The sequence below is a fragment of the Sphingobium sp. TomTYG73 genome (genome assembly GCF_055394245.1).
On sequence record NZ_AP027340.1, the window covers coordinates 342,331 to 455,358 of the forward strand.

General features: G+C 63.1%; 100 protein-coding genes, 1 pseudogene and 1 riboswitch (2 of these 102 cut by a window edge). Of the genes and pseudogenes, 46 read left to right on the top strand and 55 right to left on the bottom strand.

Annotated elements, in window-relative coordinates; all coding sequences use genetic code 11:
- A protein-coding gene (locus ACZ5TH_RS14485; protein WP_464795660.1) for a TonB-dependent receptor crosses the window boundary here: on the top strand, window positions 1-2,411 show its 3' portion. Its footprint begins 151 nt before the window's first position; only the last 2,411 of its 2,562 coding nucleotides appear in the window; the start codon falls outside the window, past its left edge; it ends in the stop codon at window positions 2,409-2,411.
- 102 nt (window positions 2,412-2,513) lie between these two features.
- Window positions 2,514-3,017, top strand: a complete 504-nt coding sequence (locus ACZ5TH_RS14490) for a lipocalin-like domain-containing protein (RefSeq protein ID WP_464795661.1) — start codon at window positions 2,514-2,516, stop codon at window positions 3,015-3,017.
- Between the two features lie 231 nt (window positions 3,018-3,248).
- Here ACZ5TH_RS14490 and ACZ5TH_RS14495 read toward each other — a convergent pair whose 3' ends face one another.
- From ACZ5TH_RS14495 to ACZ5TH_RS14535, 9 genes are all read right to left on the bottom strand, one after another.
- Window positions 3,249-4,937 carry an FAD-binding protein gene (locus ACZ5TH_RS14495; protein ID WP_464795662.1) on the bottom strand — a complete coding sequence of 563 codons (1,689 nt, stop codon included), beginning with the start codon at window positions 4,935-4,937 and terminating at the stop codon, window positions 3,249-3,251.
- Between the two features lie 167 nt (window positions 4,938-5,104).
- Complete coding sequence (locus ACZ5TH_RS14500; protein WP_464795663.1) at window positions 5,105-6,127, bottom strand: zinc-dependent alcohol dehydrogenase; 1,023 nt, start codon at window positions 6,125-6,127, stop codon at window positions 5,105-5,107.
- Complete coding sequence (locus ACZ5TH_RS14505; RefSeq protein ID WP_464795664.1) at window positions 6,127-6,801, bottom strand: SDR family NAD(P)-dependent oxidoreductase; 675 nt, start codon at window positions 6,799-6,801, stop codon at window positions 6,127-6,129. The genes ACZ5TH_RS14500 and ACZ5TH_RS14505 overlap by 1 nt, the downstream gene beginning before the upstream one ends.
- Window positions 6,802-6,824: 23 nt before the next feature.
- On the bottom strand, window positions 6,825-8,183 hold the full coding sequence (locus ACZ5TH_RS14510; RefSeq protein ID WP_464795665.1) for a spinster family MFS transporter: 1,359 nt from the start codon (window positions 8,181-8,183) through the stop codon (window positions 6,825-6,827).
- Between the two features lie 161 nt (window positions 8,184-8,344).
- Entirely contained in the window at window positions 8,345-9,193 is an 849-nt protein-coding gene (locus ACZ5TH_RS14515) for a TauD/TfdA dioxygenase family protein (protein WP_464795666.1), read from the bottom strand.
- 20 nt (window positions 9,194-9,213) lie between these two features.
- A complete protein-coding gene (locus tag ACZ5TH_RS14520) occupies window positions 9,214-10,959 on the bottom strand; it encodes an N-acyl-D-amino-acid deacylase family protein (protein WP_464795667.1) in 1,746 nt (581 codons plus the stop codon).
- Window positions 10,960-11,168: 209 nt separating this feature from the next.
- Window positions 11,169-12,098, bottom strand: a complete 930-nt coding sequence (locus ACZ5TH_RS14525) for a phytanoyl-CoA dioxygenase family protein (protein WP_464795668.1) — start codon at window positions 12,096-12,098, stop codon at window positions 11,169-11,171.
- Window positions 12,099-12,147: 49 nt separating this feature from the next.
- Window positions 12,148-13,545, bottom strand: a complete 1,398-nt coding sequence (locus ACZ5TH_RS14530) for a spinster family MFS transporter (RefSeq protein WP_464795669.1) — start codon at window positions 13,543-13,545, stop codon at window positions 12,148-12,150.
- Between the two features lie 108 nt (window positions 13,546-13,653).
- Window positions 13,654-15,741, bottom strand: a complete 2,088-nt coding sequence (locus tag ACZ5TH_RS14535; protein ID WP_464795670.1) for an acyl-CoA dehydrogenase family protein — start codon at window positions 15,739-15,741, stop codon at window positions 13,654-13,656.
- A 154-nt stretch (window positions 15,742-15,895) separates the two neighbouring features.
- Between ACZ5TH_RS14535 and ACZ5TH_RS14540 the strand changes: the two genes are divergently transcribed.
- The 9 genes from ACZ5TH_RS14540 to ACZ5TH_RS14580 all read left to right on the top strand — a co-directional run bounded on the left by ACZ5TH_RS14540 (window position 15,896) and on the right by ACZ5TH_RS14580 (window position 26,005).
- Entirely contained in the window at window positions 15,896-16,711 is an 816-nt protein-coding gene (locus ACZ5TH_RS14540; protein ID WP_464795671.1) for an enoyl-CoA hydratase, read from the top strand.
- Window positions 16,708-17,499: an enoyl-CoA hydratase-related protein gene (locus ACZ5TH_RS14545; protein ID WP_464795672.1), complete on the top strand. Its 792-nt coding sequence runs from the start codon at window positions 16,708-16,710 to the stop codon at window positions 17,497-17,499. The genes ACZ5TH_RS14540 and ACZ5TH_RS14545 overlap by 4 nt, the downstream gene beginning before the upstream one ends.
- A 134-nt stretch (window positions 17,500-17,633) precedes the next feature.
- Window positions 17,634-19,520 carry a flavin-containing monooxygenase gene (locus ACZ5TH_RS14550; RefSeq protein WP_464795673.1) on the top strand — a complete coding sequence of 629 codons (1,887 nt, stop codon included), beginning with the start codon at window positions 17,634-17,636 and terminating at the stop codon, window positions 19,518-19,520.
- A gap of 10 nt (window positions 19,521-19,530) precedes the next feature.
- Window positions 19,531-20,427, top strand: coding sequence for an IclR family transcriptional regulator (locus tag ACZ5TH_RS14555; RefSeq protein ID WP_464795674.1), 897 nt, complete (start codon window positions 19,531-19,533; stop codon window positions 20,425-20,427).
- 2 nt (window positions 20,428-20,429) lie between these two features.
- Window positions 20,430-21,521 carry a Zn-dependent alcohol dehydrogenase gene (locus ACZ5TH_RS14560; protein ID WP_464795675.1) on the top strand — a complete coding sequence of 364 codons (1,092 nt, stop codon included), beginning with the start codon at window positions 20,430-20,432 and terminating at the stop codon, window positions 21,519-21,521.
- Window positions 21,518-22,393, top strand: coding sequence for an alpha/beta hydrolase (locus ACZ5TH_RS14565; RefSeq protein WP_464795676.1), 876 nt, complete (start codon window positions 21,518-21,520; stop codon window positions 22,391-22,393). Before ACZ5TH_RS14560 ends, ACZ5TH_RS14565 begins: the two co-directional genes overlap by 4 nt.
- An 89-nt stretch (window positions 22,394-22,482) precedes the next feature.
- Window positions 22,483-23,673 carry an amidohydrolase family protein gene (locus ACZ5TH_RS14570; protein WP_464795677.1) on the top strand — a complete coding sequence of 397 codons (1,191 nt, stop codon included), beginning with the start codon at window positions 22,483-22,485 and terminating at the stop codon, window positions 23,671-23,673.
- 12 nt (window positions 23,674-23,685) lie between these two features.
- Window positions 23,686-25,167: a class I adenylate-forming enzyme family protein gene (locus ACZ5TH_RS14575; RefSeq protein WP_464795678.1), complete on the top strand. Its 1,482-nt coding sequence runs from the start codon at window positions 23,686-23,688 to the stop codon at window positions 25,165-25,167.
- Window positions 25,168-25,198: 31 nt separating this feature from the next.
- Window positions 25,199-26,005: an SDR family NAD(P)-dependent oxidoreductase gene (locus tag ACZ5TH_RS14580; protein WP_464795679.1), complete on the top strand. Its 807-nt coding sequence runs from the start codon at window positions 25,199-25,201 to the stop codon at window positions 26,003-26,005.
- Window positions 26,006-26,144: 139 nt separating this feature from the next.
- Here the strand turns inward: ACZ5TH_RS14580 and ACZ5TH_RS14585 are convergent, their stop codons facing one another.
- Window positions 26,145-27,080, bottom strand: a complete 936-nt coding sequence (locus ACZ5TH_RS14585; protein ID WP_464795680.1) for an alpha/beta fold hydrolase — start codon at window positions 27,078-27,080, stop codon at window positions 26,145-26,147.
- Window positions 27,081-27,270: 190 nt separating this feature from the next.
- Here ACZ5TH_RS14585 and ACZ5TH_RS14590 point away from each other — a divergent pair, with 190 nt between their 5' ends.
- Window positions 27,271-28,110 carry a helix-turn-helix domain-containing protein gene (locus ACZ5TH_RS14590; protein WP_449469751.1) on the top strand — a complete coding sequence of 280 codons (840 nt, stop codon included), beginning with the start codon at window positions 27,271-27,273 and terminating at the stop codon, window positions 28,108-28,110.
- A 33-nt stretch (window positions 28,111-28,143) separates the two neighbouring features.
- Here the strand turns inward: ACZ5TH_RS14590 and ACZ5TH_RS14595 are convergent, their stop codons facing one another.
- The 5 genes from ACZ5TH_RS14595 to ACZ5TH_RS14615 all read right to left on the bottom strand — a co-directional run bounded on the left by ACZ5TH_RS14595 (window position 28,144) and on the right by ACZ5TH_RS14615 (window position 33,571).
- Window positions 28,144-28,938 (bottom strand): hypothetical protein, encoded by a 795-nt coding sequence (locus tag ACZ5TH_RS14595; RefSeq protein WP_464795681.1) that lies wholly within the window; start codon window positions 28,936-28,938, stop codon window positions 28,144-28,146.
- 122 nt (window positions 28,939-29,060) lie between these two features.
- Window positions 29,061-29,966: an NAD-dependent epimerase/dehydratase family protein gene (locus tag ACZ5TH_RS14600; protein WP_464773136.1), complete on the bottom strand. Its 906-nt coding sequence runs from the start codon at window positions 29,964-29,966 to the stop codon at window positions 29,061-29,063.
- A gap of 84 nt (window positions 29,967-30,050) precedes the next feature.
- A complete protein-coding gene (locus ACZ5TH_RS14605) occupies window positions 30,051-30,794 on the bottom strand; it encodes a glucose 1-dehydrogenase (RefSeq protein WP_460988460.1) in 744 nt (247 codons plus the stop codon).
- Window positions 30,794-31,840 carry a hypothetical protein gene (locus ACZ5TH_RS14610; RefSeq protein ID WP_449469757.1) on the bottom strand — a complete coding sequence of 349 codons (1,047 nt, stop codon included), beginning with the start codon at window positions 31,838-31,840 and terminating at the stop codon, window positions 30,794-30,796. Before ACZ5TH_RS14610 ends, ACZ5TH_RS14605 begins: the two co-directional genes overlap by 1 nt.
- A gap of 135 nt (window positions 31,841-31,975) precedes the next feature.
- Window positions 31,976-33,571, bottom strand: coding sequence for a class I adenylate-forming enzyme family protein (locus ACZ5TH_RS14615; protein ID WP_464795682.1), 1,596 nt, complete (start codon window positions 33,569-33,571; stop codon window positions 31,976-31,978).
- 136 nt (window positions 33,572-33,707) lie between these two features.
- Here ACZ5TH_RS14615 and ACZ5TH_RS14620 point away from each other — a divergent pair, with 136 nt between their 5' ends.
- The 8 genes from ACZ5TH_RS14620 to ACZ5TH_RS14655 are packed head-to-tail and all read left to right on the top strand — an operon-like array spanning window position 33,708 to window position 41,113.
- On the top strand, window positions 33,708-34,886 hold the full coding sequence (locus ACZ5TH_RS14620; protein ID WP_464795683.1) for an acyl-CoA dehydrogenase family protein: 1,179 nt from the start codon (window positions 33,708-33,710) through the stop codon (window positions 34,884-34,886).
- Window positions 34,883-35,941, top strand: coding sequence for a phosphotransferase (locus ACZ5TH_RS14625; protein ID WP_464795684.1), 1,059 nt, complete (start codon window positions 34,883-34,885; stop codon window positions 35,939-35,941). The genes ACZ5TH_RS14620 and ACZ5TH_RS14625 overlap by 4 nt, the downstream gene beginning before the upstream one ends.
- 18 nt (window positions 35,942-35,959) lie before the next feature.
- Window positions 35,960-36,934 carry an NAD(P)H-dependent flavin oxidoreductase gene (locus tag ACZ5TH_RS14630; RefSeq protein ID WP_449469763.1) on the top strand — a complete coding sequence of 325 codons (975 nt, stop codon included), beginning with the start codon at window positions 35,960-35,962 and terminating at the stop codon, window positions 36,932-36,934.
- Window positions 36,935-36,936: 2 nt separating this feature from the next.
- Entirely contained in the window at window positions 36,937-37,821 is an 885-nt protein-coding gene (locus ACZ5TH_RS14635) for a crotonase/enoyl-CoA hydratase family protein (protein ID WP_449469765.1), read from the top strand.
- Window positions 37,822-37,840: 19 nt separating this feature from the next.
- A complete protein-coding gene (locus tag ACZ5TH_RS14640; RefSeq protein ID WP_449469766.1) occupies window positions 37,841-38,260 on the top strand; it encodes a nuclear transport factor 2 family protein in 420 nt (139 codons plus the stop codon).
- A 17-nt stretch (window positions 38,261-38,277) separates the two neighbouring features.
- The gene (locus tag ACZ5TH_RS14645) at window positions 38,278-39,039 is read left to right on the top strand and encodes a 3-hydroxyacyl-CoA dehydrogenase (protein WP_464795685.1); all 762 of its coding nucleotides are present in this window, start codon (window positions 38,278-38,280) and stop codon (window positions 39,037-39,039) included.
- A 29-nt stretch (window positions 39,040-39,068) separates the two neighbouring features.
- Window positions 39,069-40,304 carry a serine hydrolase domain-containing protein gene (locus tag ACZ5TH_RS14650; RefSeq protein ID WP_464795686.1) on the top strand — a complete coding sequence of 412 codons (1,236 nt, stop codon included), beginning with the start codon at window positions 39,069-39,071 and terminating at the stop codon, window positions 40,302-40,304.
- 14 nt (window positions 40,305-40,318) lie between these two features.
- Complete coding sequence (locus ACZ5TH_RS14655; protein ID WP_464780075.1) at window positions 40,319-41,113, top strand: SDR family NAD(P)-dependent oxidoreductase; 795 nt, start codon at window positions 40,319-40,321, stop codon at window positions 41,111-41,113.
- Between the two features lie 83 nt (window positions 41,114-41,196).
- Here the strand turns inward: ACZ5TH_RS14655 and ACZ5TH_RS14660 are convergent, their stop codons facing one another.
- Window positions 41,197-41,478 carry a hypothetical protein gene (locus ACZ5TH_RS14660; protein WP_464795687.1) on the bottom strand — a complete coding sequence of 94 codons (282 nt, stop codon included), beginning with the start codon at window positions 41,476-41,478 and terminating at the stop codon, window positions 41,197-41,199.
- Between the two features lie 214 nt (window positions 41,479-41,692).
- Here ACZ5TH_RS14660 and ACZ5TH_RS14665 point away from each other — a divergent pair, with 214 nt between their 5' ends.
- Window positions 41,693-43,015 carry an MFS transporter gene (locus ACZ5TH_RS14665; RefSeq protein ID WP_464795688.1) on the top strand — a complete coding sequence of 441 codons (1,323 nt, stop codon included), beginning with the start codon at window positions 41,693-41,695 and terminating at the stop codon, window positions 43,013-43,015.
- A gap of 29 nt (window positions 43,016-43,044) precedes the next feature.
- Here the strand turns inward: ACZ5TH_RS14665 and ACZ5TH_RS14670 are convergent, their stop codons facing one another.
- The 4 genes from ACZ5TH_RS14670 to ACZ5TH_RS14685 are packed head-to-tail and all read right to left on the bottom strand — an operon-like array spanning window position 43,045 to window position 47,942.
- Window positions 43,045-44,430 carry an FAD-binding oxidoreductase gene (locus tag ACZ5TH_RS14670; protein WP_464795689.1) on the bottom strand — a complete coding sequence of 462 codons (1,386 nt, stop codon included), beginning with the start codon at window positions 44,428-44,430 and terminating at the stop codon, window positions 43,045-43,047.
- 40 nt (window positions 44,431-44,470) lie between these two features.
- Window positions 44,471-46,216, bottom strand: coding sequence for an N-acyl-D-amino-acid deacylase family protein (locus ACZ5TH_RS14675; RefSeq protein WP_464795690.1), 1,746 nt, complete (start codon window positions 46,214-46,216; stop codon window positions 44,471-44,473).
- Window positions 46,213-47,067 (bottom strand): hypothetical protein, encoded by an 855-nt coding sequence (locus ACZ5TH_RS14680; RefSeq protein ID WP_464795691.1) that lies wholly within the window; start codon window positions 47,065-47,067, stop codon window positions 46,213-46,215. The genes ACZ5TH_RS14675 and ACZ5TH_RS14680 overlap by 4 nt, the downstream gene beginning before the upstream one ends.
- Window positions 47,068-47,081: 14 nt before the next feature.
- On the bottom strand, window positions 47,082-47,942 hold the full coding sequence (locus ACZ5TH_RS14685; protein ID WP_464795692.1) for a TauD/TfdA dioxygenase family protein: 861 nt from the start codon (window positions 47,940-47,942) through the stop codon (window positions 47,082-47,084).
- Between the two features lie 122 nt (window positions 47,943-48,064).
- Between ACZ5TH_RS14685 and ACZ5TH_RS14690 the strand changes: the two genes are divergently transcribed.
- The gene (locus tag ACZ5TH_RS14690; RefSeq protein WP_464795693.1) at window positions 48,065-49,315 is read left to right on the top strand and encodes a TetR/AcrR family transcriptional regulator; all 1,251 of its coding nucleotides are present in this window, start codon (window positions 48,065-48,067) and stop codon (window positions 49,313-49,315) included.
- A gap of 50 nt (window positions 49,316-49,365) precedes the next feature.
- On the opposite strand, the gene ACZ5TH_RS14695 is transcribed toward ACZ5TH_RS14690, so the two are convergent.
- Together ACZ5TH_RS14695 and ACZ5TH_RS14700 are read right to left on the bottom strand one after the other, a co-directional pair.
- Complete coding sequence (locus ACZ5TH_RS14695) at window positions 49,366-50,073, bottom strand: TetR/AcrR family transcriptional regulator (protein WP_464795694.1); 708 nt, start codon at window positions 50,071-50,073, stop codon at window positions 49,366-49,368.
- A gap of 116 nt (window positions 50,074-50,189) precedes the next feature.
- On the bottom strand, window positions 50,190-50,870 hold the full coding sequence (locus ACZ5TH_RS14700) for a TetR/AcrR family transcriptional regulator (protein WP_464795695.1): 681 nt from the start codon (window positions 50,868-50,870) through the stop codon (window positions 50,190-50,192).
- Window positions 50,871-51,069: 199 nt separating this feature from the next.
- Here ACZ5TH_RS14700 and bktB point away from each other — a divergent pair, with 199 nt between their 5' ends.
- From bktB to ACZ5TH_RS14720, 4 genes are all read left to right on the top strand, one after another.
- Window positions 51,070-52,251, top strand: coding sequence for a beta-ketothiolase BktB (bktB, locus tag ACZ5TH_RS14705; protein WP_464795696.1), 1,182 nt, complete (start codon window positions 51,070-51,072; stop codon window positions 52,249-52,251).
- A gap of 199 nt (window positions 52,252-52,450) precedes the next feature.
- Window positions 52,451-52,762 (top strand): hypothetical protein, encoded by a 312-nt coding sequence (locus ACZ5TH_RS14710; RefSeq protein ID WP_464795697.1) that lies wholly within the window; start codon window positions 52,451-52,453, stop codon window positions 52,760-52,762.
- Between the two features lie 271 nt (window positions 52,763-53,033).
- Window positions 53,034-54,785 (top strand): N-acyl-D-amino-acid deacylase family protein, encoded by a 1,752-nt coding sequence (locus ACZ5TH_RS14715; protein WP_464795698.1) that lies wholly within the window; start codon window positions 53,034-53,036, stop codon window positions 54,783-54,785.
- Between the two features lie 56 nt (window positions 54,786-54,841).
- Entirely contained in the window at window positions 54,842-55,372 is a 531-nt protein-coding gene (locus ACZ5TH_RS14720) for a VOC family protein (protein ID WP_464773114.1), read from the top strand.
- Between the two features lie 43 nt (window positions 55,373-55,415).
- Here the strand turns inward: ACZ5TH_RS14720 and ACZ5TH_RS14725 are convergent, their stop codons facing one another.
- The 3 genes from ACZ5TH_RS14725 to ACZ5TH_RS14735 form a co-directional block, all read right to left on the bottom strand.
- Window positions 55,416-56,306 carry a hypothetical protein gene (locus ACZ5TH_RS14725; protein WP_460988434.1) on the bottom strand — a complete coding sequence of 297 codons (891 nt, stop codon included), beginning with the start codon at window positions 56,304-56,306 and terminating at the stop codon, window positions 55,416-55,418.
- Between the two features lie 26 nt (window positions 56,307-56,332).
- A complete protein-coding gene (locus tag ACZ5TH_RS14730; RefSeq protein ID WP_464795699.1) occupies window positions 56,333-58,801 on the bottom strand; it encodes a TonB-dependent receptor in 2,469 nt (822 codons plus the stop codon).
- Window positions 58,802-59,095: 294 nt separating this feature from the next.
- The gene (locus ACZ5TH_RS14735) at window positions 59,096-59,845 is read right to left on the bottom strand and encodes a helix-turn-helix domain-containing protein (protein ID WP_449469795.1); all 750 of its coding nucleotides are present in this window, start codon (window positions 59,843-59,845) and stop codon (window positions 59,096-59,098) included.
- 316 nt (window positions 59,846-60,161) lie between these two features.
- Between ACZ5TH_RS14735 and ACZ5TH_RS14740 the strand changes: the two genes are divergently transcribed.
- Entirely contained in the window at window positions 60,162-60,614 is a 453-nt protein-coding gene (locus ACZ5TH_RS14740) for a MaoC family dehydratase (protein WP_464795700.1), read from the top strand.
- Between the two features lie 38 nt (window positions 60,615-60,652).
- On the opposite strand, the gene ACZ5TH_RS14745 is transcribed toward ACZ5TH_RS14740, so the two are convergent.
- From ACZ5TH_RS14745 to ACZ5TH_RS14760, 4 genes are all read right to left on the bottom strand, one after another.
- Complete coding sequence (locus tag ACZ5TH_RS14745) at window positions 60,653-60,895, bottom strand: hypothetical protein (protein ID WP_449469799.1); 243 nt, start codon at window positions 60,893-60,895, stop codon at window positions 60,653-60,655.
- Between the two features lie 231 nt (window positions 60,896-61,126).
- A complete protein-coding gene (locus tag ACZ5TH_RS14750) occupies window positions 61,127-63,085 on the bottom strand; it encodes a TonB-dependent receptor (RefSeq protein ID WP_464795746.1) in 1,959 nt (652 codons plus the stop codon).
- A 240-nt stretch (window positions 63,086-63,325) separates the two neighbouring features.
- A riboswitch (cobalamin riboswitch) is annotated at window positions 63,326-63,567 on the bottom strand.
- Window positions 63,568-63,833: 266 nt separating this feature from the next.
- Window positions 63,834-64,013 (bottom strand): hypothetical protein, encoded by a 180-nt coding sequence (locus ACZ5TH_RS14755; protein WP_449469801.1) that lies wholly within the window; start codon window positions 64,011-64,013, stop codon window positions 63,834-63,836.
- A 184-nt stretch (window positions 64,014-64,197) separates the two neighbouring features.
- Window positions 64,198-65,091, bottom strand: a complete 894-nt coding sequence (locus ACZ5TH_RS14760; protein WP_464795701.1) for a LysR family transcriptional regulator — start codon at window positions 65,089-65,091, stop codon at window positions 64,198-64,200.
- Window positions 65,092-65,201: 110 nt separating this feature from the next.
- On the opposite strand from ACZ5TH_RS14760, the gene ACZ5TH_RS14765 reads away from it, so the two are divergent.
- A complete protein-coding gene (locus tag ACZ5TH_RS14765) occupies window positions 65,202-67,304 on the top strand; it encodes a malate synthase G (RefSeq protein ID WP_464795702.1) in 2,103 nt (700 codons plus the stop codon).
- Between the two features lie 251 nt (window positions 67,305-67,555).
- On the opposite strand, the gene ACZ5TH_RS14770 is transcribed toward ACZ5TH_RS14765, so the two are convergent.
- Both ACZ5TH_RS14770 and ACZ5TH_RS14775 read right to left on the bottom strand, forming a co-directional pair.
- Complete coding sequence (locus ACZ5TH_RS14770) at window positions 67,556-68,017, bottom strand: low molecular weight protein-tyrosine-phosphatase (protein ID WP_464795703.1); 462 nt, start codon at window positions 68,015-68,017, stop codon at window positions 67,556-67,558.
- Window positions 68,014-69,468: an ATP-binding protein gene (locus tag ACZ5TH_RS14775; protein WP_464795704.1), complete on the bottom strand. Its 1,455-nt coding sequence runs from the start codon at window positions 69,466-69,468 to the stop codon at window positions 68,014-68,016. Before ACZ5TH_RS14775 ends, ACZ5TH_RS14770 begins: the two co-directional genes overlap by 4 nt.
- Window positions 69,469-69,693: 225 nt before the next feature.
- Here ACZ5TH_RS14775 and ppc point away from each other — a divergent pair, with 225 nt between their 5' ends.
- The 3 genes from ppc (at window position 69,694) to ACZ5TH_RS14790 (ending at window position 73,874) form a co-directional block, all read left to right on the top strand.
- Window positions 69,694-72,390, top strand: coding sequence for a phosphoenolpyruvate carboxylase (gene ppc, locus ACZ5TH_RS14780; protein ID WP_464795705.1), 2,697 nt, complete (start codon window positions 69,694-69,696; stop codon window positions 72,388-72,390).
- Window positions 72,391-72,639: 249 nt separating this feature from the next.
- Window positions 72,640-73,218, top strand: a complete 579-nt coding sequence (locus tag ACZ5TH_RS14785) for a hypothetical protein (RefSeq protein WP_449469811.1) — start codon at window positions 72,640-72,642, stop codon at window positions 73,216-73,218.
- Window positions 73,218-73,874, top strand: coding sequence for a hypothetical protein (locus ACZ5TH_RS14790; RefSeq protein WP_464795706.1), 657 nt, complete (start codon window positions 73,218-73,220; stop codon window positions 73,872-73,874). The genes ACZ5TH_RS14785 and ACZ5TH_RS14790 overlap by 1 nt, the downstream gene beginning before the upstream one ends.
- A gap of 43 nt (window positions 73,875-73,917) precedes the next feature.
- On the opposite strand, the gene ACZ5TH_RS14795 is transcribed toward ACZ5TH_RS14790, so the two are convergent.
- Window positions 73,918-74,370 (bottom strand): peptidylprolyl isomerase, encoded by a 453-nt coding sequence (locus ACZ5TH_RS14795; RefSeq protein WP_449469813.1) that lies wholly within the window; start codon window positions 74,368-74,370, stop codon window positions 73,918-73,920.
- 157 nt (window positions 74,371-74,527) lie between these two features.
- Here ACZ5TH_RS14795 and mgtE point away from each other — a divergent pair, with 157 nt between their 5' ends.
- Together mgtE and ACZ5TH_RS14805 are read left to right on the top strand one after the other, a co-directional pair.
- Window positions 74,528-75,961, top strand: a complete 1,434-nt coding sequence (gene mgtE / locus ACZ5TH_RS14800) for a magnesium transporter (RefSeq protein ID WP_464773106.1) — start codon at window positions 74,528-74,530, stop codon at window positions 75,959-75,961.
- A 40-nt stretch (window positions 75,962-76,001) separates the two neighbouring features.
- A complete protein-coding gene (locus tag ACZ5TH_RS14805; protein ID WP_464795707.1) occupies window positions 76,002-76,400 on the top strand; it encodes a DUF1489 family protein in 399 nt (132 codons plus the stop codon).
- Between the two features lie 235 nt (window positions 76,401-76,635).
- On the opposite strand, the gene rpoN is transcribed toward ACZ5TH_RS14805, so the two are convergent.
- Entirely contained in the window at window positions 76,636-78,144 is a 1,509-nt protein-coding gene (gene rpoN, locus ACZ5TH_RS14810) for an RNA polymerase factor sigma-54 (protein WP_464795708.1), read from the bottom strand.
- A 51-nt stretch (window positions 78,145-78,195) separates the two neighbouring features.
- Window positions 78,196-78,981: an LPS export ABC transporter ATP-binding protein gene (lptB, locus tag ACZ5TH_RS14815; RefSeq protein ID WP_460988423.1), complete on the bottom strand. Its 786-nt coding sequence runs from the start codon at window positions 78,979-78,981 to the stop codon at window positions 78,196-78,198.
- A 243-nt stretch (window positions 78,982-79,224) separates the two neighbouring features.
- Here lptB and cofH point away from each other — a divergent pair, with 243 nt between their 5' ends.
- The 4 genes from cofH (at window position 79,225) to ACZ5TH_RS14835 (ending at window position 84,968) form a co-directional block, all read left to right on the top strand.
- Window positions 79,225-81,534 carry a 5-amino-6-(D-ribitylamino)uracil--L-tyrosine 4-hydroxyphenyl transferase CofH gene (cofH, locus tag ACZ5TH_RS14820; RefSeq protein ID WP_464795709.1) on the top strand — a complete coding sequence of 770 codons (2,310 nt, stop codon included), beginning with the start codon at window positions 79,225-79,227 and terminating at the stop codon, window positions 81,532-81,534.
- A complete protein-coding gene (locus ACZ5TH_RS14825; protein WP_464795710.1) occupies window positions 81,534-82,409 on the top strand; it encodes an HpcH/HpaI aldolase/citrate lyase family protein in 876 nt (291 codons plus the stop codon). The genes cofH and ACZ5TH_RS14825 overlap by 1 nt, the downstream gene beginning before the upstream one ends.
- 51 nt (window positions 82,410-82,460) lie before the next feature.
- Entirely contained in the window at window positions 82,461-83,573 is a 1,113-nt protein-coding gene (locus ACZ5TH_RS14830; protein ID WP_464795711.1) for a helix-turn-helix transcriptional regulator, read from the top strand.
- A gap of 153 nt (window positions 83,574-83,726) precedes the next feature.
- Window positions 83,727-84,968 carry a CaiB/BaiF CoA transferase family protein gene (locus ACZ5TH_RS14835; RefSeq protein WP_464795712.1) on the top strand — a complete coding sequence of 414 codons (1,242 nt, stop codon included), beginning with the start codon at window positions 83,727-83,729 and terminating at the stop codon, window positions 84,966-84,968.
- A gap of 42 nt (window positions 84,969-85,010) precedes the next feature.
- On the opposite strand, the gene ACZ5TH_RS14840 is transcribed toward ACZ5TH_RS14835, so the two are convergent.
- Genes ACZ5TH_RS14840 through ACZ5TH_RS14925 form a run of 18 tightly spaced genes read right to left on the bottom strand, consistent with a single transcriptional unit; the run spans window position 85,011 to window position 101,010 of the window.
- Window positions 85,011-86,183 carry an acyl-CoA dehydrogenase family protein gene (locus tag ACZ5TH_RS14840; protein ID WP_464795512.1) on the bottom strand — a complete coding sequence of 391 codons (1,173 nt, stop codon included), beginning with the start codon at window positions 86,181-86,183 and terminating at the stop codon, window positions 85,011-85,013.
- Between the two features lie 3 nt (window positions 86,184-86,186).
- Window positions 86,187-87,389, bottom strand: a complete 1,203-nt coding sequence (locus tag ACZ5TH_RS14845) for an acetyl-CoA C-acyltransferase (RefSeq protein WP_464795511.1) — start codon at window positions 87,387-87,389, stop codon at window positions 86,187-86,189.
- A gap of 57 nt (window positions 87,390-87,446) precedes the next feature.
- Window positions 87,447-87,887, bottom strand: a complete 441-nt coding sequence (locus ACZ5TH_RS14850) for a nuclear transport factor 2 family protein (protein ID WP_464795510.1) — start codon at window positions 87,885-87,887, stop codon at window positions 87,447-87,449.
- 5 nt (window positions 87,888-87,892) lie between these two features.
- Entirely contained in the window at window positions 87,893-88,354 is a 462-nt protein-coding gene (locus ACZ5TH_RS14855; RefSeq protein WP_464795509.1) for a MaoC family dehydratase, read from the bottom strand.
- 1 nt (window position 88,355) lies between these two features.
- Complete coding sequence (locus ACZ5TH_RS14860) at window positions 88,356-89,147, bottom strand: SDR family oxidoreductase (protein WP_460988414.1); 792 nt, start codon at window positions 89,145-89,147, stop codon at window positions 88,356-88,358.
- Window positions 89,144-90,220 carry an acyl-CoA dehydrogenase family protein gene (locus ACZ5TH_RS14865; protein WP_464795508.1) on the bottom strand — a complete coding sequence of 359 codons (1,077 nt, stop codon included), beginning with the start codon at window positions 90,218-90,220 and terminating at the stop codon, window positions 89,144-89,146. The genes ACZ5TH_RS14860 and ACZ5TH_RS14865 overlap by 4 nt, the downstream gene beginning before the upstream one ends.
- Window positions 90,220-91,125: an SDR family oxidoreductase gene (locus ACZ5TH_RS14870; RefSeq protein WP_464795507.1), complete on the bottom strand. Its 906-nt coding sequence runs from the start codon at window positions 91,123-91,125 to the stop codon at window positions 90,220-90,222. Before ACZ5TH_RS14870 ends, ACZ5TH_RS14865 begins: the two co-directional genes overlap by 1 nt.
- Before the next feature lie 13 nt (window positions 91,126-91,138).
- Window positions 91,139-91,585 carry a nuclear transport factor 2 family protein gene (locus ACZ5TH_RS14875; RefSeq protein ID WP_464795506.1) on the bottom strand — a complete coding sequence of 149 codons (447 nt, stop codon included), beginning with the start codon at window positions 91,583-91,585 and terminating at the stop codon, window positions 91,139-91,141.
- Window positions 91,582-92,232: a gamma carbonic anhydrase family protein gene (locus tag ACZ5TH_RS14880; protein ID WP_464795505.1), complete on the bottom strand. Its 651-nt coding sequence runs from the start codon at window positions 92,230-92,232 to the stop codon at window positions 91,582-91,584. The genes ACZ5TH_RS14875 and ACZ5TH_RS14880 overlap by 4 nt, the downstream gene beginning before the upstream one ends.
- 15 nt (window positions 92,233-92,247) lie before the next feature.
- Entirely contained in the window at window positions 92,248-93,399 is a 1,152-nt protein-coding gene (locus tag ACZ5TH_RS14885) for an acetyl-CoA C-acetyltransferase (RefSeq protein WP_464795504.1), read from the bottom strand.
- A gap of 2 nt (window positions 93,400-93,401) precedes the next feature.
- A complete protein-coding gene (locus ACZ5TH_RS14890) occupies window positions 93,402-94,442 on the bottom strand; it encodes an acyl-CoA dehydrogenase family protein (RefSeq protein WP_464795503.1) in 1,041 nt (346 codons plus the stop codon).
- 11 nt (window positions 94,443-94,453) lie between these two features.
- Entirely contained in the window at window positions 94,454-95,608 is a 1,155-nt protein-coding gene (locus tag ACZ5TH_RS14895) for an acyl-CoA dehydrogenase (RefSeq protein WP_464795502.1), read from the bottom strand.
- Window positions 95,608-96,357, bottom strand: a complete 750-nt coding sequence (locus tag ACZ5TH_RS14900; protein ID WP_464795501.1) for an enoyl-CoA hydratase family protein — start codon at window positions 96,355-96,357, stop codon at window positions 95,608-95,610. Before ACZ5TH_RS14900 ends, ACZ5TH_RS14895 begins: the two co-directional genes overlap by 1 nt.
- 15 nt (window positions 96,358-96,372) lie before the next feature.
- Complete coding sequence (locus ACZ5TH_RS14905) at window positions 96,373-97,461, bottom strand: NAD(P)H-dependent flavin oxidoreductase (protein ID WP_464795500.1); 1,089 nt, start codon at window positions 97,459-97,461, stop codon at window positions 96,373-96,375.
- Window positions 97,461-98,363 carry an enoyl-CoA hydratase gene (locus tag ACZ5TH_RS14910; protein ID WP_464795499.1) on the bottom strand — a complete coding sequence of 301 codons (903 nt, stop codon included), beginning with the start codon at window positions 98,361-98,363 and terminating at the stop codon, window positions 97,461-97,463. The genes ACZ5TH_RS14905 and ACZ5TH_RS14910 overlap by 1 nt, the downstream gene beginning before the upstream one ends.
- 2 nt (window positions 98,364-98,365) lie before the next feature.
- A complete protein-coding gene (locus ACZ5TH_RS14915) occupies window positions 98,366-99,163 on the bottom strand; it encodes a CoA-transferase subunit beta (protein ID WP_464795498.1) in 798 nt (265 codons plus the stop codon).
- An 11-nt stretch (window positions 99,164-99,174) separates the two neighbouring features.
- Window positions 99,175-100,074, bottom strand: a complete 900-nt coding sequence (locus tag ACZ5TH_RS14920) for a CoA transferase subunit A (protein WP_449468756.1) — start codon at window positions 100,072-100,074, stop codon at window positions 99,175-99,177.
- Between the two features lie 9 nt (window positions 100,075-100,083).
- Window positions 100,084-101,010: a VOC family protein gene (locus ACZ5TH_RS14925; RefSeq protein ID WP_464795497.1), complete on the bottom strand. Its 927-nt coding sequence runs from the start codon at window positions 101,008-101,010 to the stop codon at window positions 100,084-100,086.
- A gap of 287 nt (window positions 101,011-101,297) precedes the next feature.
- On the opposite strand from ACZ5TH_RS14925, the gene ACZ5TH_RS14930 reads away from it, so the two are divergent.
- The 8 genes and pseudogenes from ACZ5TH_RS14930 to ACZ5TH_RS14965 all read left to right on the top strand — a co-directional run bounded on the left by ACZ5TH_RS14930 (window position 101,298) and on the right by ACZ5TH_RS14965 (window position 108,367).
- Window positions 101,298-102,518, top strand: coding sequence for an acyl-CoA dehydrogenase family protein (locus ACZ5TH_RS14930; RefSeq protein ID WP_464795496.1), 1,221 nt, complete (start codon window positions 101,298-101,300; stop codon window positions 102,516-102,518).
- A 60-nt stretch (window positions 102,519-102,578) separates the two neighbouring features.
- Window positions 102,579-103,415: an alpha/beta fold hydrolase gene (locus ACZ5TH_RS14935; RefSeq protein WP_464795495.1), complete on the top strand. Its 837-nt coding sequence runs from the start codon at window positions 102,579-102,581 to the stop codon at window positions 103,413-103,415.
- Window positions 103,408-103,923 carry a flavin reductase family protein gene (locus ACZ5TH_RS14940; RefSeq protein ID WP_449468763.1) on the top strand — a complete coding sequence of 172 codons (516 nt, stop codon included), beginning with the start codon at window positions 103,408-103,410 and terminating at the stop codon, window positions 103,921-103,923. Before ACZ5TH_RS14935 ends, ACZ5TH_RS14940 begins: the two co-directional genes overlap by 8 nt.
- Window positions 103,920-104,702, top strand: a complete 783-nt coding sequence (locus ACZ5TH_RS14945; protein WP_464772709.1) for a fumarylacetoacetate hydrolase family protein — start codon at window positions 103,920-103,922, stop codon at window positions 104,700-104,702. The genes ACZ5TH_RS14940 and ACZ5TH_RS14945 overlap by 4 nt, the downstream gene beginning before the upstream one ends.
- A gap of 49 nt (window positions 104,703-104,751) precedes the next feature.
- The gene (locus ACZ5TH_RS14950) at window positions 104,752-105,699 is read left to right on the top strand and encodes an acetaldehyde dehydrogenase (acetylating) (RefSeq protein WP_464795494.1); all 948 of its coding nucleotides are present in this window, start codon (window positions 104,752-104,754) and stop codon (window positions 105,697-105,699) included.
- Between the two features lie 26 nt (window positions 105,700-105,725).
- Window positions 105,726-106,770: pseudogene (gene dmpG / locus ACZ5TH_RS14955) on the top strand (4-hydroxy-2-oxovalerate aldolase).
- 62 nt (window positions 106,771-106,832) lie between these two features.
- The gene (locus ACZ5TH_RS14960; protein ID WP_464795713.1) at window positions 106,833-107,651 is read left to right on the top strand and encodes a sugar phosphate isomerase/epimerase family protein; all 819 of its coding nucleotides are present in this window, start codon (window positions 106,833-106,835) and stop codon (window positions 107,649-107,651) included.
- Window positions 107,652-107,896: 245 nt separating this feature from the next.
- Window positions 107,897-108,367, top strand: coding sequence for an Lrp/AsnC family transcriptional regulator (locus ACZ5TH_RS14965; RefSeq protein WP_196227476.1), 471 nt, complete (start codon window positions 107,897-107,899; stop codon window positions 108,365-108,367).
- 3 nt (window positions 108,368-108,370) lie between these two features.
- On the opposite strand, the gene ACZ5TH_RS14970 is transcribed toward ACZ5TH_RS14965, so the two are convergent.
- The 3 genes from ACZ5TH_RS14970 to ACZ5TH_RS14980 all read right to left on the bottom strand — a co-directional run bounded on the left by ACZ5TH_RS14970 (window position 108,371) and on the right by ACZ5TH_RS14980 (window position 111,339).
- Window positions 108,371-109,588, bottom strand: coding sequence for a dicarboxylate/amino acid:cation symporter (locus ACZ5TH_RS14970; RefSeq protein WP_464795747.1), 1,218 nt, complete (start codon window positions 109,586-109,588; stop codon window positions 108,371-108,373).
- A gap of 5 nt (window positions 109,589-109,593) precedes the next feature.
- Window positions 109,594-110,616 (bottom strand): methyltransferase, encoded by a 1,023-nt coding sequence (locus ACZ5TH_RS14975; RefSeq protein ID WP_464795714.1) that lies wholly within the window; start codon window positions 110,614-110,616, stop codon window positions 109,594-109,596.
- An 84-nt stretch (window positions 110,617-110,700) separates the two neighbouring features.
- Window positions 110,701-111,339 carry a TetR/AcrR family transcriptional regulator gene (locus ACZ5TH_RS14980; protein ID WP_464795715.1) on the bottom strand — a complete coding sequence of 213 codons (639 nt, stop codon included), beginning with the start codon at window positions 111,337-111,339 and terminating at the stop codon, window positions 110,701-110,703.
- A 121-nt stretch (window positions 111,340-111,460) separates the two neighbouring features.
- Between ACZ5TH_RS14980 and ACZ5TH_RS14985 the strand changes: the two genes are divergently transcribed.
- A protein-coding gene (locus tag ACZ5TH_RS14985) for a flavin-containing monooxygenase (RefSeq protein ID WP_464795305.1) crosses the window boundary here: on the top strand, window positions 111,461-113,028 show its 5' portion. Its footprint extends 415 nt past the window's final position; only the first 1,568 of its 1,983 coding nucleotides appear in the window; the start codon lies at window positions 111,461-111,463; the stop codon falls past the right edge of the window.

Genomic DNA, 113,028 nt, shown 5'->3' on the forward strand with positions numbered 1-113,028 from the left:
TCGTCGTGACCGCTAACCGCCGCGAGGAACGCAATCAGGACGTTCCGATCGCGATCACCGCGCTGTCTGCCGACCGGCTGGAGCAGCAGGGCATTGCCAAGGAGCAGGACCTTCAGGCGAGCGTTCCGTCGCTGGTCGTTGGCCCCAACGGACAAGGGTCGCGCGAGTCGCAGTCCTTCACCATTCGCGGCCAGGGCGCGACGTTCCAGGCATCGCCGGGCGTCGTCGTTTATATGAACGAAGTGCCGCTGCCCGCTGGCATCACGCTCAGCCAACAAGGCGGACCCGGCAACTTCGTGGACCTGGAGAATTTGCAGGTCCTGTCCGGCCCGCAGGGTACGTTGTTCGGCCGTAACACGACCGGCGGCGCGGTGCTGCTGGTGCCCAAGAAGCCGACGAACGAGTTTGGCGGCTGGATCAAGGGCGAGATTGGCAATTATGACCGCCGTTACGTCGAAGGCGCGGTCAATGTCCCGGTGATCGAGGACAAGCTGCTGGTCCGCGTCGTGGGTGCGTTTCATGATCGCGACGGCTTTACGCGCGATGTCGTGTGGAACAAGGATCGCGACAACGAACATTGGTATTCCGGTCGCATCGGCATCACCTTCAAGCCCACCGAGACCATCGAAAACTACACGATGATCTATGGCTCGAACTCCAAGAACAACGGCGCGGGCTTTATCCACAAGGGCTTCAATATCGCCGGTCTGTCTGCGCTTAACCTTTGCTATGAAGGCGTGACCATTCCTGGCGCTATTGCATCGTGCGATGTCTACCGCGCCGCGTCGGCACAGGCGAACGCACTGGGGCCGCGTCAGACCGCGCTGGGCATTGATATCTTTTCGCGCACCAAGACCTGGGGCGTTTCCAACACGACCGACATCGAGTTGAGTGACGAACTGACGTTGCGCAATATCGTCAGCTTCCAGAAGTTGAAGCTGGATTATGCCTATGACAGCGACGGCACGATCCTGCAGCAGCACGACGTCGATCCCAATCGCCTGCCTGCACCGGGCCAAGTGGTTTTGCCCGGCGACAACACGCCGCTCACCTATTTCAACGCATCCGATCCGGGCTTCCCGCGCGACGACCTGAAGCAGTTCACGGAAGAACTACAGTTGCAGGGTTCCGCGCTGGACAAGCATCTGACCTACACAGTCGGCGGGTTCTATTATGACCAGCGCCCAAGCGGCAAGCAGGTTGGCGCCGCGATCGTTTATTGCCCGGCGGCGTTCACCGGGACAAATGTCGGCACTCCGGGCATTGCCGTGTGCCCTGCGAACTACAGCACCTACGGCACGACCCAGACGTCCAAGGCGCTTTACGCTCAGGCAACGTTTGATTTCGGGGCGGTGTCACCTGCTCTGGAGAGCCTGCGCCTGACCGGCGGCTATCGTCACACCTGGGACAAGATCCGTGGTTTCTCCACTTCCTTCTTGCCGCAGATCGGCGGGACGACCGCAAAATGTGGATCGACCAGCGCCATCGTGCCGATCGGTACTGCGCTTGCGGATTGCACCTACACCGCGGAACTGAACAGCAAGGCTTCGACCTGGCTGATCGGCCTTGATTACAAGGTGATGCGCGACGTGCTGCTGTTCGGCAAGGTGAGCCGTGGGTACAAGGCAGGCGGCTTCAACCAGCAGGCCGTGTTCACCACTACCCGCACCTTCCAGCCGGAAACGGTCACATCCTATGAAGCTGGCTTTAAAGCCGACTTCCGGATTGCCGATGTTCCATTCCGCCTGAACAGCAGCGCCTATTTGCTGGACTATAAGGACATTCAGCGGGCGGGAGCGGACTATAATCCGGCGTCGGCTGCTGGCGGCGCGGTTGTCCGTAATGCCGATGCGCGGATCAAGGGCGTCGAAGTCGAAGCTTCGATGCAGCCGTTCAAGGGTCTCGAGATCGGCGGCAACTTCAGCCACACCGACGCGAAGTACAAAAATTACGAGTTCACCACGCCCACCGGCGGTTTCGGCTGTAACGGCGTCGTGGCGCCGGGCGGCACGGTGGACCTGAGCTGCCTGCCCTTCCAATATGTCTCGCCTTATATCTGGAGCATTCATGCCAATGCTACGGTGCCGATGGGCGACGACATGGGTGAGTTGAACTTCTTCGCGAACTATTCGCACAGCTCGCGTCAGTATACCGATCCCGGCAACGTGCCCGCGCTACAGCCGGGCGCTTATCTGGAACCGTTCGGCCTGCTCAACATGTCGCTCGACTGGAACGGCGTTGCGGGCAGCGGGTTCGATGTCGGCCTGTTCGTCACCAACGCGACCAACAAGCTCTATCGGATCAGCAACAGCAATGTGTATCAGCAGGGTGGGTTGTTGTATCAAACGAGCCTTTATGGCGAACCCCGCATGTACGGGCTGCGCCTGAAATATCGCTTCGGCGGAGAATGATCAGGGAGGGCCGGGGAAACCCGGCCCTTTTTCTTTGTGGACATGTCGGGCGCGGGAGGCATCATTCGGCATCGGCAGAATGAACCGGGGAGAGGATGAGAAATGGCTGTGAACGGATTGCCCGAGCGGCTCACCCGCACGGACATGAGCGCGCAAGAGGCCTTTGCCGCCTTTGTTGGCGGGTGGCAGCTGGTTCTGTGGACGACTTTTCATGCCGATGGCGCGCGGGATCATCCGTTCGGCACCGATGCCGTCGGCCAGATCATGTACAGCGCCGACGGACATATGAGCTGTCACCTGATGCAGGCAAACCGGCAGAGGTTCGGCGAGCCCAGCGTCTATCAGGTGAGCGACGCGGCGCTTGGGGAGTCGATGCGCGGCTATAGCGGCTATTTCGGCCGCTTTTCGATCGATGCGGAAGCGGGGATCGTCACGCACCATGTCGATGGCGCATGGTATCCGGACTGGATCGGATCAGACCAGCCGCGCCATTATGCGTTTGAGGGCGACCGGTTGTTCCTGGAGGCCGCGATTGGCGATGATCTGGTGCGGATCGAATGGCGGCGTGTGGTTACGGATGTGGCTCGGGCGATGGGCGGTGCGTGATCTTCTTACACGGAAGCATCGTCATTAAGGCTGCTTTTCCGTCACCCCGGGTTTGACCCGGGGTCCCGCTGCCTCGGCAGCGTCAGATAAGAAGCGGGACCCCGGATCAAGTCCGGGGTGACGACCACTAGAACATGATTATGCTCCAGCCTTAACCTCCCCGCTGAAAAAATGGCGCACCAGCTGCCGTTTCCGGTCAGCCGTGCACGCCATTTCTCCAGCTTGTCAGGATCAGGCGTTGCCGCCCGTCATGTCGCGAGCCGCGACATAGGCGAAGGTCATGGCGGGGCCGATGGTGACGCCTGCGCCGGGATAGCTTTCGCCCATGGCTGAGGCGGCGTTGTTGCCGACCGCGTACAGGCCGGTGATCGGCGCGCCTGCGTCGTCCAGAACCTGCGCCTTGGCATTGGTGAGCAGGCCGCCATTGGTGCCGATGTCGCCGGGATAGATGGGCATGGCGTAGAAGGGGCCTTTGTCGAGTGGGCGCAGGCAGGGATTGGGGCCGTGGCGGAAGTCGCCATACATTTTGTCATAGGCCGCTTCGCCACGGTGGAATTCGGGGTCTTCGCCCTTGGCCGCATGGGTGTTGAACTGGGCGATGGTGGCCGAAAGGGCCGCAGGATTGATGCCGATCTTGCCTGCCAGTTCCTCGATCGAGCGGCCTTGCTTCAGGATGCTGCGTACGCCCTTGTTATGGATGAACGTCGGCATGAGCGGGTAGAGCGGACCCATCGGGAATTTATGGCGATAGGTGTGGTCGAAGATCATCCAGCTGGGGCTGGCGTCATTATGTTCCGCTTCCCGCCGTGCCATTTGCTGGCCGACAATATGGTAGGAGGCGGCTTCGTTGAGGTAGCGCTTGCCGCTCTGGTTGACCATGAGGCAGCCGGGGAGCGCGCGCTCGACGGTGCAGAGCCGTCCCCGATCCTCGCCGGGCACGTAGAAGACCGGGGCGGCCCAGGCCGATTGCAGGTTCAGCATGTTCGCGCCGACAGCTTCGCCTGCGCGGATCGCGTCGCCGGTGTTGCTGGTCACGCCACCCGAATAGCGCGAGGTCGGATAGAGGGGTGAATTGGCGTCGCGCATCGCCTGATTCTTGTCGAAACCGCCAGCGGCGAGGACCACGCCCTTGCGCACGCCGATGCGGTAAGGCTTGCCATCCTTTTCGACCACCGCGCCGGTGACGCGGCCACCTTCGCGGATGAGTTCGCTGAGCGGGGTGTTGAGCCAGACGGGGACGCCCGCCTTATCGAGCGCCATGCGCAGGCCGCCGGTCAGCGCATTGCCGAGCGTCAGGCGGCGATCCTTGCGCGAAGTCAGGCGGAAGGGAAGGTCGAGCCAGTAGCGCGACATGTTGACTACGAGGTTCTTTATCCAGCCCTTGGTGCGGTAGAGCAGTTCGCTCGTTTCGCTGAAATGCCAGTTGAGATAGCCGAACAGGCTGGCCGCAGGCGAGGCGAAGCGCAGGGTGCGGATTTCCTTGCCGAGCGGTTTGCCGTCGATCGGCATGGGTAGATGGGTGCGATAGCCCTGCGCCGACCCGCCGGGATTTTCCGCATGATAATCGGGATAGGGGAAGGCCATGTACTGGACCGGCGTGTTCGCCATGACCCAGCGCAGCATGGGCGCGGCATTATCGACGAAGGCGCGGATATTTTCGTCCGGGACATTGTCCGCCGAAAGGCCGCGCAGATAGGTGAAGGCGTTGTCGAGATTATCTTCAAAGCCCGCCGCCCTGGCGACATCGCTGCCCGGAATCCAGATGCCGCCGCCCGATGTGGCCGATGTGCCGCCCCACAGGTCGGCCTTTTCAACGATCAGCACGTCTGCGCGGTTGTGCGCGCCGACGAGGCCCGCGAGCAGGCCGCCCGCGCCCGACCCCACCACCAGAATGTCGACTTCCTTGTCCCAATTGCTCATTATAGCCCCATTCCGATCCGGGTTCCAAAGCGGACGGGGAGCGCTGCCGCCATCAGGCCGCTGCGCTAATCCCCTCCCGCAATATTCACGCGAACTGTGCCCTTCCGGGCTATAATGTCAACTTCTTGCGTAGCTGGCGGGCGATTTTAACATGCAAGGATGACGGTTCAGGGGCGGATCAGCACCTTGCATTCGCGCGGCTGGCTGCGCAGCGCCTCAAAGGCGGCGGGCAGTTCATCCAGGCTGACGGTGGAGGTGTGGATGGGCTTTGGCTTGATCGTGCCGGTGGCGATGGCGTGGATCACTGCCTCGAAATCCCGTTCGTTGTAGGCCTGGCTGTAGCGGATCGTCAGTTCCTTGCCGAGGGCGATGACGGGGGTGATCGTTTCGTCGTGCAACACCACGCCCGCGACGATGATCTGCGCGCGGACGGCGGCCAGCTGCATCGCCTGGTTGAAGATGCCGGGAACGCCGATGCATTCGAAGATGATCCGGGGCGCATTTTCGCCGGTTGCCTGAGCGAAGGCGGCGGCGACGTCCTGCGCCTGCGGATCGATGACGGCAGTGGCGCCGACTTGCTGCGCCAGCGCGCGGCGTTCGGGAGAGCGCTCGCTCACCACCACATGGCGGGCACCGGCGTGGCGGGCGAACAGGGCGACCGCAATGCCGATGGGGCCAGCGCCGAGCACCAGAACGGCTGCATCCTTGGGCATGTGGGCCAGGGACACGATATGGTGGCCGACGGCGAGCGGCTCGACCAGCGCGCCTTCCTCAAGGGTGACGCCTTCGGGCAGGCGCTGGACCATGTCGGCGCGGGCCGTCACGAGCTGGGCATAGGCTCCCTGCGCGAGGAGGTTGGTGCCGGTGAACAGGTTGGTCGGGCAGAGCGCGGGCAGATCGGCATCGCAGGCGGGGCAGTGATGGCAGGCGTTCAACGGCAGGGCGGTCACGCGGTCGCCGACTTTCCACGGGCCTTTCACGTCGCGGCCGAGGGCGGCGATGGTCCCGGCGAACTCATGCCCCAATATGAGGCCCGAGGGCGTATGGGCGCTTTCCGCCATGTGGAGGTCTGACCCGCAAATCCCGGCATTGGCGACTTCCAGGATGACCTGGTCGGCGGCTGGAACCGGATCGGCGACGGTTTCGATGGCGAGCGGCTGGCCTGCTCCGCGAAAGACTGCTGCGCGCATCAGCAGCGGCCCGTCACGGGGATGCAGGCGCCCGTCACGGCGGCCGCGCCGTTCGACAGGAGGAAGGCGATGACGCTGGCGACCTGCGCGGGGGACACCCAGCGGCTGAAGTCCGCGTCGCTCATGTCCGCGCGGTTGGCGGGTGTGTCGATGATGGAGGGCTGGACGGCGTTGACGCGAACGCCATTGTCCTTCTCTTCCTCGGCCAGCGCTTCGGTGAGCTTTGCGATGCCCGCCTTGCTGGCGGCATAGGCGCCCATGCCTGCCCCAGCCTTGATCGCGGAGGCCGCGCCGATGCTGACGATCGCGCCGCCGCCTTCGCGCAGGGAGGGGAGGGCAGCGCGGACGGCGTTGACGGCGGTGCGCAGGTTGATGTCGAACATCGTCGCCCAGGTCGCGACATCGCCATCCGCGACGGTTTCCCAGCGGAAGGTGCCTGCGACATTGACGAGCGCTGCGACCGGGCCGTTGGCGTTGATCGCCTGATTGACCGCAGTTGCCGTTGCGCCGGGATCGGCGAGGTCGATGCCGCCCAGATAGGTGCCCTGCGTCGCGGGGCCTGCGCTGTCGGCGCGGTCGATGCCCGTTACCTTATAGCCTGCCTGGCTTAGCGCCTGGGTCACAGCCTGGCCCAATATGCCGGCGGCGCCGGTCACGATTGCGTGCGTTTTCATGCTCTCTTCTCCTGTCTCTGCGATCAGAGCGTCGATTCTTTCAGCTTCCCTTGGCCGAGCGGCGAGGGGGCTTCATCAGGGCCGCCGACGCGGGTCAGATCGTGGGGATAATGAACCGAAGCCCGCCAGAAAAGCAGCCCGCCGAAAATTGTCAGTACCGAAAGCAAGAAGAGGCTGACGCGGAGGGATTCAGCGCCGAACCGGTCAGCCAGCAAGTCGCTGACGACCCCGCCTATCACCGGGCCAAATGCGCTGCCGATCACGTTGATGATGACGACCAGCATAGCCGTTGCCTGCGCCCGTTGATGCGGCAGGACGAGGCGGGCGGCGGCGCCGAAGGAGGGGCCTGCCCACATGGCCGCCATCATGCCGGTAAGGATGGAAAGCAACGCGACGCCAGGGACGCGCAAGCCGCCGATCTGCACCGCCGTTCCGCCCGGCAGGGTGAACATGACGATGAAGACCGGGAAGGCGAGGAGGAAGGCGATGGCGGGCACGCGCAGTTGCCAAGCTTCGCCACGGACGCGCAGGCGGTCCACGATGACGCCGCTGAGCAAGCTGCCCGTGATGCCGCCGATCGCCGCGCCGATGCCGAGCCAAGTGCCTGCCTCAACAAGGGTCATGCCATGGGAGCGCATGAAGAAGGCGGGCGTCCAGATGGCGGCGGCATAGCCGAATATGTTGAAGGTGCCGACGCCCAGGCCAAGCAGGCGCAAGGACGGGATCGACCAACAGCGGCGGATGGCGCGCCACAGGCTTTCGGACGGCCCATCGCGGGTAACCTGCATAGCCTTGCTGCGGCGAGGGCCGGTAAGCCAGAGCAGCAGCGCCAGGGGGAAGCCGGGAATGGCGAGCGCGAAAAAGGCCCAGCGCCAGCCCCACATCGCGGCCACGGCTGCGCCGCCGGTCAGGCCGAGCACGACGCCGATATAGGTGGAGGCGGAAAGGACGCCCATGGCGCTAGACCGGCGACGCTCGTCATAAAGGCTGGCGAGGAGGGATTGCGCAGGCGGCAGGCCGCCCGCTTCGCCGATGCCGACCATCAGGCGAGCGATGCTCATCTGTAATATATTGCCAGCCGCGCCACATGCTGCCGTTGCCGCGCTCCACAAGGTCGCGGACAGGGTGAGGACTCCGCGTCGCGACCAACGGTCTGCGAAACGCGCGAGCGGCATGCTGAACAACACGTAACTGGCGACGAAGCCGGGTCCGCCGACGAGGCCGAGGAGCGAATCGGACGCGCCGAATTCCGATTTGATCGCGGGAATAAGGACGGAGAAGACGTGGCGATCCGCGTAGCTCAACGAATTGATCGCGAGCAGCAGCAGCAAGATATAGAGTGCATAAGCCGCGCGGGCCGGGCGTTCCTCCGTCGGCGCCATCATTCTCTCCTCACATTGGCAGGCAGCCGGTCCGCGTCGCAAAAACTTCATGGCCGAATGCAATTATTCAGGGAGGGATGGCGCAGATGCATCGGATTCGCAAGCGCGGAGGTCATCCAATCCGCAAATATGAAGTGCTGCCCGTGAATATGCGACGGTTGTCAGTGCGCTGAGGCAGTTACGGGATCATGCGGACCTTTGGGCGGATGGCCTACGAGCGCGACGCGCTTCATGACGCGGCGGCTGTTGTAATCCGCGATCGCGCAATGCTGGGTCGTGCGATTGTCCCAAAAGGCGATGTCGCCAACATTCCAGGAGAAGCGGACCTGAAATTCCGGCCGCTTCACATGATTGAGCAGGAAGTCGAGCAGCATGCGGCTTTCCTCTTGCGACACGCCCATGATCTGCGTCGTCCAGTTGGCGTTGATGTTGAGTGCCTTGCGTCCGCTGACAGGGTGCACTTCCACCAGCGGGTGGATGGCGGTGGAAAAGCTGTGCACCTTGTCCCCCAGCATGTCGCGCATCGATTGGCTGCGGGCGGCGAGCGGCTGGATGGAATGAAGGGCGCTGAGGCCGTCGATCAGGTCCCTGATCGGCTGGGACAGCGCTTCATAGGCGGCGACCGAGCTGATCCAGCAGGTGTCGCCGCCGACGTCGGGCTTCACCATGCATTGGAGCAGCGACCCCATGGGTGGCGCTTCGAGATAGGTGCGGTCGCGGTGGAGATATTCAGCGCCCGCGCCTTTTGCTGAATTGCTTTCCATCCACAGCACTTCGCGCCGGGCAGCGGGATCAGGCTGAATTTCCGAGAGGTCGAGCGTGCCGAAATGACGCCCGGCGCGCATATGTTCTTCCTCCGACAAGGGCTTTTGATTGCGGAAGAAGACGACATAATTGTCATAGAGCGCTTCGTTGATCGCGGCGACGGTTTCGGGCGAAAGATCGGTGGAAAGGTCGACGCCCCTTATTTCCGCGCCGATCGCGCCGGTCAACTTGATGACTTCGATCATGACGATTTCCTTCCGATGATTCAGGCAGCGGCCAGCGGGGCGCCCGGCGCCACGACATGGCCCGGCAGGGCGCCGGTCAGCTGTCCATTGATGACGATCGGCTGGCCGTTGACGATGGTCGCCTTGACCCCGGTGCCCAGCGCCTTCCAACGGCCGATGCCGCCGGGCAGGTCGTGCACGAATTCCTTGCGCCACGGGCCGATGGTTTCGGGGTCGAAGATCATGATGTCGGCCCAGCCGCCGACGCGCAGCGTGCCGCGATCGGCGAAACCGAGCATCGCGGCCGGGACTTGCGTTATCTGGCGGATGCCTTCCTCCAGCGTCCAGCGTTTGCGCTGGAGCACCCAGGAGCGCAGGAAATAGGAACTCCAGTCCGCGCCATCATCCTTGTGCAGATGTGCGCCGCCGTCCGACACGCCGACGATCATGTTGGGATGCCCCTGTGCCACATCGACCGCCGCCGCCCATTCGGGGCTTTCGGTGCGCCAGCGGAAGGTGGTGCGCAGATCCTCGTCCAAGGCGAGGTCTAGCATCGCGTCCATCGGCGCGACGCCCCAATCCTGCGCCAGCGCGCCGATCGACTTGCCTTCGAGGGGGCGGTTCCGTTCCTCGGCGACTTGCACCACATAGACGTCGGGCCATTGCGGCGGGGGGAGCGTGGTGCCCTTTGATGGGTCGCGGTTGCAGTCTTCGACTGAGTTGCGGACCCGGTCGCGCCATATCGTGTCGCGCAGTGCGGCGCGCCTTTCCGCGTCGGGCAGGTTCAACAGGTCGTTGAAGGCGAAGCAGGCCTTATAGTGGACATTGTTGGGGCCGATTTCGACGGTGCGGTCGAACGGGCGGCTCATCAGCAGCGAATAGACAGGCGTACCGCGCGCGGTTGCATCGTCGAGGAAGCGGGACGCCCTGTCCCAGCTGGCGGTTGGCACATCGACCTTGCTCGCCCCGCCGATGCCCTGAATGATCACGGGGAGGCCCGATGCCTCGCCGATCTGGAGCAGAAGGTCATAATCCTCCTGCGTCATGCCGCCGATGGCGCTGGCGGGCAGGTAGCAGATGGTGCCCGGCCGCGTCCGTCCGGCGGCGGCGCTGAGCGCCAGAAGTTCGTCTTGGCTGGCGCGGCGAGAGGGGACGGGTCGGCCCTTGATATCGAGATGCGTGGGGGCGGCCGAAGAGGAGAGGCCAGCGGCGCCCGCCTTGACCGCTTCATCCACGATCGCCTGCATGGCGGCGATCTCTTCGGCCGTTGCGTCGCGGTCGTAGGCGCCCTCGCCCATGACCCAGCGGCGGATATTGGAATGGCCGACATAGCAGGCGAAATTGACGCCCAGACTGCCTTTCAGGGACGCCAGATACTCGGGGAAGGTTTCGAAATTGTCCCACGGTACGCCGGACAGGGCGATGGGGTTCATATCCTCTACGCTGGCGAAGATGTCGGTCAGGAATTCCCGGTCATCCTTGCGCACGGGCGCCGCCGAGAAGCCGCAATTGCCCGCGAGCACTGTGGTGACGCCGTGGAAGCAGGACATGGTGGCGTAGGGATCGAAGGTGATCTGCGGATCATAATGGGTGTGCGGATCTACTATGCCAGGTGCGACGATCATGCCGCTGGCGTCGATTTCCTGCTCCGCCGTCGCTTCTGCGAGGAGCCCAAGGGCGGTGATATGGCCGTCCCTTATGCCGACATCGATCCGGCGGCGGGGCAGGCCGGTGCCGTCGATCACCAAGCCGCCGCGAATGATCAAATCGAATGTCTGCGATGTCATGCGCCGGGTCGCTCTCGTTGGTTCTGCTGTACGGCGAAGATTTATTCCCAATATGGAATAGGGTTCACCCATAGGCGCAGCTTTGCCGCCTATCCGGAAAAGGCGCACGGCAGCTCATCGGCCGAAGGTGAAGCCGTTGATGTGCAGAGGGGCTGAAAGCGGAGAAGCGGGCCTGGCCGGATTGGTGTCGGCAGGCCCGCATTCTTACCTCACCATTCCATCTCGGGCGTGACGATCAGGTCCTTCACCGCGTCGGGAGCATAGGTCCAGGGTTCGTCGAAGCCGACGGAGACCGAGCTGTAGCCAAGGATCTGGCGCAGGATTTTGGTCGATCCCTTCATCACTTCAGGATCGATCGTCATCGGGAAGTTGATCATGGGCTTCCACCAGGGCGGGCAATATCCGATGATCACGCCAGCGCGTTCAAGGTCCGTTGACGTGTTCGCGCCCGTGCCGTGCAGCAGCAGGTCGGTATAGATGAGCACCGATCCGGCGGGTGCTTCGGCGGGCACGGATTCATATTGCACGGCCCAGGATTGCGGCTCCGTGTCGCGATGGCTGCCGGGGACCATGCGGGTCGCGCCATTGGCTTCGACGAAATCATCAAGGCACCAGATGAAGCGGGTCTGCGCGGCGCCTGCCGACAGCGGCATCGCGCCGCTGCGGTCGCGGTGGATGCCCTGTTGAGCGCTGCCGGGGCGGGTGACGTTCGCGCCATAGCTGTGCACCAGATAGGATTCGTCCAGCGTCTGCGGCCCGAGCAGTTCGCGGGTGAGCTGAAGCGGCAGTTCATGTTCGAGGATGTCGCGGAAGAAGCGTTCCCGGTTCATCAGATGGCATCCCGACATGCGGCGATTAAGGTCGTCATTATCGGTGTAGAAGCGGCGGACGCGCTCTTCATCGATCGCTTCTTCGCGGGCGATTTCGGCGGCGAGGAAGTCGCGCATTTCGCGCGCCTTGTCCTTGGTCACGACCTCGGCCGCGATGGCGTAGCCCGCGCGGTCAAGATCGGCGCGGATCTGGTCCATGTCCTTGGTCGGTTGCGGCAGGGGGCCGTCAAATTCCAGAGGCTTTACGGGGCGCGTATCCATTGCGCCCATATTGTGCGTGACCTGCCTCTTCGCGTTTCCGGTAGCCATGGCTTATCCTCTCTCCGATATTCGTCCGGTGTTTCGGTTCACCTGTATTTTATAACCGTTGCGTTGTGCAATCAATTCGTACGGTCGTTGTACTTTCTTGCTTGAGGGCGCGCATCGCCATGGTCCAGTGCCAGGCTGCCCACAGGAAGAAGGCGGTGAGGCAGATCATCGCGTCCCGCAGGCCGAGCGCCGCGTCGCCGCCACGCAGATAGGCGAAGGCGTCGCTCAGCACGCCTGCCACAAGAGGCCCCATCGATACGCCGATCAGGTTCGCCGCGACGATGTTCATGGCGCTTGCCCGCGCGCGCATCGATACGGGCGCGAGGCTTTGGGTGAGGGCGATCGAGGGCGCGGTCCAGAAGGAGCCGACGATGTAGCTGGGGATGAGGACGAGGAGAACGGCCTGCCCATCCGCCATGCTGAGTGCGATGATGTCCAGCGGGATGCAGAGGAGCATGCCCGCGATCGGCAGCCAGAGCGCCATATGGAGGCCCGACTTGGCAAGCCGCGTGCCTTGCCAGCCGCCTGCCCAGGTGCCGATAGCTCCATATATGCCGGTCAGCAGGCCAAGGCCGACGCCGACATGCGCCAGGCTCATGCCATGGTTGCGGATGAGGAAGGAGGGCAGCCAGGTCGAAATGCCGGTTTGGGCGAAGGCCATGATCGCGGTCCCGGCGACGATGTGCAGGAAGGCGCGCCGTTGTGAGAGGACACGCAGGCTTTGAAAGAAATTGAGTGTCGCGGGCGCTTCGGCCGGTTGATCGGAGGGGTCTTCGGTTCCGCCGCGAAGTGGCTCGCGGGCGATGAGGGGGAAGAGGATCGCGATCAGGATGCCGGGGGCGCCCGCCAGCAGAAGGGCCGTGCGCCAGTCGGTCGCCTGCGCGACGATGCCGCCTATGGACAGGCCGGCCATGATGCCGACGGGCACGCCGATGGCGAAGATGCCTGCCGCAGCGGGTCGCTCGCGCGGGGGGTAGAGGTCTGAGATCAGGGAGTGGGCGGCGGGGGCGAAGCCTGCCTCGGCAAGTCCGACGCCCATGCGTGCTGTGAAGAAGGCTCCGAAGCTGCGGGTGAGGCCGCACAGGGCCGTCATGACGCTCCAGCTGGCGGTGAAGACCGCGATCAGCCGTACGCGATTGACGCCCCGGTCGATCAGCTGGGCGATGGGAATGCCCATCAAGGTGTAGAAAATGCCGAACGCTCCGCCGGTCAGCAGCCCGAGTTCCCAGTCGGCGAGCTGGAAGTCGGCCTTGATCGGTTCCTGAAGGATGACGACGATCTGGCGGTCGAGATAGTTGAGGCTGTAGATGAAGGCGAGCATCAGCAGCATCGCCGTGCGGCGTTGCGCCTTGAGCGGTGCTGATGCTGCGAGCACATCGGGGTCGGCCGCTGGGAGCGCGTCCGACATGGTCAGCGGTGCCGGGTTCGTCATCAGCTTGTCTCCCATGGAACCGCCGTCCTTGAAAACGGCTTAGGTCATGGGAGCCAAGATCATCGGATCACGGTCAGGATCAATGCGGGCGCGCAACTTTCCGCGCATATGGAAGCCCGCAGGTCAGGCGCGCGGCAGGCCGAGATGATGCTGGGCGATGATGGTGCGATGCACTTCGCTGGTGCCGCCATAGATGGTCTGGCCGATGGACTGGCGGTAGGATTCCTCGATCTTCGCCAAGGCGGGCGTTTGGTGGGTGAGCGTGCCGGGCGCGGCGAGGGCGGCGAGATCGGCGGCATCTGCCATGTAGATTTCGGTGGTGAACATCTTGGCCATGGGGCCGATGGCGCGGGTCATCCGGCCCGCTTCGATCGCCCAGGTGACGCGGCGGCAGAGCAGGTCGGCAATCTCCAGATGCGCGCGCGCGCGGGCAAGGCGGGCGCGGACGGCTGGCTTGTGGATCGGGCTCTTGCCCGACGCGTCGCTGCTGCTGGCCCAATCGAGGGCGGCGCGCATCAGGCTGTGGTGATAGATATGATAGCCTTCGCCGCCATGTTCGATTTCCATGGCGGCGGCCATGACCTTAAGCCCGCCATTGATGTCGCCGAGGCGATAGCGGTCGGGCACGCGCACATCGTCGTAGAAGGTGATGTTGGTGCGTTCATCCGGGAGCGTGTCGACCGGCTGGATCGTGACGCCCGGCAGGTTCATGGGGAAGAAGAAGAGGGTGATGCCCTTATGCTTGGGCGCGTCGGGATCGGTGCGGGCGAGCATCAGTATATAATCGGAGATATGGGCGCCGGTCGTGAACATCTTCTGTCCGGTGATGATCCAGTCATCGCCATCGCGCACGGCGCGGGTGCGGGCGGCGTACATGTCCGATCCTGATGCTGGCTCGGTGAAGCCGAGACAGGCGAGGGCGGAGCCATCGGCGAGGCGCGGGAGGACTTCGGCCTTTAGTTCAGGCGAGCCGAACTTCATCGTCATGCGCGCGCCCATGTTGGTGCAGCCTATGGGAATGCGGGAGAGGCCATATTCCTCGAACACGCGGCCGAGCGCGGTTACTTCCATGGGGCTGCGGTCTTGTCCGCCCCATTCGCGGGGCCAATCGGGATAGGCGAGGCCAGCGGCGGCTAGCTGGCGGTGGAGGTCTGGAAGGTGGCCGTCGGTGGATGTGGCGGCTTCGGCGCGCAGTTCGGGGGTGACTGCGGTTTCGAGGAAGGCGCGTACTTGTGCCGCGAAGGCTTCTTCGGCTGGGGTGAAGCCCATTTCGATGCCGGGACCGCCTGCATCGGGTAGCGCAGTTGTTGCGCCGGCCCAGAGCCGGCCGCCTGCATCGACCAGCCGGTCTTCGGGGTCGCCCTCCGCCAAGGCCACTCGGTCGATCGCGAGGAAATAGAGGTGGATGTCATATTCGTCGGAGAGGCCGTAGCCGCCGAAGGTGCGTAACGCCCGGCGTACGGCGGCGCGGGCGGTGGTGGCGGTCCACCAGCTGGTCAGGGCGGCGAGCGCGCCTGCTTCGGACTGTTGCTGCGCTACATCCCAGATGGTGCGCCATAGCAGCAGGCGGCCGCCCTCCATGTCGGTGATGGAGTCGGCGAGGGGGAAGGCCACGCCCTGAAATGCGCCGATCGGCTGGTCGAACTGCTTGCGGTCGGTGGCGTAGGCGGCGGCCATTTCGATGGCGCGGGTGCCTGCGCCGACGAGCCATGCTGAGCGCAGCAGGGTTCGTTCGGTGAGGGCGGCTTCGAAGGACTGCCTTGCCGCGTTGCCGCTGGCGATGATGCGCCTTTCGCCGGTGGGCAGGAGGGCGTGAATGGCGTCGGATTCCCAGCTTAGCTGGATGCAGCCGTCCTGCGCGTCGAGGCTGATGGGGTTGGACGTTGCTTGTTCGAGCAGTGCGGCGGCGGCTTCGCCTTCAAGCTGGCCCAGAAGTGCGCAGGCGGCGATGCCGTCCGCGATCGGGAGAGGCGCTGCGCCCCGGCCTGCCGCCTCGCAGATTAGCGCTGCTTCCAAGAGGCCCATGCTGAGGCCGCCGCGATCTTCTGGCGCGCGCATGGTGATGAAACCCATTTGCGCAGCCTCGCTCCAGAGGCTGGCATCGACTGCGCCCTTCGACGCGCGTGCGGCTTGCACTACCTCTTCCCGATCGAAGAAGCGCAGGGCCGCTTCCTGCATCATCGCCTGCTGTTCGCTGAGTTCGAGATTCATGCCAATTCCATCTTGTTCGCGCCTTCCTGCTTGGCCATCCTGAAGCGTAGGATGTCAATTTGGCGGCAGCGCGCTTCCGGTAGTGCGGAAGGGCGCTGGTAGCGGATGCCCGCAGCGCCGATCGCGCGCAACCAGCGGTCCAGGAGTAAGGCAGATGGTAGAATATATCCGTTACGCGGTCGAGGAACGGGTCGCGACAATCACGCTGGATCGCGCCGACCGGGCGAACGCGCAGAACGAAGTTTTTTTGCAGCAGTTGAACGAGGCATGGGAAAAGGCGGCGGCGGATGAGTCCGTGCGGGTCATCCTGCTGCGCGCGGAGGGCAAGCATTTTTCCGCCGGGCATGATGTGAGCGCGGAGGCCATTCGTGACGGGTCGTTCAACCGCATTCGCGAGACGATCCCGGAGCGTGGGCTGCTCGGCATCCATGAATGGGAGGCGAAGCATTATCTCGGCTATTCCAAGCGTTGGCGCGATATTCCGAAGCCGTCGATCGCGGCGGTTCAGGGGGCCTGCATTGCGGGCGGGCTGTTGCTGGCATGGCCGTGCGACCTGATCATCGCGGCTGATGATGCGCGCTTTTCCGATCCGGTGGTGCTGATGGGCATCGGCGGGGTCGAATATCATGGCCACACATGGGAGCTGGGACCGCGCAAGGCGAAGGAGATGTTGTTCACCGCCAAGCCGATCGACGCGCATGAGGCGGAGCGGCGGGGCATGGTGAACCGGGTCGTGCCGCGCGCGGAGCTGGATGCCGAGGCGCTGGCGCTGGCGCGTGAGATTGCGCAGATGCATCCGCATGCGCTGGCCATGGCAAAGCGCGCGGTGAACCAGACGTTGGACATCATGGGGCAAAGCACGGCGCTGCAAAGCTGTTTCGATATTCACCAGCTGGGTCATGCGTCGGCCTATGGCCAGACCGGCGAGTTCATCGTTGCGGGCATGGACAAGGTGAAGTCGCACTCATGAGTATAGTGACGCAAGTTGAGGGCGGCGTGGCCACGCTGACGCTGAACCGGCCGGATCGGTTGAACGCAGTGACGGAGGCGATGCTGGATGAGATCGCGTTGACGCTGCGTGGGTGGTCTGTTGATCCCGCGGTGCGCTGTGTTGTGCTGGCGGGGGCGGGGCGCGGTTTTTGTGCGGGCTATGATCTGTCGGGGGATGACAAGGCGTCGCGGGCCGAGCCGATGCGGGCCGATGAGGCGGCTGCGCGGATGAGCATTCATGGCGAGATTCCGCTGCTGCTCCATCGGATGCCGAAGCCGACCATCGCCTGTTTGCGCGGGCCGGTGGCTGGGAGCGGGCTGGTGATGGCGGCGGCGTGTGATCTGCGGATCGCTTCGCGGACGGTGAAGTTCAAGCTGGCCTTTGCCAGCGCTGGGCGGTGCGGCGATCCGGGGGGGAGCTATCTGCTCACCCGGCTGCTGGGCGCGGCGCGGGCGCGGGAGATGTTCCTGCTGGACGAGCCGATGTTGGGGGATGAAGCGCTGGCGAGCAGGCTGGTCAATCGGCTGGTCGAGGATGAGGCGCTTGAGACCGAGTGCGCGGCTTTGGCGGCGAAGCTGGCGGGCGGGCCGACGGCGGCCTTTGCGGCGATGAAACGTAATCTGAACGCGGCGGGGGCCATCGCGCTGGAGGAGAGCATGGCGCAGGAGGCGGCTGCCAATGCGCAGATCAGCTTGTTTTCGCATGATGCGAGCGAGGCGGCGCGGGCATTCATGGAGCGGCGCGCGCCCAATTTTCTCGGTTACTGACGAGCCGCAATTGGCACCTGTTCCGGCATGGCGGAATTGGGGCGGGTTCGGCTTACCTCGCGTCAAAGATTCGATATTGCAAAAAACAAGATGGGCGCGCTCGCATGCGCTCGACAGCAGATGGGATGGGATGAATGGCCACGGCGGCAAAGGCGATCGACACTGACAGCATCCGGCGGGCGGTTGAACTGGCGGATTTGAACGCGCTGCGGATTGCGCTCTACCAGAATAGTGGGGATGAGGAGATTGCCGCCCTGCCTGCCGCCGCGCAGATGAGCGAGGGGCAGAAGGCACTGCTGAAGGATCGCGCGGTCGAGTGGCTGGCGGACAATGCCGGTGCGGTGGATTTGCCGGAGCCGCCCGAGGACGAACTGCGCCGCCTGATGACGATGCTGTCGGGCGAGATGACCGATGTCGAGTTCGAGGCGCGGCGTGATCTTCCGGCCTTCCGTGCCGTTCCTTGCGCCGTCGAATGGGAGGGCGAGAAGCCGGAGATTCCAGAAGGTTTCCGGATCGTCATCATCGGCAGCGGCCCGGCCGGGATCGCGGCGGGGGTGCAGTGCGAGTTGCTGGGTCTGCCCTATCTGCTGCTGGATCGTCAGCCTGAGGCGGGGGGTACGTGGACGATTAACCGCTATCCCGATGTGCGGGTCGATACGCCGTCCATCACCTATGAATATAGTTTTGAGAAGCTCTATCCGTGGGGCGAGCATTTCAACCGGGGTGAGGATGTTCGCGAATATCTGCAACATGTGTCGCGCAAATATGGGGTGATGGCGAACAGCCGCTTTGGCCATGATGTGAAGGGGGCGGTGTTTGATGAAGACCGCAATGTCTGGACGCTGGACGTCGAAACGCCGGGCGGGCGTCAGGAGATCGTCGCCAATGTGGTGATCACCGCTTGCGGCACATTTGCCAATGCGCAGTTGCCCGATATTGAGGGCGTGCATGATTTTGGCGGGCAGATCATCCATCCGTCCGCCTGGCCGGAGGGGTTGGACCTGACCGGCAAGCGGGTCGCCATCATCGGCAATGGATCAACCGGCGTGCAATTGCTGAGCGCGGTCGCGCAAAAGGCGGGGCATGTCAGCGTCGTGCAGCGGACCCCGCAATGGATCAGCCCGCGCGAGAAATATGGCGCGCCGATCGAGCCGGAACTGGCCTGGCTCAACGAGAATATGCCCGGATACTGGAACTGGTCGCGCTATACCGCGACGATGCCGTTGTTCGACATCGACCGGTTGCAGCGCGTCGATCGCGAATGGCAGGCGCAGGGGGGCAAGGTCAGCAAGGCCAATGACGACATGCGCGCCTTCCTGACCAATTATATCCGGCAGGAAACCGGTGGTCGCGAGGATCTGATCGAGAAGCTGATCCCGGACTATGCACCGATGTCGCGCCGCCCGGTGGTGGACAATGGATGGTATCGCGCACTGACCCGCGACAATGTGGAGTTGCTGACCGGATCGGTGGAGCGGTTCACGAAGACGGGCTTTGTGATGGCGGATGGGACGGAGCGGGACTTCGACGTTGTCATAGCCGCGACGGGGTTCGATGTGCTCAAATATCTCTGGCCCGCGCGGTACAAGGGGCTGGAGGGCAAGGACCTGCACGAGACATGGGACACGGGTGATGGGCCGCGCGCCTATCTGTCGATGATGGTGCCGCAATTCCCTAACCTCTTCATGCTGTACGGCCCCAATTCGCAGCCGCTGACGGGGGGCACGGGCCTGCCCCAATGGTGGCTGATCTGGGCGAGCTATGCGGCCCAATGCGTGATGCGGATGTTGAAGGAGCAGAAGAGCCGCGTCGATGTGAGGCCGGAAGCGTACCAGCGCTATAATCGCGAACTGGATGCCGAGGCGCAGAACTGGCTTCAGATGACGCCGGAGGGAGGCATCGAGAAGAATTATTACGTGAACCGCGAGCATCGCAGGCTTCAGGTGAACGCGCCGTGGCTCAGTCCCGATTATCACCGCATGTGCACGGTGGTGAATTGGGACGATCTGGACCTCAGCTGAAGGAATAGCGATGCCCCGTCCGGCCCTGGCCGCGTCCCGCGCCATCGACATTTTGAACTTCATGGCGGCGGCGCCACTGCGCGGCTATTCGTTGACGGAGCTGGTGCGGCAGCTGGACCTTAATCCCGCATCCTGCCACGCCTTGTTGGGCGCAATGACGCGGGATGGATATCTGGTCAGGGCGCAACGTGGGCGGGTCTATCGGCTTGGCCCGGCGCTGATCGCGATTGGTCATGCCGCGCTGCAATGCCATCCGGTGGTTGCCGCCGCGCGCGACCAGATCGCTCGTATGTCGGCCGACCTGGACATGGACAGCCTGCTGACGGCTCGGCTGGACGATCGGCTGATCGCGCTGGCGTCCGAAGGGCCGGGACGGCTGCCCGGATTGCGGATCGGGCAGCGTGTGCCGCTGATCCCGCCGCTTGGCACGCCCTTCCTTGCCTGGGCGGGTGCGCAGGAAGTGGACAGCTGGCTGGCGAAGGCTGCGGGCCCGATCGATATTGATCGCCTGCGCCAGTCGCTCGCGATGGTGCGGCAGCGCGGCTATGCCGTGACTCAGCGCAGCCCGGAGCAAGTGGCGGCAGGGCTTGCTGTCATTGGCATGGCGGAAGAGCCACTTGCCGATGACAGGCAGAAGCGGGCCACCGAACTGCTCGGGCAGATGGGCGAGGATTATCTGATGATCGAGGCGCAGCCCGACCGGCTGCATCCAGTGATGATGATCTCAGCGCCCGTGTTCGGCCCGGATGGTGCAGTGCTGTGCACCCTGTCCCTGTTTGGCTTTGACCGGCCGTTGCCGCTGTCCCGCATCACCGCTTTGGGAGAGGCGGTGGGACGCTATTGCCGGGCGGCAAGCGCTGTGGCGCCAGAGCATGAAATACAAATGACGGAAAGTGGGAGAGGCTGAAAATGCGGGCGCTGGTCTACGAAGGTCCGGGCAAGGTTCGTTTTGTCGAGGATGTCGAAGTGCGGGAGCCGGGCGCAGGCGAAGTGCTGGTGCGCATCGTGGCGAGCGGCATTTGCCATTCCGATATTTCGGTTATCAACGGCACGATCGACTGGCCCGCGCCTGCGGTGCTGGGCCATGAAGGGGCGGGCATCGTCGAGAAGCTGGGGCCGGGCGTCACCGAACTGGCGGTGGGCGACCATGTGGCGCTGCATACGCTGGCCAATTGCGGGCGCTGTGGCCCGTGCGAGAGTGGCAGGCCGACGCATTGCCGCCAGTCCTATGGCAATCGCGCCCAGCCGTTCAGCCGCGATGGAGAGCCGGTGTCGAGCTTTGCGGCGACATCGACCTTTGTCGAGAAGACGGTGGTGAAGGCCAATCAGGCGGTCAGGATCGACCCGACGGTGCCGCTCGACATTGCCTGCGTCGTGGGCTGCGGTGTGCTGACCGGGGTGGGATCGGTCGTCAATCGGGCGCGGGTGAAGCCGGGCGAGACGGCGGCGGTGTTCGGCATTGGGGGCATCGGGCTTAATGTGTTGCAGGGCTTGCGGCTTTCGGGGGCGAGCCGGATCATCGCGATCGACTTGCTGCCGACGCGCGAAGAAAAGGCGCGGGAGTTTGGCGCGACCAACTTCATCGATGCATCGCAGGGCGATGTGCCGCAGCGGATCAAGGACATCGTGTCCGGGGGCAATCCCGACCATGGCAGCGGCGTCGATTGGGCTTTCGAGTGTGTCGGCAGTACGCGGGTGCTGAACGATGCCATGGCGAGCCTTGGCTGGGGCGGTAATTGCGTGATCGTGGGCACGACTGCTGCGGGGACGATGGCGGAGGTTTCGCTGACGCCGCTATCCTTTGTGGATCGCGGGGTGATGGGTGCGCGCTATGGGGCTTCGCGTCCGCATCAGGATATCCCATCCTATATCGCGCAATATCGGCAGGGTAAGCTGTTGCTGGATGAGCTGGTGACGCAGCGTTACGATCTTGCCGACTTCGAACGGGCCTTCCGCGATTTGGAGGAAGGCAAGCTGGCGCGCGGGGTGTTCGTGCTGTGACCGGTGCCGGTGCCTGGGATTTGCCGCCGTTGCGGGCGGGCTATGCTGCCGATGATGCGCTGGTCGAGCGGCGGGCGCGGGCGGCGGGTCCAGCCGATGCTGCGGCACGCGCCGGCGAGGCGATTATTGGTGGCGTGCGTTGTTTGGTCATCGAGCCGCGTGGACGTGATGCGCGGGGGGAAATGATCTACCTGCATGGCGGGGGATATCGGCTGGGGTCGCCGCTCGCCTATGTGGATTATGCGCAAAGAATCGCGGATGCGGCGGGGCGGCGGGTCATCCTGCCCTTTTATCCGCTCGCGCCTGAGCATCCTTTTCCAGCGGCGCTGCATGCTGTTGTGGCGGTTTATCGGGGGTTGGAGGACAGGCGATCGGTGGTGGTTGCGGGCGATTCTGCCGGTGGCGGGTTGGCGGCGGCGCTGAGCATTATGGCGGCGCGTGCTGGTGAGCGGCCTGCGGGTGCTGTTCTGGTGTCGCCGATGCTGGATTTGACGGCGCGGGGCGAGAGCCTTGATCGCAATGCGGCGCGTGATCCAATGTTTTCCAAGGCGGCCGTGTTGGATAGCGCGGGGCTGTATTTGCAGGGGCATGATCCGCGCGATCCGCTGGTTTCGGCGCTGGAGGCGGACCCGGCGGACTTTCCGCCGACATTGGTGCTGACGGGCGGCGCGGAAGTGTTGCTGGATGAGGCGGTTGCCTTTGCCAAGCGGCTGGCGCTGGGGGATCGGCGGGTCACGCTGCATGTCGCGCCGGGCATGGGTCATGTCTGGCCTTTGCTGGCGCCTGAAACGGGCGAAGCGCGGGATGCGGTCACGGCGATTGCGGGCTTTGTGAAAGCGCTGGAACCGGCTCAATCCGGGGATTCCGGGTAGCCGGAAAGCCTGTTCGCTCAATTGACCGGAAGCGGGCGGGTGCAGGACAACAAGTACCAACTTATCATAGCTGACCGAAAGACATTGCGATGACGACGCCCAGCCTTCCGTTCCCCGTTTATGACGCGGACAATCATTTCTACGAGCCAGAGGATGCGCTGTTCCGGCATCTGCCCAAGAAGTGGCACAAGGATTTCCGCTTCGTGGAAGTGGATGGCCGCAAGCGGCTGGCGATCAAGGGGCAGATTTCCGACTATATCCCCAACCCCACATTCGAGCGGGTGGCTGCGCCGGGGACACACGTCAAATATTATAAGGCGGATAACCCGGAAGGTCTGACGATGCGGCAGATGACGGGGAAGCCGATCGCTCCGCCGGAATCCTGGCGGACGGGCAAGGAGCGGCTGGCGGTGCTGGACGGGCATAATGTATATGCGGCGCTCATGTTTCCGACGCTCTTTTCAGTGATCGAAAAGTGGATGAGCTATGACCATGAGTTTCTGCACGATGCCTTGCACGCGCTCAATCAGTGGACGAGCGAGGAATGGGGCTTCGCGCGGGAGAACCGGCTGTTCGGCGTGCCGGTCGTATCCCTCGCCGACATGGATCGGGCGCTGGCCGAGACGGACTGGCTGATCAAGCAGGGCGCGCGGACGATCTGCATCCGCCCTTCTCCGGTGCCGGGCTATCGCGGCGGGCGGTCGATGGGGCTGAAGGACTTCGATCCCTTCTGGGCGCGGATCGAGGAGGCGAAAATCTTCGTTTCGATCCATGCTTCCAATTCTGACTATGATCATCTGATCGAGATGTGGACGGGTGGGGCCGAGTGGCTGCCGTTTGAATCCGATCCGTTCGTCAACTGCCTGCGGATCATCGAGCGGGCGATTTCCGATACGATGGCGGCGATCATCTGCGGCGGCGTTTTTGACCGCTTCCCCGGTGTTCGGGTCGTGAGTGTCGAGAATGGCGCGAAGTGGGTCATTCCGCTGATCGAACAGTTGAAGCATGTTTATGGGCAGATGCCGCAGAAATTCATGAATGATCCCGTTGACCAATTTCATCGGAATATCTTCGTGACGCCCTTTGTTGAGGATGATTTCGGGCAACTGCGAGAACATATGCAGGTGAACCGGATATTGTTCGGGAGTGACTATCCGCATCCGGAAGGGACTGAACACCCACTCGATTTCCTTCATGAATTGACGAGCTATTCGATGGCGGAGAAGGAAATGGTGATGTCGTCGAACCTCAAGGGCCTGTTGGAAGGCGTGCGCAATTAAGGACGACCGCCAATGAGCCAGGACGTTATAGAGCAGCTGCGCGCCAATTTGCGTGATCATAGCGACGCGCGGGGCATCGAGTTTGAGGGCCGGTGGGTGAGTTGGGGCGAGGTGGCGCGCTATGGCGATGCCGTTGTTGCGCTGCTCGACGCCGCCGGGTGCCCGCCATCTGCGAAGGTCGGGATCATCATCCGCAACCGGCTGGCCCATGCGGCGGCGGTGGTGGGGCTGCTGGCGCACCGGCGGTCGGTGAGTTTCGTCTATCCCTTCCTGCCCGCGACCGCGATTTCGGACAATATCGAGAATTTGGGCGCCGCCGCGATATTGGCGGATGAGCAGGACTGGCCGAACTTTTGGGAGGCTGCGGGGCAGGCTGGCTGCGCGGGGATTGCCTTTGGCGGGATCGATGACGCGCCCACGCTGGTCGATGGACTGGAGAAGTGCAGGCGATCCTCGTTCGACGATGCTTTGCCCGATGGCGGAATCGAAGTGCTGTCGAGCGGGACTACGGGGACGCCCAAGCGCATTCCCATGCCGCTGAAGCTGCTGGAGCGGGCGGTGATGAGCGCGCCCGGCGCGGAGTCCGGCAATGCGCCGCCGGTGCAGATCAATATCTGGCCGCTGGGCGGGGTGGGGGGCGTGTGCCTGCTGACGGGCGCTGCGGTCAATAATACGCCGCTGGTGCTGATGGAGCGGTTCACGGTCGATGGGCTGGTGGATGCGCTGCGCCGTCACAGGCCCGATACGCTGGGCCTTAATCCCACCGCGATCGCTATGATCATGGACGCTAATGTGTCGGTCGAGGACATGGCGAGCGTGAAGAGCGTGTCGGGGGGATCGGCCTATCTTGACCCCGATCTTCAGGAGCGCTTCGAGCAGCGCTATAAGCTGCCCATCCTGTGGGGCATGGGCGCGACGGAATTTTGCGGCACCATCGTTCGCTGGACGCCACAGATGCGGGCGGAGCGTGGAGACAGCAAGCGCGGCAGCACGGGCCTTCCCATGCCCGGCGTGGAGATACGGGCCGTTGATCCGGAAAGCGGCGCGGAAGTGGCGCGCGGGGCGGAAGGATTGCTGGAAGTGCATTGCCCGTCCGTGCGGCCTGATTGGGTGCGGACCACTGATCTGGTGATGATTGATGAGGACGGATATGTCTTTCATCGCGGGCGGCATGACGGAGCGATCGTGCGCGGAGGCTTCAAGATATTGCCTGAGCGGGTGGTTGATGTGCTGCGCCAGCATCCGGCTGTTGTCGATGCCTCCGTGGTGGGGATACCCGATGCGCGATTGGGCGCGGTGCCGGTGGCGGCGGTCGAACTGAGCCGGAGCGCCGGGGCGGTGGATGAACAGGCGCTGCTGGCGCATGTGCGGGCGGAACTGCCGCCGACGCATGTGCCGGTGGAGATCCGGATCGTGGACGCGCTGCCGCGCACGCCGTCGCTGAAGGTCAGCCTGACCGAAATCAAGAAGATGTTCCTGGCCGATGCCGCATGAGCGGGCGCGCGCAACGAAGAGGATAGAGAGGATGAGCGTGTCATTGCTGGGCCTGGAAGGAAAGAAGGCGCTGATCGTCGGCGGTGGCCGTGGCATGGGCGAGGCAAGCGCGCTGCTGCTGGCGGAGGCGGGATGCGATGTCGCCGTGCTGGACAGCGTAATGGAGCGGGCCGAGCAGGTCGCGAGCGAGGTGCGGACGATTGGGCGCGCGGGCATAGCGATCGAAGCCGATATTTTGGATGAGGCATCGGTCAAGAAAGCCGTGGCGGATGCGGAAGGGGCGCTGGGCGGGCTCGATATATTGGTGACGATCGTGGGGCAGGCGCTGTTCAAGCCGCTGCTGGATGTGACGCTGGAGGAATGGGATCATGATCAATCCCGGAACCTGCGCTATTTCTTCGTGACGGCGCGCGCCGTTGCTCAGTCCATGATTGCGCGCGGGGTGCCGGGATCGCTGATCTGCATCGGTTCGGTGGACGGAGCGGTTGGGTCGCCTATGCATGCGCCCTATGGCGCGGCCAAGGCGGGCCTCATGCATCTGGTGAAGTCGATGGCGACCGAATGGGGGCGACACGGCATTCGCGCCAATGCCGTGGCTCCGGGGAGCATCACTACGCCACGATTGCCTGAAACGGCGGAATCGCGGGCGTTGATGGAGGCGAGCGTGCTGCCGATCGGACGGCCGGGGACGACGCGGGACGTGGCTGGGGCTGTGCTGTTCCTGGCGTCCGGACTATCGGAATATGTGACGGGTCACAGCCTGTTCGTGGATGGTGGGTGGATGGCCGCCAACCATTTCGATCCAAGGGTGATGGCGACCAAGAAGAGCAACGAATAGCGGTTCACTCGGCTAGGGCTGATCGACATTCAGTTCTGGCGGCCTGCAAATGGCGGTTCTCCGCGCTTCCGGTGCTCACGTACTTTGAGTACGCTGCGTTGAAGCGAGGCGCGTGACTCGCTTCAAGGGTCGCGGAAAATCACCATTTTCGGCTCGCCATCTCCTGAATGTCGATCGGCCCTAGGAAGGGCAGGATCGCCGCCAGGCATGCGTCGAAGGCGTCATGCTGGGGCCAGTCGCTGCCGGGCAGGCGGACTTCTTGCACGTTGGGGATATGGGCGAGTAGGTCGGCGGGCAGGCCGGAGGGCCAGCTGCGGTCGCCATAAAGGAGGAGGGTCGGGCAGGCGACGTTGCGCCACAATGCCCGGACATCCTCCATGGAGATGTCGGGAAATGCCCAGACGGCGAGATAGGGATCATGCTTCCACTGCCATCCAGCCCTGCCAGCCCGACGCAGACCCTGGCGCGTCATGTGCCGTGCCTGCGCAGGGGTGAGGAAGGCATGGCGTTCCCGCATACGCTCGACCGCTTCGTCCACGGACGCGAAGATGCGCGGGGCGGAAAGGGAAGCGGCGCGGCGCTCTTCAAGCCAGTTGCGGGCGGTTTGTTCGACGCTTTGGCTGAAGCGATAGGCTTCGATATCGGGAGGCGCGCCAATGGCTTCGATCGCGACGATGCGTCTTATCGTTTCGGGATAGGTTGCGGCAAAGCGCAAGGCGATGTGTGCGCCCAGGGAGTGGCCGATCAGGATGGCCTGACGCTGCGGACCCAGCGTCAATTGTTCGGCAAGCGCGGCGAGATCGGACAGATAGGCCGCGAAGTCGTAGCGCCCGTCCTGCGACCAGCTGCTGTCGCCATGGCCGCGAAGGTCGGGGGCGATCACATGGTAATCGGGAAGCAGTGCGTTCGCCAGCGCGTCCCAGCTGCGGCTATGGTCCCGGCTGCCATGAAGGAGGATGGCGAGCGGCGCGCCTTCATGCGTCCATTCGGTATAGCTGAGCGGCATGCGGCCATTGCGAAAGCGGCGCTTTACAGGCTTCGTGCTGATGTGGGGGCGACTTTGTCTGTCGTGCATGGTTGCAGTGTAGAGAGGAGCGAAGCTGTGCTGGCGACCGGCAATGGCGGCTTTCCATATTCGCGTAATGGATCGCGGCGGAGCGGATTTCCCACGCTTGAATCCATGGTGCGCCAGGAATATGGTGGGGAATAGCAAAATCCGGGTGTTCGGCAGCGCCGACGCTGGCAAGAAGTGCGTAGGAGGCGGGATGAGCGCTAACTCACAGGCGGAAGGCAGGTCTGGCGGCAGAGGCAGCGTGAAGTCGTGCCTGCGGACGCTGGAGGTGCTGGAATATTTCATGAAGTCGGGCGAGCCTGCGCGCACGATCGAGATCAGCGAAGCATTGGGCATCCCCAATTCAAGCGCTGACGAAATCTTGCGCACGCTCGCGAGCACTGGCTATCTTACCTATAATCAGGCGACGAAGCTCTATGCGCCATCCTACAAGTTGGTCGCGAATGCTTCGGCGATCGAACAGAGCTTTTTTGGAAGCGGCCGGATCAATGAAGTGATGGAGGATATGCGGCGGGAGACCGGCGGATCGGTCTTCGTCACGCAGCAAAATGACTGCTGGTCGGAGAGTGTCGCTGAAATGTCCGGCGGCTGGGCGGCGAAGCCTGACGCTGAACCTTATTATTCCACTGAGATGATCTGTTTCCAGCACAATAGCTGGCGGCCGGGCACCAATTTTGCGGCGGCGATGCTGGCGCAGCAATCCAATGTCGACATCATCCAGCTCGCGACACGGACGCAGCGGCTGGGTTTGGGTCCGAAGGGGCCGACGCTGATGAAACATCTGGTGGACCGGATTTCAACGACGCGGGCGCGCGGGTTTGCGCTGTGCCGCCGGAGCGCGACCATTCCGGTGGACTCGATCGCCATGCCGCTGCGGGTGCCGCATGGCGTTGCTTCCTATGCGATCGGCGTGGTGGGCGATCCGCTGTTCGTGAACGACAATGATGTGCGGCAGATGCTGTCGGGCATGCAGTCGGTCATCTACCGCTATAATGATCGCATTCGCCGGAACGGGGCGGCGAGCATCCAATAAGGGGACGGCCGTTATTGAGCCGCCCCTCAGCTTTCAAAGCTGGTCGGTGTAGCTGTCGGTGCCCGGAATCGTCGGGATGAAGGGCGAGGCTATCGCGATGCGGCCGATGCCGCTTTCCTCGATTGCTTGGGCGAGCGGCACATAGGCGGTGTCCCAGACGGCTTTGGGGTCCTCGATCGAGAAGCTGAGGAAGACGGCGCGGTCGTTCTCCTCAACGGGTACATCCTTGGGACTGGTGGGATCGAGGGGCAGGGGGGAGCCGGTCAGCGCGACATCGCCCGGCAGGTCGCGGGCGCGGAGCAGGGCGGAGAGGTCCGCGCTGGTCTTGCCCGGATTGAGATCGACGATGAAGGCGACGAGTCCGCCATAGGGGCGGTCGAGCGCCAGTTCGATCGGCATGGCGCTGCCGGGCGCATTATATTCCGCGTCGAAATTGTAGAAGCTGGTGTGGATATGGTCGCGTTCCTTGAACATGCGGCCGGTGGCATGGAGGTCATTGACCTGACGAACGGCCCATGCGTCCCAATCCTTATGATGCCCGTCCAAAATCCAATAGAGCGCGAGATAGGAACCCTTTGACAGGTCCATGGTGCCTGAGCCGAAGCGCTTCGCCTTTTCCGCGTGGGTGGCGACATAGCGTGCGCCGGACACGGTATAGGCACCGATCATGCAGCCGCTGTAGAAATGATCGCGCTCATACCAGCGATTATAGGCTACCTCATGGCCGGGGCGCGGCTCGACCATGGTGAAGAGCAGGGAGCCGAGGCGTATGGGACGGTCGGCGCGGGCTATGTCGGCCCGTTCGTATAAGGTTTCGCAGCTTTGCATGGGCCTCTTCTCCTATGATGGCGCTGCTGGCGGGAAGGGCCGCGCGCCGGAATGTGGCTTTACTGAAGCGCGCAACGAGGCGCGGTTAAAGCGGCGCTGCGCCTCTTCCGGGTTGGCGGAAGCTATCGACCGGCAAGCGCTCGATAGGCGGGATGGCCTATGTCGCTCAGCACATCGAGGTGGCGGGGTGTCCAGCCGAGGTCCCGGCGGGTGCGGGGGCTGCGGGAGCGGCTGCATGTCGCCATGCCGATCAGCGTTCCGAATTTTCCCCAGCGGCGGACGCCTTCGGAAAAATCGATGCTGCGCGCCTGAATGCCGAGGTCGCGGGCGACTGCCTGTGCCAGAGTGCGGTTGTTCAGTTCGCCTGCGACGGCGTGATAAAGGGTGCCGGGTGAACCCCGGTCCAGCGCGAGGCGATACACTTCCGCCAGATCATCGACATGGACGTTGGAATAGAGGTTGAGGCCCTGCCCAAGATAGCCGACTTCGCCTGTGCGTCCGGCGTCGTTGTAGAACATGCGCAGATGGCCGCACCCGCCATGCCCCCAGATCATCGGGGGCCTGATCACCATGGCGCGCACTCCGCCCGATGATCCTGCGCGGCGGACCATATTTTCCGTGTCGAACCGGAGGCCGATATATTTGGAGGGTTCGAACGGGTCATCCTCGGCGAAACTGTCTTCGCTCCACAGGCCGTCCGTGCGTTGCGACAGAAGGCCGGTGCCGCTGGTGAAGATGAACTGATGACCGCGTCCGTCAGCTGCATTGAGCAAGCGCCTGACGGTGTCATGTTCCTGCTGAAGGAGCAGTTGGGCGGCGTAGATGGTGGCGTCGTGCTGGCGCAGCATGTCGATGACGGCGTCCAGATGCGACAAATCACCCCGTAGATGGGTTATGCCATGATCGATAAGCGCGCGATCGCCTTCGCTTGTGCGGCTGAGGCCGCTCAGCTGATGGCCGGACGCCGTAAGGTGCCGGGCGATGTGCGATCCGAGATAGCCGGTCGCGCCGAGGACGAGAATGCGCATCGGGTTCCTTCCGCGCGGCAGGAAGCAACAGCGATCCACCCGGCGTCAAGAGTCCAGCCATGGGTTCCGGAGAGGCGGAGGCGGTTAAAGCGAGCTGACGAGGTGCCCGCCGTCTACGACCAGTTCCGCGCCCGTGATGTAGGAGCCAAGGTCCGACGCGAGCAGGAGCAGGGCGCCGTCCAGATTTACCGGGCTTCCTATCCGGCGCTGCGGTATCCGGTTGATCATCGCCTTGCCCGCGTCCGTTCCCCAGAAATGCTCATTCAAGGGCGTTACGATGTAGCCGGGGCACAGGGCGTTCACGCGGATATCGTAGCGCGCCCATTCCAGCGCCATGACCTTGGTCATCTGCACCAAGGCGGCCTTTGAAATGGCATAGGGGCCAAGCTGTGCGCCCTGCCGAAGGCCAAGGATGGACGCGATGTTGATGATGCTGCCCGGCCGACCTGCCGCAATCATGGCGTGCGCCGCCCCGCGCGCGACCAGATAAGCACCGCGCGCATTGGTATCCATGACGCGATCCCATTGCGACGCATCCTGATCAAGCATTGGACCAGCGCTTACGACGCCAGCATTGTTGATCAGGATGTCGACGGCGCCGACCTCTTCCCACAAGCGATCGACGGAGGCGGTGTCCTGTACGTCGAGCGAGATGGCGCGCGCGTGGGGGAGCGATGCGGCAAGGCTTTCCAACTGGTCGCCACGCCGGGCGGCGAGGATCAGCTGAACACCCTCGGCAGCGAGCGTGCGCGCGAAGTGCGCGCCGAGCCCGCTGCTTGCCCCGGTGATGAGCGCGGTCCTGCCCGCCAGGCTGAAGGAGAGAGGCATCAGGCCGCCAGTGCTTCCTCTGGCTCCGGGGGGAAGATGGACGGCTTGCCGGGATCATAGGTCTGGACCAGCAAGCGGATGAACTGTTGATCGGTGAGCGGATCGCTGGGCACTTCGAAAGTGGCGCCGCGTGCGCGAAGATCGGTGATCAGCATGTCGAACACCTGATCATGGCTGATGTCGTCGGTGTGGTCGAGCGACTGTTTGAGTTCGCGATAGTCCATGAAGATGTCCGCGCCCCAGTGGATGAGGAAGCGGAACTCGTCTTCCGGTATCTTCTGGATGACTTTGCCGTCCGTGGTGATCTGCCAGCCATTGGGATCTTCGGGATCGGCGCTCATGAGCGAATTGATCGCGAGCCCTTCGGGTCGGCGCAGGGCGGCGGGGCCGCTGGCTTCTGCCGTGTGGTACATCATTTCATTTTCAACGACGACCGCGCGGCTCCACATCGGCGCCTTGATCTGGGCGGGCTGGCCCTGCGGGCCATCAGGCCAGTAGTTGAAGCCGCCGCCGACCTTGCCCTTATAATACCAGGTGATCACCTGCGCCTTTTTCGCGCGCCAATGTTCGAACAGGCCGGACTTCACCATGATGTTCATCAGCCATACCGGCGATGTCTGCATGGAGATGCCACGAAAGCGGGTGCCGTCGACATGGGGCGCCCCAGCGCCGGGACACGGCCCCTGAATGTTGAACAGCATATTTTCGGGCCGGGCGTATTCGGCCTTCCAATATCCCCGAACCAGATCGAGGAATTTCTTGTTGAAGAAACAGTCTTCGATATCGGGATGCTGGACCGTCGATCCTTGCGCGAGATAGCCACGGAATACCGGCGAAAGGAACATGTCCCATGTGGGGGTAAAGCCTGGGGGAAGGCCGCCCGAGGTCGTCGCAACGACTTCTTCGGGTGACTTGAAATGTTGTGCCAGGATCAACGACCAGGGGCCGTTTTCCCGCACGACGTTCAGCATGCGGCGATGCTGGTCGTCGGTATAGGCGCTTTCGATGATCTGGGGCGGGGCCACTGGGCGGAACTGGGTGGTCATGTGAACTCTCCTGAGTACCTACATCGTCGGCCACCCCTTAATTTGTAGACAGGGAAAGCTGAGGCGGCTCGCTAACCAAGTGAGTCCTAACTTATTCCGGCCCTCGCTGCAAGTTATGACAACGATTGATGTATTTCATGTGGGGCCGCTGACCGGCGTTTGGGGCAGCCATTCGCGAACTGCGGTTTTCAACAGCTTGCCGTTGGCATTGCGGGGAAGCGGCCCCTCCACAATGTAGACATGGTCGGGCACCTTGTAGTCAGACAGATGCCGTGCGCAGAAGTCGCGCAGGATTGCGCCGTCTGCCTGGTCGGGTGCGACAACGAACGCTTCGACCCGTTCGCCCAGGACAGGGCAGGGCCTGCCGATCACGACGGCCTCTGTGACGGCCTCATGCGACATGAGCATGTTTTCGACCTCGACCGAGTAAATCTTGAAGCCGCCGCGATTGATCATGTCCTTCATCCGGTCGAGCACGCGGATATAGCCGTTCGCGTCCATCGTGCCGATGTCACCCGATTTCCAATAGCCGGCGGTAAAGCCCCGTTCCGTTGCTTCGGGGTTGTTCCAGTAGCGCGGTATCGTCATCGCGCCCGCGATCCAGATTTCGCCCTGCTCCCCGCGCGGGCGTTCGCGGCCTTCCTCATCCATGATCATGATGTCGGCATAAGGAAGCGCCTTCCCCACCTTGTCCGGATGAGCGGGACAGTCGCCAAGCGGCATCATGACGGCCGGGGAGGAGGTTTCGGTCGATCCGTAGATGTTCACCAGCGTTAGTTGCGGGAGCTGTACGGCAAGTGTTTCGATGCTGGATTCGGCCATGGGCGCCCCGCCGAACGCGCCAATGCGCCAGCTCGACAGGTCGAAGTCCGCGAAATCGGGCTCCATCAGGCATAGCTTGTACATGGCCGGGACCATGACGACGTAGCTCATGCGTTCGGCCTGCGCGAGTTCCAGGAAGGGGCGGGCCTTGAATGCCTGCTGTATCACCACCTTCCCCGCGACCCGGATGCTGAGCATCAGGATGAGGCCGATCCCGGTGACGTGCGAGGCAGGGACCGTGAGGACCATCGATTCGCCATCCTTCAATTGCAGGTGCTGCTGGCTGCCGATGCAGATGGTAACGATGCCGAGATGCGTGAGAACCGCGCCCTTGGGGCGGCCCGTGGTGCCCGAGGTGTAGAGGATGCAGAAGGGGTCATCTTCGCTAACGGCCGAGCGTTGTGGGGCGTCGGTCAGCGCTTCGGGTGTGGTTTTGGACCAATGGGCGGCTTCGTCGGAATAGCGGAGCCAGTGGCGCAGTTGGGGGTGGTCGGAGCGGCCGGGCAACTGGTCTTCCAGCGCATCGTCATAGATGATGGCTGCGGCGCCGCTGTCGTCCAGCACATAAGCGGTTTCCGGCGCGCGCTGGCGGATATTCATGGGCACGGCGATCAGGCCGAGTCTTGCCGCCGCCAGTAGCAGCGTGGAATAATCGGCGCGGTTGGACAGCAGGATGGCGAGCCTGTCGCCCGTCGCGAGGCCGAGAGATGTCAAACGCGCGGCGCAGGCGGCTACGCGGGCGGCGAGAAAGGCGTAGCTCCACCGATCGTCGCCGTCGACCAGTGCGATCGCGTCGGGTGACCGGCTGACGGCGTCCAGGAACATGGCGTAAATGTCTGCGGGGCGATCCTGATGACAATTGACCAGCCTGCCGTGATGCACTTCCTTGCGGAGTTGCAGATGCTTCATCTCTTTATCGGTCCTCTCCGTGCGACCTGCCCTGCTATGACGGGCGCGAAAGCTCTTATATGGCTTTCTAATTACACCTTGCATTGCGGTTCTTCCCTTGGCAAGCGCCAAGAAACGAGAGGCGCGGAGACAAGCCATGGCAGATCATGAGGGTGATGCGGCGATTGCTCGAAGGGTCGAGAATTTCGTCCGCGACGTGGTCGTTCCTTATGAAACGGATGGCCGTCGGGACGATCATGGTCCGCTGGATGCGCTGGTGCAGGAAATGCGGGCCAAAGCGCGGGAGGCGGGTGTCCTGACGCCGCATATCCGCGCGGACGGAACGCATCTTAGCCACCGGGCGACGGCGCGGGTGCTGCGCGCTTCGGGATTGTCGCCGCTGGGGCCGCTCGCCTGCAACACCAATGCGCCAGACGAAGGCAATATGTTCCTGTTGGGCAAGGTCGCTACGGCAGAGCAGAAGAGCCGCTACCTCGATCCGATGGTTGCGGGGAATGGGCGCTCCTGTTTCCTGATGACCGAACTTGCGACGGAAGGCGGGACTGGGTCGGACCCGTCGATGATGCAGACCCGGGCGCGGCTGGAGGGCGGCGAATGGGTGATCAATGGACGCAAGGCTTTCGCTACAGGATTCGCGGGAGCCAGCTTCGCCATCCTGATGGCGAAGACGGAGCGGGATGACGGTACAGCGGCTGCGACGATGTTCCTCGTTCCGCTGCCGCACCCCGCGCTGGTGCAGGAACGGCTGATCGGCACGATCGATAGCTCGATGCCCGGCGGTCATGCGGTGGTGAAGGTCGAGAATTTGCGCCTGCCGCCCGAGGCCGTGCTGGGCGCGCCGCATGAGGGGTTTGCCTACGCACAGGTTCGGCTGGCCCCGGCGCGGCTCACCCATTGCATGCGCTGGCTGGGCGCTGCGACGCGCGCGAATGAGATTGCGACGGACTATGCGGTCAAGCGGCAGGCGTTCGGCAAGCCGCTGATCGACCATGAGGGCGTTGGCTTCATGCTGGCGGACAATCTGATTGACCTGAAGCAGTGCGAGTTGATGATCGATTGGTGTGCGGACGTGTTGGACTCAGGCGGAAAGGCGATCACGGAAAGCTCCATGGCGAAGGTGGCTGTGTCGGAGACGCTGTTTCGGGTGGCTGACCGGTGCGTCCAGGTGATGGGCGGAACCGGGGTCAGCCATGACACGATCGTGGAGCAGGTGTTCCGCGAAATCCGCGCCTTCCGCATTTATGACGGGCCGACGCAGGTGCATAAATGGTCGCTTGCCAAGAAGATCAAGCGCGAGGCGCTGGCGAAGTCATGAATGCCGAGGAACTGAACGCCGGGCTGTCCGAAGTGCGCGAGGCGCATCGGTTCGATGAGGGCGCGTTGCGGGCTTGGCTGAAGGAGCATGTGCCCGAGGCGGAAGGGCCGCTGACCGTGCGGCAGTTCAAGGGCGGGCAGTCCAATCCGACCTTCCGGCTGGACGTTCCGGGCCGTTCCTTCGTCATGCGCCGCAAGCCGCCCGGCGTTACGGTGCCCGGCGCCCATGCCGTGGATCGCGAGGCGCGGGTGATCGCGGCGCTGGGCAAGGAAGGTTTTCCGGTGCCCCGCATCTACGGGCTTTGCACGGACGATGCGGTAATCGGCAGCTGGTTCTATGTCATGGAGTGCGTCGAAGGGCGCGTTTTCTGGAGTTCGCGTTTCGAGAATGTCGCGGCGGAAGAGCGGGTCGCCTATTTCGACGCTATGAACGCGACTTTGGCGCAGCTTCACAATTTCGATCCCGTGGCTCTGGGCCTCGATGATTTCGGGAAGAAGGGCAATTATTTCGAGCGGCAGATCGCGCGATGGTCGCGCCAATATCTGAATGACGAGGCGGCTGGCCGCGACGTCAATATGGACCGGTTGATCGAATGGCTGCCAGCGAATATTCCCGCTGGGGATGAAAGCCGGATCGTCCATGGCGATTATCGCGCCGATAATATGGTGTTCCATCCGACCGAGCCGCGCGTCGTGGCGGTGCTGGATTGGGAGCTTTCGACGCTTGGTCATCCGTTGGCGGATTTCGTCAATCACCTGATGATGTACCGGCTGCCGCCCGCCATCCTTTCGGGGCTGCGGGGTGCCGATTTCGCTGCGCTCAAGCTGATGCCCGAGGAGGAGTATATCGCCGCCTATTGCCGCAGGACCGGGCGGGACGGGATCGACCATATGGGCTTTTACCGCGCTTTCGCTCTTTTCCGGCTTGCGGCCATCTATCATGGCATTAAGGCAAGGGCACTACGCGGAACGGCCGCATCGGCGCATGCAGAAGAACTGGCGGCGCAATATCCCCTGCTCGCCCAATTGGGATGGAGCGAGGCGGAAGCGGCCTGATCAAAGGGGAATGGTGGAATGAAGACCCGGATTACCGAGCTTACTGGCACGCGCTATCCCATCATCCAGGGTGGCATGCAGTGGGTGGGCCGCGCCGAGTTGGCTTCGGCGGTGTCCAATGCTGGCGGTCTGGGCATACTGACGGCGCTGACCCAGCCGACGCCCGAGGCGCTGGCCGCCGAGATCGAGCGGTGCCGCACGATGACGGACAAGCCGTTCGGCGTGAACCTGACCATTTTGCCGACCGCGCAGCCGGTTCCCTACGAAGCCTATGCGGAAGTCATCGCCGGATCGGGCGTTGGCGTGGTCGAGACCGCCGGGCGCAGTCCCGCCGAGTTTATTGCTCGGTTCAAGCAGGCGGGTGTCAAGATCGTGCATAAATGCACTGCCGTCCGCCATGCGCTGTCGGCCCAGCGGGCGGGCGTCGATGCTGTGTCGATCGATGGGTTCGAAGCGGCTGGTCATCCGGGCGAGGATGACATTCCGGGCATGGTGCTGATCCCCGCTGCGGCGCGGGCGCTGGACATCCCGATCCTGGCGGCGGGCGGCATGGCGACCGGGCGCAGCATGGCGGCGGCGCTGGCTTTGGGCGCGGAAGGCGTGACGATGGGCACCCGGTTCATGCTGACGAAGGAAGCGCCGATCCATGAGGCGATCAAGCAGGCGGTGGTGCAGGGGACGGAGCGCGATACGACGTTGATCTTCCGCCAGCTACGCAACACGGCGCGCGTCTTCCGCAATGCCGTCGCCGAGGAGGTGAACGTCAAGGAACGAGAGCCCGGTGCTACCTTTGAGGATATTCGGCCGCTGGTCGCCGGTGCGCGTGGTCGCGCTGCGCTGGAGAGTGGCGAAGTGGATGGCGGGCTGGTCTGGGCGGGGCTTGGCATCGGTTTGATGGACGATATTCCGACATGCGCCGAACTGATCGAGCGCATCGTGGGCGAATGCCGCGAGGCGCTGGGCCGCGCCGTGGCGCTGACCGGGGAGGCATGAACATGAGCTACAATACAATTCGCTATGAGGTCGAGGATGACGGCGTCCTGCTGCTGACGCTTAATCGACCGGACAAGCTGAATGCCTTCACGGTCGAGATGTGCGAAGAGCTGGTCGACGCCTATGGCCGGGCGAGCCAGGATGATGCGGTGCGCGTGATCGTGGTGACGGGCGAGGGCCGTGCTTTCTGCGCAGGCATGGATCTGTCGGTCGGCGGCAATGTCTTTGGCCTGGACGAAAGCATGACGCCGACCATGGAGGATCTGCGCGAGCGTGGTGATGATCCGGCTATCCTGAAAGGCGTGCGGGATACGGGTGGGCGCGTCGCGATGGCGATGTATGATTGCCTGAAACCGATCGTTGGCGCGGTGAATGGCGCGGCGGTGGGTATTGGATCGACCATGCTGCTGCCGATGGATTTCCGCTTTGCTTCGGACAAGGCGCGCTTCGGCTTTGTCTTTGGACGGCTGGGCATCACGATGGAGGCGTGTTCGTCCTTCTTCCTGCCGCGCATTGTCGGTTTGGAGCAGGCGATGGAGTGGGCGTACAAGGCCGATATCTTCGATGCCGCCGAAGCGCATGACAAGGGACTGGTGCGCGGCGTGTTCCCGGCCGAGACGCTGGTCGAGGAGGCGAAGGCCTTTGCCCGATCACTGGTCAAGGACCGTTCGCCCGTTTCGATCGCGCTGATCCGCCAGATGCTGAACCGCAACAGCGCGCAGCCCGATCCGTGGCAGGCGCATCTGACGGAATCGCTGGCGGTATTCTACACCAGTCAGGCGGACGGCCGCGAAGGGGTTCGCGCCTTCAATGAAAAGCGGCCAGCGGACTTCACGGGGAAGGCGTCGCAGATGCCGCCCTTCTTCCCTTGGTATGGCGAAAAATAATTCAACGGAGAGGATTGAGATGATCACGCTGGAAGACAAGATCGCGATTCAGGAATTGATCGCCCGTTTCACCCGCTGTTCCGACTTTGGCGATTGGGAAGGCGTTGCCTCCCTCTTCACGCCCGAGGTTGTGACGGAGATGGAGGGCCTGCCCATCCGCTATGAAGGCGTCGAGGCTCAGGTTGAACATGCCAAGGAGTCGGCCAACCAGACCGAAGGCAAGAACCGCCACTATAACTTCAACATGATCGTGTTCGAGAAGGACGACGCAGTATATGCGGAATATGCCTTCATGAACGCCAACGCAGGGCATGCGCCGATGAGCGCCAAGATCGTCGTGACCGGCCGTCAGCGGGATACGGTGGTGAAGACAAGCGACGGGTGGAAGATCGCGCGCCGCTTCGTTCAGTTCGACCAGTCGTTCAGCCTTGATTTCTAAGCCACGGAGGAACGGTCGTGGACATTAAGAATTTGTGCGCTGTCGTCACCGGCGGCGCTTCGGGACTGGGCAGTGCGACTGCGGAAAGGCTGTCCGAGCTTGGCGCTCGCGTGGCGATCTTCGACTTGAACGAGGAAGCTGGCGCGTCGCTCGCCGAACGGTTGGGCGGCAGCTTCCATAAGGTCGATGTGACCAGCGCCGAGTCCGTGGACGCGGGGCTGGCAGCGGCCGAAGCGAAGCTGGGGACGCCGCGTGTGCTGGTGAACTGCGCGGGCATTGCGCCGGGCTTTCGTGTCGTGGGCAAGGATGGTTCGCCCCATCCGCTGGACGCGTTCCGCAAGGCTGTCGAGATCAACCTGATCGGCAGCTTCAACGTCATTTCGCGCTTTGCCGCCCTGCTCTCCGCCGCCGGGCTGGATGGCGAAGAAGCGGGTGTGATCGTCAACACGGCGTCCGTCGCTGCCTTTGATGGGCAGATCGGCCAGGCTGCTTACGCAGCGTCCAAAGGCGGTGTCGTGGGCATGACGTTGCCGATCGCGCGCGATCTGGCGCAACATCGCATTCGCGTGATGACGATCGCGCCGGGCATTTTCCTGACGCCGATGCTGCAAGGCCTGCCGCAGGCGACGCAGGATTCGCTGGGCAAGCAGGTGCCGCACCCGTCGCGGCTGGGTAAACCAGCAGAATTTGCGAAGCTGGTTCAGAATATCATTGAAAATCCGATGCTGAACGGAGAGGTGATCCGTCTGGACGGCGCGATCCGCATGGGACCGCGCTGACCGTTCGCCATCTAAGAAGGATTGCTGCCATGATCGAGACTAGCCCGGACGTCATCAGCCTGCCGGAAACCGAGGCTAAGCTGCGCGAATTTGTCGAGCAGGGCGTCATATCGGGCGGCATCCTTGCGTGGGGAACCGCGGATGGTCCGGTTCGCTACCATGGAGAAGGCGTGCTGGGCTATGCGCGCCAGGATGGCGTGGACGAGCGGTCCATCTTCCGCGTCTTTTCCCAGTCGAAGCCGATCACCGGCATCGGCGCGATGATGCTGATCGAGGATGGCGTCATTGGTCTGGACCAGCCGATCGGGGAGATATTGCCCGCTTTCGCCGAGATGCGCGTCATCGAGGGTGATGACCCGGAAGTGACGCGGCCAGCGGTTCGCCCGATCACTGTCCGCCACCTGCTGACCCATACGGCGGGCTTTGGCATGGACGGCATGACATTGGGCGAGCTTTATACGAAGCATGGCGTGGCGCCGGGTTCGCGGGAGTGGGTGCCGGGTCCGGGCGATCTCCCGGTGCCGGCAACGCTTGCCGAATTGGGCGAGCGTATTGCCGCCCTGCCCTTGGCGACCGATCCCGGCACGCGGTTCGATTACAGCGTCGCGCTGGACGTGCTTGGGCTGGTGATCGAGGTGGCGTCGGGCATGCCGTTCGAAACCTTCCTGAAGACGCGCCTGTTCGATCCACTGGGCATGGTGGATACGGGCTTTGCCATCACGGCGGATCAGGCCGCCCGCTTTGCCGATCTTCCCCAGCAGGAGGAGGACGGGACATGGGCATTGGCCGATGATGCGGCGGACAGTCTCTATGCGCGGCCTTATTATCCGTCGGGCGGCGGCGGCATGGTGTCGACGGCGCATGATTATTCGCGTTTTGCCGCCATGCTGCTCAACGAGGGGGAGCTGGACGGCGTACGCATTCTGAAGCCGGAGACGGTGCGGATCGCACGATCGAACCTGCTGCCCGACGCGGTGACGCATGTGGACGTGCCGATCGGTTATACGCTGTCGAACGTCGGCATGGGCGCAGGCATGTCCGTATCGCTGAAGGCGAGTGAGCAGACCAACAGCTTCTTTGACTGGCCGGGTTCGGTGCCAGCGGGTGTGTTCGGTTGGCCGGGTGCTGCGGGGACGGCATGCTGGATGGACCCCGAACGCAAGTTCTTCCTCCTGTATCTCACGCAATATTGGCCGACCTGGTTGAACGGCAGCATGCGGCCTGAGATTGTCGCGGCGGCCTATCGCGATCTGGAGAAGCAATAAGGAGGAACGCTGCCATGCCGATATTGGACAATGACGCCGACTTCACGCCCCGGCTGGGATCGCCCGGCACTGGCGTCGTGATCACGGGCGGAGCTTCCGGTATCGGACTGGCGGCGGCGCATGCGCTGGCTGCCGTCGGTCGGCCGGTCGCCCTGTGGGACATCAATGCGGAAGGTGCGGCCGGATCGGCGAGCATCATCGAGAGCCGCTATGGCGTGCGCGCGGCGGGTTTCAGCGTCGATCTGCGCAACCCGCAGGCCGTAACCCCCGCCGCCATCGCGACACGGGCGGCGATCGGCGCGATCGGTGGCATCGTGCACTGCGCGGGCACGGCCGAAGCCACGGGCATCGACGGAGTGACGCCGGAAAACTGGGATGCGGGACTGGCGCTGCATGTCCGGTCGATCGTCCTTATGACCCAGGCTTTTCGCGAAGATCTGCGCACATCGCCGGGGAGCGCCATTGTCGCATTGTCATCCATCAACGCGACGCTGGGCAATGGGATGATCCCGATCTACAGCGCCGCGAAGGGTGCGGTGATATCGCTGGTCCATTCGATGGCGGATGAACTGGCGGCTGATGGGGTGCGCATCAACGCGGTGAGTCCCGGCATGATCGATACGCCGATCATTGCGGAGACCAAGGCGCATTTGCCGGGGCATTTCGAGCGGCGGATCATGCTGGGCCGCTATGGCGCGCCGGAAGAACTGGGACGCGTCATCCGTTTCCTGATGTCGGATGAAGCGAGTTACATGACGGGCGCGGAGATCGTCGTGGACGGCGGCAACATCAATTCGCAACGGCAATAGGACTGCCGTCGCACTACGCTCGGGAAGAGGGCGCTGCGGTCAGGTCAGCCGTAGCCGACCCCCATGCAGCGCCCCGGCACGCCTTAGAGGCGGTTCACTTCCTTGGCGGTCAGGCTGGTGACCAGACCCTTTTCCGCCGTGCTGAGCGTGGTTACGGGAATAACCACGAAACGGCCGCTGTAGATGATCTGGACGCCGGTCGTTTCGCCCGCGTTATTCTTCAGGATGCGGTCGATAAAGCCGACCTTGCGGCCGTCGACCGTCTTCACAAGTGCATTGGTCTTGATCGCGGGCGCGTCAGCGGCGATCGCCGCAGCGGAAAGCGAGAGCGACAGAGCCGCCGCGAAGGCAATAGAAAGCTTCATGATAATCCCCTTGTGGATAGACAAGGGGCCGATAGCACGCTGTAAAACGAATAATAAGACACCCTGTGTTGCAAAAAATGCAATTTGCGTTTCGGGTTCGGAATTTGGCGGATATGGGATGGGATCGGCGGCTGGCAGCGCCTGATGAATGGAATGGGGAGGTTTCAGCCGGGATGATTGGTGTGCTTTTCCACCTTCACGAATGTCGGTTCGCATGACCGGGCAGGCGCGTGAGTCGGGGCCGCGCCTCGCGGCATTTTCCGTGACGAGCATCGCGACCGGCGGGTTCAATATTCCGCTCCAGACCTATTTGCCTGCCTTTTACGCGACGGTGATCGGCATGGACCTGGCGACCGTCGGGCTGGTCTTCATGATCAGTCGCCTGTGGAGCGCGGCGGCCGATCCGGTGATCGGGTGGGCTTCGGACCACACACGCACACCCATTGGAAGGCGGAAACCCTGGATTTTGGGCGGCGGTGTGCTGTTCCTTCTGTCCCTGCTCGCGGTCTTTTCCCCGCCTGCCGGAGCCACGCCGCTCTATCTTGGTGGGTGGCTGTTGCTGCTGTGCCTGGGGTGGACTGCCACGTCCACGCCGCTTTACGCCTGGGGTGGGGAGATGGCGTCGTCGCCGGTCGAGCGAGCGCGTATCCAAGCCTATATCCAGACAGGGTCGTCCATCGGCATCTTTCTGGTGCTGGTATTGCCTGCCGTGCTGGACGCGCTGGGCCGGGGCAATCCTGAGGTTCGGGTCGGATCGATGGGGGCGCTCGTCGCCGCTGTCCTTGCTGTTGGCATGGTGCTGATCGCCTTTCTCTTTCGCGAGCCGTCGTTGCCGGAACGCGCCTCCACAGGCGTTAACTGGCGGCAGGGGATGAAGGCGGTGCTGACCGATGCAGCGCTTTGGCGGATCGTGGCGTCGGATTTCTTCGTCGCGCTGGGGCAGGGCTTTCGCACTGCCGTTTTCCTGTTCTTCGTGACGCGTTACATGGGCATCGCTTCACCTGCCATGCTGCTGATGCTGCAATATGCATTCGGCATGGTCGCAGCGCCGCTATGGGCGCGGATCAGTTACCGGTTCGGGAGGCTGAGAACGCTGATCATGGCCGAGGGCGTGCAGGTTGCGATCAACCTGATGGTACTGTTCCTGACGCCGGATCGCATGTGGCTGTTCATCCTGCTGATCGTGGGACAGGGGCTGACGCAGGGATCGGGCAACCTGATGTTGCGGTCGATGATCTATGATGTGGCAGACCGTCATCGCGAGGGTAGCGGCGTGGAGCGGGCCGGGCTGTTTTCATCCGTGTTCAATGTGACGACCAACGCGGCCTATGCGGTGGCCGTGGGCATCGCCTTGTCCGTCGTGGGCTTGCTCGGATTTGATCCAAGGTCTTCAGGATCGGCAGGGGTGGCGGGCGTACATCTGTTCTTTGCGATCGGTCCCGCCGTTGGACATTTGCTGTCGATAATGGTGATCAGCTGGAAGCGCGGTAGCAGCGGCGGAAGGCTGGACGCTGAAAGCCGCCTGCCTTCCGCGTGATCCTCAGATTCCGATGAACGAGGGTTGTGTCAAAGGTCGATAACCTTTTCAGGGTTCATGATGCCATCCGGGTCGAGTGCCCGCTTGATCTGGCGCATCACCTCGACAGCGGCGCCATGCTCCGTAACGAGATGGGCTTTCTTGCCAATGCCGATGCCGTGCTCGCCAGTGCAGCTGCCCTCCATGGCGAGAGCGATTTCGACGATCCGTTCCGACAATGCCTTCGCCTTTTGCGTTTCCTCGGCCGAGTTCGGATCGAAGACGAGGATGACATGGAAGTTTCCGTCGCCGACATGACCCACGATCGGTGCAGTAAGGCCACTTGCCTCAATGGCGCTGCGCGTTTCCTCTATACAGTCGCAAAGCCGCGAAATCGGGACGCAGACATCAGTTGCGATCGCCTTGCACCCTGGCCGCAGCGCGAGATTGGCATAATGGACCTTGTGGCGTGCTTCCCAGAGGGCGGTTCGGTCCTCCGTCTTCGTCGCCCAGGTGAACTGTCCGCCGCCATTGTCGGTGGCGATCTGTCCGAAGTTTTCCGCCTGTTCCGCAACGCCCGCAGGCGTGCCGTGAAATTCGAGGAACAGCGTCGGGCATTCGCGATAGTTGGTCCGACTGTAGGCATTTATCGCGCGGATCTGTAGCGGATCGAGCAGTTCGATACGGGCGACGGGAAGGCCGATCTGGATCGTCTGAATCACTGCGTTCACCGCGCCGCGCACTGTTTCAAATTCGCAAACGGCGGCGGAAACCGCTTCTGGCTGGCCATAGAGGCGCAAGGTTACTTCGGTGATGATGCCGAGCGTGCCTTCGGACCCGACGAACAGCCCGGTGAGGTCGTACCCGGCCGCGGATTTACGCGCCCGCCCGCCGGTGTGGATGATCCGGCCATCGGCAAGCACTACCGTCAGCCCCAGCACATTCTGCCGCATCGTGCCGTAGCGAACCGCGTTGGTGCCGGAGGCGCGTGTGGAAGCCATGCCGCCGAGAGATGCGTCGGCGCCCGGGTCGACGGGGAAGAACAGGCCCGTGTCGCGCAACTCGCTGTTGAGCTGCTTCCGGGTGACGCCCGCCTGCACGGTGCAGTCCAGGTCTTCTGGACTGACGCGCAGCACCTGATTCATGCGGGAGAGGTCGATACAAAGACCGCCTCTTGCCGCCAGAAAATTGCCTTCCAGCGATGTGCCGGTGCCGTAAGGCGTGACGGCGATGCCCTGTTCCTTGCAGAAAATGACCGCTGCGGCGACTTCCTCCGTGCTGAGGGGGAAGACAACCGCGTCCGGGGGCATGGCCGGGTAGAAGGTCTCCGCCCGGCCATGATGATCGCGGATGGCAGCGTTGTCGCTGAACCGATCGCCGAACATGGCGCGCATGGCGGCCCAGTCAGCTTGCGGGACATGTACCGCTGTTGCCATTTGCATCTCTCCCGTGGGTCAGTGACCCACGTTACAACGCTCAGGCATATTCCTCCACCGTGTTAGCTGGTGCGGTTTGAGCGCCCCTGACGAGCCGCCCGGGCCGCGCGCCGGTCGCGTTGTCGGTGCGGCGGATGGCTTCGCCCGAGACGATGGTGGCAACGAAGCCGGTGGCCTTCTGGTCCAGCCGTCGCCCGCTTCCGGGCAGGTCGTAGCGTATATGAGGAGCGTGGAGACGCAGGGCCTCAAGATCGATGATGTTGATGTCCGCCTTGTAGCCGGGAGCGATCCTGCCCCGGTCGCGCAGGCCCATCGTCTCGGCCGGGCGTGAGGTGAGGGCGCGGACGGCCTGAGGGATGCTGAGCTTTGGCCCTGCGCGATCGCGGGTCCAGTAGGTCAGCAGGAAGGTGGGATAGCTTGCGTCGCAGATTGCCGCATAATGGGCGCCGCCGTCGCCCAGTCCCATGACCGTGTCCGGGTGCGTGATCAGGTCATGCACCGTGTCGAGGCTGCCATTATAGAAGTTGCCGAGTGTGTTGTAGAGCATCCCCCTGCCATCGCCGCCGTTCATCATGAGGTCGTAGGCGACCTGTTCCGGTGTGAGGTTCACGCTGCGCGCTTGAGCGCCGACGCTGCTTTCCGCCGGAGGTTCATAGTTGGGCGGGTCGGACAGGGGGAATATCCAGTCCCAGTTGCGGGTCATCATCGCCAGGGGATGGCCCTCATGCGGTTGTTCCGCGATGAGCTTTGCGCGAAATTCCGGGTCGCGCAGATGCGCGAGTTGTTGATCGAGGGGGAGAGCGGCGATCGCCTCATAGCTTGGGCAGAGCGAGAAGGGGTGGCTGGACAGTTCAAAGCCGCAGATCATGCCGACAGGGCGGGGGAGTATTTGCGGGCTGATTTTGAGGCCCTGCGCATTGGCTTCCTCGCAGATGCGGAGCGCGTCCTGCCAGACGGGCTCACCTGTATTGGAGGTGCCAAGCGTGAAGGTGGCTGGCCGGTTCGCCGCCTTTGCGACGGTGAGAAGGTGGGCAAGTTCGTCGGTCCAGCTGGAGAAGGGGGCGTCCAGCACCATCTGCAACACGCCGGTATTCGCATCCCGCATGGCGCCCGTAATGGCTTTGAGTTCCTCGACATCGGCCTGATAGCTGGGGATATTCTCTCCGGCCTTTGTGCGATGGATGAGGAGGCGCGAGGTTGCAAAGCCGATCGCGCCCGCGTCCAAGGCTTCGCGGGTGAGGGCCTGCATCTTTTGCAGGTCGGCAGGGGTCGCGGCCTCGCGCTGCGCGCCTCGTTCGCCCATCACGAATACGCGTAAGGGGCTGTGCGGCAGAAGGGCGGCAATGTCGATGTCGCGGGGGCGGCTTTCGAGGGCGTTCAGATAGTCTGGGAAGCTTTCCCAATCCCAGCTGAGCCCTTCGGCCATGACGACTCCGGGGATGTCCTCGACACCCTCCATCAGGCGGATCAAACGGTCGTGATCAGCAGGGCGGCAAGGCGCGAAGCCCACGCCGCAATTGCCGATCACGACCGTGGTCACGCCATGGGAGGAGGAGGGGGAGAGTTCCTCCGACCAGATGGCCTGACCATCATAATGGGTATGGATATCAACGAAGCCGGGCGTGACGGTGAGGCCCGTTGCGTCGATGACTTCGCGGGCTTTTCCGGTAAAGGCGCCGACGCTGACGATTTTTCCCTCATGGATGGCGACATCGCCAATGAAGGGCTCGCCGCCGCTGCCGTCGACGATGGTGCCGCCACGGATCAGCAGGTCGCATGCGTTCATTCGGCTGCCCTCGCGATGGGTTCGAGGCTGGTCTTGCCGTCCGACGCCCAGAAGGCGCCTTCTTGTGACGTATCGACCTCTTCGACGCCGCGCACGCCCAGCGCCTCGCGCGCTTCGGCCAGCGGCAGGTGGAATACGGTTTCGAGCTTCTTCATGAAGAGGGCCTCGCTTTGTTGCCCCACCTTCATGCCGCGCTGGATCGCGTTGACGGCGGTCGGCCACACTTCGGGATAATGCAGCATCGTGCGTACGGTGTAGCGGAGCGATCCGAAAATCTGGATCATGTTGACCTCCGCCGCGAGATGCGGGTTGCGCATATGCTTTGGCACGTTGGTCAGGCGATACCAATAGGGCACCAGTTCGCCCATGAAATTGAAGCCGCCGCCGCAAAGGATATGTTCGAAGTCATGCGTCTGGCCGGAACGCAGATTGTAAAATTGAAGCTGTGTTTCCGGTTCTTTCCAGGGCGTGATCTGGATCTCATAATCTCCGGCCGTCATCTGCTGGTAGAAGATGCCGCCCAGGGAGCCGGGTTCATATTGTTGGAAATCTTCGATCTTGTAGGTCGAAATGAAGCCTTCGCTGAACCAGGCGTCCAGTTCGGGATTTACCTTTCTCTCCTGCGTGAACATGTCTTCGATCGCGTCGAAGTCGCGCAGTGAATCCAGGATCGGGAGGAACTCGTACATTTCCGCAGGCGGCGGCACGTCGGAGCCGTTTCGCCGCAACAGGATCATCGCCAGCCATTCGCGCAGGCGCGGATTGTTCAGATATTTGGACGATGAGATGAGTATGCTGCTGTCCGTTTCGACGGGCATCAGGCCGCGCGCGAGATAGGGAATGTCGACCATCTTTTGTCGTTCCTTCAATCAAGTACCAATTGCTTGTTGCCTGAACCCCAGGCGCTGATCCGTTCATCCCCCACCTTGAATTGCGGCAGCAGGTCGAAGAAGCTCTTGTCCGCGACGACGATGCGCTGGAGGCGGCGGGGCGTCATGCCGGTGAGGTCGCAGCGCGCATGCTGGAGCGCGATATTGTCCCAGATGACGAGGTCGCCATTATTCCAGTGGTGGCGATAGACGCGATCTTCCCGATAGAGTTCGGCGAACAGGGCGTTCAGCGTGGCGTCGCTTTCCGGCTGGTCCATGCCGGTGATGCGGGCGGTCTGCATGTCGCTGATATAGAGGATGGGCTCGCCGGTTCGGGGATGGGGGATGATGACCGGGCGTATCTGATGCGGCAGGTCGGTCGAACTGTCGTAGCCGACCGTACGGTGCGTTTGGATCGGGGCGATCACCGTGACTGCCTCCCGGCCTGCGACGGCGGCTTTCAGTTGGGGCGGCAGGGCGGCGGCCGCAGCCGCGCCGTTGGCGAAGTCGGTCCAGCTTTGTCCGTCATTTACGGCCACGGCATGCAGCGAGATGATCTTGAAGGGTTCTTCGGTGAAAGCCAGATCGCTGTGCCAGGTGAGCGGCCCCGATCCGAGGGCGCCATCGCTGGAGATTTCGCGATATTCACCGTGCGATCCCAGGACGCGGCCGAAATTTTCGAGCAGCCGGACCTGATCGGCCTCGCTGAGCTTCTGATCGCGGAACAGGATGAGCTTGTGGCGATCGAATAGCTCGGTCAGCCTTTGTTCGAATCCGTCGGGCAGCGGCCATTGCAGCCGAAGGCCGATTTCGACGCCGAACGGTTCGAGCGGCCGCTCCGTCCATGGCAATGCCATTTTATCGCTCTCCATCTTTCTATATGACCGAACGGTATCGAACCGTTCGGTTTTCGTCAAGAAGCATGGGTGCATCGGTGCCTGAGCCTGTTATAGCAGGTTCCAATGTGCGGGGATGCTGAATGAAAGTGGTAGCGGAGGCCGGGAGCCAACTGGCGTCGCCGCGCGTCCGGCATTTGCTGTCGTCGGCGTGCGCCCAGTTTGTCGAGCGCGGTTTTGACGCGGTGAGCATCGATTCGATCGCCCGCACCGCAGGTGTCAGCAAGGAAACAATCTACCGCTACTTCCCCGACAAGGAAGCGCTGTTCCGGGCGGCGCTGGATGCGCAGGGCGCGGAGTTCGATGCTCGCGCGGCGGCGGCGCATGAAAGTGCCGCGACAGGCGGGTCCGAACTGGCGGGACTTGCACGGGCGATTCTGGATTCGGCGCTGGATCAGGGAATGTTCGGCGCGCTCTGGGTTGCGGCTGGCGTCGCGCACAAGATGCCGGACCTGGCGTCGTCGTTGCAGAACGGGCAGGGCATGCGGCTGGAGCCGGTGCGGCTAGCGCTGGAGGATTATGCGAGGGAGAAGGGCGTTGACCGCCCGGTGCCGCTGGAACTGGCGCTGGATTTCGGATCGCTTGCGGTGGAAGGCCCGGTTGTCCTCATGGGCTTTCCTCCCGCTTCGCCAGAACATCGCGAGCGGATAGTGCAACAATCGGTGGCGCTTTTCGTTCAGGGTATCCGGCCGGGAGAGTCGAATGGCTTGCCTTCGCCGGAGCCGTTATTCGACGCCGAGCCGCCACTGCGTGAGGAGCCGCTTCCTCATATCCGGACCTTGCTCGATGTAGCAGGGCGCCATTTTCTGGATGAGGGCTTTGAAGGCGCCAACCTGAACCTTATCGGGGAAGAGGCACGGGTTGGGCGGGGTACGCTCTACCGGCATTTCGCCAGCAAGGCCGGGCTGTTTGCAGCTGCAATGCGCATAATGGCCGAAGACTGCGCGCGCGCGGCAAAGCCGCCAGCGTTGACGTCGGGTGAAGCCGATCCGGCGGCATTAGGCCGATATGTGGAAGCGGCCTTGGATAACCTGGCTTCCAGTCGTTCAATCCGGTTGCACCGCGTCGTCATCAGTCAGTCCCGCCGGGACGCTGCATTGGCGCGGGAGGTCTACCTTATCCTGCGAAGGCCGTGGGTGACGGGGTTGATCCCCTGGCTGGAAAGCCTGGGCATCAAGGAGAGTGCGGACTGGCACGCGCGCCAACTGTTGGTGCTTGCGATGCGTGGCAACCGTCTGCTGGCGGGCGGGCATTCCATCTCAAAGCTGGAACGGCGGTATTATGCGGAACGTGCGGCGTCGATGTTCCTGCGGGGGTTCATGGCAGTGCTTTGAGCCTATCTCGAATCCGTCGAAGCTGGTGAAGAAGGTTCCCAATTCACATCCTACGGCGTGACAGGCGTTCCCGATCGGATGAATGCCGCGGTTTCGGGCTCGAATGATTTCATCTGCTCCAGGAATCGCTGGATGCGTGGTTCCGCTACGCCAAGCCCGCGTGCGCAGAAGAGGATCGCGTCGCGCAACACGCGATCTTCCTCATAGGGTATCGCAGTCTTTTCATGGCAGCGCGCCACCAGCATCATCGTGCTGATATGTTCTATGAAAGCGCCGACATTCGTTGTCGAAAGCGCCTCTCCGGGTATTCCCCCGTCGGCCCGTGCCGCCTGCAACGCCTTTTCCAGATTGGGCAGTGTCAGGCGCAAGGCCCGGCGATAGACGAGGCGAGCGTAGCCTCCGTCGCCGGCAAGGCTGCCTAAGACCATGCGCAAGCCTTCTGCATTGAGGGCGTACATCCCGGCGGTCGCATATCTGAAGGTACGCCGCAAAATTTCGAGCAAGCCCTCTGTGCTGGCTTCGGCGTCACCGAATGATCGGAAGACCCTGTTCTGGTCTGCGATCACCTCGCGCAATACGGCCCGATAGATGTGCGTCTTGGTAGGAAAATGGCGGAACAGCAGGGCTTCCGACACACCTGCGGCGCGGGCGATCTGCTGCGTCCGCGCGCCTTCCAACCCGTGGCGCGCGAAAACCGCCCTGGCCGCTGCAATGATGGAAGCGCGGCGACCGACGCTGGAAAGACGGGTGGCGGACATCGTTTGTACTATTACTCCGGGACCAGGCTGGGCGATCGGCGTCCCCGCCTCGCGAAAATGTGAGAAGGCAGTTTAAGGCGTTACGGATCGGAAACAAGGCAGATGCACGTTGACCGCTATTCCGGTGAGGCGCCTGCCGTGACTTTCCCGTCAGGCTGGTCCTGTTCGATCGTCGCGATAAATCGGCTCAGCAGCGCCTTTTGCCGCTCGATCATCGCTGGAGAGAGCGGGTCAATGCCTGCCAATCCTCGAGAAAGAGGGGCGGCCCAGAAATAGCCGAACATCATGTTGAAGATGGCAACGATCTGGAGGATCAGATCCTCGGCCGGAGGCTCGACCTCGGCCGCGCGTGTGATCCGCCGTCCATAATCCATCAGCCGTTCTACCCAGGCCATGCCGATCTCGTCCCGATCCGATGGGGGCGACAGGATCGACCGGATAAGCAGCATGGACACATTGGGATGCTGTGCCAGCACATCGATCAGCTTGTCGGACAGCGTGCGAAAGGAGGCTTCTCGCGGCGACCGGCTGATGGTCGCCTCCATCTCGTCCGCCAAGGGTTGGAGCGCCCGTTGCAGAACTTGCCGGTATAGGGCGTCCTTGCTTTCGAAATGCTTGTACAGGCCGGGCTGCTGAATGTTCGCCGCCGCGGCGATGTCCCGTAACGCTGTCGCTTCATAGCCCTTCTGCGCGAACAGCAGTTCCGCCGTGTCGAGCAAGCGGTCGACGGTGCGCTGTCCCTTGCTGGTGCGTTGGACGACATGTTCGCTGATGGCGCGCTGGGCGGTGCTGGTCATGGGTTTGTTCGTAACGGGCCGACCGGGATTTGGCCATATGTCGTGGCTGATCTGGTCGGCAAGCATAGCCATTCCTATATGGTCAGGCGCCGCCGCCACCCATGTGGCACGGTGCGCATTGTCCTTGACAGTTGCGTGTGGGGGCGCATGAGCGCCTGCAAGTGCGGAACGGCGCATCCCATTGCTCAGAGGATCAGAGATGGAAGATATTTATATTGTCAGCGGCGTCAGGACGGCGATTGGCGATTTCGGCGGCTCGCTGAAGCCCTTCATGCCTTCGCAGCTCGGCAGCATCGTCGTGAAGGAAGCGCTGTCCCGTGCCAGTGTGTCGGCTTCCGACGTTGAGCATGTCGTGATCGGTCAGGTCATGCCGACCAGTGCCCGCGATGGCATGCTGTCGCGCGCCATTGCCTTGCAGGCAGGGGTCCCGTTTGAGGTTCCGGCGCTGACACTGAACAGGCTTTGCGGATCGGGCGTACAGGCGATCGTATCGGCCGCGCAGATGATGAAGCTGGGTGAAGCGTCGATCACCGTCGCGGGTGGCGCTGAATCAATGTCCAATGTGCCCTATCATGATCATGGCACGCGCTGGGGCCGGAAGATGGGCGACAATCCGGTAGAGGACGCGCTGGTCTGCGGGCTTCAGGATGCGAGCGGCGGATACCATATGGGCGTGACGGCGGAAAACTGCGCCGAACGGCATGGCATCACGCGCGAACAGCAGGATGCGCTGGCGGCCGAAGGGCATCAGCGCGCGGCGCGGGCTATCGCGGAAGGCCGGTTCAAGGAACAGATCGTGCCGGTCGAGATCAAGACGCGCAAAGGCGTGACCATCTTCGACACGGACGAACATCCCCGCGCCGACACCAGCGCCGAGACGCTGGCCGCCATGCGTCCTGCGTTCAAGAAGGATGGCACGGTTACCGCAGGCAACGCGTCCGGCATCAATGATGGCGCGGCCGCCGTTGTCCTGGCGACGGCAAGCGAAGTGGAACTGCGCGGGCTGAAGCCGCTAGCGAAGATACTTGCCTGGGGCCATGCGGGGGTGGAACCGGAATATATGGGTGAAGGCCCGATCAAGGCGGTGCCGGTTGCCCTGAAACGGGCCGGGCTGACGCTGGATCAGATGGACGTGATCGAAGCCAACGAAGCCTTCGCGGCGCAGGCTCTTTCGGTAGCCAACGCGTTGCAGTTCGATGGGGAAAAGCTGAACCCGAACGGGTCGGGCATCGCGCTTGGTCATCCTGTCGGCGCGACCGGCGCAATCCTGACGATCAAGGCGGCTTATGAACTGAAGCGGATCGGCGGCCGCTATGCCCTTATCACCATGTGCATCGGCGGCGGTCAGGGCATCGCGCTGGTGATCGAGAATGTCGACTGACGATTGAATGTTACGCCGAACCCCGGACATGCGGGGTTCGGCGCGACTGTCGATGCCTGTAGGAGAGCGGCTCTGCTGCTCCCGACGGCCCTATCACGAACATGATGCGTCATGTCCTCTCCTTATTTCGAGAACTCAATCCCTTGTCGTGCGTTTGGACGAGGCGGCGGTTTGACCACCCGCTGGCATGGAGTAGATCATGTCCGTTCTCGTCGAGTTTCCCGGAGGCGCATGCCGCGAAGTTCCCAGTCAGCTCCGGGCGATCGGTCTTCGGCAGAACGGTGCGCCTGAATTCGAACAGGTTCCGCTCAATTGCGATCCCCAGTGGAAATTTGAACGCGAAGATGGCCGTTGGGTCGCGGTGCGTCGCCAGGGGCAGTTGTTAGCGCTGCGCCCCGCTATTCCTGCGTGGTGGCATTTTGTCGCACTGATGATGGAGCCTGAACGGCTCTCTACCGCTACGGGCATTGCGGATCAGGGAGTCGACGGAGGGCTTCAATCGGCGGCTTGATAGGGAAGCGATATCGTCCTGGTCAGGGCGCTTTGGGCCGCCGGGCCTGATGGTGTCCAGATGACCGATGCATCCTGGTCCCGACCGATGGGATCACCGATCAATCCCGATCGGGATCACTCGATGATCCTACCACCCACTTGTCCGGCAGTGAACTTGCGGTGGTCGGCCGGGTCGCGATAGCCTGCATCCAGCACGATCGCCGGTGACCGGGCGACACAGATGCAATGGCTTCGGCTCGAGGGAAAACAAGCCTCAAGAGGAGAGAGAGATGACGGACATGTTGATCCGTGGCGGCACGGTGGTCGATGGCACAGGCGCGCCCGGCTATGCTGCTGACGTGCGCGTGGCAGGCGGCAGGATCACCGAGATCGGCGCGGGTCTGACCGCCGTCGCCGGTGAGGAAGTGGTGGATGCCAGTGGGTGCTATGTGACGCCGGGCTTCATCGAAAGCCATACCCATTATGACGCGACGATGTGGTGGCAACCGGATCTGGACCCCTTGCCCGGCAACGGGGCGACCACGGTAATTCTGGGCAATTGCGGCTTTAGCGCAGCGCCGCTTTCGAAGGAAAAGGCCGCGCAGTTGGAGATGATCAAGATTTTCTCCTTCTTCGAGGATATTCCGTTGAAGCCCTTCCTCCAGAACGTCCCATGGGACTGGGAGAAGTGGTCGGAATATAAGGCTTCGATGGCGCGCAACATCAGCTTGCCTGCCAATTACTCTGCGTTCGTTGGTCATATTGCCCTGCGTCTCGCTGCGATGGGCGTTGAAGCATGGGATCGCGCGGCAACGGCTGAAGAGATTGCGCGCATGGCCGAACTGCTGGAGGATGCGCTGGCCGCTGGCGCTCTTGGATTGTCGGACAATCTGCACGATCATGATGGCGACGACCGCGCCATCCCGACATTGCTCGCCGATGACGCGGAGTTCGAAGCGCTTTTTACGGTTATGGAGCGTTACCCCGGCACGACTTATCAGGTCATCATCGATACCTTCATGCGCAAGACCGGACCGGAAAGCCTGGAGCGGCTTGGGCGGCTGGCGAAAGGCCGGGCGATCCGTATGCAGGTGGCGGGTGGCATTCCGACCCTGGAATTCCAGAAGGATATTCTGCCCCGATTGCAGGACACCCTTGCGAAGCTGAAGGAAGAAGGGATCGATGTCTGGCCCGGCTATGCGCATGTCTCGCCGACCAGCACGCTGAGCCTCGTCAAGTCGCTGATCTTCGCCCAGTCCAATGACTATGTCTGGCATGAAGTCGTCCTTGCCGAAACGCATGAGGAAAAGGCACGCCTGCTTGCCGATCCCGATTGGCGGGCGCGGGCGCGGGAGAGTTGGGACACCAAGGCGTGGCCGCATTCGCCGATGAATAATCCGCAGGACCTGTATCTGCTGGATAGCGAAAATGGCACCGGCCCCGTGGGCGGCACTTTGAAGGAGTTCGCGGAGTCGCGTGGCCTGCACCGTTCGGACGCAATGGCGCAGTGGATTCTTGAGAATGGCACCAAATCCACCGTGCATATGGCGCCCTTCCCGAAGGATGAGGACCTGACCATCCAGTTGATGCTGGACCCGCAGACGGTTGGGAATATCTCCGACGCGGGCGCGCATCTTCAGATGCTGTGCGGTGGCGGCGAGAATATCCTGCTCTTCACCAAATATGTGCGGGAAGGGCTGCTCACTCTGGAGCAGGCGATCCATGTAAAAACGGGCAAGCTCGCCAATTTCTTCGGCCTCCATGATACGGGCGAGATCAAGGTCGGGCGGCGCGCCGACATTGCCGTCTTCAACCTGAGCGAGGTCGAATATCGCAATATGGAAAAGCGGTTCGACGTGCCCGATGGCGACGGCGGTACGACATGGCGCTTTACTCGTCCGGCGGCACCGATGCGGCTGACGCTGGTGAATGGGGTCAAGACCTTTGACGGCAGTGGTTATACCGGGGCTCGTCCGGGCGAATATCTGGTGCCCACCGCTGCGGCGAATGACGCGCTGGCTTCGTTGGAAGCCGCCGAATAAAGAAAAAGGGTGCGGGCGGCGCAGGCCGTTCGCACCCTGTCCTTGCAAATGGGAATATGAATTTGGCAAAATTCGGTGCGATCGACCAGATCGGGATATTGGTGGACGATCTCGATGCCAGCATAAATCGCTGGATCAGTCATTCGGGCGTGGGTCCATGGACCGTATTCCGCAATGTCGCGCTGGATGGCCAATATCGTGGCGAACCGACGCGCGTCACCATGCACGTCGGATTATCCTATCAGGATGGCGTGCAAATTGAGTTGATCGAGGCCACGAACGACGCCCCGTCACCCTATCGGGCTGATGATGGGTCGCGCTTGCTGGGCCTTCACCACATCGCCCGCATAGTCGATGATCTGGACGCTGCCGTTGAAATGGCGGTGGCGGGAGGCATGGAAGTGCTTTTCACGGCGCATAACCCTGCCACGCGCGTCGCCTATTTGCGCGTCCCCGGCGAGCCTGGCCAATTGTTCGAGTTTATCTGCGGCCCCGATATGCGCGGCATGTGCGAAGCGGGGATCGTGGCGGCCCGCGACTGGGACGGCAGCGATGCTGTAACGGTGATCGACTTCGCGGCAATGTAGTAGGCGGCTGCCCCTCATCAGAGGGGCAGCGCCAATCCTGATCTTACTCCGCCGCCATGGAGGGCATGCCCTGATGGCTTGGCCTCGGGTCTTCGCTGATTGCGGTGGTCCATGCCCATTCACCGGGCTTTGGCGGATTAGTGATGCCAAATTCCTCGCGAATATCTGTCACCTGCCAGTCGAGATAATCGCGATAAGGTATGAGGAAGAGGGGATGCTTCCAATTACGCCCTTGTGCTGCGCCAATGTCTTCAGCGTCCAGCTCTATCTTCACTGATTCAGGATAGAAAAGCCCGCTCTTCATCATCGTCTTGGCGCGCAGATAGGAACTGACGCGGTTGAAGAAGGATGCGAGTTCGGGCGTGAAATATTTATAAAGCGCTCGCATGTTCGCTGCCAGCAGCGCTATTTCACCGGCATGATTGGTTTCAAAACCCGTGATCATATGTTCGATGTCATGGGTATGGGTCCGCTCCTTCATGTAGAAGTCGAAATCGGTCTCTATCTCCATCCCCTGGAAGAAATGGTCCATATTATAGCCGCTATTGACCACGAAATCGTAGATCACGGCACGTAGCGTGCCGGGTTCAGCACCGGCCAATTCCTCATTCTTGAACAGCGAGACTTTTTTGCCGTCCAACCATGTCTTGAATTCAGGAAGCCGCGCCTTTTCTTCCTCGAACAGCTGGAAGATACGGGGCCAGTTTTCCAGTTCCATCAATATCTTAACGACATCGGGAATATAGGCGGTGTTAGGCAGTTCAGCCCCATTCCGCCGCAGCATCTCCTGAGCGATCAGCGCGCGCAGTTGCGGGTGGTTGAGATAGGGCGAAGAACTGATCAAGACGGAGCTTTCGGTCGTGAAGCCCGGCCCCGATCCATTATAATATTCAAAATCCGCGCTGCTTACGCGCGCCGCAATCTCGTTTTCCATCATGTCTCTCCTCTTCATTCTGTCTTTTAGAAACTCACCCCAAGTTCGACACCATAGGTCCGCCCGCGTTCGTAGCTGGCTATCAGTTGCAGCACGGGCGATCCGAATGGATTATAATGTTCGTTGAACAGGTTTTGGCCGAACAGCGACAGAGACGCCTTTGTCCCGCCCAAGGGCATGTCCACCCAGCCGATCCTGCCATCAACCAGCCAATATGCCTTGGTGTAGGCATATCGGTTCAGGTCCGCGCTATTGCCCGCAAGGTCGAAGAAGGGCGTCGAGACCAGCGGCGCGCGGCTGCGATAACGACCGTCCACCCGTGCCGAGATATGGCCGCCCATGTTCATGTCAGGGCTGTCATATTGGACCGAGGCGCGGCCCTGCCATTTGGAGGCAAAGGTGGTGCGGGCAATGTCGGCAACTTCGACCCCGTTCAGGATGAAGCTCTTATAATCAAGGTCAGTATAGCTCAGATTGCCGCTCAATGTTAGCCAGCGCACCGGCACCAGATCCGCCTCAAGTTCAAAACCCTTGATGCTCGCCTTGCCTGCATTGTCAAAGAATTGGCGGCCATTGATGAAGTTCTGGGTCTGAAGATCCTTATAATCGCTGTAGAACAAAGCGATATTGGTCCGCAGCCGGTTGCCCCAGCTTTGCGTCTTCAGGCCGAGCTCATAGGCTGTCAACGTTTCGGGTTTATAGGGGATGCCGCTCAATATGCCGCCAGCCACATAGCCGGTGGACACTTTGCCATAGGCGGTCACCTGATTGGTCGGCCGCCAGGTGACGATCGCCGCCCAGGTGACCTTTTTGTAATCGACCTTGTAGTCGCCGACGCCCAACTGGCCGCCCTGCCCGCCGGATACTGCGAAGATCCGGTTTTCCCGCTTGTCGATCGTGTAGCGAATGCCGCCCGTCAAATCGATCGTATCAGTCAGATGATAGGTGAGCTGCCCATAGGCTGCGTAGCTGTCATTGATGGCGCGCGTCCGCGTCAGTCCGCTGCCGAATATGCTGTCGAGCGATGGGTTGAAGTCGGCCGCATCGATGACGCCGTCGCCGTTGATGTCGGCGGCAACTGGTCCAACCGGTACGTTGGGAATGACGCCCACGGTGGATGTATCCACGACGACGCCGTTCGCCACGGGTTGGAAGATTCCCAATATGTCTGTCGCCGGGGTATTTTCATGAAAGTAGAACAGGCCCGCGGTCAGGTCGAAGGCTTCGGATGTGACCTGGACCTGAAATTCCTGGGTGAACTGCTTCTGACTGGTCGATCGCGACGTCAGCAGGGAAAAGAAGGAATCGTTGGGCTGAGGCGCATTGTTGGGGTCGAGCACGGCCGGAATATTTTGTGCCAGCAATGCCTGCAATTGGAGGGTCGTAAATCGCAGGCCTCCGGTAGCGCCAAGGTCATAGATGTTCGGGTCTTGCCGGAACTTGCGATAGGCAGTGATGCTCTTGAGCGTAATCTCATCGCTCACAGGATAGGTGAAGGTGAGGCTATGCCCTTGCGTCACTACATGTTCGGGACTGGTCGCATTGGCGACTGACGTCAGGCGATCAGTCGAAATATTGGTGATGCCGCCGAATAGCGGCTGGAAGGCGATAATCGGCGCCAACAACTGGCCTGATGCATCCGGGATGACGCCATAGCTCTGTATCGCCCGGCCGGTCGAACGCGCATCGGTATAGTCGAAGCGATAGTCGGCGGTCAGATCGCCCAGATCCAGTCTTGCCGCGACGCCGACACCATCGACATTGCGTTCGCCCAGCCGGTCGGCGATGCGTTGCACGCCGAATGACGGGTCGCGCTGACGCAGATCTATGGTGCGGCCGCCCAGCAGGTTGCGATAATCACCCTCAATCTCGTCATGCAGATAGGACAGCTTGACCGACAAGGGGCCAAAGGCGGGCAGGTCGACGGAGACCTTCGTCCGGAACGCGTCGTAATTGCCATAGGATACCGTACCGCGAACGCCGAACTCGCCCGTTGGAGCAGCCGTCACAAGGCTGATCGCGCCGCTTGTCGCGTTACGGCCGAACAGCGTTCCCTGCGGGCCGCGCAGCACTTCTACACGCTGGATGTCGGACAGGTCGAAGATCGAGCCGACGGTGCGGCCGATATAGACGCCGTCCAGATAGATGCCGACTTTTGGATCGACCGCATTGTTGGACGTGCCGGAAGCCACGCCGCGAATGATGATCGTGGGATTGGATTGCAGGCCCTGCGTATTGATCTGAAGGCTGGGCGCCAGGCCAGCGAGGTTGCGCACATTGGTGACGCGCAACTGGTCAAGCTGGTCTGCGCCGATGGCGGTAACGGCGACGGGCACCTTTTGCAGGCTTTCCTCGCGCCGCTGCGCCGTCACTATGATGTCGGCCAGCTGCCCCTGAACCGCAGCCTGTGAGGCCGGGTCGGCAGTCTGCGCCAGAGCCGCTGTCGTGGCGAACGATGATATGCCCGCTAACGCAACGGCAATAGATGAACGCATGGCAATCCCCTTCCTTTCGTCGGGCGATGCCATCCCTCGATACGGGCCGTGCTCCGTTTAGAAGCTCGGTCCACCATCCGGGACCGAACACGCGTGCACGCATCCGAAAGCGGACGTTTGGCGGTGTTCCGCCATTATATTGTTCATGATGCAGCCTGATCCGCGGCGCATGGCCGCGAGCCCTTTCCGCATCCTCTCCTGACAGCTTCGGCCACCGATCAGCTCTTCGGCCGAGCTATCTTGTTTGCATGCAGCGTGTCTTGAAATGATCCCTTCGTCAAGGGTCATCCACAATCAGCGAGGTTTCAGCGGCGCCACCGGACATGCAACCGCCAGAACAGCGTGCCATTCCCCCGGCAGCGCCGAGGTGCGACGATCCGCCTGCGCGATTTCCCGCAGTTCGGCTCTGAAACGCTCGATCCTTTCCGCGACACGCGCGACGCCCACGGGCGACAGCTTGACCGTTTCCACGCCGAAGATCGTATCTGGGTCGCCATAGTTCAGATTGAAAAACAGATGCTTCATATGCTGTTCGAAATGCCTGCGCATGGGCTCGCGTTGCCACACATGGGCCGGGTCCAGCCGCGCACGTAGACGTCCTCCCGGCAGGCGATCGATCAGCGCCAACCTTTCCAGCCGTTCGACATGTTGCGCGATATGTTCGGGCGGTATGCCAAAGCCTTCCTCGGCTTCGGACACCGGCCAACCCGTGACGATGATGAAGAAAATGGTGGATAGTTCGGGGCTTGTGGTCAGCGCCTTTTCCTGCGCCAGCGTCAGCTTGTCGGATGACCGATCGCGCACGGCGGCCTCTTCGGCGATTTCGGTGAGCGTGGTGTCGGCGAGTGCGCACAGTTGCGACAAGGTGCGCAGGCCCAGCCCACGGCCATGCAGCCATCGTTTGACGGTGGCGGTGCCCACGCCAAGCTTTTTCGAGACGTCGGCCTGGGTCAGGCCCGCTGCTCGTAGCCGCCGTCGGAGCGCCGCCAGCAGCAGCTCATGTTCCATTCCGAAAGGGTCGTTGGACGGATGAGAGGGGCTCATCAGATGATCCCTTCCCACGCTGCAAGGATGATGTGGGCCGACCACGGCGCTAGATCATATTCCGCGATGTTTGATCGTGGATGGTTCCGCGATCGATATCCATCCCTCGACTCTTCGGCTGCACGGCTTTCGTGCAGCCGAAGCTTCTTGTCTTCTCCAGTCATGGCCTCTCCAGCTTATTCTTTTGGGAAGGGTAAGTAACTCGACGCCGCTGACAAGGTCCAACTGATCCTCATCACCACTGGAGTATTTTCCTATCGCATTCGCGCATGCTTGTGCATAGTTTTGCTCTTGGAGCAGCGTGGGGGTGAATGGAATGAGCCAGTTTCTCGATGATCTTCAGGCGCGAGCGGACGAGGAAGACGTGTCGGACTGGTTCCTGGTCAGTCAGGAGATGATTGACCAGTTCGCCGAAGCGACCAAGGATCATCAATATATCCATGTCGATCCGGAGCGCGCGAAGCAGTCGCCCTTTGGCGGGACGATCGCTCATGGTTTCCTGACGCTTTCACTCCTGCCGCACCTGTGCGCCGACGCGCGAGGCGACATCGTTCCCGACGGCGCCACGGAGATCAATTATGGCAGCAACAAGCTGCGTTTTCTGGCGCCCGTACGATCCGGCAAACGTGTGCGCGGAAGGTTCAAGCCGCTGGAGATCGTCGAAAAGCGGCCGGGGCAGATTCAGCTGACCACCGAAGCAACGGTAGAGATAGAAGGCGAGAGCAAGCCCGCGCTCATCTGCGAATGGATAACCCAGTTCCAGCTTTGATCCGGCAATCGTCGGCGTAAGCGGATTGGGCTATCCATTTAGGCGGCGGTGTTGGTCGCGTGCAGGCCGAAGGCCATGCGCGCGGCGTTGATGGTGTATTCATACTCCTCGCCGCCCGGTACGAGGTCGTGCCAGTTCTTGTGCGTGATCGCCGCGAAACTGTCCTGCCATATCTTGCAGGCGATCAGTTGTATTTCTGTTTCCTTGGGGGCGCGCTGTGCTTCCAGGCAGTCACGCAATATCGCGTGAAAAACGGCGCCCCTTAATGGTGCGTGCTTCATTGGCATCCTCTCCAGGCTACTGATTCTTTGTCCAGATTGCCGAGGGGGAAAATTGCATAGCGGCGAAAAGACGTCAACTACGTCTCAAAATTTCCACGGGTATTTAACATGTATTCTATTGTAGTTTGACCGTTGCCCTATCCACTTTTACTTTATGAACATCGCCGTTCATTATGTAAGCCATTGATTGGGAAGGCCGCAGGCTCTTTCTAGATGCGGCCTTCCCCAGCATCAGAAGCTGAACTTGACGCCGCCTCTCACCGTTCGCGGTTCGACCACGCGGCTCAGCCTCCCTTCGACAGGCTCCGCATCGGTGGTGGGAAGGTAGGACTCGTAATAATAAGCGATGTCCTTGTCCCCGCTGCCAAGGATGTTGAGCAGTTCGGCATAGACTTGCACCCGCTTCCCCTTCCAGGCGGCGCGCGCGTTGACGACCGTGCTACCGGAATCGCGCACGCTATTGTCCTCGATCAGCGGCGAGGGGCCAAGGTGACGGACGCGGATGCTGGCTTCCCATGGATCGAGCACGATGGCGGCCCCGGCGGACGCGGCATTTTTGAAAGCGTTGGGGATATGGTCGCCATTGGTATAGCGGCTGTGGCTGGCGGTGTAATTGCCGTCGAAGGCGAGCCAGGGGAGCGGGCGCCAGAAGGCGACAAGCTCATAGCCGTGGCGGCGGCTGGCTCCGCTGGGTTCGACCGCGTTGGAGTCGCCGACGAAGCGCAACTCGCTCCCGACATTGAGCCACCAATAGGTCGCGGTGAAGGTGAAGCCGGGTAGTTGCAGGCGGCCGCCCAATTCCTTGCCCGTGCCGCGCACGAGCATCGGGACAGGCGTGTCGACATTGACCGCGCCGCGCGCATCGTTGGAATGAAAGCCCCGGCCCCAATTGGCATAAAGTTCGACATGCGGCGTGATTGCCCAGGCGGCCGACGCCTTGGGAGAGACGAGCGTGTCCGATCCGCTGCCTTCGCCTAGCGCGGCGGCGACGGCGTCGCGGGCGCGGACGTCATAATGATAATAGTCGCCGCGCAGGCCGCCAGTGATGCGCAAGCCCGGCAGCGGCGTGACGGTGGCTTCGCCATAAAGGGCGGCTGACCCCTGCTTTACGCGATAGCGGCCGAGCGAGGAGAGGAAAGCGCGGTTCGACGTGCGATTGACGCCGACATTGCCGATCGCGTCATAGCGATTTTCCGTGCCGAGCTTCAGTTGCAGTGCCGGGGCTATGTCCCAACGCTTTTCGCCGGTGAAGCCCAATACCCAGCGGCGGTCGAACTGCTCGATCTGCGCGCTGGTGCCGTCGGGATCGGTGTAGGTGGGATTGGAGAACATCGTCCAGTCGTAGAATTGCGCGTAGAGATTGGCGCGCCATGTCGGCTGTACAGTGGCGAGATTGCCGATGATGCGCGCCGTTTCGCCGCGCGCGGACGGATCGGGCGAACAGAAGACATCGGGGCAGAGCGGGGTGCCGATGATCCGTTCGGGGATCTGCTCGGTGGGACGCCATGTCGCGCGATAGGCGTGGAGCGTGCCGTCGATCTTACCGGCCCCGGCGGGAAGCGTATATTTGGCGAAACCTGCATAGTGGCGCAGATGTTCGGCCTCCTGCCACGGGCCGTCATAAGCCTTGGCCTGGGCGACGAGGGTGAGATTGCCTGCGCCCGCCTTTACCGTGCCGCCCGCCGCCAGCCTGCGCCAGCCGAAGGAGCCGCCCTCCGCCGCGACCCATGGACGGTCATAGCCGTCGATCGTGGTCATATAGGCCGCGCCCGCGAGCGCGAAGTCACCGCCATCGGCGCGATAGGGGCCTTTGCGAAAATCCTCCCGCGCGATGATTTCGGGGATGAGTCCGTTGAGGTCGAGATAGCCCTGGCCGTGGCCTTGGGTGCGGAAGTTCATCTGAACCCCGTCGATATAGGTGGTGAAGTCCGACCCATGGTCCAGATTGAAGCCGCGCAGGAAATATTGATTGGCCTTGCCGCTGCCCGAATGTTGGGCCGCGACCATGCCTGGCACCGCTTCGAGCAGTTCGGCGACGCGCAGCAGCGGGCGGACGAGAAGGTCCGCGCCGCCGACGCTGCCCTCGCTGGCTGCATGGGCGGTGCCTATCTTGTCCTCGCCCCGGCCGAAGACGACGATGGTGTTCGCATCCTCGCCTGCGTCGTTCGTTTCGGCGGCGAAGGCTGGCAAAGGAAGGAGAGTGGCGGTCAGCGCGCAGGCGGCGCGGCGGAGTTGGTTGGGTAGTTTCAAATCATGCACTCCGGGCGTCTGGCGACACTCGGCAAGAGACCTGCCGCCGGACGGCGACCGGCGCGCGCCGACGGCCGGACGCCCCCAAGGCGACCGCCAGCGTCACCGAAGCGGCCTCTCGCCGCTCGTTCGTCGCTCAGACGGAAACTACCGTGCCGCGGCCATCCCCTGGACCAAGGCAAGAGCGACCAGACGCTGGCAGGTCTCCTGGCTCGCGGGTCATCGCTTGATGCACGGCCTTCCCGGGCCTCGCAGGATTTAGCGTCCGGCCCAGTGACTTGCCCCATCCCGCCTATGAGGTGGGGCGATGTGCATCGCGCTCGCCGCTTACAGTTGCAGGGACAGCCTTGGCTTGGGGAGGCGGGTGCCTCCTTCACCATGTTCCCTTTTAAGCCTCTTTCGAGGCACCGGCGCGATCATGTCCGGGGGTTGCCCGGGTGACGGGGGCGATAGCGGAGCTGTGGGGGTAGGGCAAGGGGGGGTGGTTGGGTGAGGTAACTTACCCCCTCTCCCCTTCAGGGGAGAGGGTTGGGGAGAGGGAATGGGCGTGTCCCTCATTTTTCCGTTTGTCATCCCAGCGGAAGCTGGGATCCCCTTGCTAGGAGGCGCGTGGTCGCCTGAGATGCCAGCTTTCGCTGGCATGACGGTACGTGGTGGGACGCTGGCGTAGCCGCTTGGCGTTGATGGATCAGTTCAGCGTCGCGCCGCGCTCGCGCTGGAGGCGTAGGGCCATGGCTTGGTAGCGGACGGCGCGTTCATTGTGGAGGGCGATGGTGGCCTGGTCTGCGCCGCGAAGGCGGGCTTCCCTGGCTTGCCGCGCTTCCTGGGCGGCGCAGGCGGAAAAATGTGATGCGTCATTGGGGCGCATGGCCCTTATCCTCTCTCAATTTCTTATGGCTCGAACGATAACATCGGCCTGTTTCCCGCTGCCATTACGCAGGTTAACGCCGGAAAGCTTCTGTTTTTTGACAGCCTGCTTGCAAATGATTTCAGGAAGGGATTTCTGCGCTTTTCAAGCAGTTGAGCGGATGGCGCTAAGGGGCTTCTTGCTATCAGCCGCCCCGGTTCCACGATGCATCGCGGAAGGTGTCGCGCAAGAAGCCGATGAAGGCGTCTACGGCGGCGGGACGACCTGCGGCGCGGGGGTGGACGGCGTGAACGGCGAGGTCAGCGGGGCCTTCCCAACTGTCGAGGACGCGGACGAGGCTGCCTTCCGCGATCAGGTCGCCCACGTCCCAGAGCGAGCGCAAGGCGATCCCGACTCCGGTAAGGGCGAGTTCGCGCACGATTTCGCTGCTGTTGGTGCGGACATGGCTTTGGCCATCGATCAGCTTGCGCGCGCGGCCATTCACCAGCCGCCATGGCAATTGTCCATCGGCCGCGAGCAGGCGGTGGCGGGGGAGGTCGGCGATCTTGTCCGGAATGCCATGCGCGGCAAGATAGGCGGGGCTGGCGCAGAGGATGCGGCGGTTGGTGGCGAGATGATGTCCCTCCAGATGGAGAGGAATGTCGCTGGTGATACGGATCGCCACGTCGATGCGCTCGGCGAGCAGGTCTTCATAGGCGTCGGACAGGTTGAGTTCGAGATCGACGCGCGGATGGAGGTCCAGAAAGCGGCCAACATGGGGCGCCACATGCAGGCGGCCGAAGGAGGTGGGAGCCGAAATGCGCAGCGGCCCGGACGCGCTCCGATGCCGACTGGTGACGCGTTGCTCCGCCTGCTGGATGGCGTCGAGGATGGCGACAAGGTCGCGGTGCAGGCCGACGCCTTCCTCCGTCAGGGCAAGGCGGCGCGTGGTGCGATGGATGAGGCGGACGCCGAGGCGCGCTTCCAGCCGGGAGATGCGTTTCGACATCATGGCGGGCGAGATGTTCAATATGCGGCCTGCCGCCGAAAGGCTGCCTGCATCCACCGCGCGGGCGAAGAGAAGATAATCGGGATCCATCGATGATCTTTTCCTGTGAGGAACAGATGCTTTGAGTTCTTGTTGTCTAGTGCGAGGATGGAGAGGGGTCTATAGGCTTTCGTCACAGTATTTTGGATGGAGAGTTGCCCATGGACGGCATGATCGAGAAATCGGGCCTGATGGTTGCCGCCGAGCTGGCGCGCTTTATCGATGGAGAAGTCCTGCCGGGGACGGGGATCGCGGCGGAGGCGTTTTGGAAGGGCGCGGCTGCGATTTTCGCGCGGTTTGCGCCGCTTAATGCGGCTCTGCTGGAAAGGCGTGACGCCATTCAGGCGCAGGTAGATGCGTGGCATGAGGCGCGGGCGGGGCAGGCGGTCGACGGGGACGCTTATCGGACTTTCCTGACCGAGATCGGCTATTTGGTGCCGGAGCCTGCGCCTTTTTCCATCGGGTCGAGCCAAGTGGATGAGGAGCTTGCCACATTGGCCGGGCCGCAGCTGGTGGTGCCTATCCTCAATGCACGGTTCTTATTGAATGCAGCCAATGCGCGGTGGGGAAGCCTTTATGATGCGCTCTATGGGACCGATGCCATTCCGGGCGCGGCGGCGGGCAAGGGCTATGATCCGGCGCGCGGCGCACAGGTGATTGGGTGGGCCAAGGCGTTCCTGGATCGGGCGGTTCCTCTGACGGAGGGAAGTTGGGCGGATTGGGCGGGCGGCACGCCGGTCTTGCGCGACCCTGCGCAACTTGCCGGACGGGCAGGCGACAACATCCTGCTTCGCAACAATGGGCTGCATATTGAGCTGGTGATCGACGCAGGCCATCCGATCGGGCGGGATGACCCGGCGCATCTGGCGGACGTTGTGCTGGAATCGGCGCTGTCCACCATTTGCGATCTGGAGGATTCCGTTGCGGCAGTGGATGCTGCGGACAAGGTCGCGGCCTATGCCAACTGGCTCGGCCTGATGAAGGGCGATCTGGAGGACAGTTTCGAGAAGAATGGCGCGATGATGACGCGGCGGTTGAATGGGGACCGCTCCTATGTCGCGCCGGATGGAAGTGCGTTGACCTTGCCGGGACGGTCTTTGCTGTTCGTGCGCAATGTCGGGCATTTGATGACGACGCCTGCGGTGCGGCTGTCCAATGGGAACGAGGCGCCGGAAGGGATATTGGATGGGATCGTTACCAGCCTGATCGCCCTGCACGACATTCGGCGGAACGGGCGTTTCGTCAATAGCCGGGCGGGCAGCATCTATATCGTGAAGCCCAAGATGCACGGGCCGGAAGAGGTCGCCTTCACCAACGAGCTGTTCGACGCGATCGAGGATTTGCTGGGGCTGGAGCGGCATCAGCTGAAGGTTGGCGTGATGGACGAGGAGCGGCGGACTTCGGCAAACCTCGCCGCCTGTATCCATGCGGTGCGGGACCGGATCGTGTTCATCAACACCGGCTTTCTGGATCGCACGGGGGACGAAATCCATACGTCGATGCGCGCGGGGCCGATGATCCGCAAGGGCGAGATGAAGAGCGCGGCGTGGATCAAGGCTTATGAAGATCGCAATGTGCAGATCGGGCTTGCCTGCGGGCTGTCGGGCAGGGCGCAGATCGGCAAGGGCATGTGGGCGGCTCCCGATCGGATGGCGGACATGCTCGAGCAGAAGGTCGGGCACCCGATGACGGGGGCGAATACGGCTTGGGTGCCTTCGCCGACTGCCGCGACTTTGCACGCGACGCATTATCACGGCGTGGATGTGTTTGCGCGGCAGGCGGAGCGGAAGGCTGAGCTGGTTGCTGGGCTGGACGCGCTGTTGACGCTGCCGCTGGCGGCGGGGGTGAACTGGTCGGCGCAGGATGTGCGCGACGAACTGGACAATAATGCGCAGGGGATATTGGGCTATGTCGTGCGCTGGGTGGATCAGGGCGTCGGCTGTTCCAAGGTGCCGGATATTCATGATGTGGGGCTGATGGAGGACCGGGCGACGTTGCGGATTTCTTCGCAGCATATCGCCAATTGGCTGTTGCATGGGGTGTGTTCGGCGGACGAGGTTGACGCGGCGCTGCGGCGGATGGCGGCCAAGGTCGATGCGCAGAATGCGGGCGATCCGCTGTACCAGCCGATGAGTGGGCGGGAGGAGAGCAGTCTGGCGTTTCAGGCGGCGCGGGCGCTGGTGTTTGAGGGCGTGGCGCAGCCTAATGGTTATACCGAGCCGCTGCTGCACGCCTATCGGGCGCGGGTGAAGATGCCTGCTTGAACAGCTGTTCGGGCTTTGGTTTTCGCGCAGAGGCGCAGAGGGTTTTGCGCTGGTGTTGCTCTGCGCCTCTGCGCGAAGATTATTTCACGCGGAGACGCGGAGAGGGTGCGTGTGACGGGAGCAGCTGCGTCTTACTGGCTTCGCGTTGGATGCGACGTTTTTGACGGATGCACCGCGCGGGCCGGTTTGCCTCCGCGTCCCCGCGTCTCCGCGTCCCCGCGTCTCCGCGTCCCCGCGTCTCCGCGTGAAAATTAGCCTTGGAGGTGTTTGATCAGGGCGCGGGCTGCCCTTGTGACATCCTCCCATGTCTCATCGAAGCCTTCGTCCTCGCCGAAATAGGGGTCGGTGACGCTGCTGCCTTCGCGGCCGGGGATCAGGTCCATGAGGAGGCGGAGGTCGGCGGTGCCATTTGACGGGCGGATGCTGCGGAGGTTTTTGAGGTTTTCCGCATCGAGGGCGAAGATGTGGTCGAAGCTGTGGAAGTCTTGGACCGAGACCTGACGGCCGCGATAGGTGGATATGTCGATGCCGTTGCGTAGGGCTACCGCCTGGGCGCGGCTGTCGGGCGGACAGTCTACGTGCCAGTCGCCGGTTCCTGCTGAATCGACCTTGATGGGTAGGCCAGCCTTTTCGGCTTCGGCGCGTAGGGCGGCTTCGGCCAGCGGTGAGCGGCAGATATTGCCGAGGCAGACGAAGAGGACGGAGACGCTCATCCTTCGGCCGCTGCTGTTGAGAGGCCGAGCTGGGGCACGCCGATCGAGCGGCGACCGCCAAAGTCGGTGCGGGCGACGATGACGCCGATCTTTTCCATATAGTCGATGAGGCGGCGGACGCGGCCCGGCGAACTGGTGCCATAGGCGCGGGCGAGGGCTGTGTCGTCCGGGCAAGGCAGGCCCTGCATCGCGGCGCGGGCGATGAGGAGGAAGGGGGCGAGCATGTCTTCGGGCAGCGGCTGGGCGGCCTTCATCGCGTCGTCCCAGCGCGGGTCGGCGGCGTCGAACATGCCTGCCTGCGCCATGGCGAAACGCTTGCGGAAGGCGGCGAGGTCGAGCGGGGGCGTTCGCATGCCCTTCATGCGGCAGCGGACGCCAAAATCCTGATAGAGGCTGGCGACGCTGGGCTGGGCGTCGCCGAGGTCGGCGACGATTTCTTCGAGGACGGCGATAACGACGGGTTCGTTCTGGCCGAAGTCGAGCTCGGGCGCGGCGGGCTTGGCGAGGGGCGCGGCGGCGAGGGCGCGCATCAATTCTTCGGCGGGGAGCGGCGGCGGTTCGGCGCGGGGCGGAGGAGGGGGAAGCGCGTCGTCCTCGCCCGTGCTGGCGAAGAGCAGTTCCTGCATATTTTCGGTCGCGGCGGTGGGGGGCGGCATCAGCTTGTGGGTGCCGCCTCGGGTGCTGGTCTTTACGGTGCCGATCTTCACCGCGACGGGGCGGCGGCAAATGGCGGGGCCGAGCGCTAGGAAGCGGCCGCGTTCGAGGTCGCGTATCTGTTCGGCCTGGCGGCGCTCCATGCCAAGCAGGTCGGCGGCGCGGGCCATGTCGATGTCGAGGAACGTGCGGCCCATGAGGAAGTTGGACGCTTCGGCCGCGACATTCTTGGCGAGCTTGGCAAGGCGCTGGGTGGCGATGACGCCAGCGAGGCCGCGCTTTCGGCCACGGCACATGAGGTTGGTCATGGCGGCGAGCGAGAGGCGGCGGGCTTCGTCGGAGACGTCACCGGCGGCGACGGGGGCGAACATCTGGGCTTCGTCCACCACCACGAGGGCGGGATACCAATGGTCGCGGGGGGCGTCGAACAGGGTGGAGAGGAAGGTCGCGGCGCATTTCATCTGCGCTTCCAGTTCCAGGCTTTCGAGGCTGAGGATGACCGAGGCGCGATGTTCGCGGATGCGCGCGGCCATCTTGACGATCTCGCGTTCGTTATAATCGCCAGCGTCGATGACGACGTGGCCATATTCATCGGCGAGCGTGACGAAATCGCCTTCGGGGTCGATGACGACCTGCTGGACGAGGGCTGCGCTTTCTTCCAGCAGACGGCGGAGGAGATGCGACTTGCCGGAACCCGAATTGCCCTGAACGAGCAGGCGGGTGGCGAGCAATTCCTCTACGTCGATCGGAACGGGGTTGCCGTTGCCGTCGGTTCCTATGCTGATGGTGGCGGTCACGGACTTCCTTTGGCGCAGGCGAGGGGATTCGCGCAAGGGTAGTGTGGGCATGTCTCACTCCTCCGTTCGCCCTGAGCTTGTCGAAGGGCTTTACTTCTTGAGAAGTGTAGGGCTTCGACAAGCTCAGCCCGAACGGGTGAGAGGTAAGTGCGCGGGAGGAGGGGAGGAGGCCCGACAGCGCAGATTCCCTTGACCCATAGGTTGTTGCGGCGCAGCATCGATATCATGGCGACTCTTTCATCCCCTGTTCCTCCGGTCACGCAAAATCCGGACATTCGATATCTTGGCCGACTGCTTGGCGATGTGATCCGGGCTTATGGCGGCGAGCGGCTTTATCGGCAGACGGAATATATCCGGTCGGCCTCTGTGGACCGGGCGCGGGGCATTCATGGTGCGGATGTGGTGGATACCGGGCTGGAGGCGCTGAGCCTGGACGACACATTGTCGTTCGTGCGCGGGTTCATGCTGTTTTCGATGCTCGCCAATCTGGCCGAGGACCGGCAGGGGGTGGCGGCTGATCCGGACGCCGATGTGAAGTCGGCGGTCGAGCGGCTGGAATCGCATGGGATTGGGCGGGATGCCGTGATGGCGCTGCTCGACCATGCGCTGATCGTGCCGGTGCTGACCGCCCACCCGACTGAGGTGCGGCGCAAGAGCATGATTGATCATAAGAACCGTATCGCCGACCTGATGCTGCTGAAGGATGCGGGGCGTGGCGAGACGGAGGATGGCGAAAATCTGGACGAGGCGATCGCCCGACAGATCGCTCTGTTGTGGCAGACGCGACCGCTGCGGCGGCAGAAGCTCTTCGTGCAGGATGAGATCGATAATGTCCTGACCTATTTTCGGGATGTGTTCCTGCCGGTGCTGCCTGCGCTTTATGCGCGGTGGGAGCGGGTGCTGGGGGGGCGGCCGCCCAGCTTCCTGCGGGTGGGGAACTGGATCGGCGGGGACCGGGACGGCAATCCGTTCGTGCAGGCGCCGCAGCTGCGGTCGGCATTGGGGCGCGGGTGCGAGGCGGCGCTGGCCTATTATCTGGACGCGGTGCATGCGTTGGGGGCGGAGTTGTCGCTTTCTACCGAGCTGGCGCATGTGCCGCAGGCGGTGCTGGACCTGGCCGAGGCGAGCGGGGATAGCTCGCCGAGCCGGGGGGATGAGCCTTATCGCCGGGCGCTGTCGGGCATTTATGCGCGGCTCGCGGCGACCTATCGGGCGTTGGTAGGGAAGGAGCCGCCGCGTCCTTCGCGCTTGACGGGCGAGGCCTATGCGCTGCCGGGGGATTTGCGGCGCGATCTGGTGACGGTGGCGCAGGGGCTGGCGAGTGAAGGCGATGGCGCTTTGGCGACCGGCGGGGCGCTCGGGCGGTTGATCCGGGCGGTGGAGACGTTTGGTTTTCACCTTGCGACGCTGGACATGCGGCAGAATAGCGATGTGCATCAACGCGTCGTTGCCGAGTTGCTGAAGGTCGCGGGCGTGGCAGAGGACTATGCTGCGCTGGATGAGGGGTCGCGCGTTGCTTTACTGCGCGGGGAGTTGGCGAGCAATCGGCCGCTGGGGTCGCGCTTTTCGGAATATTCGGAGGAGGCGACTTCCGAACTGGCGATCGTTCAGGCTGCGGCCGAGGCGCACAAGACTTACGGACCTGCCTGCATCAGCCACTACATCATTTCCAAGGCGGAGAGCGTTTCGGACCTTTTGGAAGTGAACCTGCTGCTGAAGGAAGCGGGATTGTGGCGCGCGGGGAAGGACGGCGGCCCGGCAATGGCGGCGATCATGGCGGTGCCGTTGTTCGAGACGATTGCCGACCTTGAGGCTGCTCCGGACATCATGGCGGCCTATTTCGGCCTGCCCGAGATCGCGGGCGTGGTGCGGGAGCGCGGTCATCAGGAAGTGATGATCGGCTATTCAGACAGCAACAAGGATGGCGGCTATATCACCTCCACCTGGTCGCTTTATCAGGCGAGCAAGGCGCTGGCCCCGGTGTTCGAGGATGCGGGGACAGGGATGCAGTTGTTCCACGGTCGGGGCGGCGCGGTGGGGCGCGGCGGCGGGTCGTCATTTGCCGCGATCCAGGCGCAGCCGCGCGGCACGGTGCAGGGGCGCATCCGGATCACCGAACAGGGCGAGGTGATCGCGGCGAAGTTCGGCACGCGCGACGTCGCGATGACCAATTTGGAGGCGATGACGAGCGCGACTTTGCTCGCCAGTCTGGAGCCGGAGGGGATTTCCGATCGGGATGCGGCGCGCTTTGCGGGGGCTATGGATGAGCTGTCCAAGACGGCTTTTGCGGCCTATCGCGAGCTGGTTTATGGGACGGAGGGGTTCAAGGAGTTCTTCCGGCAGCTTACCCCAATTCAGGAGATTTCGGGGCTGAAGATCGGATCGCGGCCTGCCAGCCGGACGAAGAGCACGCGGATCGAGGATTTGCGCGCGATACCCTGGGTGTTCAGCTGGGCACAGGCGCGGGTCATGCTGCCCGGTTGGTATGGCATGGGGCAGGCCTTCGAGACTTTCAAGGACAAGGCGTTGCTGGCCGACATGGCGCAGAGCTGGTCCTTCCTGCAATCGGCGCTCGCCAATCTGGAGATGGTGCTGGCGAAGTCGGACTTGGGCATCGCGGCCCATTATCTGCCACTGGTGGAGGATCAAGCGGCGGGCGGCGCGATATTCGAGCGAATTCGCGAGGGGTGGCAGCTGACGCATGACGGGCTGCTGGCGGCGAGCGGGCAGTCGCGGTTGCTGGAGAAGAATCCCAAGCTGGATGAATCGATCCGGCTGCGGCTGCCCTATATCGAGCCGCTGAACCTGTTGCAGGTGGAGTTGATGAAGCGCCATCGCAGCGGGGAGGATGATCCGCGCATTAAGGAAGGGATCGAGCTGTCGATCAACGCGATCGCCACGGCGCTGCGCAACAGTGGGTGATCGGGGGAATTCGGGGCGGCTGCAGTCCATGCCGCCCCGAACCCCTGACCTCCCCCTGAAGGGAGGCGCGAGCCGATAATGAGGGGCGCGTCGATACGTGCCCGCTGTCCGAAATGCTAATCTATCCAATGAGATGAAGGTCGGATGAACATGAATGCCGACACGCGACGAGCAGAGTCTGGCTTTCATTCACAACCAATTCAACCTGCGGACGTTATCCTGTCTGTATTGGAGAAAAGGAGAAAGGCAATGACGTGGTCCGGACAGAAGTTTCTGGCTGCGATTAGCCTTGCCGGTGCGGTGGCACTGGGCGGCTGCGCCTATGATGACGGCTATTATGGCGGCGTGAGCGTGGGATCAGGCTATTACGGCGGTGGCTATTACGACGATTATTATGGCCCCGGCTATTATGGTTCGGGCTATTACGGTCCCGGCTATGGCTGGTACGGGGATTATTATTATCCCGGCAGCGGCTATTATGTGTTTGACCGGGGCGGACGCCGCCATCGCTGGAATGATGATCAGCGCCGTTATTGGGAAGGCCGACGCGGGCAGCAAGGCGATCATTGGCGCGGCAGTTTGGCGCGGCCGGAAGATGGCCGACTCTATCGCGATGGACGCCCCGCGAGAGATGGGCGCTGGCGCGGGCGGGACCGGAATGATGCCACGGCTGCTCCTCCGCCAGTTCAGAGCCAGCCGCGCGCGGGTAGTCCGCGCGGGAGCTGGGGCGGCGGCCGATCCGGGTCGGGAACAGGCTCAGGTTCGGGTTCCAACTCCGGCAATGGCAGTTCCGATGGGAATCACTGGCGCGGGACGTTGCGTCGCTGATGCGGGCTGGGTGGGGCGCTGTAACGCTTATCGCATGCCTCTCGCTCGCCGCCTGTGACGGGCGGGAGGAAAGCGCGATCGACAATCTCGCCAATGGCGCCAATGCGACGCAGGTGGAAAACAGCTTCCGCGCCGAGGCGCAGGCGGCGCTGGAACCGCTGAGGCCGCCTGAACCGGGCACGCCGGGTGGCCTTCCGCCGGACGCCGCGCCGATCGAGGAAGGGTCGATCGATCCCAAGGGGCCGCAGGGCGCCGCACAGGTGGTGCAGGGCTATTATGGCCTGCTGGAGGAACGCCGTTTCGACGACGCGCAGGATTTGTGGAATGAGAAGGGCGCGGTTGGCGCGGAGGATGACGAAGCCTTTGCCCGGCGATTCCGTAATTTCAGCGAAATCCATGCGCATGTCGGGGCGCCCAGTGAAATGGAGGGCGCGGCGGGGTCGCTTTATGTGACGGTGCCGGTGCAGGTTTACGGGCGACTCGCGGCCAATGGGAAGCCCTGGTACATGCTGCGTCAGGTGACGCTGCGCCGCGTCAATGACGTGCCGGGGTCGAGCGAGTCTGACCGGCGGTGGCATATCGAGACGATCGGGGCTTATGTTGCGCCGGTTGAGGGTGAGGCTGAGGTCGGGAACAACGCTTCAGCGGCGCGATGATATCGGGGCGAGCGGAGATGGCTCCGCTCGCCCTTTCGCCTGATCAGGAAACGGCAGCTTTCAGGATTTTGCCCGGAGTGCGGGGCGGTTCGCCCTTGGGAAGGGCGTCGACATGTTCCATGCCGGAGGTGACTTCGCCCCATACGGTGTACTGACCGTCAAGGAAGGTCGCGTCGTCGAAGCAGATGAAGAACTGGCTGTTCGCGCTGTTCGGGTTCGACGAGCGGGCCATGGAACAGACGCCGCGGACGTGCGGTTCGCGGCTGAATTCAGCCTTGATGTCCGGGAGCTTCGACCCGCCCATGCCGGTGCCGGTCGGATCGCCGCCCTGCGCCATGAAGCCGGGGATCACGCGGTGGAAGACGACGCCGTCGTAAAAGCCTTCCTTCGCCAGCTGAGAGATGCGTTCGACGTGACCGGGCGCCAGATCGGGACGCAGCTTGATCACGACGTCGCCGCCGCTGTCGAGGGTAAGGGTGAGCGTTTCGTCGGCCATGGAAATCTCCTCTTGAGGGGGAGTGGGGAAATGTTGGTCCATATAGAGCGTTGGGGCGGGGATGGAAGCGCCTCAATCAATCTTTGGGGCATTGCTTTTAATTCATTCATGAGCAAAAGCAGCCGAATGTTACAGGAACCGGACAGTAGGGGACGCGATGAGCGAGCGAGCCGATATGGCCGAACCCCGGCCCGACGACCTGCCTGTTGACGACAAGATCGTTGAACAGCCTGAATCCCGTCATGACGAGGATGACCGGCTGAAGCCTGCATTTGTTTCCGCCGTGCTGGACGCGGTGGAAGATGAGGACCGCGATCGCGCGCGCGAACTGGTGTCGCCGCTGCACCCCGCCGACATTGCCGACCTTCTGGAACTCACCCCCTCCGACCGGCGCGGGGAAGTGGCGGCGGCGCTGGGCGACCTAGTGGGCGCGGAGGTGCTGTCCGAGCTTAACGACTATGTCCGCGACGACCTGCTCGATGCGCTGGAGCCCAAGCAGGTGGCCGAATTCGCCGCCGAACTGGACACCGACGACGCGGTCGCGATCATCGAGGACATGGAGGAGGCCGATCAGCAGGCTGTCCTCGATGCGATGGAGCCCGAAGATCGCGCCGCGATCGAAAACGCGCTGTCCTATCCGGAAGAATCCGCCGGCCGCCTGATGCAGCGCGACTTGGTCGCGGTGCCCGAGCATATGACGGTCGGGCAGGTGATCGACTATCTGCGCGACAATCGCGACCTCACCACCGATTTCTGGGAAATCTTTGTGGTGGACGAGGCGCATAAGCCGATCGGCACCTGCCAGTTGAGCTGGATACTCACCTGCCCGCGTTCCATCGCGATGGCGGACGTTATGAAGCGTGAGCAGACGCTGATCCCGGTCGATATGGATCAGGAAGAAGTGGCGCTGCGCTTCCAGAAATATGCGCTGATTTCCGCCGCTGTTGTGGATGCGAGCGGGCGACTGGTCGGCATGATCACGGTCGATGATATCGTCCACATTATTTCCGAAGAAGCGGGCGAGGATATCCTGCGCCTGTCGGGTGCGGGCGAGGGCGACATCAACCAGCCGATATTGGAGACGGTGCGCACGCGCCTGTCCTGGCTGGTGGTGAATCTGGGCACGGCGGTGCTGGCGGCTTCGGTAGTCGGGCTGTTTCAGGCCACCATCTCGAAATATGTGGTGCTGGCGGTGCTGATGCCGATCGTGTCCGGCATGGGCGGCAATGCGGGGACGCAGACCATGGCGGTGGCCGTGCGCGCGTTGGCGACAAACCAGCTGACCAGTTCGAACACGATACGGCAGATTGCGCGCGAGTTTCGCATTGCGAGCGCCAACGGCACGGCGCTGGGGATATTGATCGGCGTCGCGGTGGGGCTGATCTACGGCAATCATGACCTTGGCCTTGTCATTGCCATGGCGATGCTGATCAATAATCTGGTCGCAGGGTTGGCGGGCATATTGGTGCCAGTGACGCTCGACCGGTTCGATATCGATCCGGCGGTGTCTTCGGCGGTGTTCGTGACGACGATGACCGATGTGATGGGCTTCTTTTCCTTTCTGGGATTGGCCACGATCTGGGGCTTGTGACGGGGCTTGACCGTTCGCGTTCAGCGCCCATCTTCTGCTGATGCCGCTTCATCTCACCAAGATCGCCTTTGGCAGTGAAAGCCCTGCGACGCTGCGTGCCTGGCTGGAAAGTCATGGCGAAGAGGCGCGGCTGACGACGCGCTATTTGCCCAAGCGGGTGACGGAGATGGAGGGCGGGTCGCTTTACTGGATACATCAGCACAGGCTGGTGGGGCGCAGTCCGTTGATCGGGTTTCAGGAAACGGGGCAGGGGCGGTTCTGGATCAGGCTGGAGCCGCGACTGATCGCGGTGCGGGGCGCGCCGAAGCGGGCGCATCAGGGGTGGCGCTATCTGGAGGATAAGGATGCGCCGCCTGATCTGGGATCGGATGAGGTGGATGATCTGGATGCTATGCCGCCTGCGATGCTGGGGGAGTTGGCGCGGTTGGGGTTGGTTTAGGGTGAGCGGGATGCGTAATATATAATGCCCGTTCGCCCTGAGCTTGTCGAAGGGCTTCACTTTTCTTCAAGCCCAGCATTTGAAGGGAAGTGATGGGCTTCGACAGGCTCAGCCCGTATGGGGGGTGAGGCTATTTTGCGGGAGGAAAGCCCTTCGACAGGCTCAGGGCGAACGGAGGAGGGGTGGTGCTGTTGGGCACTCAGGTTGTTCGACGGGTTTGAGGGCAAATGGGTTTTTAGGCCGCCTTGCCTTGTAGCGCCTTCTGGCGCCGTCTCTGCACCGAAGACCCAATCCCCAACGCTTCCCGATATTTCGCGACCGTTCTTCTGGCGAGGTCCATGCCTTTGGCGCGGAGCAGGTCGACCAGCGTGTCGTCTGACAGGATCGCGTCGGGCGCTTCGGCAGCGATCAGGGCCTTGATGTGGCTTTTCACCGCTTCGGCTGAAACCGCGCCGTCTCCACTGGCCGCCGAGATGCCGCTGGTGAAGAAATATTTGAGTTCATAGACGCCGCGCGGGCAGGACAGATATTTGTTCGATGTCACGCGGCTGACGGTGGATTCGTGCATGCCGATAGCTTCGGCCACCATCTTGAGCGTGAGGGGCTTTAAGTGCGCGACTCCCTTGCGGAAGAAGTCCTCCTGACAGCGGACGATCTCGGTCGCGACCTTGATGATCGTCTTCTGCCGTTGGTCGAGCGCCTTTACCAGCCAGTTCGCGCTGGCGAGACAGTCGGCGAGCCACGCCTTTGACGCTCGGTTCTGTGGGCCAGACGAGAGTTCCACATAATAGCTGCGGTTGATGAGCAGGCGGGGGAGGGTCGCGCTGTTGATTTCGATCGACCAGCCATCGCGCGCGGGATTGACGAAGATGTCGGGGGTCACCGGCGCCGCGCGATCGGTGGAATAGCGCAGGCCGGGCTTGGGATCATAGCCGCGCAGTTCGCGGATCATGTCGGCCATATCCTCCTCATCCACGCCGCAGATGCGGCGCAGTTGGGGCAGCGCGCCACGGGCCAGCAGGTCGAGGTTGGCGAGTAGCTTCGCCATGCAGGGGTCGTATCGATCCGCTTCCTTGGCCTGAAGTGTCAGGCATTCGGCGAGCGAGCGGGCGCCGACGCCCGTGGGATCGAAGCTGTGGATGACGCCGAGGACCTGTTCGGCCTGCGCGAGGGGGACGCCCAGCGCATGGGCGGTTTCGAGGAGGTTGGCTTCCAGATAGCCTGCCTCATCAATCTGGCCGATCAACTGCGTGGCGATGAGCAGGTCCATGCTATCGAGCGCGCTGCGCGCTTGGTCCATCAGATGTTCCTGAAGGCCGATTTCCGGATTGGCGAAGCTGTCGAAGTCGATCGCTTCGCCGCCGCCCTGAAGCATGTCGTGGCCGCCTGATCCCACGGCGCTGACGGCGCGATCGGAGGGGCCGTCGTCGATGAAGGTTTCCGCGCCATAATCGACGTCGAGCGGTGCATCGGATTCGGCGTGGCCCTGACCGATCAGGGCATCGATCCCGCCGGTTTCGGGGGCAAGCGCAGGAAGGTCGATCTGCGCGTCTATGCCATCGGCGGCGGGCGCGTTGTCTATGAGGCCGCCCGTCTCCAGCAACGGGTTTTTTTCAAGCTCAGCCGCGACGAAAGCGTCGATTTCGAGATTGGAGAGGGCCAGCAGTTTGATCGCCTGCTGAAGCTGCGGCGTCATTACCAGCGACTGGCTTTGCCGCAGGTCGAGACGAGGCCCGAGCGCCATCAGCCGGAGCCCTTGCCGTCATGCTGAAGGGAAGGGCGGGGGCCAGTCATCTCAGAGCGAGAAATTCTCGCCCAGATAGAGGCGGCGGACTTCGGCATTGGCGACGAGTTCAGTCGGGCTGCCTGTGAAGAGCACTTGCCCGCCATAGATGATGCAGGCGCGATCGACGATTTCCAGCGTCTCGCGCACATTATGGTCGGTGATGAGGACGCCGATGCCCCGCGTCTTGAGCTGCTTCACAAGGTCGCGAATGTCGGCGATGGACAGGGGGTCGATGCCCGCGAAAGGCTCGTCGAGCAGGACGATGGACGGGTTGGCAGCGAGGGCGCGCGCGATTTCGCAGCGGCGGCGTTCACCGCCGGACAACGCCATGGCGGACGAGTTGGCGAGCCGGGTGAGGCCGAATTCGTCGAGCAATTGCGCAAGGCGGGCGTCGCGGGCGGATTTGTCGGGCTCCGCCAGTTCCAGCACGGCGCTGATATTCTGGGCGACCGTGAGGCCGCGGAAGATGGACGTTTCCTGCGGCAGATAGCCAAGGCCCAGGATCGCGCGGCGGTACATGGGCAGGCCGGTAATGTCCTCACCGTCAAGGATGATGCGGCCATGATCGGGGCGCACAAGACCCATGACGGAATAGAAGCAGGTCGTCTTGCCCGCGCCGTTGGGGCCGAGCAGGCCGACAACCTCACCCTTGCCGACCGTCAGCGAAACATCGGTCAGGACGGCGCGCTTGTCATAGCTTTTGGCGATGGAGACGACGGACAGTCCGTCGCTCACTTCCTGCGCGGACATGCGCCTGCTGGCGCTTTGTCTATCCTGAATCACGACGTCGTCCATTACTCACCCTTGCTGCGACATGGTTAGCGTCAAGTAAAATACTCGCGCGGCCGAGGCAATTGGCAAGCTTTGTGCATGGGATGGCGCTCGGGGCAAGGGGAAAATCGGTGATTTCGGCATCCAGGGCGTCGAAAGCTTGATTTGGTGGGCCGCAAGGGTCAGGGCGGTAAAAGCTGTGCCACCCGGTTGCAGGGCCAAGCTAAACGCTGCTGTGCAATCGACGCGGATAATAAGAGGCGAGGAATGAGGATAGAAGAGGCCGGAGCGGCCGAGGGATGGGCGCATGCGCTGATCCGGCAGCCGGTGGAGTCGTTGATCGAACAGGCTGAGGCAATGACCTTGGCCGCATTCGGGGCGACCGTCACCTATTCGCGCAAGGTTTTCATCCCGCTGACTCACCTGTGCCGCGATGTCTGCCATTATTGCACCTTTGCCAAGGCGCCGCGCCATGCGGGGGCGCCCTATCTGTCGATCGAACAGGTGCTGGAGATTGCGCGCGCGGGCGAGGCGGCGGGATGCCGGGAGGCGCTGTTCACGCTGGGGGACCGGCCGGAGGATCGCTATACGGTGGCGCGGAATGGGCTGGCGGCGCTGGGTCATGACACGACGCTGAGCTATCTGCGTGAGGCGGCGGCTGCGGTGCTGATGGAGACGCGCCTGTTGCCGCATCTGAACCCCGGCATCATGGGTGACGATGATCTGGCGATGCTGCGGCCGGTCGCGGCATCGATGGGGCTGATGCTGGAAAGCACGGCGACGCGGCTGTGCGAAAAGGGCGGGCCACATCATGGTTCGCCCGACAAGGTTCCGGCGGTGCGGCTGGAGGCGATCGAGGCGGCGGGGCGCGCGCGGGTGCCCTTTACCACCGGACTGCTGATCGGCATCGGCGAGACGCGGATGGAGCGGGTGGAGGCGCTGCTGGCGATCCGGGATGCGCATGCACGGCATGGCCATATTCAGGAAGTTATCATCCAGAACTTCCGGGCTAAGCCGGATACGCGGATGGCCGATCATGCCGAACCGCCGGTGGAAGAACATCTGTGGACGGTCGCCGCCGCGCGGTTGATTTTGGGGCCGGATATGACCATCCAGGCGCCGCCCAATCTCCAGCCCGATGGCCTTGCGGCGTTGATGCGCGCGGGCGTCAATGACTGGGGCGGGGTGTCTCCGGTAACGCCCGATCATGTGAATCCGGAAGCGCCCTGGCCGCATCTGATGGCGCTTGGCGCGGCGGCGGCGGCGGCGGGGCGTGTGCTGACCGAAAGGCTGGCGGTGGGGCCGGTCTATGCCAAGGAGCCGGAGCGCTGGCTGGAGCCGGACATCGCGCTGAAGGTCCGTCGGGCGGTGGATGCGCGGGGGCTGCCGATCGTCGAGCGATGGCGCGCGGGAGCGGGTGAGGCGCCGCCGCTGCTGCCACTTGGCGGACGGACGCTTTCGGCCAAGCGGATCGATGCGATATTGGGCAAGGCGGCGGCGGGGCGGGGGCTGGACGAGAGCGAGATCGTCACGCTGTTCAAGGCTACCGGCTCGGATGTGCGGCGAGTGATAGATGCCGCCGATGCATTGCGGCGCGAGGCGGTGGGTGACGCGGTCACTTATGTCATCAACCGCAACATCAATTATACGAACATTTGCACCTATAAATGTGGTTTCTGCGCCTTTTCCAAGGGGACGGCGAAGGCGCTGCGGGGGCCTGCCTACCGGCTCGATCTGGACGAAGTGGGACGTCGCGCGGCCGAAGCGCAGGCGCGGGGCGCGACCGAAGTGTGCCTGCAGGGCGGCATCCATCCGGACTATGACGGCCACACCTATCTGTCGATTGTGAAGGCGGTGCGGGATGCGGCGCCGGGCATCCATGTCCATGCCTTTTCCCCGCTGGAGATTACGCATGGCGCATCGACGCTGGGCATGGGGCTGGAACCCTATCTGGCGATGTTGAAGGAGGCGGGGCTGTCGACCCTGCCCGGCACGGCCGCCGAAATACTGCATGAGGAAGTGCGGGCGATCATCTGTCCCGACAAGCTGTCGGCGGATGAGTGGATCGCCGTCATGCGCGCCGCGCATCGGGTCGGCCTGAAAAGCACCGCGACCATCATGTTTGGCCATGTCGACGATTATCGCCACTGGGCGCGGCATTTGCGGGTGGTGCGCGATCTTCAGGCGGAGACGGGCGGCTTTACCGAGTTCGTGCCGCTGCCCTTCGTCCATATGGAAGCGCCGATGTGGCGAAAGGGCAAGGCACGGTCAGGCCCCAGCTTCCGTGAAGCGATGCTGATGCAGGCGGTGGCGCGGATCGCGTTGCATGGCGCCATCCCGAACATCCAGGCGAGTTGGGTGAAGCTGGGCGAGGAGGGCGTAATTGCTGCACTTGGCGCGGGCGTCAATGATCTGGGGGGAGTGTTGATGGACGAGTCGATCACGCGTGCGGCAGGTGGCACGCATGGCCAATTTTTCGATGTGGAGCGTATGCACCGCACGGCCGAGGCGGCGGGCCGCTTCGCCCGGCAGCGCACGACGCTCTATGGCACAGTCAAGCAGGAGGTAGCCGCCTGATGGGCGATCAAACTGGAACCCCCCGGTCGCGGCGCTTGCGATCATTGCTGTTCGTACCTGGCGACCGACCCGAGCGGATGCGCAAGGCGTTGGCAAGCGGCGCGGACGCGTTGATCCTCGATCTTGAAGATTCCGTTGCCATTGGTGCCAAGGCGGGGGCGCGGGAAGAGGTGGCGGCGTTCCTGAAGGAGGCTGCGGACAGCGAAGTCATGCTTTTCGTCCGGGTAAATCCGCTCGACGGCGGACTCACGGATGCGGACCTCGACGCGGTGATCGGGGGCCGCCCGGCCGGGATCATGTTGCCCAAGGCGGAGGGCGCGGCGTCGATCAGGGATTTGGACCAGCGATTGCGCCAACGAGGCGATGATCGGGCGCTGATCCTGCCTATCGCCACGGAAACCCCCAAGGCGATCTTTCGGTTGGGTGAATATGGTGATGTGTCGGAGCGGTTGGCGGGCCTGACATGGGGGGCGGAGGATTTGCCCGCCGCGATCGGCGCCCTTTCGGCACGGCATGCCGATGGCAGCTATACGTCACCCTATGAGATAGCGCGTGCGCTCACGCTATTTGCAGCCTGCGCCGCCGATGTGCCGCCGATCGAGACGGTATATCCGGCGATTCGGGATCTGGATGGTCTCGCGGCCTATGCGCAGCGCGGCGCGCGCGACGGTTTTCTGGGCATGATGGCCGTACATCCTGACCAAGTGCCGGTGATCAATGCCGCCTTTACGCCGTCGGAAGAGGAGATTGCGCGGGCGCAGGCGGTAGTAGATGCGTTTGCGTCCAATCCCCGCGCGGGGGTCCTGACATTGGATGGCAAAATGATCGACCGACCTCACCTTAAGAAAGCGCAGGCGCTGCTGGCTCGTTGTTGAGCCTGATCCGTCCGGGTTGACGGTCCCTCTCCCATATGGGAGAGGGTGGACATGGGTTCTCTCTGGGCCGATCAGAATGAGCTGTTCCTGCCTCTGGTGGACGGTATTCATGAAAGCCCGCCTTTTGGCGCTTTCATCCGCAATCTGGTGGGGCGCACCTATGCGCGGCGGGCTTTTCTGATCATCTCTCTGGCCAATGCCATGCCTGAGCAGGAACCGACCGTCATCCACATCGCCGCGCCGCGCGCGTCGCAGGAGCCGCCTTTGGACTTCCGGCGGCTGGATGCGTTGCGCCTGCATCCTTATGGATCGCTGCGTCCGGGGCGCGTCTATGCGCTGGACGAGATGCTGAATTACGATGACGCGGATGAATTGGTGCGGCAGCGCGAGGCGTTGAACGAAATGAACATCCGCTATGGCCGATGGATGCGTGTGGCGGCGGGCGGGGTGGCTGATGCACATTTCCTGCTGGTGAGAGAGCGGGAGGATTTTTCCGCCTCTGCCGTTGCCGTGCTGTCGAGCATCGTGCCGCATTTCGCCGCTGCGCTGCGGACGCTGGTGGCGTTGATCGAGGCGCGATTGCAGGTTGCCATGGCGCAGGGCGCGCTTTCCCGGTTGGGCGTCGCGCAACTGGCGTTCGATTGGGGCGGTCGGGTGATGGCTGCTGATCCTGCGGCCGAGGCGATGCTAGCCTTCACGATGAAGCCGGGACCAAGTCCGGAGCGGCGGTTGCAGTTGCTGCCCGAAGCTACTCATGCGCTCAACCGGGCCTGCGCGGAAATGGCATCGGCGCCACCGGGCGCGACGCGGGTGATCCGGATCGACGATAGCAGGGATATCGACCTGTTGCTGCGCAAGTCGGACCTGGCGCTGAGTGAACCGTGCGCCTTGCCCGCCGTGATAGGGATAGTGCGTATGGCCCGCCGCGAGCCTGCGCAGGCGGCAGTGGGTACTTTGGCGGCGTTGCATGGCTTGTCGGGCAGCGAGGCGGCGCTGGCTCACGCGCTGAGTTTGGGCGAAAGCATCGTTGGGGCGGGTGAGCAGCTTAATCTGACCACGGAAACGGCGCGTAATTATTCGAAGCGGATATATGAAAAGACGGGGGCGAAGGGGCAAGCGGATCTGGTGCGGCTGATCCTCACGGGGCTGGCGCCCTTTGCATGATGGCGTGCGATCCAGCCATTTCCGCTGTTTTGAAACTGCAGATTTTTCATCGTTCGACTGCAAGTTTCGCGGCCTGTCGTCTGGCGCTTTGACGGAAAAGTGGATAAAGGGCCGCCCAACGCTACGCATATCAATTTGGAGGGGCAGGCGACTATGAGCAATAAGAAGGCAGCCCTCGAAGGCATCCGCGTCATCGACATGACTCGGGTGCTCGCAGGCCCCGTGGGCGCGCAGATATTGGGCGACCTGGGCGCCGACGTGATCAAGGTGGAACGTCCGGGCGTTGGAGATGATGGCCGGGTATATGGTCTTGCCGAGGTGAAGGGCAAAGATGGAATGAATGTCCGCCAAGCGGGCTTTTTCACGGCGGCTAACCGCAATAAACGATCGATCACGCTGAACCATAGCAAGCCTGAGGGGCAGGAAATCCTGCGCAAGCTGGTAGAGACTGCGGACGTCCTGATCGAAAATTACAAGGTGGGCGATCTGAAGCGGTTCGGGCTGGATTATGAGAGCCTGAAGGCGATCAATCCGCGCCTTATCTATTGTTCGGTCACGGGCTTTGGCCAAACGGGACCGATGGCTGCGCGGCCGGGCTATGATGGTTTGTTCCAGGCGACGGGCGGGATGATGGCCGTCACCGGCATTCCGGACGGGCAGCCGGGAGCCGGGCCGCTCAAGGCTGGTCCTAGCCTCGTCGATTTCATCACCGGCCATAATGTCGCCATTTCCATACTGGCGGCACTCCAGCATCGTAACCAGACTGGTGAGGGTCAGCATGTCGATATCGCCCTTCTGGATAGTTCGGTCGCGATGGTCAGCCATATCATGCAGGATTATCTGCTGAGTGGCGTGGTCCCGCCGCGCCTTGGCAATGGCGGCAATGGCGGCGGCCCCGCTGATCTCATCCATACCAAGGATGGCATGCTGTATCTCACCGCTGGCGGTGACGAGCATTGGCGGCGTTTGACGGTGCTGATGGGACAGCCTGAACTATATCAGGACCCCCGCTTCGATGAGAATTTCAAGCGCGGCAAGTTGAACCGTCTGGAGTTGATGGACATCATCAATGAATGGAGCCGTGGCTTCACCTCTGAAGAGCTTCAGGCGAAGTTTGATGAGGTGAGCATCCCCGCCGCGCGCTACAATGAGCTGCCCGAGGTTTGGGAAGATCCGCAGGTCCAGCATCGCGGCCTTCGGGTGACGACGCCGCATCCCTGGGCGGAGGCCGGTACGGTCGACCTGATCGCCAGTCCGCTGGCCAATATGTCCGAAACGCCAGCGACGATCCGCCGGGCGCCGCCGCTTCTTGGTGAACATAGTGCCGAGGTGTTGGGCGAACTAGGCTATGACGAAGCGCGCATCGCCGAACTGCATGGATCGAAAATCATCTGATCGGGTGGCTCCGGCGGCTCTTATGGGGTCGCCGGATATTCCTCATCCTCTGGGTTCTCTTGGCATAGCTAATCCGCGTTCGGCGATGATGTTGCGTTGTATCTGGTCTGTACCGGCGTAGATGGTATCGGACCGAGACATGAGGTGCATGGTTGTGAGGGGACCCATGCGTTCGTCGTTGATGCCTATTTCGCCTTGTTGTCCCATGACCGCCATGGCGAGGTCGCCGAGCGCCACGTGCCAGCGGGACCAGTAGAGCTTGTAGGTATAGGCGGCGCCTGTGAGTTCGGGATTGGCTTCGCTGCCTGAGAGCATGCGCAGGGCGTTGTAGCGCATGATCTTGAGCCCGGCATGGGCGGTGGCGATCTTCTGGCGGGTGAGGGGGTCGGTTGCCTTGCCGTTGGCCTTGGCGATGGCGATGATGTCGTCGAGTTCGTTCCTGAACTGCATCTGCTGGGCGAGGGTGGATACCCCGCGTTCGAACCCGAGCAGGGCCATGGCGACCTTCCAGCCTTCGCCTTCTTCGCCAATGCGGTCGATCGCGAGCGCTTCCGCGCCATCGAAGAACACTTCGGCGAACTCGGCCTCGCCGGTCATCTGGCGGATCGGGCGGGGGGTGACCCCGGGCTGGTCCATGGGGACCATGAGGAACGAGAGGCCCTTGTTGCCGACGCTCCCGGGCTGCGTGCGGGCAACCACGAAGCACCAGTCGGCGATCGTGCCCATCGAGGTCCAGATCTTCTGCCCATCGATGATGTAACGGTCGCCTTCGAGCCGGGCCTTGGTCTTGACGTTGGCCAGGTCCGATCCCGCGCCGGGTTCAGAATAGCCCTGGCACCAGATCGCCTTGCCGGTGGCGATGTCGGGGAGGAACCGGGCCTTTTGCTCTTCGCTGCCCATCGCGATCAGCGTTGGCCCGAGCAGCTCGACCCCCAGGTGCCCGGCACGCGGCGGTCCCTTGGCGCGGGCATATTCCTCGGCGAAGATGATCTGCTGGGCGATCGAGGCACCCCGCCCGCCCCATTGCTCAGGCCAGCCAATGACGCTCCAGCGCGCTTCGCCCAGGGCGGCTTCCCAGGCGCGGCGTAGCTCGACATTGTCGACCTGGTTGGTCTGGCCGCGGATGGCCTTGAAGGGACCGGCGAGCTGCTCGTTGAGCCAGCTCGCGGCCTCCTCGCGGAAGGCTTTCAATTCAGGGGCGAAGGCGAGTTGCATGGATCAGGCGACCTCGAACAGACCGGCCGCGCCCATGCCGCCCGCGACGCACATGGAGACGACCACATATTTGACGCCGCGGCGCTTGCCTTCGATGAGGGCATGGCCAGCAAGGCGCGAGCCGGTCATGGCGAAGGGGTGGCCGATGGCGATGCCGCCGCCATTGACGTTGAGCTTGTCCGGATCGATGCCCAAGGTGCGCTGGCAGTAGATCGCCTGGTTGGCGAACGCTTCGTTGAGTTCCCACAGGCCGATGTCGTCCATCTTGAGGCCTGCGCGCTCGAGCAGCTTGGGGATGGCGAATACAGGACCAATGCCCATTTCGTCGGCGCCGCAGCCTGCGACCTGAAAACCCCGATAGATGCCGAGGATGGGCAGGCCTTCCTTCTGCGCGGTGGCAAGGTCCATGACGACCTGGGCCGAGGCGCCGTCGGATAGCTGGCTGGCATTGCCCGCGGTGACGTGCTTGCCTTCCTTGATGACCTGTCCGTTCTTGAACACGGGCTTCAGCTCCGCGAGCTTTTCGTAGGTCGTGCCCGCGCGGATGCCCTCGTCACGGTCAAGCGTCAGCTCTTCCTTGCCGGTCTCATTGCCTTCCTTGTCGAACAGGGCCTTGGTGACCGTGATCGGAACGATTTCGTCATCGAACTTGCCTGCGGCCTGGGCGGCGGCGGCGCGCTGCTGCGACTGGGCGGCAAAGCGGTCCTGGTCCTCGCGGCTGATGCCATAGCGCTCGGCGACGATCTCGGCGGTCTCGATCATCACCATATAGGCGTTGGGATCGCGCGCCTTGATGAACTCGGAGCGGTTGCGGAAGGCGGGATAATGCTTGTCGATGGTGAGCGAGACATTTTCCACGCCGCCCGAGACGGCGCAGTCAATCTCATTGGCGATGATGCCGCGTGCGGCGAACGCCAGCGCATTGAGGCCGGACGAGCATTTGCGGTCCATCGAAAAACCGCTGGTGGTGTCGGGGAGGACCGAGCCATGGACGGTCAAACGGCCGACATTGTAGCTTTGCGTGTTCCACTGGTTGGCGACGCCCAGATACACGTCATCGACGCGGGCGGGATCGATGCCAGCGCGGGCGATGGCGGCGTCGACCACATGGGAGGACATGAACGGCGCTTCGGTGTCGTTGAACGCGCCGCGATAGGCTTTGCCAACGCCAGTGCGGGCGGTCGAGATGATGGCTGCTTCACGCATGGGTAAATGTCCTTGTCTATTTCTATGTTTCGCGCCCGCCGGGAGAAGGTGGGCGGCTTAGAAGCCGTGCATGTTGGTGGGGCCCCAGAAGGCGCGCATTTCAATCACTTCATTGGCGTCGTTGAAGCGGAAGGTGTCGATGACGTCGATGCGCTTGTGGCCGCCATCATAGTTGAGGTTCACCGAGAAGGGGAAGACGGCATAATCGCCTGCCACGCGCACCGGGCCTTCGAGCTTCAATTTCGCGCCGGTCTGCATCGATTGCGCGTAAAAGGCGCGAATGGCTTCGCGGCCCTTGTGGATGGGCGAGCCGATCGGGTCTTCAACGGTTGCATCCTGCGCATAGAGGGCGGCGACCTGGTCGGCGCTGCCCGCTTCGAACGCGGCGACATAGGCGTGGACGGCGGATTCCATCTTGACGGGATCGGGCATGGTTTTGGCTCCAGCTGGGGTAGCGGCGAGAAGGCTCAATGTGAGGGCGAGGATGGCGCGGGCCAAGGCCGTTATTCCGGAAAATAGCGGTTGATGGTATCGACCACGCAGGCGGGCTTGTCTTTTCCTTCGATCTCGACGGTGACGCGGATCACCGCCTGGATGGCGCCGCCCTTCACTTCCTCGACCGAGACGATTTCGCCGGTACCGCGAATGCGCGAGCCAACGACCACCGGATTGAGGAAGCGGGTCCTGTCCATGCCGACATTGACCCCTGCGGAAAACCGCCGGACCTCGACGATCTGGGGCATGAACAGGTTGACGAGGGAAAGGGTCAAGTAACCATGCGCGATGGTCGCGCCGAACGGACCGTCCTTGGCGCGCACCGGATCGACATGGATCCACTGATGGTCGCCGGTGCACTCGGCAAAGGCGTCGATCCGCGGCTGGTCGATGGTGAGCCAGTCGGCGGTGTCGAGCTTGGTGCCTTCCTTGCCGAGCAGGTCGCGGGGATTCTCGAAGATGGTCGCCATCTTACGCCCGCTGGCTCGAGACCGCGACGATCTCGCCGGTCATGTAGGAGGAGAGGTCAGAGGCGAGGAACATCATCACATTGGCGATTTCCCAGACCTCGGCGGGGCGCTTGAACGCTTCCTTCTCGACCAGCTTGTCCAAAGCTTCCTGGGTGGTCACCTTGGCGAGGAAGGGGTGCATGGCAAGGGATGGCGAGACCGCATTGATGCGTACGCCATGTTCGGCCGCCTCGATCGCGGCGCAGCGGGTGAAGGCCATCACCCCTGCCTTTGCGGCGGCATAATGGGCCTGGCCCTTTTGCGCGCGCCAGCCCAGCACCGAGGCGTTGTTGACCATGACGCCCGACTTGTTGGCATACATTGACGGCAGGAAGGCGCGGGTCATGCGGAACAGCGAGGTCAAGGTGACGTCGAACACGCGCGCCCACTGCTCGTCGGTCATATCGACGATGTCGGCCTCGCCGCCCAGGCCCGCATTGTTGATGAGGACATCGACCTTGCCCAATGCTGCGAGCGATGCGTCGCGCAGGGCCTGCACGGCCTCCTCGCTGGTGACGTCGCACACGAAGGTGGCGGGACGCTCGACCTTGGCTTCGTCAGCGATGCGGTCGGCCGCTTCATTGAGGCGGCGTTCGTGGAAGTCGCTGATGAGGAGCTTTGCCCCTTCCTCGGCGGCGCGCTTGGCGGCGGCAAAGCCGATGCCGGTGCCGGCCGCGGCGGTGACGACCACGGTCTTGCCCTTGAGCATGCCGAGCGGGGTCGGATAGGGGGGCACAGGAGAAGTCGGGGTCATGCGGCGTCCTTCATGATGATCTGGGCGAGGGCTTCGCGATGCTGGTCGGGGGTTCCGAGCCAGCTGGCGCAAGCTCTGGCGCGCTTGAAATAGAGATGGGCGTGATGTTCCCAGGTAAAGCCGATGCCGCCATGAAGCTGGATGGCGTCGCCTGCGACCGAGCAATAGGCGTCGGAGACATAGGCGCGCGCGGCATGGGCCGCCTCGGCCAGTTCCTCGCCATTTTCATCGATCGCGGCGGCGGCATAATAGGCGGCCGAGCGCGAGGCTTCGACCAGCAGCATCATGTCGGCGAGCATATGTTTATAGGCTTGGAAGGAGCCGATGAGGCGGCCGAACTGGACGCGCTGCTTGGCATAGTCGACGGTGGCGTCGAGGCTGTACTGCATGCCGCCGGTCTGTTCGGCGGTGAGCAGGCCAGCGCCGATGGTGAGGGTGCGCGCGATCGCGGCCTTGGCGCTGCCGGGGGCGCCCAGGATCATCTCCGGCGTCACGGCGCAATCGAAGGTCAGCGTCGCAAAGCGGCGGGTGCGGTCGAGCGCGGGCAGCGCCTCGATGACGAGGCCGGGGGTGTCGGCTTCGAGGACGATGAGGCTCTCGTCAGCGGTGGCCACCACGATCAGCTCTGCCACATGGCCGAAGGTCACGAACTGCGCGGTGCCGCTGAGCTTGCCGTTGGTGAGGGTCGGGCGGCTTGCGGTCCCGGCGAAACTGGCGCGCGTGCCCGACGCGAGGCGGGGGAGCAGCGCTGCCTTCTGTTCCTCGCTGCCTGCCGCCAGGATGGCTTGCACGGCGAGCACGGCGGTCTCGAAGAAGGGCACGGGCGCGAGGACCCGGCCGGTTTCTTCGAGGACCAGCGCCATTTCGACCGCGCCCAGGCCAAGGCCGCCTTGGGCTTCGGGGATCATCAGTCCGGCAAAACCCATTTCGCCAAGGCTCGACCACAGGCTCTCGTCAAAGCCGCTCGTCCCTTCGACGGCGGCGCGGATGACATCCGGGTTGGCGGCGTCGGTCAGGAAGTCACGCGCCGCTTCCTGGATCGCGCGCTGGTCGTCGCTGAGCGCGAAGTCCATCAGGCGGCTCCGTAAACGGGCTTTGCAGGCTCGCGGGTTTGGAGAAGCCCCCGCACGATCGCGTCCATCTCGCTGGCGTCAATCCGCGCACCCTTGTCGAAGGCGGGGCTGTCGGTCCAGCCTTGCGAGAGGAAGACCTGTCCGCCCTTCAATTCAAACACCTGGCCCGTCACGCCCTTCGACTGTTCCGACACCAGATAGGCGACCAGCGGCGCCATGTTTTCCGGCGCGAACAGGTCGAACTCGCCTTCTTTCGCCTCCATGTCGAACGCGCCGGTATTGGTCATGCGGGTGCGGGCATTGGGCGCGAGCGCATTGGCGGTGATGCCCAGGCGGCCAAGCTCGGCGGCCTGTACGAGGGTGAGCGTGGCGATGCCGCCCTTGGCGGTCGAATAGGCCGACTGGCCGACCGAGCCCTGCAAGCCCGCGCCAGAGGTCGTGTTGATGATGCGCGCATCGACCGGGTTGCCGGCCTTGCTTTGCGCGCGCCAATATTCAGCGGCGTGGCGCGAGGTGCAGAAATGGCCGCGCAGATGGACGCGGATCACCGCGTCCCATTCTTCCGGGCTACAGGTGAAGAACATGCGGTCGCGCACGAAGCCTGCATTGTTGACTACGGCATGCAAGCTCCCGAAGCTGTCGAGCGCCTGTTCGACCATGCGCTTGCCTGAGTCCCATTCAGCGACATCGTCGGTGTTGGCGACGGCCTCGCCGCCCATGGCGCGGATCTCATCGACCACCTGCTCGGCCGCGCCCTTGGTTTCGCCCGCCTCGCCATGGGTGCCAACGCCAAGGTCGTTGACCACGACCTTGCAGCCTTGCGCCGCGAGACCCAGCGCATAGGCCTTGCCCAGCCCATTGCCCGCCCCGGTCACGATCGCAACACGTCCTTCGCAGATACCCACTTGCCTTACTCCTTCATTGCGCTGCGACGGGGATCAGCAGATGCTGGTTCAAGTCCCCAACGAGATCGAGCAGGGAATAATCCCGCCCGGAAAAATGCCATGCCCCGTCCGTGCGGACGAAGGCGTCATGATAGCGGCCCGCGCAGATCGCCTGGAGCGGCAGGTCCTGCGTTGCCTGAAACACGGTATAGTAAGAGCGGCAGGTGGCGGTGCCCGCGTCCTCGTCCACCTCGACGATGGGATTGGTGATGACATGTTTGGTGCGCGGCGTGCCATCGTCATGGATGCGCACATGAGCGCGCCAGAGCGCCAGCATCGGCGCTGCGCCTTCGACCATTTCGCCGCCGCCGGTCTTGATCGCCGCGCGCTCGAACAGGGCGGCGACGCCTTCGAGGTCGCCTGCGTCCATCAGTTCGGCATAGCGGTAGAGGAGGTTGGTGATGGCGACAGCGCTGTTCATGCTTGGCCTTCCCGCTGCGCCGCCTGTTTCTCACGATGCTGCGCGGTCTCGCCGGTGAGGCGCACGGCGACAGCGTCCGACGCCACGCGCTGCGCCTGCCGCTCCGGGCTGGCTTCGCGCAGCGGCTCGGCCTCGACCAGCCCAGTCAGCGCGGCCTTGGCGAGCTTTTGATATTCGCCCTCGCCATTGTTGCGCCAGGTGACCTGATGCGGCTCGAAGGTCTTGACCACCTTGGCCGGATTGCCGACGACCAGGCTGCGTGGCGGGGTCACCGTGTCGGACTTCACAAGGGCAAGGGCGGCGACGAGATTTTCGTCACCTATGACGGCATTGTCGAGGATCACCGCGTTCATCCCGACAAGCGCATTTTCGCCGATCTCGCAGCCATGGATGATCGAGCCATGGGCGATGGTCGCGCCGCGACGGATGACCGTGTCGCGCAACTGGTTGGCATGGACCGACACATTGTCCTGGATCGAGCTGTCGCCTTCCACCACGATCCGCCCGAAATCGCCCCGCAGCGAGGCACCCGGCGCGATGAAGCAGCCCGGCCCCACGATCACGTCGCCGATCAGCGACGCGAGCGGATGGACGTAGCTGGTCGGATCGACGACGGGGGTGATCCCCTGATAGGCGTAGGCGGGCATGGAGCGCCTCGTCTCTTAGAGCCGCTCGATGATGGTGACGTTGGCCTGGCCGCCGCCTTCGCACATGGTCTGGAGGCCATAGCGGCCGCCGGTGCGTTCAAGGGCGCCCAGCAGCGTGGTCATCAGCCGCGCGCCGGTAGCCCCGATCGGATGGCCGAGCGCGATCGCGCCGCCCTGCACATTGACCTTTTCGTGCGGGATAGCGAGTTCCTTCATCCAGGCCATGGTGACGCTGGCAAAGGCCTCGTTGCATTCGAACAGATCGATGTCGCCGATCGCCATGCCCGCCTTCTTGAGCGCATATTGGGTGGCGGGGATCGGGCCGGTCAGCATCCACACCGGGTTGGCGGCGCGGACGGACAGGTGATGGATGCGCGCGCGGGGCTTGAGGCCATGGTCCTTGACCGCCTGCTCGCTGGCGATCAGCAGCGCGGCGGCGGCGTCGCAATTCTGGCTGGCGACCCCTGCGGTGACGATGCCGCCTTCATTGACGGGCTTCAAGGACGCGAGGCCCTCAAGCGAGGTGGTGGGGCGGATGGTTTCGTCGCGGGTGAGGCCCTCGAGCGGTGCGACTTCATGATCGAACCAGCCATTGTCCCAGGCGGCCTGCGCGCGCTGGTGGGAGGCGAGGGCGAAGGCTTCCATCGCTTCCCGGCTGATGCCCCATTTGTCGGCGATCATCTCGGCCGACTTGATCTGGTTGACCTCTTCCATGCCATAGCGCTCGACCCAGCCCTTCGACCCGTGGAACGGGCTGTCGAAACCATATTGCGCGCCCGCGATCATCGCGGCCATGATCGGGATCTGGTTCATCGCCTGGCTGCCGCCCGCGACCACCAGATCCTGGGTGCCGCTCATCACGCCTTGCGCGGCGAAGTGGACGGCCTGCTGCGAAGAGCCGCACTGGCGGTCGACGGTGACGCCGGGGATTTCCTCCGGCAGGCCTGCGACCAGCCATGCGGTGCGGCCGATATCGCCTGCCTGGCCGCCGATCGTCTCGGTGCAGCCCCACACCACGTCATCGACGCCTGACGGGTCGATGCCGGTGCGCTTGACCAGTTCGCGGATCGGGTGCGCGCCAAGGTCGGCGGGATGGACGGCGGCGAGGCTGCCCTTCTTGCGGCCGATGGGGGTGCGGACGGCGTCGACGATATAGGCTTCAGGCATTTTCAAGCTTCCTGCTTTTGTCCAGCGTCTCTGGCAAAGGTCTGGTCCGGCCCCATGGGCTGGGTGAAGATGCGCGTGGCGATGCGCGCGCGGTGATGGGCGGGGGTGCCCCATGTTTGCGTCAGGGCAAGGGCGCGCTTCAAGAAGAGGTGGACGTCCACCTCCCAGCTGTAACCCATCGCGCCATGCACCTGGATCGAGGCGCGGGCGGCCTTGTCGGCGGCCTCAAGGGCCACCAGCTTGGCATGGCTGACACGGGCGCGGGCTTGCGTGTCGCGCGCGCCGATTTCGGCGGCCGCCGCTGCCACCACGGGCTTGGCGAATTCAATCGCGACCTGAGCGGAGGCCAGGTGATGCTTGACCGCCTGATAGCTGCCGATGGGCTTTCCGAACTGCTGCCGTTCCTTGGCATAGTCGACGGCGAGGTCGACCGACCGCTGGGCCAGGCCGAGGCCAAAGGCAGCGTTGAACAGCGCCGCGCGGTCGAGCGCCAAGTCCCAATCCGCCTTGCCCAAAGCCGTCGCCTTGTCCTTGCTCCACGCGACGGAGAAGATGCGGCGGAACGGATCGATGCTGGGCTGCGCCGTCAGCATCACCTGATCGGGCGTCACCAGATAGGCCTCACCGCCATCATGCAGGATAATAGCCGCCGCGCTGTCCGCATTGGCGACGAAGGGGTTGAGCGGATGCTGGATCGCAATCGTCGCGCTCGGATCGGCCAGCACGTCACTGTCGGGGGCCAGCGCCGCCAGCATCGGCGCGGCGACCCCTGCGCTTTCCACCAACGGCTCGGGCAGCGCGACATAACCCGCTTCCTGCGCAATCAGGGCAAAGTCAGTCTCGCCAAGCCCGATGCCACCCGCGCTTTCGGGCAGCAGCACCAGCGTCAGCCCGGTTTCCACGATGGAGGCCCAGCGCGCATCGTCGCGCGCCACGCCTGCTTCCATCATCTTGCGCCAATGATCGGGCGTGCAGCTGTCGGCGAACAGCGAGCGCGCGGTCTCGGCGAACATCAGCTGTTCTTCGCTTAAGGTGAAATCCATCTTAAATCCCCTTAGCGCGGCAGGCCGAGCATGCGCTCGGCGATGATGTTGCGCTGGATCTCGTTCGACCCGGCATAGATCGGGCCTGCGAGCGCGAAGATATAGTCGTCGATCCAGTCGACGGGGTTCGCGTCCGGCGCTTCGTGCGTGAGTTCGGCCTGCGGTCCCAGGATATTGAGCGCGGTTTGCGTGAGGTGAATGTCGAGTTCGGACCAGAAGATCTTGTTGGTCGACGCCTCCGGGCCGATCTTGGCGCCCGCCATCAGCCGCGAGGCGGTCTGGTAGATGTTGAGCGCATAGGCGTCGGCATTCATGTGCGCGCGTACGACATCGGCTTCGAGCGCGGGGTCGGCCGTTTCTTTGTTGGCGGTCCACAGCTCGGCAAGCTTCTTCGCTGCTACCTGATAGCGGGCAGGGGAGCGCAGCATGAGGCCGCGTTCAAAGCCTGCGGTCGCCATGCAGATATGCCAGCCCTGGCCTTCGTCGCCGAGGCGATTGAAGGCGGGGACGCGGACATTTTCGAGGAAAATCTCGGCGAAACCGACATGGCCGTTGATCTTCTTGATCGCATTGACCGTCACGCCCGGCGCATTCAGCGGGAAGAAGACCAGGCTCATGCCCTTGTGCCGCTCGCTGCCCGGCTCGCGGAACAGGCCGAATGCCCAGTCGGCGAACACCGCGCGGGAAGACCAGATCTTGTGGCCGTTCAGGATATATTCGTCGCCCTCACGCACGGCGGTCGCCCGCACGCCTGCCAGATCGGACCCGGCCATCGGTTCGGACCAGGCCTGCGCCCAGATTTCCTCGCCCGACGCCATCTTGGGCAGGAAACGCTGCTTCTGCTCATGAGTGCCGAATTCGATCAGCGTCGGACCCAACAGGAAAATGCCATTCTGGTTGACGCGGCCCGGCGCCCCGGCGCGATAATATTCTTCCTCGAAAATCAGCCACTGGATGAGGTCAAGGCCGCGCCCGCCATATTCCTTGGGCCATGTCACCATGCCCCAGTCGCCCGATTTCAGCGTATTTTCCCATTGGCGATGCGCTTCGAAACCTTCGCGCGTTGCGTCGAAATGCTCCAGCGATCCCTGCGGCACATGGGCTTCCAGCCAGCTGCGCACTTCGGCGCGGAACGCCTGCTGTTCGGGGGTATAGGTCAGGTCCATCAGAATTTCGCCGCGCCCTTGTTATCGACAAAGGCGTCGCGCGCCTTCTGGCTGTCTTCATGCATGTACATTTCGAGCGTGAAGCCCTGCTCGATCCGGTAATGGGCCGAGGGGTCGGTGGGCTCGATGAGGTTCAGCGCCTGCTTGGCGATGACCAGCGCGGCGCGGCTCTTGGACGCGATGATCTCGCAAAAGGCATAGGCCTCGTCCTTGAGATTTTCGAGCGGCACGACCTTGTGCACCGATCCGTGGCGATAGGCGTCCTCGACCGGAATGCGCCCGCCGGTGAAGAAATTGGCGCGCACCATCTGGACCGGCAGCATGCGGCTCATGAAGGCGGCTCCCCCCATCGCGCCGCGATCGATCTCGGGCAGCGAGAAATAGGCCCCTTCCGCCGCGATCAGCGCGTCGCAGGCGCCCGCGATATTGACGCCGCCGCCGATGACGAAGCCGTGGAGCGCGCCGACCACGGGGATCGCGCATTCGCGGATCGCCTTGAAGGTCAGGTAATTATCCTTGTTCAATTTGGCGATGCGCTCGGGATGGGCCTGCATCTCCTTGATGTCGACGCCGCCGCAGAAACCGCGGCCTTCGGCGCGGATCAGGATGCACTTCACATCTTCATTCGCCGCGGCTTCGTAAACCATGGCCGGGATCGATTCCCAACCCTTGGTGTCGAAGGCGTTGACCGGCGGATGGTCGAACAGGATTTCGGCGATGGCGCCCTTGACGGTCAGCGTAATCGGCATTGTCTTCCCTCTTCTTCAGGCGGCGCTGGCGGTCTCGCGGCCCATCGCGGCGAGCGCGGCCAGGCGCTCATGCGCCTCGGCGACGATGCGATCGACCAGTTCCTGGCAGCTGGGTATTTCAACGATGCGTCCGCCGACCACGCCGGTCGCCATCACGCCATGTTCGATGTCGCCCTCGACCACCGCCTTCTGGATCAGCATCGGCATGGTCGCGGCCATCATCGCCTGCTTCAGGGGCACCTGGCCATGGCCGGTCATGCCCTTGGCCGACTTGATCATGTCGAGCCAGCTGGCCCCGCTCAGCTTCTTCATCGCCGCGCTCGCTTCGAGCGCGCGCAGCCACATGGCGAGCTTTCCGGATTTCTCGATCTTGTCCATCAGGCGGGTGCGCACCATCCGCTGCGGGATGCCGTCGAGCTTGGTCGTGACGACGATGCGGTCGGTCGAGGCCTTGAGATATTCCGCCTTGGCGCTGTCGGGGACCGGGCTTTCCTTGGTGAGGAGGAAACGCGTGCCCATGGCGATGCCGACCGCGCCATAGGCGAGCGCTGCGGCAAGGCCACGCCCGTCGGCAAAGCCGCCGCTCGCGATCACCGGCACCTTGACGGCGTCAAGCACCTGGGGGAGCAGCACGGTGGTGGGGACAGAGCCTGTATGCCCGCCGCCTTCGCCGCCCTGGACATTGACCATGTCAACGCCGAGCTCGACCATCTTCTGCGCATGCTTGACCGCGCCGACGGTGGGGATGCACAATATGCCCGCATCCTTGAACCGGCCGATCATCTTGGCATTGGGGCCACGGCCAAAGCTCACCGCGCGCACCTGATCCTTGTTGGCGAGGATCAGCTCGACGATTGCGTCAGCGCCGGGCTGAAAGCTGTGGAAGTTGACGCCGAAGGGCCGGTCGGTGCCCTTGCGGACGGCGAGCAGCTTCTCGCGCGCTTCGTCCGGCGTCATCACCGCCGCGCCGAGGAAGCCGAAGGCGCCCGCATTGCTCGACCCGATGACGAGGCTGGGTTCCGCCACCCAGCCCATCGCGGTCTGGATGATCGGCCAGCGGCAGCCAAGCCGCTCCGTCAGGATCGTGTGCAGCGGATCGCCCATCATTCGCTCGCCTGTTTCTTATTGGCCTCGGCCATCTTCTTGGCATCGAGGCCCGCGATCGAACTGCCCTGGACGAGGTCGTTCTGGGCATGGGCGAAATGGTGCATATGATATTGCGCGTCCATCGCGTTGCGCTTGCCCATCAGCTCCTCGACATGGTTGACCGCCTGCTTGGTCAGCCAGTTGCCAAGGCGGGGCTGGGCGACGAGCTTGGCCGCCATGCCTGCCACCGTCTCGCGCAGCGCCTCGCGGGAGACGATCTTGTTGACCATGCCGAAGCTTTCGGCCCGCTGCGCGCTCATCCGCTCGCCCAGTAGCAGGAATTCCTTGGCGACGCGCGGGGGGAGCTCATAGGCATGGGCGAAATATTCGACGCCCGGGATGCCCATGCGGTTGACCGGGTCCTGGAAGAAGGCGTCGTCGGTCGCGACGATGAGGTCGCACACCCAGGCGAGCATGAGGCCGCCCGCGACGCAGGCCCCCTGCACCATGGCGATGGTGGGCTTGGGCGCATCGCGCCAGCGCCGGCACATGCCGACATATTGCTCCTTCTCGCGGGTGTAGAGCAGTTCGGCCGCGGGCTTGTTGACATGGCCGGGCACCAGCAACCGGTTCTCGAAATGCTGGTGCACGTCGCGGCCCGGCGTGCCGATGTCATGGCCAGCGGAGAAATGCTTGCCGTTGCCGCCCAGCACGATCGCGCGCACATCGTCATCGTTCACGGCGCGTACGAACGCGTCATCAAGGGCATAGGTCATCTGGCCGTTCTGGGCGTTGTTGAAGCCCGGACGGTTCATCATGATCCACGCGACATGGTCGATCACCTCATAGGTGACCGGCTCATCCGTTTCGTAAACAATGTCGACCTGCTGCGGTTCGACCAGGCGGTCGGTCTCGTTCATCGTCAGGCTGCCCTTCTGTCTCCGGCCGGATTGTCCTTGAACACGGTCGCCCGGACATTATTGGGGTCGATCTTCGCGATCAGCTCCAGCTGCTCGGCCGTTGGCGCGGGCGTGGTGGGGATTTCGCCATCGATTTTTGCCAGCGGGAAGCCGGTATTGTCCTGCACTTCCTCGAACGTCACACCCGGATGCAGCGAGATCACGCGGATCTGGTGATCCGGCCCGCCGAAATCCATCACGCAAAGGTTGGTGATGATGCGGCGCAAGTCCAGGCCCTGGGGCGCAGCGCCATTGCGGTAGCGCGCCGGGTTGTAGCCCGCCATGCACACGAAATCGACCTCGCCCTCAACAAACGCCCGCTTGTTGTGGTTTGCAAAGAAGAAGCTGTTGGGGTGGCTGATCGAATTGCCCGGAAATCCGCGCGCGCCCAGCATCGCTGCTTTGGGCTTCTTGTGATCGCCAATAACGGAGATGTTCGCCTGGCCATAGCGGTCGATCTGCACCGGCCCGACCAGCGCATGGCGGCGGCCGCTCCACAGCGCCGAGAAGACGCGGTCATAATTGGCGATGCCTTCAAATTCTGGCTCGGCGGTACGCTTGCCCGGGCCGACCGGCTCGCTGGTGTACCAGGCCTCGCCATCGGTGGTCTGGATCGCGGGCGCGAAGCTCAGTTTGGCAAGGCCAGCGCCGATGCGGGGGAGGGGGCCGATGCCGGTCGCCATCACCTCGCCATTCTCGCGCCAAACTTCGGCGCAGGCGGCGATGACGAGTTCAGCGAGCGAATAGCTGTTCTGGGTCATGGGTCTCTCGCTTAGTAAATGGGGACGGGGAGCTGCTTGACGGCGTCCGCGCCGCCGATCGCTGCCTGATAATCGGCTTCCGACACGTCGATATATTTCGCCTTATACTCGGCCCAGGCTTCGGGCGAGGCGGCGCTTTCGACATAGGTCTTGATGTGCTTGAGATCGAGCTGATAGTCGGGGTCAGCGCTCGAGGGATGCGCGCCCAAGGGTGCCTCGGCAACGCCGGTGATCATCGCGCGCTCGACGAGGTTGTAGCGGCTGTTCTTCTTCATATCGAGCTCAGCCGTCGGCACGATCTTCTCGACCGTCGCGTAGCTTTTCTTGGCTGCGCGCACGAGCAGTTCATCGAAGATCGGATCGACCGAGAGGGTGAGGATATTGCCGCGCTCGTCGGAACGATGGGCATGGATGAGCGCGATGTCGGGCACCAGCGCTGGCATGGCGACGAATTCCTCGCCATCGGCATAGGGGCTCTTCACGAATTTGAAGTCAAAGCCGTCCTGCGTGATGATGTCGGTGCCGATGCCCACGCGCGTCGGCAGGAAGGGCAGCTTCATCGCGCCTGCGCGCAGACCCCAATGATACATGCCCTCGTCAAGCTCGAGCACCTCGAAGGCGCCCGCCTGGCGGGCGTTGCGGAAATGGGGTTCGAGCGGATAATGGTCGAGGCTGGCAAAGGCGAAGACCAGCTTCCTGATCTTGCCGGTGGCGGCGAGCAGGCCGATGTCCATGCCGCCATAGCCCGCCATGACGGTCAGGTCTTTCAGGTTCGAGCGGGCGATGGCGCGGATCAGCGCCATGGGCTTGCGGCGCGTGGCCCACCCGCCGATGCCGATGGTCATCCCGTCGGAAATCTGGTCGACGATGTCGTCGACGCTCATGCGCTTGTCGAGCATAATGTCAGTCATCCTTTTGCGTCAGTCCTGCTCATGAGCCCATTTATGGCCCCAGTCGCTTACAGAAAGGCTGGTGGTGGGGACCCAGGTCGCCGGGTCGATTACCAGGCCGTTCCAGCCATATTCGATGTCGAAGCCGCCGGGCGTCTGCATGTAGAAGCTGGTCATCTTGTCGTTGACATGACGGCCCAGCGTTGCCGAGAGCGGCACCTTGCCCTTGCTCTTCAAAACCCGGTCATAGGCGCGGCCGACATCCTCGAGGGAGCCGACCTCGAGCATCATGTGGACAGCGCCATTGGGGCTTTCGGGCAGCTGGCCAAGCGCCAGGCTGTGATGGCGGCCATTGCAGTGCATGAAGGCAAAGCCCACGCCCGGATCATCCGCGCCCCCACCCATCAGGTAGAAGCGGCCAAGGTCGGTGTCGCCAAAGCCCATGACCTCTTTGTAGAAGGCGTGGGTCTCGTCGAAATTGGGGGCAGTGAGCACGACATGGCCCATCCCCATGTCGCCGTCCGCGCCATGGGGGCTGCCGGTCACGAAGCGGCTGACGCCCGCGGGCGAGACGAAGGGGGCGTAGTCGACGAAGCGGCCGTAGAAGAGCTCCATCGGGTTACCCGCCGGGTCGGACGAGCGGGCCAGTTCATAGACCTGACGGCCACGCGCTTCCATGACCCCCGCCCGTTCCACCGGACGGCCCGCCGCCTCGAGGCGGGCCAGCACCGATTCGAAGGCGTCACGATTCGCGCATTCCCAGCCCGGCGCCACGAAGCGGTCGGCCGCGCCTTTCTGCACCCGCAGGCGCCAGGGCCGGTCGTCCATGCGAAACAGCGCGACGTCTTCGTCCGGCGAAGGGGCCGCCATCAGCCCTGCGATATTGCAGGCAAAATCCTGCCACGGCCCGAGCTCCCGCGCCTCGATCACCACATAGCCTAGCGATATCACTGCCATTTCAAGCGCCTCGCCTTCTTTCCTGTCTGCCAGCCATGCTCTGCCGCAGAGCGTTGCAAAATGACCTTCCCCATACGCATATGGCAAGCGCTGCCGCCTGTTTCGCGCTTGGCAAGGAGGGGCAGTTAAGCGCGCTCACGAGCTTATGGCAATTCGTTCCCAATCCGCCTATAAGCAACGGCCCAAATGCGCAAGCCCTGTTTGCCTTGACAGTTTGCGTAATAGCAGTTTACATAATCTACGCATATAGCAAATCTGAAGTAGAGTCGCCTACAATGGAGAAGATCATGACCGGGGCAGTAGCAAGCCGACCCATTGACGAGGCGAATGCCGGGATACCTTCGCCCGAAAGTCTGATCGCCAAAGCCAGGGCCATGATCCCGACGCTGCGCCAGCGCGCGCGCGCCTGCACCATCGCCCATGACGTGCCCCCCGAAACCGTCGCCGAGATGAAGGCGGCCGGCTTCTTCCGCGTGCTCCAGCCCAAGCGTTACGGCGGCTATGAGATGCACCCCAATGTCTTCTTCGAAATCCAGAAGGCGCTTGCCGAAGGCTGCATGTCGACAGGCTGGATCTACGGCGTGCTGGGCTGCCACCCCTATGAACTCGCCCTCTTCCATGACGAGGCGCAGAAGGAAGTGTGGGGCGATGATCCCGACATGCTCGTCTCCTCCACCTATCAGCCGGTCGGCAAGGTGGAAAAGGTCGAAGGGGGCTTCTACCTGTCGGGCCGCTGGGGCTTCTCCTCAGGCTCCTCCCATTGCGGTTGGGTGCTGCTTGGCGCGATCAATTTCGACACCGATGGCGGCCCGCCCGACATGCGCACCTTCCTGCTGCCGCGCTCCGACTATCAGGTGATCGAAGGCACCTGGGACACGTTCGGCCTTCAGGGTACCGGCAGCTTCGACATCGTCGTCGAGCGCGTGTTCGTGCCCGAACACCGCACCCACAAGGCCAGCGACGGCTTTGCCGGGACCAATCCGGGCCAGGAAACCAACACCGCCCCGCTCTACCGCATCCCCTGGGCGCAGCTCTTCATCCGCTCGGTCTCCAGCGCCGCCTTCGGCGGCATCCGCGCCGCCACTGGCGCTGCGATGGAGATCATGGGCAACCGCGTCTCGACCAACACCGGCAAGGCGTCCAAGGCCGACCCCAATCTCCACGCCGCCATCGCCCGCGCGATCGCCGAGACCAACGAGATGGAACTCACCCACCGCACGACCTTCAATGACCTCATGGACTATGCGGGCCGCAATGAGCCCGTGCCGATGGAAAAGCGCGCGCTCTTTGCCTACCAGTCCGCCAGCGTCGTGCGCCGCATGGCCGAACTGGCCGACGGCATGGTCAAGCTGCTGGGCGGCCGGGCGGTCTATATGTCGAGCCCGATCCTCCAGCCCTGGCTCGACCTCCACGCCGCGCGCGCTCATGTCGCCAATGACCCGGCCAACCGCACCAGCGATGTCATCGGCACGATCAATGGCGAACCGCCCGCCTTCACCTTCATCTGAAGCGAGCATCTGACCATCTGACATCTGGACAGCATCGGGCCAGGACAAAAGAGGATATCCATGGGCAGTGAATTGATCCGCAAGACCTATAGCGTTGCGGGCGGATATGAGATTTCGATCGCGGAAATCGCAGGGGCGCAGGCAAACGCCCCCACCGTCATCTTCATCCATGGCAGCGGTCCCGGCGCATCGGGCGCGTCCAACTTCCGCAACAATGCGCAAGATTTTGCCGATGCCGGTTACCGCGTCATCCTGCCCGACCTCATCGGCTATGGCGCCTCCTCCAAGCCCGAGACCGATTATCCGCTCGAGCTGTTCACGCAAACTTTGCTCGATGCGCTCAAGCAACATGGCATCACCGGCGGCCACCTCATCGGCAATTCGCTCGGCGGCGGCATCGCCCTCCAGATCGCGCTCGACCACCCTGAATTCACCATCGGCAAGCTCGTCCTGATGGCGCCGGGCTGCGTGGCGGAACAGATGAGCTATTTCACCATGTCCGGCATCGCCAAGATGCGCTCGGGCTTTGGCAGCCCTGAATTCAACATCGAGGAACAGCGCCGCCTGATCGGCAACCTCATGCACCCATCCTCGGCGCACCTGATCACCGACGCGCTGGTCGAGGAACGTTTTGCCGTCGCGCGCACCCAGCCCAAGGATGTGCTCGCCCGCGTCAAGACCCCCGACCTTGGGCCGCGCCTGGGCGAGGTCAAGCAGCCCATCTTCGTCCTCTGGGGCCTCAATGACGAATTCTGTCCCGAAAGCCACGCCCGCCTGTTCCTCGACGCCTGCCCCGACGTGCGCTGCCTCACCTTCTCGCAGACCGGCCATTGGGTGCAGGTCGAGCGGGCGGCAGAGTTCAACCGCTACTCGCTGGACTTCCTGAAGAATGGCTGACGCTGCTCCTGCGCAATCCGTGCCTGTTCCAGAGCCCGTCGATGTCACCGCTGGCCTTAAGGGCGCGATGCGCCGCCTGCCCTCGGGCGTGGCGATCGTCACCGCGCTGGGCGAGGGCAAGACGCCGGTCGGCATGGCCGCGACCTCGATCACCTCACTCACCATGGACCCGCCAGCGGTCCTCGTCTGCGTCAACCAGACAGCGGGCATCCACGCCCATCTCTCGCCCGGCTGTCCGGTCAGCATCAACCTCCTCTCGCGCCACCAGCGCGAAGTGTCGGCAGCATTCGGCGGCGCGGTGGCGCGCGAGGCGCGCTTTGGCGTTGGCAGCTGGACCCCCGATGCCCATGGCCTTCCCATCCTCGATGAAGCGCAGGCCAACCTCTCCTGCACGATCGAGAGCATGACCCCCTTTGGCACCCACAGCATCGTCATCGCCCGGGTCAAGGCGGTGCGCCTGTCCGACGCGGTCGATCCCCTCATCTTCCAGGACGGAGCCTATCTGTGAGCGATAGCCTGAACGAAACATTGGCGGACGAGCTCTACCAGGCGCTGCGCGAGGGGCGCACCGTGCCGCCGCTGATGGCACGTTACCCGCAGCTTGGCATCGATGACGCCTATGCGATCTCGCTTGGCGCGCTCGAACGCCGCAAGGGTGATGGCGAGCGCGTCATCGGCAAGAAGATCGGCGTCACCTCCAAGGCCGTGCAGGACATGCTGGGCGTGCACCAGCCCGATTTCGGTTTCCTGACCGACCGCATGTATATCGAGGGCGATATCGATGTCGCGGCAAACGGCCTCATCGCGCCGCGCGCCGAGGCGGAGATCGGCTTCATCCTGAAAGACAGCCTCAAGGGGCCGGGCGTCACGGCGGAAGATGTGATCGCTGCGACGGAGAGCATCGTTCCCTGTTTCGAGATCGTCGACAGCCGCATCCAGGACTGGAAGATCGGCATCGTCGATACCGTCGCCGACAATGCCTCCTGCGGCGTCTATGTGCTGGGCGAGGCGCGCGCAAACCCGCGCGACCATGACCTCCCCAATCTCCATGTCACCGTCACCAAGAATGGGCAGCCGCTCTCGGAAGGCTATGGCCATGCGGTGCAGGGATCGCCAGCGCAGGCGGTCGCCTGGCTCGCCAATACGCTGGGCGCCTATGGGGTAACGCTCGACGCCGGGGATGTGATATTGTCGGGCAGCCTGGTGCCGCTCGAACCGGCGCGGCCAGGCGATATATTCGAGATGCAGCTCCACGGGGTTGGCAGCTGCACCGCGCGCTTTATCTGAATATGAAAAGTGGCGCATCGCTTGCGGGCGATGCCGTGAGGAGTAAGTAATGACGGGCAAGGTCAAGGCGGCGATCATCGGGTCGGGCAATATCGGCACCGACCTCATGATCAAGATGATCAAATATCCGCAGAATATGGAACTGGTGGCCGTGGTCGGCATCGACGAGGCGTCCGAGGGCCTCGCCATGGCGCGCGAGCGCGGCGTCGCCACCACCCATGAGGGGCTGGAAGGCCTCATGAAGATGGACGTCTACCCTGAGATCGGCATCGTGTTCGACGCGACCAGTGCCTATGCCCACAAGGTCCATGACGAAGCGCTGCGCAAGGACGGCAAGCAGGTGGTCGACCTCACCCCCGCCGCGATCGGCCCCTACACCATCCCCACGGTCAACGGCGAAGCCAATCTCGATGCTGGCAACGTCAACATGGTGACCTGCGGCGGCCAGGCGACGATCCCGATGGTCGCTGCGGTGAGCCAGGTCGCGACCGTCCATTATGCCGAGATCGTCGCGTCGGTCTCCTCGCGCTCGGCGGGGCCTGGCACCCGCGCCAATATCGACGAGTTCACCCGCACCACCGCAGGCGCCATCGAAAAGGTCGGCGGCGCGGCGCAGGGCAAGGCGATCATCATCCTCAATCCCGCCGAACCGCCGATGATCATGCGCGACACGGTGTTCACTTTGTCGGAAGGCGCGGATGAAGAGACGATCCGCGCCTCGGTCGAGGCGATGGTCAAGAAGGTGCAGGCCTATGTGCCGGGCTATCGCCTCAAGCAGGACGTGCAGTTCGAGCGCTTTGGCGACAACAACAAGCTCACCATCCCCGGTCGCGGCGAGTTCACCGGGGTCAAGACCATGATCCTGCTCGAGGTCGAAGGCGCGGGCGATTATCTGCCGAGCTATTCGGGCAATCTCGACATCATGACCGCCGCCGCCAAGGCGACCGGCGAGCTGCTCGCGCAGCGCATCGCCCAGGGCAAGACGGTCGCCGCTTGAAGCGCGCGCCCACGGAGTATCAAGACATGACCAGCACATTCAACGTCGAGGCGGGCGACAAGCTCTATATCCAGGACGTGACGCTACGCGATGGCATGCACGCCATCCGCCACATGTACGGCATCGACCATGTGAAATCGATCGCCAAGGCGCTGGATGACGCAGGGGTCGACGCGATCGAGGTTGCCCATGGCGACGGCCTCAATGGCGCGAGCTTCAACTATGGTTTCGGCGCGCATACCGATTGGGAATGGCTCGAGGCGGTCGCTCGGTGCTGACCAAATCGTGCTCACCACGCTGATCCTGCCGGGCGTCGGCACGGTCGAGGAACTGCGCCGCGCCTATGACATCGGCGTGCGCTCGGTGCGGGTCGCGACCCATTGCACCGAGGCCGACGTCTCGAAACAGCATATCGGCATCGCCCGCGATCTTGGCATGGACGTCTCGGGGTTCCTGATGATGAGCCACATGATCGAGCCGGAGAAGCTGGCGAGCCAGGCGGCCCTCATGGAAAGCTATGGCGCGCAGTGCGTCTATGTGACCGACAGCGGCGGCGCGCTCGACATGGATGGGGTCCGCGCACGGTTCGAAGCCTATGACCGGGTCTTGAAGCCCGAGACCCAGCGCGGCATCCACGCTCACCATAATCTCTCGCTCGGCGTCGCCAACTCGATCGTCGCCGCGCAATGCGGTGCGGTGCGTATTGACGCGTCGCTCACCGGCATGGGCGCGGGCGCTGGCAATGCGCCATTGGAAGTGTTCATCGCCGCTGCCGAGCGCAAGGGCTGGAACCATGGCTGCAATGTCATGGCGCTGATGGACGCGGCCGAGGATCTGGTTCGCCCCTTGCAGGACCGGCCGGTTCGGGTCGACCGCGAGACCCTCGCGCTGGGCTATGCCGGGGTTTATTCCTCGTTCCTGCGTCATGCCGAAAAGGCCGCCGAAACCTACGGCCTCGACACCCGCACTATCCTCGTTGAACTCGGCCGTCGCAAGATGGTCGGGGGCCAAGAGGACATGATCGTCGATGTCGCATTGGATATGGTCAAGGCGCGCGAAGCCGCGGCCTGATCAGCCGCCGGGCGCGGCTTGTTCGCGCCCGGCACGGCTCATGCGGAACAGGAGGAGAGGATATGGCCGATAGACGCCTGTCGCTCGACCATATCACCGTCACCGACACCACACCCTGGCAGCTTGCGCAAATCGCCGCACAGGTGGGCTGCGCAGGCATCTGCCCGTTCCTCCACTCGATGGAGGTGCTGCCCGCCATGCCCAGCTATGACCTGGTGCGCGACCCCCAGGCGCTGCGCCAGACCCGCGATGCGCTCGCCGCCACCGGGGTCACGGTCGACCTTGTCTATCCCTTCACCATGGCGGGGCGCACCAACCCTGCTGACTTCATCCCCGCGCTCGAAACCGGCGCAGCGCTCGGCGCGCGCCTCGCCAATGTGCTCTGCTACGACCGCGATCCCATCCGCCGCACCGAGAAGCTCGTCGAACTGGCCGAGCTCGCCGCCCCGTTCGACATCGCCCTCGCAATCGAATTTTATCCCCCCTCCCAGGTCCAAACCTTAAGGGCCGCCCTTGAGGAAATAGCCCGTTCCGGCCGATCCGACATCAAGGTCACAGCCGACCTTCTCCACATCATGCGTGGACCCGAACCAGACACCAGCTTCCCCCTCCTTGCCCACCCCGCCATCGCCATCGCCCAGATAGCCGACGGCCCAACAACCATCGATCCCAGCGAACTCGAACGCGAAGCCGGCATCCAGCGGCAACTCCCCGGACAGGGCGCGTTCAATATCCCAGCGTTCCTCAACGCCCTCAATCCCAACACACCGCTCAGCGTCGAAATACCCCAGCAAAACGCCATCGATAAAGGCATCACCCCACAAATGCGGGCGCAAATGGCGGTGGATGCGGCACGGAGCGTTCTGAAACGGCGACGGTAACCTAGGGTGGCGCCGCAGATTTTTTTACATAGCTAAATTGCGCGTTTCTTACGCATCGGGTCGCTGAGCGATGATCTCCGTCGTAATATTCGGCGAGGTTTACATGATAGCATTGCGTCCTCGCGAAACGCGTTAAGGCGTATGCCGTCGGCTTCACACGCCTCATGTGGCACTCTCCATTTCCACACGCTATACCTTCGTGGATCGACGGGAGTCATGGCGGCATGCAGATAAGGAATGGGCGGATGACAGCGCCGCCCTCATTGGACGCGCTGGACAATAATATCATCGAAATCCTGCGGACCAATGGGCGAGCGACCAACCAGGACATTGCGCAGCAGCTATCGGTGACCGCCGCGACCGTTTCGGCACGGTTGCAGAAGATGGAAGATGCGCGCGCCATGCGCGTGGTCGCCGTGACCGACTTCGCCGCCAGGGGATATAATGTCATCCTGGCCGTGGGCGTCAGGGTGCAGGGGCGCGGCATTCAGGATGTAGGCCGCGATCTGGCGAAATTCCCCGAGGTGCTTAGCGTCAACGCCATGAACGGCGGATATGACCTGGAATTGATGGTGGCGCTGCACGATTTTTCCGAGGTTCAGCAATTCCTCTACGATCATATTTCCGGCATCGAGGGTGTTGCCCATATCGATTCCGGTATCGCGGTGGATATCGTGAAATATGAATTCAATGTGGTGCCCTTGGGGCCGACCTGACTTTCACGGGGCCTGCTCTGCGGATAGCGACGGCTTTGGCCTGATGGCGCAGGCGGCGGCGAGATCGTTGGTGACGTTGCCCACAGTGCGAAACAGGTCCGGGATCGCCTCGATCGCGAGGAGCAGCGGTATCGCTGTGACGGGGATGCCCGCAGCGATGCAGATGGGGGCGATAGTCGCGAAAAAGGATATTTGGGCCGGAAGACCCACTGCGCCAAGGCTGATGGGAACGGCAACAAGCGCGATCAGCGCGAGGGTCGCGGCCCCGGGAAAGATGCCGTGCATATGCCCGAGATAGATGGTGACCGCGACGTTTGCGGCGACACTGGCCGCGCGGAATAGCGAAACCGCCATCGGCAGCACGATGGCAGTTGTTTCTTCGGGAACATCCAGCTCGCGGGCCGCATCCACCATTACCGGCAAGGTCGCGAGTGATGATTGGGTGCCCAGTGCTACCGCCTGAGCGGCCAAGGCCGATCGCCCGAAGCGCAACGGGGAGCGACCGCCTGCCATCGCAGCCCAGATATAGGCGAGCAGCGTGGCGGCAAGGCAGCAGGCTATGACAACCGCCACATATTGGGCAAAGGCGCCGACCACGCCGACGCCCAGCTTCGCGCCCGCGCCGAATGCCAAGGCGGCTACGCCGACAGGCGCAACCGCCAGCACCCAACCCACGATGATCAGCATGGTTTCGACCAGTCCGCGCAGCAGTCCAAGCAGTGGATCGGCCAGGTCCGTGCTGATGCGGGAGATGGCGAAGCCGAAGAATATCGCGAATGTGACGAGCGGCACCATGGCAGTTTCGGCGGCGGCCTTCAGGGGATTTGCAGGAATGATTCCGCGAAACCATTCGCTTTGCGAAAGAGGGAGAGGGGAGGTGCCTCCGGCCTCCGCCAATCCTTGAGTGACAGGCCATAGCCGCAGCAGCCCTTCTGCCAATAATGCCGCTGTTACAGAGGCTGCGGCCAGCATCAGGGCGAAGAGGATGAGGGCGCGGGTCGCGATACTGCCAGCAGCGGCATTGCGGGAGGCGGAGGCGATGCCGGTGACGAGCAGGCCGAAGATCAACGGGACCACTGTCATGGTTAGGGCATCGAGCCACAGACTGCCGATGGGCAGCAGGATTTTACCGACCAACTCCTGTGTCCGCCCGCTGGTGGCGATGCCTACAATCAGGCCGATGAGAAGACCGGCAAGAAGGTGCAACGGCCGACCGTTCACCGTGATCAAGCTGCGCTGTCCTTTCGTTCAATGATCGCGGCTATGAGCGCGATGCGGTCGACGTCGGAATAGACCTGATTTTCCAGTTCTTCGCCAAACACATCCGGGTCGATTTCGGTGTAGCGTAGCGCGCAGTTCCGCGCCGCCGCAAGATCGGCCAATCGGTCCTTCAACTGGTCGTGGCCATCGACGATCGCGCTGCCAGTGTAAAGAATGAAGCGCCCGTCAGCGGTCAGCCGGGGGAGGGCCTGCTGTGCCATCATAAGCGATACTTCAGCACCGTGCATGCCCCCGCCGTCACGATAGGCGCGGCCTGCAGCGTCCATGATATAAGGAGGGTTCGCGAGCAGGAGGTCGAACGTCCCATGTGTCGTGGACAGGTCCCCGGTCTGGCGGAAGCGGGCCGTGATACCGGCGGCCTGCGCGTTGATGCGGGCGAGATAAAGCGCGAGGGGATTGATGTCGGTCATCAAAATATCGACAGCAGGGCAAAGATGACCGACCACGATCCCGCCTACCCCGGCGCCCGTGCCGATATCGACAAGCCGCGCGCCCTTCTTTTGCGGGCATCGAGACAATTCATCGCCGATCAATCGCGCGAAACGATAGCTGTCGGGTCCGAAGAATATCGCTTCATGGCAATCAGTCGGATAAGCGGAGTGAAGGAATAGGTCGTTCCCAAGCGATGACACGCGGAAGCGGCTTTTTAGGCGGTCGCCATATCTTTCCAGTGCGTCGGCCTTTGTCATGATGCGAGCAAGTTCCGGGTCCAATAGCCTCGGATCGAACGGTAGCGACCAGCCGAAAATATCCCGCAGGTCATGGGCGGGCCGACGCGACGCTCGTTCGACAAACCGTGCATGCGTGGCGGGCGTGGGGGTGATGAAACTATATCCACGGTCCTTAAGGACGTGTAGCAGATCAAGCAGAACGGCTGCCCGGCCGTCGCCAGCCACGATGTTCCCGTCGGTGCTATCTTCTTCCGATGGCTCGACCGCCACCGGTGCCCCCAACTCTATGTGCTCCATGCCCGCTTCTCCCATCATGAGGGCAAAACGCGGAGAGTGGCGTGTCGGGTCCCGTTATCGCATTTCTCTGAAGGGGTGGGAAAGTCAGCTGTCCATTTTGCCCAGGTTTGAACGGATGCCGTTCAGGAACAATCCCGTGACCAACCGTGCATGCGCGGCCATTTCGCTGAGCGTAAGCGGAGGCTCGCCGAACAATAAGCGGCGTTGCCATTCGCCAAAGGCCATGGCGACGAATTGCATGGCGAAGCTGCGGCTTTCCGCGGCGGAGGCGCCTTCTTTCTTCAACATCGCCGCAACCGGACTGACCTGATACCGTTCAAACTGGTGACGAGCGATCTTTCGCAGTTCGTCGAACTCTCCGCCTTCCCGGTAGATAAGCCGGGAAATCCGCATGCTGCGGGTCGAGGAAAGCTGGCGCTGCATTTCTGTCGCGTAGGTGACAAGGCGCGTGTGCAGGTCACCCTCTAGATCGGGGACGTCCGGCTGAAGCTGTGCGCCGGAATATTCAAGGCAGGCGGCAAAAAGCGCCAGCTTGTCGGGGAAATGATTGTAGAGGGTGCGGCTCGACACCTGCGCCTTTTCCGCGATGTCGCGCAAGGAGGCCGCGTGAAAGCCTGCACGGGCAAATTCCTCCACCGCGATGAGAATCAGGTTCATGCGCTTCTGTTCGGCCGCCTCCGCCGTCGGGCGGCCCGCTCGCCTCTTGGTGCTCGTTTCATTCATATTTTGCCTCGTCGCGCAGCGGAAGAGCAATGGCAAGCAGAGTTGTCATTGACCAATTACACACCAATGTGTAATTCATTCTCATCGAGTCCGAAAGCGGACACATATGAGGAGAAACGGGATGCACGAACGGGTGCTGGACATGAATGCCAGGGTCGATGCCGCGATCGATGCGCTGGACCCCACCATGGCGCTGATGGCGTTGATCCAGATGACCGGCAATCGGACGCTGCTGAACCACTATTGGGATGCGATCGACGGCCGCCAGGAAGATCTGGTCGAGACGTTCGTCGATATCCATGCGCATGAAGAACGGCCTGCCATCGATCCGGCCGTGGTCGCCGAGATCCGCGATCGCCTGCGCGTGGCGGTAAAGGCCGGGAAGCCTCCGGTCATGCCACAGCTGGACCGGCCGATGTTCAAGCGGATGAGCCGTTTGCTGCTGGGTCAGGACCTTCCCGAAATGTCGGTGGATGTCGCGTTCCAGCATGCCGGGTTCACCACCGACACGCGCATTCGCAAGGCGGCCGATGTCCCGCCCGCCGATTTCAAGGTGCTGGTCGTGGGCGCGGGCATGATGGGCATCAACGCGGCCATCAAATTGCAGCAGGCGGGATTTGACTTCACCGTGCTGGAGGCGATGGACACGGTTGGCGGCAACTGGCTGACCAACACCTATCCGGGCGCGGCGGTCGACACGCCGAGCCGCATCTATTCCTTCTCCTTCGAGCCCAACGCTTCCTGGACGCAATTCTACCCGCGCGGCCAGGAATTCCTGTCCTATCTGGATCGGGTGACCGACAAATATGGCCTTCGCGACCGTATCCGGTTCGGGACCTGGGTCGAGGGTGCGGAATGGGATGAGAAGCGCAAGATCTGGACGGTGAAGGCGATCCGGAACGGCAAGCCGGAAAGCCATGAGTGCAACGTGCTCATCATGGCGGTGGGACCCAACAACAATCCCAATTATCCCAAGGTGAAGCATCTCGACAGCTTCAAGGGGCCGGTCATTCATTCGGCCGCCTGGGACCATTCGGTCGATCTGACGGGGAAGAAGGTCGTCCTGGTCGGCACGGGCTGTTCGGGCGTGCAGGTGGCGACGGCCATTGCCGACAAGGTCGGCGAGCTGGTGATCGTGCAGCGCCAGCCGGAACATATCATCCCCAATCCGCAGGCGCATGCGCCGGTGGCCGAAATCGAGCGCTGGGCGATGGAATATGTGCCCTTCGTCGCGCAGTGGAAGCGTCTGCAAAGCCTGCACAGCCAGATGCGCGACATGCACGGCATGATCATGAAGGATGAGGACTATGCCGCGAAGACGGGCGGCTTTGGCCCGATTAACGACGGCATGCGCATGATGTGCGAAGGCTATCTGAAGAGTCATTTCCCGGACGATCCGGAGATGGTGGAATTGCTGACACCCAACTTCCCGGTGTTCGCGAAACGGCCAATCCTGGATTGCGGTTTTTACGACACGCTCAAAAAGCCCAATGTGTCGATCGTGCGCGGCGAATTGGCCGAGGCCGAGCAGGACGCGGTGATCCTGGCCGATGGCACGCGCATCGAATGCGACGTGCTACTGCTGTCGACCGGCTATAATCTGCATTTCGGGCGGCAGTTCGACATTCGCGGCGCCGGCGGCCAAACTTTGACGGACGCGTTCGACCCGCATCCCTTCTCCTATGAAGG

What these genes read in the sequence shown, in the direction of transcription:
- ACZ5TH_RS14490 (WP_464795661.1), top strand. Translation starts at nt 2,514, where the DNA reads ATGGCTGTGAACGGATTGCCCGAGCGGCTCACCCGCACGGACATGAGC.
- ACZ5TH_RS14495 (WP_464795662.1), bottom strand. Translation starts at nt 4,937, where the DNA reads ATGAGCAATTGGGACAAGGAAGTCGACATTCTGGTGGTGGGGTCGGGC.
- ACZ5TH_RS14500 (WP_464795663.1), bottom strand. Translation starts at nt 6,127, where the DNA reads ATGCGCGCAGCAGTCTTTCGCGGAGCAGGCCAGCCGCTCGCCATCGAA.
- ACZ5TH_RS14505 (WP_464795664.1), bottom strand. Translation starts at nt 6,801, where the DNA reads ATGAAAACGCACGCAATCGTGACCGGCGCCGCCGGCATATTGGGCCAG.
- ACZ5TH_RS14510 (WP_464795665.1), bottom strand. Translation starts at nt 8,183, where the DNA reads ATGGCGCCGACGGAGGAACGCCCGGCCCGCGCGGCTTATGCACTCTAT.
- ACZ5TH_RS14515 (WP_464795666.1), bottom strand. Translation starts at nt 9,193, where the DNA reads ATGATCGAAGTCATCAAGTTGACCGGCGCGATCGGCGCGGAAATAAGG.
- ACZ5TH_RS14520 (WP_464795667.1), bottom strand. Translation starts at nt 10,959, where the DNA reads ATGACATCGCAGACATTCGATTTGATCATTCGCGGCGGCTTGGTGATC.
- ACZ5TH_RS14525 (WP_464795668.1), bottom strand. Translation starts at nt 12,098, where the DNA reads ATGGCTACCGGAAACGCGAAGAGGCAGGTCACGCACAATATGGGCGCA.
- ACZ5TH_RS14530 (WP_464795669.1), bottom strand. Translation starts at nt 13,545, where the DNA reads ATGGGAGACAAGCTGATGACGAACCCGGCACCGCTGACCATGTCGGAC.
- ACZ5TH_RS14535 (WP_464795670.1), bottom strand. Translation starts at nt 15,741, where the DNA reads ATGAATCTCGAACTCAGCGAACAGCAGGCGATGATGCAGGAAGCGGCC.
- ACZ5TH_RS14540 (WP_464795671.1), top strand. Translation starts at nt 15,896, where the DNA reads ATGGTAGAATATATCCGTTACGCGGTCGAGGAACGGGTCGCGACAATC.
- ACZ5TH_RS14545 (WP_464795672.1), top strand. Translation starts at nt 16,708, where the DNA reads ATGAGTATAGTGACGCAAGTTGAGGGCGGCGTGGCCACGCTGACGCTG.
- ACZ5TH_RS14550 (WP_464795673.1), top strand. Translation starts at nt 17,634, where the DNA reads ATGGCCACGGCGGCAAAGGCGATCGACACTGACAGCATCCGGCGGGCG.
- ACZ5TH_RS14555 (WP_464795674.1), top strand. Translation starts at nt 19,531, where the DNA reads ATGCCCCGTCCGGCCCTGGCCGCGTCCCGCGCCATCGACATTTTGAAC.
- ACZ5TH_RS14560 (WP_464795675.1), top strand. Translation starts at nt 20,430, where the DNA reads ATGCGGGCGCTGGTCTACGAAGGTCCGGGCAAGGTTCGTTTTGTCGAG.
- ACZ5TH_RS14570 (WP_464795677.1), top strand. Translation starts at nt 22,483, where the DNA reads ATGACGACGCCCAGCCTTCCGTTCCCCGTTTATGACGCGGACAATCAT.
- ACZ5TH_RS14575 (WP_464795678.1), top strand. Translation starts at nt 23,686, where the DNA reads ATGAGCCAGGACGTTATAGAGCAGCTGCGCGCCAATTTGCGTGATCAT.
- ACZ5TH_RS14580 (WP_464795679.1), top strand. Translation starts at nt 25,199, where the DNA reads ATGAGCGTGTCATTGCTGGGCCTGGAAGGAAAGAAGGCGCTGATCGTC.
- ACZ5TH_RS14585 (WP_464795680.1), bottom strand. Translation starts at nt 27,080, where the DNA reads ATGCACGACAGACAAAGTCGCCCCCACATCAGCACGAAGCCTGTAAAG.
- ACZ5TH_RS14590 (WP_449469751.1), top strand. Translation starts at nt 27,271, where the DNA reads ATGAGCGCTAACTCACAGGCGGAAGGCAGGTCTGGCGGCAGAGGCAGC.
- ACZ5TH_RS14595 (WP_464795681.1), bottom strand. Translation starts at nt 28,938, where the DNA reads ATGCAAAGCTGCGAAACCTTATACGAACGGGCCGACATAGCCCGCGCC.
- ACZ5TH_RS14600 (WP_464773136.1), bottom strand. Translation starts at nt 29,966, where the DNA reads ATGCGCATTCTCGTCCTCGGCGCGACCGGCTATCTCGGATCGCACATC.
- ACZ5TH_RS14605 (WP_460988460.1), bottom strand. Translation starts at nt 30,794, where the DNA reads ATGCCTCTCTCCTTCAGCCTGGCGGGCAGGACCGCGCTCATCACCGGG.
- ACZ5TH_RS14610 (WP_449469757.1), bottom strand. Translation starts at nt 31,840, where the DNA reads ATGACCACCCAGTTCCGCCCAGTGGCCCCGCCCCAGATCATCGAAAGC.
- ACZ5TH_RS14615 (WP_464795682.1), bottom strand. Translation starts at nt 33,571, where the DNA reads ATGAAGCATCTGCAACTCCGCAAGGAAGTGCATCACGGCAGGCTGGTC.
- ACZ5TH_RS14620 (WP_464795683.1), top strand. Translation starts at nt 33,708, where the DNA reads ATGGCAGATCATGAGGGTGATGCGGCGATTGCTCGAAGGGTCGAGAAT.
- ACZ5TH_RS14625 (WP_464795684.1), top strand. Translation starts at nt 34,883, where the DNA reads ATGAATGCCGAGGAACTGAACGCCGGGCTGTCCGAAGTGCGCGAGGCG.
- ACZ5TH_RS14630 (WP_449469763.1), top strand. Translation starts at nt 35,960, where the DNA reads ATGAAGACCCGGATTACCGAGCTTACTGGCACGCGCTATCCCATCATC.
- ACZ5TH_RS14635 (WP_449469765.1), top strand. Translation starts at nt 36,937, where the DNA reads ATGAGCTACAATACAATTCGCTATGAGGTCGAGGATGACGGCGTCCTG.
- ACZ5TH_RS14640 (WP_449469766.1), top strand. Translation starts at nt 37,841, where the DNA reads ATGATCACGCTGGAAGACAAGATCGCGATTCAGGAATTGATCGCCCGT.
- ACZ5TH_RS14650 (WP_464795686.1), top strand. Translation starts at nt 39,069, where the DNA reads ATGATCGAGACTAGCCCGGACGTCATCAGCCTGCCGGAAACCGAGGCT.
- ACZ5TH_RS14655 (WP_464780075.1), top strand. Translation starts at nt 40,319, where the DNA reads ATGCCGATATTGGACAATGACGCCGACTTCACGCCCCGGCTGGGATCG.
- ACZ5TH_RS14660 (WP_464795687.1), bottom strand. Translation starts at nt 41,478, where the DNA reads ATGAAGCTTTCTATTGCCTTCGCGGCGGCTCTGTCGCTCTCGCTTTCC.
- ACZ5TH_RS14665 (WP_464795688.1), top strand. Translation starts at nt 41,693, where the DNA reads ATGACCGGGCAGGCGCGTGAGTCGGGGCCGCGCCTCGCGGCATTTTCC.
- ACZ5TH_RS14670 (WP_464795689.1), bottom strand. Translation starts at nt 44,430, where the DNA reads ATGGCAACAGCGGTACATGTCCCGCAAGCTGACTGGGCCGCCATGCGC.
- ACZ5TH_RS14675 (WP_464795690.1), bottom strand. Translation starts at nt 46,216, where the DNA reads ATGAACGCATGCGACCTGCTGATCCGTGGCGGCACCATCGTCGACGGC.
- ACZ5TH_RS14680 (WP_464795691.1), bottom strand. Translation starts at nt 47,067, where the DNA reads ATGGTCGACATTCCCTATCTCGCGCGCGGCCTGATGCCCGTCGAAACG.
- ACZ5TH_RS14685 (WP_464795692.1), bottom strand. Translation starts at nt 47,942, where the DNA reads ATGGCATTGCCATGGACGGAGCGGCCGCTCGAACCGTTCGGCGTCGAA.
- ACZ5TH_RS14690 (WP_464795693.1), top strand. Translation starts at nt 48,065, where the DNA reads ATGAAAGTGGTAGCGGAGGCCGGGAGCCAACTGGCGTCGCCGCGCGTC.
- ACZ5TH_RS14695 (WP_464795694.1), bottom strand. Translation starts at nt 50,073, where the DNA reads ATGTCCGCCACCCGTCTTTCCAGCGTCGGTCGCCGCGCTTCCATCATT.
- ACZ5TH_RS14700 (WP_464795695.1), bottom strand. Translation starts at nt 50,870, where the DNA reads ATGACCAGCACCGCCCAGCGCGCCATCAGCGAACATGTCGTCCAACGC.
- bktB (WP_464795696.1), top strand. Translation starts at nt 51,070, where the DNA reads ATGGAAGATATTTATATTGTCAGCGGCGTCAGGACGGCGATTGGCGAT.
- ACZ5TH_RS14710 (WP_464795697.1), top strand. Translation starts at nt 52,451, where the DNA reads ATGTCCGTTCTCGTCGAGTTTCCCGGAGGCGCATGCCGCGAAGTTCCC.
- ACZ5TH_RS14715 (WP_464795698.1), top strand. Translation starts at nt 53,034, where the DNA reads ATGACGGACATGTTGATCCGTGGCGGCACGGTGGTCGATGGCACAGGC.
- ACZ5TH_RS14720 (WP_464773114.1), top strand. Translation starts at nt 54,842, where the DNA reads ATGAATTTGGCAAAATTCGGTGCGATCGACCAGATCGGGATATTGGTG.
- ACZ5TH_RS14725 (WP_460988434.1), bottom strand. Translation starts at nt 56,306, where the DNA reads ATGGAAAACGAGATTGCGGCGCGCGTAAGCAGCGCGGATTTTGAATAT.
- ACZ5TH_RS14730 (WP_464795699.1), bottom strand. Translation starts at nt 58,801, where the DNA reads ATGCGTTCATCTATTGCCGTTGCGTTAGCGGGCATATCATCGTTCGCC.
- ACZ5TH_RS14735 (WP_449469795.1), bottom strand. Translation starts at nt 59,845, where the DNA reads ATGAGCCCCTCTCATCCGTCCAACGACCCTTTCGGAATGGAACATGAG.
- ACZ5TH_RS14740 (WP_464795700.1), top strand. Translation starts at nt 60,162, where the DNA reads ATGAGCCAGTTTCTCGATGATCTTCAGGCGCGAGCGGACGAGGAAGAC.
- ACZ5TH_RS14745 (WP_449469799.1), bottom strand. Translation starts at nt 60,895, where the DNA reads ATGAAGCACGCACCATTAAGGGGCGCCGTTTTTCACGCGATATTGCGT.
- ACZ5TH_RS14755 (WP_449469801.1), bottom strand. Translation starts at nt 64,013, where the DNA reads ATGCGCCCCAATGACGCATCACATTTTTCCGCCTGCGCCGCCCAGGAA.
- ACZ5TH_RS14760 (WP_464795701.1), bottom strand. Translation starts at nt 65,091, where the DNA reads ATGGATCCCGATTATCTTCTCTTCGCCCGCGCGGTGGATGCAGGCAGC.
- ACZ5TH_RS14765 (WP_464795702.1), top strand. Translation starts at nt 65,202, where the DNA reads ATGGACGGCATGATCGAGAAATCGGGCCTGATGGTTGCCGCCGAGCTG.
- ACZ5TH_RS14770 (WP_464795703.1), bottom strand. Translation starts at nt 68,017, where the DNA reads ATGAGCGTCTCCGTCCTCTTCGTCTGCCTCGGCAATATCTGCCGCTCA.
- ppc (WP_464795705.1), top strand. Translation starts at nt 69,694, where the DNA reads ATGGCGACTCTTTCATCCCCTGTTCCTCCGGTCACGCAAAATCCGGAC.
- ACZ5TH_RS14785 (WP_449469811.1), top strand. Translation starts at nt 72,640, where the DNA reads ATGACGTGGTCCGGACAGAAGTTTCTGGCTGCGATTAGCCTTGCCGGT.
- ACZ5TH_RS14790 (WP_464795706.1), top strand. Translation starts at nt 73,218, where the DNA reads ATGCGGGCTGGGTGGGGCGCTGTAACGCTTATCGCATGCCTCTCGCTC.
- ACZ5TH_RS14795 (WP_449469813.1), bottom strand. Translation starts at nt 74,370, where the DNA reads ATGGCCGACGAAACGCTCACCCTTACCCTCGACAGCGGCGGCGACGTC.
- mgtE (WP_464773106.1), top strand. Translation starts at nt 74,528, where the DNA reads ATGAGCGAGCGAGCCGATATGGCCGAACCCCGGCCCGACGACCTGCCT.
- ACZ5TH_RS14805 (WP_464795707.1), top strand. Translation starts at nt 76,002, where the DNA reads ATGCCGCTTCATCTCACCAAGATCGCCTTTGGCAGTGAAAGCCCTGCG.
- rpoN (WP_464795708.1), bottom strand. Translation starts at nt 78,144, where the DNA reads ATGGCGCTCGGGCCTCGTCTCGACCTGCGGCAAAGCCAGTCGCTGGTA.
- lptB (WP_460988423.1), bottom strand. Translation starts at nt 78,981, where the DNA reads ATGGACGACGTCGTGATTCAGGATAGACAAAGCGCCAGCAGGCGCATG.
- cofH (WP_464795709.1), top strand. Translation starts at nt 79,225, where the DNA reads ATGAGGATAGAAGAGGCCGGAGCGGCCGAGGGATGGGCGCATGCGCTG.
- ACZ5TH_RS14825 (WP_464795710.1), top strand. Translation starts at nt 81,534, where the DNA reads ATGGGCGATCAAACTGGAACCCCCCGGTCGCGGCGCTTGCGATCATTG.
- ACZ5TH_RS14830 (WP_464795711.1), top strand. Translation starts at nt 82,461, where the DNA reads ATGGGTTCTCTCTGGGCCGATCAGAATGAGCTGTTCCTGCCTCTGGTG.
- ACZ5TH_RS14835 (WP_464795712.1), top strand. Translation starts at nt 83,727, where the DNA reads ATGAGCAATAAGAAGGCAGCCCTCGAAGGCATCCGCGTCATCGACATG.
- ACZ5TH_RS14840 (WP_464795512.1), bottom strand. Translation starts at nt 86,183, where the DNA reads ATGCAACTCGCCTTCGCCCCTGAATTGAAAGCCTTCCGCGAGGAGGCC.
- ACZ5TH_RS14845 (WP_464795511.1), bottom strand. Translation starts at nt 87,389, where the DNA reads ATGCGTGAAGCAGCCATCATCTCGACCGCCCGCACTGGCGTTGGCAAA.
- ACZ5TH_RS14855 (WP_464795509.1), bottom strand. Translation starts at nt 88,354, where the DNA reads ATGGCGACCATCTTCGAGAATCCCCGCGACCTGCTCGGCAAGGAAGGC.
- ACZ5TH_RS14860 (WP_460988414.1), bottom strand. Translation starts at nt 89,147, where the DNA reads ATGACCCCGACTTCTCCTGTGCCCCCCTATCCGACCCCGCTCGGCATG.
- ACZ5TH_RS14865 (WP_464795508.1), bottom strand. Translation starts at nt 90,220, where the DNA reads ATGGACTTCGCGCTCAGCGACGACCAGCGCGCGATCCAGGAAGCGGCG.
- ACZ5TH_RS14875 (WP_464795506.1), bottom strand. Translation starts at nt 91,585, where the DNA reads ATGAACAGCGCTGTCGCCATCACCAACCTCCTCTACCGCTATGCCGAA.
- ACZ5TH_RS14880 (WP_464795505.1), bottom strand. Translation starts at nt 92,232, where the DNA reads ATGCCCGCCTACGCCTATCAGGGGATCACCCCCGTCGTCGATCCGACC.
- ACZ5TH_RS14885 (WP_464795504.1), bottom strand. Translation starts at nt 93,399, where the DNA reads ATGCCTGAAGCCTATATCGTCGACGCCGTCCGCACCCCCATCGGCCGC.
- ACZ5TH_RS14890 (WP_464795503.1), bottom strand. Translation starts at nt 94,442, where the DNA reads ATGGATTTCACCTTAAGCGAAGAACAGCTGATGTTCGCCGAGACCGCG.
- ACZ5TH_RS14895 (WP_464795502.1), bottom strand. Translation starts at nt 95,608, where the DNA reads ATGGACCTGACCTATACCCCCGAACAGCAGGCGTTCCGCGCCGAAGTG.
- ACZ5TH_RS14900 (WP_464795501.1), bottom strand. Translation starts at nt 96,357, where the DNA reads ATGCCGATTACGCTGACCGTCAAGGGCGCCATCGCCGAAATCCTGTTC.
- ACZ5TH_RS14905 (WP_464795500.1), bottom strand. Translation starts at nt 97,461, where the DNA reads ATGGGCGATCCGCTGCACACGATCCTGACGGAGCGGCTTGGCTGCCGC.
- ACZ5TH_RS14910 (WP_464795499.1), bottom strand. Translation starts at nt 98,363, where the DNA reads ATGAACGAGACCGACCGCCTGGTCGAACCGCAGCAGGTCGACATTGTT.
- ACZ5TH_RS14915 (WP_464795498.1), bottom strand. Translation starts at nt 99,163, where the DNA reads ATGACCCAGAACAGCTATTCGCTCGCTGAACTCGTCATCGCCGCCTGC.
- ACZ5TH_RS14920 (WP_449468756.1), bottom strand. Translation starts at nt 100,074, where the DNA reads ATGACTGACATTATGCTCGACAAGCGCATGAGCGTCGACGACATCGTC.
- ACZ5TH_RS14925 (WP_464795497.1), bottom strand. Translation starts at nt 101,010, where the DNA reads ATGGCAGTGATATCGCTAGGCTATGTGGTGATCGAGGCGCGGGAGCTC.
- ACZ5TH_RS14930 (WP_464795496.1), top strand. Translation starts at nt 101,298, where the DNA reads ATGACCGGGGCAGTAGCAAGCCGACCCATTGACGAGGCGAATGCCGGG.
- ACZ5TH_RS14935 (WP_464795495.1), top strand. Translation starts at nt 102,579, where the DNA reads ATGGGCAGTGAATTGATCCGCAAGACCTATAGCGTTGCGGGCGGATAT.
- ACZ5TH_RS14940 (WP_449468763.1), top strand. Translation starts at nt 103,408, where the DNA reads ATGGCTGACGCTGCTCCTGCGCAATCCGTGCCTGTTCCAGAGCCCGTC.
- ACZ5TH_RS14950 (WP_464795494.1), top strand. Translation starts at nt 104,752, where the DNA reads ATGACGGGCAAGGTCAAGGCGGCGATCATCGGGTCGGGCAATATCGGC.
- ACZ5TH_RS14960 (WP_464795713.1), top strand. Translation starts at nt 106,833, where the DNA reads ATGGCCGATAGACGCCTGTCGCTCGACCATATCACCGTCACCGACACC.
- ACZ5TH_RS14965 (WP_196227476.1), top strand. Translation starts at nt 107,897, where the DNA reads ATGACAGCGCCGCCCTCATTGGACGCGCTGGACAATAATATCATCGAA.
- ACZ5TH_RS14975 (WP_464795714.1), bottom strand. Translation starts at nt 110,616, where the DNA reads ATGGAGCACATAGAGTTGGGGGCACCGGTGGCGGTCGAGCCATCGGAA.
- ACZ5TH_RS14980 (WP_464795715.1), bottom strand. Translation starts at nt 111,339, where the DNA reads ATGAATGAAACGAGCACCAAGAGGCGAGCGGGCCGCCCGACGGCGGAG.